Here is a 115,343-nt window from a genome sequence, read left to right on the forward strand (position 1 = left end):
CGAGCGGTTCAGGCAGTTCCACTTGATTTTGCCGATATCGATCGAGCAGCAGCCGTCGCTGCGGGTTTGGTAAGCCAGTTGTACGGGAGCGACATGTTCACGACGATCGACAACGTGCTCTCCGCGGACGAACTTGCGCGTCTGCGCATGCTCGCGAGGGCGGCTTTGTTCGAGGACGGCCGCGGCAGCGCAACCGGCCTCGCGCGCGAGCTCAAGCACAACGAGCAGATGCGCCCCGACGGCGAAGCCGCCGCCGAGGCAGAGCGGATCCTGACCGATGCGCTGCTCGGATGCGATGCCCTGCGCGGCTTCGCCATTCCGGCGGCGATGCAGCGCCCGCGCCTGAGCCGGTATGGAGTGGGAATGAGCTATGGCACCCACGTCGATTCCGCTTTCATGGGCGAGCCGACCGTCCGCAGCGACGTGTCGGTTACGCTGTTCCTGAGCGACCCGGACACCTATGATGGCGGCGAGCTGGCCATCGACGGTCCATGGGGGCGTTTCAACGTCAAGCTCAATGCCGGATCACTGGTGGCTTATCCGGCAACGACCCTGCATCAGGTCATTCCGGTGAGCCGCGGGGAACGGCTGGTGGCGCTCACCTGGATCACGAGCCGGGTGCGCAGTCACGACCAGCGTGAAATCCTGGTCGAGGTGGAGCGATTGCGCGGGCTGATCGAGGGAGGTGGCGAGATCGGAGCCACGAGTGCGGTGCTCGCCAAGATTCGCGAGAATCTCCACCGCATGTGGTTCGACCCCTGAGATCGGGCCACACTTGTCGTTCTCGTCGCTGTAAGCAGGGCCGTGCGCGTGCCATCCGTTGCCGCAAATATTCGATTTCTACTCACCTTGCCCTAGAGGATGGCGTGCGGAATGAACCGCGACAGGTTGCCGGTGATCGGAGCCTCGTCCTCGCGGATCGATAGTCCGCACGGTGTTCCGCCCACCAGCCAGCTTCCCAGCACCGGATACTGACCGGAAAAATTCGGCAGCGGCGCAAGCGCCTGGCGGATGTGGCCCTCGGCGCCATAGGGGCCCGGCTGCTCGTCCAGCGTTTCGCCGCCGCTGACGATGGTCACGTTGGCGCCCTCGCGGGAATACAGCGGCTTGCGCACATAGGAGCGCCCCAGTTCGGCGGCCGCGGGTTCGTCGTCGAAATACGCCGGCAGCAGGTTCGGGTGACGGGGAAACATCGCCCATAACAGCGGCAGGATACCCTTGTTGGACAGGATCATCTTCCAGGGCGGTTCGATCCACCGGGTCGAGGCGCCTTTCAGGCTGGCGCCGAAGTTCTCGCGCACCATCCATTCCCAGGGATAGAGCTTGAAGGCGAGTTCGATCGGCTTTTCGTCCAGATCGACAAAGCAGCCGTCGTCGCGATACCCGATCTGCTCGATGTCGATCTGGGTGGTGTCGAGCCCGGCCTGGCGGGCAACGTCCTCGAGATAGGCAATGGTGCCGGCGTCTTCCTCGTTGCCGAGCATGCCGGCCAGATGGACCGGGCGGCCCTGGGCGACCTCCTTCCATCGCGCGATCAACTGGTCGTGCAGCGAATTGTACTGGTCGGCGTCGCGCGGAATGATCTGGCGCTCGATCGCCTGCTCCAGCCAGGTCCACTGAAACACCGCCGCTTCGAACAGTGAGGTCGGGGTGTCGGCATTGTATTCCAGCAGTTTGGCCGGGCCATGGCCGTCGAAGCGCAGATCGATGCGGCCGTAAAGGCTGGCGTCGTTGCGTTTCCAGCTGGCGGCGATGTAGGTCCAGAAATTTTCCGGAATCTTCAGCAGCCGCAGCATGCGCTCGTCGTCGACCGCACGCGTCACAAGCTCGCGGCACATCCCGTCGATCTCGCCGGTTGGAGTCTCGATCTCGCGCTCGATCTGCTCCAGTGTCAGGGCGTAGTAGGCGCGTTCGTCCCAATAGCGTTCGCCATCGGGCGCATAGAACACGAAGCCGGTCGCGGTGGCGGTGGCTTGCCAGTCGTCACGTTCGGGACAGACGATGCGTTGCATGGAAGGGGCGTCAGCTCGCGGTGAGGTATTCGCGTGAGGCGGCTGGATCGTTGAAGGTGCGTGGCGAGGTGCCGAAGCCGCCTCGGGTCTTGCACGCCTTGCTGCGTGGTGCTGGGTCGAATGGCGGTGTGGACGACTTGGGATCGCAACTGCGGGCCAGCGCTTGCGCGGGAATGAGAGTTGCCGCGGCGATCGTGCCGATCGATTTGCCCATGACCATCAGGATAACCCGGCGCGAGCGCTTCATGTGGTTCATCCCCGGAAACCTGCGCGCAGTATTGATCCGGCCTCGCCGGAAGACAAGCCGGATGGAGGCCATGGTGCGCCTTATCCGCCGCCGGAAAAATGCGATGCGAAGGAGTGTGCGAACGAGCCGAAGCCGCCGCGGGAGACGTGAGACGATCCGGCGTCGCCGGACGCCGCGTGAGTCGAGTCGCTCTGCGTCGACGACGAATCGCTGCTGAAGAAGCTGCTTCGCGATCCCGACGACGATGATGAATGGGAGCCGCCGCCTGATGACGAGGACGATGATCTCTGGCCGCACTCGGCTGGACTGCCGTCCGGCCGCGTTATTCCCGGACGCTCCGGCGTGCAGGTCTCGCTCGGCATCAGCGAGTAGGCGGTGCCGCCGATCGCCGCGGTTCCCATCAGCAGCAGGGCGACATGACCGGAGCGCTTCATGACGGGGCCCTCAGGTGGTCATCGAGGCGGCGTTCAGCGCGCCGGCGGCGAGCGACGACAATCCCAGCCAGATCGCCGGCGCCAGTTCGCCGTCGGCGATACGGGTCGACAGGTTGGGCACCGGAATTTTCACAATGAAATAAACCGCGATCTGCACGATCAGCGCCACCGCACTCCAGATCAGGCAGTCGAACACGTTGGACGCGTGCGTCATGGCGCTGATCACCGGCAGGGTGAAGCCGAGCAGGCTGAGGCCCAGCGAGATGGCGGCGCCGGGCACGTTGTCGCGGATCAGCTGGAATTCGTCGTGCGGGGTGACGCGGGTGTAGACGAAGAGATAGGCGACCACGGCCACGATCGCCGTGCAGAAATAAACCAGGAACGCTGGCAGTCCGGCGAGCGATTGCAGAATCATCGGTGCAGCCCCCTTGATGGCTTTCTTGGCGTCGCGAAACGCGCAACCAGCCATTCATCGTCTGTCGGGGCAAGGGGCTTGTGGGTTCGATCAATCGGTGGAGGCGGCGCCGATATGGGCTGCGCGCGGTCGATTCCACGACTGTGCGCTCGATCCAAACAAAAACCCCGCCATTCACGGCGGGGTCCAGTCGGGAGGAGTGAGCCTTGAGAAACCCTCGCGGCTCGCCGTGAAAGCGTCAGGCCGGAATGCGGACGTCTTCCTCGTGCGGCTCGCGCAGCACATAGCCGCGGCCCCACACCGTTTCGATGAAGTTGCGGCCTTCGGAGGCGTTCGCGAGCTTCTTGCGCAGCTTGCAGATGAAGACGTCGATGATCTTCAGCTCCGGCTCGTCCATCCCGCCATAGAGATGGTTGAGGAACATTTCCTTGGTCAGGGTGGTACCCTTGCGGAGCGAAAGCAGCTCCAGCATCTGGTATTCCTTGCCCGTCAGGTGGACGCGCTGGCCGCCGACTTCGACCGTCTTGGTGTCGAGGTTGACCACGAGGTCGCCGGTCTGGATGACGGACTGGGCATGGCCCTTGGAACGGCGCACGATCGCATGGATGCGGGCGATCAGCTCGTCCTTGTGGAAAGGTTTGGTCATATAGTCGTCGGCGCCGACGCCGAGACCCTTGACCTTGTCCTCGATGCCGGCGAGGCCGGAGAGGATCAGGATCGGTGTCTTGATCTTGGACACACGCAGCTGCTTGAGAACGTCGTATCCGGACATGTCCGGCAGGTTCAAGTCGAGCAGGATAATGTCGTAATCATAAAGTTTTCCGAGATCCACACCCTCCTCGCCGAGGTCAGTGGTGTAGACATTGAAGCTCTCGGATTTGAGCATCAATTCGATCGACTGCGCGACGGCGCTGTCATCTTCTATCAGCAATACGCGCATGCCAGTCCCCTATAAACCGCCGCTCCGGGCGTCAGGTCGAGCCGCAAGTCGTGCGGCACTGGAAACGCCTTTGAACAACTGATTCGGACCCTGACCTGATATGGTTAACAAAACCTGATTCGTTGGCGCAAGCTCTATCGGTGCAAAATTCGCCGAATCGACCTAAGATACTGCGCTAAACCAGTTTTTTGTGCCCGCTCGTGTTCAAGTTCCACTTTAAGAATCGGGCCTAACCGATTCTCGCGACTCACCCTTCGTCCTGATGGGCGAGCGCGCTCAGTTACCAAAGACAGTGACGCAATGATTAACGATGCGGGTAAACACGAAGTTAAGGGCCACGCCTAGCAGTTCCAAAACTTAAGGTTTTCGCAATGAAAGCACTCGCGGAGCAGATCGGCGACATCGAGGGCGTCAATATTTATGGCCGTGTTGTGGGTGTGCGCGGCCTGATGGTCGAGATCGCCGGCCCGATCCATGCCATGTCGGTCGGCGCGCGCATTGTGGTGGAGACCGGCGCCGACCGCTTCATTCCCTGCGAGGTAATCGGCTTCAGCGGCAGCAACGCGGTGGTGATGCCGTTCGCGGGACTCGAAGGTGTGCGTCGCGGCTGCCGGGCGGTGATCGCGAACGCGGCCGGGCAGGTCCGGCCGTCGGCGGCCTGGCTCGGCCGCGTCATCAATGCGATGGGCGAGCCGATCGACGGCAAGGGGCCGCTGGCCCAGGGCGCCTCGCCGGTACCATATCGCAACGCACCACCGCCGGCGCATTCGCGCAAGCGGGTGGGGGCGCCGCTGGATCTTGGCGTGCGGGCGCTCAACACTTTTCTCACCTGCTGCCGCGGCCAGCGTCTCGGCATCTTTGCCGGCTCCGGTGTCGGCAAATCGGTGCTGCTGTCGATGCTGGCGCGCAACGTCGATGCGGATGTCTCCGTCATCGGCCTGGTCGGCGAACGCGGCCGCGAGGTGCAGGAATTCCTGCAGGACGATCTTGGCGAAGAGGGCCTGGCACGGTCGGTGGTGGTGGTGGCGACCTCGGACGAGCCGGCCTTGATGCGGCGGCAGGCGGCCTATCTGACGCTGGCTATCGCCGAGTATTTTCGCGATGAAGACAAGGATGTGCTGTGCCTGATGGATTCGGTGACGCGTTTCGCCATGGCGCAGCGCGAGATCGGCCTCTCCGCGGGCGAGCCGCCAACTGCCAAGGGTTACACGCCCACCGTCTTTACCGAACTGCCGAAGCTTCTGGAGCGCGCTGGTCCCGGCACTGCCGCCGGCACCATCACCGGCATTTTCACCGTGCTGGTGGATGGTGACGATCACAATGAGCCGGTCGCCGACGCGGTGCGCGGAATTCTCGACGGCCACATCGTGATGGAGCGCGCCATCGCCGAGCGTGGCCGCTATCCGGCGATCAACGTGCTGAAATCGGTATCGCGCACCATGCCAAAGTCAGCTGACCCGGCGTTCGTGCCGGTCATCAGCCGCGGCCGCCAGGTGATGGCAACCTATGCCGATATGGAGGAGTTGATCCGGCTTGGCGCCTACCGGGCCGGCTCCAGTCCTGAGGTCGACGAGGCCATCCGGCTGCACGGGCCGCTGGAAGACTTCCTGCGCCAGGCCAAGGACGAGGCCACAGGCATTCTGGAGGGCTACCAACGGCTTGAACAAATTGTCGGGACCTTGGAAACGGAACGCTAACTTTGTCGGGCCATGATCGCCGCTACTTTGGAGTAAATGCCGGCGGGGCCCTTTCGGGGGACCGGCATCGTCCCGCGTTTGCAGGGGGACTTCTGGGGAGTACGAGTCGATGAAGTCACGAGACACGCTGATCCGCCTGAAGAAATTTCAGGTTGACGAGAAGCGCCGACGGGTCGCCCAGATCGAGGGCATGATTGCTGATTTTCAGCGGATGTCGAACGATCTGGAGCGCGAGATCCAGCTGGAGCAGGAGCGCGCCGGCATCAACGACCCCACCCACTTCGCCTATCCGACCTACGCCAAGGCGGCGATCCAGCGGCGTGAAAACCTGACCCGGTCGGCGGACGAACTGCGGGTCCAGCTCGAGGACGCCAAGGCGGCGCTGGGCGAGGCGTTCGAGGAACTGAAGAAGGTTGAACTGCTCGATGAGCGCGACCAGGCCCGCGAACGTGCCGAGGAAAATGCCCGCGAGCAGGCCGATATGGACAGCATCGGATTGATGCGGGCGCGGCTCGGGGCGCTGGCCTGACCGGCCACGACTGCCGATATCGGCTGATGTTTTGGAACCCGGGCCCGGGCAGGCCCGGGTTTTCGTTTTTCCCGGGACTGTTGCCGACGGGCTGGCTATCCCTGCTTCAAGATGTGATACGAAAGTCGGTGCTTCGCTGGGCAGAGGACAATAGCCGTGGGTTTCCGGTGGGTTGTGGGGACATCGCATGCTGACGCCGGCTGAACTGGTCTGGCTGCTGGCCGCTGTCGCCAAGGGCGATGAGGCTGCTTTTGAGCGCCTGTATGGCGCGACCAGGGCGAAACTCTTCGGTGTCGTGCTGCGTATCTTGCGGCGACAGGATCTCGCGGAAGAGGTCGTCCAGGAAGCTTATGTCAAAATATGGAATGGCGCCGGCCAGTTTAATCCGGGTCTCGCTTCTCCTATCACCTGGATGGTGTCGATCGCTCGCAACCGTGCGATCGATATCCTGCGCAAGCGCAGCGAGGCCTCGATCGAGGATGAGCCGTCCGCGATGGATGTGGCGTCGGATACGCCTGATCCGCTGGAGCGGCGCGAGATGACCGAGGAGTTGAAGCGGCTTCTGGGCTGCGTCGGCCGGCTCGAGCCGGACCGGCAGAAGCTTGTGCTGCTGGCCTATTACAACGGCTGGAGTCGTGAACAGTTGGCGCAACGGTTCGATGCGCCGGTGAATACGGTGAAGACTTGGCTTCGCCGGAGCATGCTCGAAATCAGGGAGTGCCTCGGGCTCGCCTAGCGGGTCTGCATGATCGAATGAGCTACAGCGAAGACCATATCGTCCTTGCGGCGGAATACGTGCTCGGCACCCTCAATGCCGAAGAGCGCGCGCAGGTCGACACCATGATGTCCGTCGATCCGGACTATCGCGTGCTGGTCGAAAGCTGGCAGCACCGGCTCGGCGAGTTGAACGCCATGGTCGGTTCAGTCGAACCGCCGGCGGAGCTGTGGGAAAAGATCAGGTCGGCCGTGGGGCTGTCGTCGCTGCAATTGCCGCTGGTGCTGCCGGAGCTTCCGCCGCCACCGCCGCCGGCCCCCGTCGTTGTCGCACCGGATGCCGAGGCCGAGAGCGCGAAGATCATCGCGTTCTCCGGACGCGCCAAACGCTGGCGCAACCTCGCCACTGCGGCCGCGGCGCTGGCGGCGTCGCTGTTCGCGCTGGTGGTGCTTCAGGTGGCGCGGCCCGACTGGCTGCCGAACGCGTTGCGTGGCAAGCCGCGCATCGAGACCGTGCAGGTCCAGGTGCCTGCGCCGTTGCCGGCGCAATTCGTCGCGGTGCTTCAGAAGGGGAGCGACGCACCCGCCTTCATTCTGACGGTGGATGTGGCGACCAAGGCGTTCACGGTGCGCAAGGTGAGCGCCGAGGGCGAGCAGGGCAAGAGTTATGAGTTGTGGATCGTCTCGGACAAGCTGCAGACCCCGCGCTCACTCGGCTTGATCGGCGCTGCCAACTTCACTACACGCCCGGCGCTTGCGGCTTACGACGCCGACACCATCAACCAGGCGACTTATGCCGTGACTGTCGAGCCCGAAGGCGGCTCGCCGACAAGCCTGCCGACCGGTCCCGTCGTGTTCAGCGGCAAGCTGGTCGAGACGGTACCAACGGCGCCATCGACGCGTTGATCCCGGATAGCCGACGTCAAAACGAAGACAGCAATCCAAAACGAAGAAAGCGCCCGTGGGGAGCGGGCGCTTTCCAATTTGTCACTTGGGGAAGTGACGGGGTCGTCATGGGGTAGTCACTTGGGGTAGTGGGTAGTCTACATATCCACGGGGCGACTTTGGGGGGCTGGTAAAGAGCCTCGTGAATTCCTGAAATCCGAAATCCTGTTAGCGAAACCAAATCTCGTTAGCGAACCACGGAACCATTGCTGGTCAGGACGACCGGCTTGCCGGCCTTCATGACGCGCGCGGTTTGGGTACCGCCATCATCAGCGCCGAGCCGAGCTGTGATGCCCACTCCTGCGACCAAGATGGCGGCGACCAGCGCGACAACAACAACTTTCAAGTGGGTCGAACGATCCGCACTGTAAATTGAGTGGTTGTTCACGGTAGCCTCCTGCCGTCCCGTCTCCTGCTTCAAGACGTTGGTCGCGTCGTTGGCTTGCAGGGTTCAACGTTACGTGCAGTGAGAACGTGGTGATCCGGCTTCCGGTTCCAAATAGCTGATCACAAAGCGGTGATAAGACTTGAACGGCCGCGAGGCCGGTTTCTTTATTCGAGAAATATATGAATTATATCAGCTATTTATATGGATCCGACGGTTTTCAGCCGGGCGCGGGGATGAATCTCCGCCTGCGACAAAACGGTTGTCTGTGACCGAAAACGCTCAACCAAAGAGCGGACGAACGGGCGGACCGCAGCAGATGTTACCAGCACCGGAGCCTCGCCTTCACGCGCCGCCTGCTCAAACCGTTCCCGGACCGCGGTCATGAATTCCGACAGCCGGGATGGCTGCATCGCGAGGCTGCGGTCTTCGCCGGTTCCGATCAGCGATTCGGCAAACGCCTGCTCCCATTTCGCCGACATCGCGATCAGCGGCATGTAGCCGTTGATGGAGGTATTTTGCGCGCAGATCTGGCGGGCGAGCCGGGCGCGGACGTGCTCCACCACCGTCGCCGGATTGCGCGAGAACGCCAGCGCGTCGGCGATGCCTTCGAGGATGGTCGACAGGTCGCGGATCGAGATGCGCTCGGCGAGCAACAGCTGCAGCACGCGCTGGATGCCGGAAATGCTGATCTGTCCCGGCGCGATGTCCTTGAGCAGTTCGCCCTGTTCCTTCGGCAATTCCTTCAGCAGCTTCTGCACTTCGCCGTAGGACAAAAGATCCGACATGTTGTTCTTCAACAGTTCGGTGAGATGGGTCGACAGCACGGTGGCGGCATCGACCACCGTGTAGCCCTTCAGCGACGCTTCTTCCTTCAGCGACGCGTCGACCCAGGTGGCGGGCAGGCCGAAGGTCGGCTCGGTGGTGTGGGCGCCGGGCAGCGCGACCTGGGCGCCGGCGGGATCCATGACCATGTAGTTGCTGGGCCAGATCCGGCCGGTGCCGGCGTCCACTTCCTTGATCTTGATGATGTAGGTGTTGGCCTCGAGCTGGACGTTGTCGAGGATGCGCACCGCCGGCATCACAAAACCCATTTCGATAGCCAGCGACTTGCGCAGCGCCTTGATCTGTTCGGTGAGCCGGTCGGTGCCGTCGGGGCCATTCACCAGCGGCAGCAGCGCGTAGCCCAGCTCGATCTTGAGATCGTCGATCTTCAGCGCCGCCGAGATCGGCTCTTCCGCGGCGGCTGCAGCAGCGGCTGCTGCGGCCGGTGCGGCAGCGGCCTGGGCTTCCGCGACGGCTGCCTTGTTGTTCTTCTTGCGGGCGACCAGCGCCAGCGCGGCGGCGCCGCCGCCGAGCAGCAGGAAGGGGAGCGAGGGGATTCCCGGCAGCGCGGCCAACAGGAGCATCACGGCCGCCGACATGCCGAGCGCCTGCGGATAGCCGGAAAACTGCTTCATCAGCGCCTTGTCGGCGGCGCCGCTGACACCCGCCTTGGAGACCAGCAGGCCGGCTGCGGTCGACACGATCAACGCCGGCACCTGGGTGACCAGGCCGTCGCCGACGGTCAGCAGGGTGTAGGAGCGGGCGGCCTCCGCGAACGGCAGGCCCTGCTGGGCGATGCCGATGATCATGCCGCCGATGATGTTGATGAACACGACAAGCAGGCCGGCGACAGCGTCGCCGCGCACGAATTTGGAGGCGCCGTCCATGGCTCCGAAGAAGCCGCTTTCGTCCTCCAGTGCCTTGCGCCGCTCGCGCGCGGTCTTCTCATCGATCAGGCCGGCGGACAGGTCGGCGTCGATCGCCATCTGCTTGCCGGGCATGGCGTCGAGGTGGAAGCGGGCGGCGACTTCGGCGATGCGGCCCGAACCCTTGGTGATGACCACGAAGTTCACGATCACCAGGATGACGAACACGATGATGCCGATGACGAAATTGCCGCTCATCACGAAGTTGCCGAACGCCTCGATGACGTGGCCGGCGGCGGCGGTGCCTTCGTGCCCGTGGCTGAGGATCAGCCTCGTCGAGGCGAGATTGAGCGACAACCGCAGCATGGTGGAAATCAGCAGCACGGTCGGGAATGCGGAGAACTCGATCGGCGACTGGATGAACAGCGCCGTCATCAGGATCAGGATCGAGAGCGTGATCGACACCGCCAGAAACAGGTCGAGCACAAGGGCCGGCAGCGGCATGATCAGCACCACCAGGATGGTGAGGATGCCGATCGCCAGTGCGATGTCGCCGCGCCGCAGGATGCGGCCGATATCTGCAAATGAGGGAATTCCGGATCCGGACGCCGCCGCGCCGTCGCCCGCAGTCACATCAACCATTTCAGCCGCTTCCCCACGCCCGTGACGTTCGCGGCCGCCAAGCGTCCGCGCGGCGGCCGGAGGGCCGCCAACCGAGAAGTGATTCACCGCACTGGCGTCCACGGGAGCCCCCCGTCTTGCAGGCCGACGACACTCACTTGCACTGGGCAAAATTTGCCCGGTTTATGGTTAGCAAACGGTTAACGCCGGGCCCGCGCGGGAGCTCCTCCGGTCGACGGACAGCATATTTATGCTTGCATGGGGGCATTCGGAGAATGACTTGACCGCGAGACCCCTGGCGCCCAATCTATGGGCACCGGGTTTAATCGATTCAATGTCTCAATCATCCAGTTTTGTCCCTGACTCGCGCCAGGCGTGGGTCCGGCTTGGGCTTGCCCTGATCATCGGCTCGCTCGGCAGCGTCGGCATGTGGTCCGTGGTCGTCGCCCTGCCGGTGGTGCAGGCCGACTTCGGCGTCAGCCGCGGCGCGGCCTCGCTTGCCTATACCTGCACCATGCTCGGTTTCGGCGCCGGTGGCGTCCTGATGGGATGGCTGACCGATCGCCTGGGCATCGTCGCCGCCATCGGCCTTGGCACCGTGGCGCTGGGGTTCGGCTATCTCGGGGCGGGCCTTGCGGGGGCGCTGTGGCAGTACAACGCCATGCATCTGGCGATCGGGCTCGGCGGCGCTGCGACATTCGGGCCGCTGATGGCGGAGTCCTCGCACTGGTTCGAGCGGCATCGCGGTTTCGCCATGACCATCGCTGCCAGCGGCAACTATGTCGCCGGCACGGTCTGGCCACCGGTCGTGGAGCGGGGCATGGCGTACGCGGGCTGGCGCGCCACCCATATCGGCGTGGCTGTTGTCTGCACCGTGGGGATGATCATTGTTCTCGCCGTGCTGCGCGCGAAAATCGGCGGTGAGACCAGGCGCACCCACGAGAATGCATCGCCGCCGCGGCTCGATTTACGGCTCAGCACCAACACACTCACCGTGATCCTGTCGATCGCGTCGATATCCTGCTGCGTGGCGATGGCCATGCCCCAGGTCCATATCGTCGCGTATTGCGGCGACCTCGGTTATGGCGTGGCGCGTGGCGCCGAGATGCTGTCACTGATGCTGGCGTTCGGCATCGTCAGCCGGATCGGCTCCGGCTGGCTGGCCGACCGGATTGGCGGCCTGCGCACGCTCTTGATCGGGTCGGTCGCGCAGGGCGCGGCACTGCTGTTCTATCTGTTCTTCGACTCGCTGTCCTCGCTCTACATCATCTCGGCGATGTTCGGCCTGTTCCAGGGCGGCATCGTGCCGAGTTACGCCATCATCGTGCGCGAGGCGATGCCGGCGCGTGAAGCCGCCACCCGTGTCGGCATGGTGATCTTCGCCTCGGTGTTCGGCATGTCGTTCGGCGGCTGGGTGTCCGGCGTGATCTTCGATACCACCGGCTCCTACGCGGCCGCGTTTAGCAACGGTGTGGCCTGGAATGCGCTGAACGTCGCGATCTGCGTCGGGCTTATGCTGCGCGCCCGCAGTCGGATGGCGCTGGCCTGACGCGCTGATCGCACTCGATTATTGATCCCATCTACACCTGCTGGATGTGGCTGACGTACTGGTCCTCGTCGCCCGGAAAAATCAGTGGGAACGGCGCCACGGTGTCAAACAAGGCATGGATCGGAACATGGCCGTGGCTGTAGGGCACCACCGAATGCAGCCGCGACAGATAGACATCGATCCAGAACTCGACCGACTGGCGTGTGTCGACCAGCGCGCTGAGGCCGAACGAGGTGTGCCCGGCCGCGCCTCCGGTCACGGCGAGCGCAAGCCGGCCGTGGTTGGGGACCTCGTAGACATGGTGGCGCGGATGGCTCTGCAGCCAGCGCTCCCAGAATCCGTTGTTCGCATTCGGGGTGCCGGGCGTGAGCTGGGCATAGGAATCGCGGATGTCCGGCGCGCCGAGCCGGGTGGCGCCGAAGAAGGCCTTGATGGTCTGCATCACGTCCGGCCGGATGCCGGTGTTGCAGGCGCGCAGCTCGACGCGCGCCAGGTTTTTTGCCTTCACCTGGGCCACGAGCGCCCGCAGGTCATGGGCGCGGGTGGCGCCAGTGCCTTGCGGGTGGGGGATGAGCAGCGTCTGCGCCAGATCGGTGTCCGACAGCGTGGTGTCGTCAATCGCGGCCATGATGCGGTGGTCGCCGTGGACGCCATGGCTGTGGTGGCTGAACAGCGGGACAGACAACCCGATCTCGGTGCCATGGCTGACGATCAGGACGTTCGAGCGCGCCGGCACGCGGTCGCGGATCTCGATCAGGATCGCCTCGAGGCTGATCGGCCGCATCGCGCGGACCTGGTCGACCTGGAGTTCCGCCCCGCCCGGCAGCAGCTCAAACGGGAATAGCTGGTAAAACGGCGCGGCCGCTGGATGCGCCGCGGCGTCGATCAATGCCACTGTGGTCATGGGATTTGCTCACTGAAATCGACTCATGGACATGGGTTCGCTGAAATGCGTTTTTTTTGAAATGACCTCAGCCGACCCGCGCTATCCGCGAGCCGCGCCTGCAATGTTGGTTTGTGTCGGCAAGCTGCCATTCGGATCAAACAAAAGGCCGAAACCGCCTGCGTCGTATTGCACCATGGCGACATCAGCACAGTCTGACGGGCGACTGCGGCCGGCCGCAGCGACGCCTCGAAAAAGCCAATGCTCTGTTTTGAATACGATTTCCCGTGGCCGGATCGATTGCGGCCCGGCACGCTTCATTGTATGGGGATGACCGCACCGTTGGCGCCACCTCCGTGGTCCCCGGCGGGCCTGTAGCTCAATGGTTAGAGCCGGCCGCTCATAACGGTCTGGTTGCAGGTTCGAGTCCTGCCGGGCCCACCAAGGTGCGATCCTTCGATGTGATCATTTGTGCCGCTGCCTTCATATGGTCCGGGTGGTGATGCCGGTACGTATCGAGCAAAACCTTCACCGACATTCCCAGGTAACCGGCAGCATGCCATGGATCGGCGCCGCGCTGCATCAGCCAAGTTGCCACTGTGGGCAAGATGACCCCCGCAAGCTATTGGGGAGCGCGCAGGATTTTCCTGCCAAAGTCAGTACGTCAGCTAAGAGAAGTCTTCCGCCTTGATGGATTTGATTTTGCGGCAACGATGGAATTTTTAGTCGATGCCCTCTTGCGGTTGAGCTGTATTAGATGTCAAATTCAATTCACAGTGAGTAACTAAAATTCGTCGTCTGCTGATTTATTTTTTTTTAATTTGAAATCACGTTTTCGAGTTTAGGCCCCTAGTACCCACTTTTGATCAAACGTGATTCAGAATCGGTGGGCACGTACAGTGTTTGCTCGTGTCACTTGGCTATGATTCCGGGTACTAGGGCGTTTCCGCACGATGAGCGCTTCGACCGATATTCTGTCGGACGACGCTATGCTGCTTAGAGAATTTTGCAGGTCAGATCGTTTTTCGAGGTGGCCTCGCGCGAGAGGCAAGAAATTCGTTTGACCGATATTTATCTGCGTTGGCCGCTCTTCGAGACCATTGCCGCCATCCGCTATTGAATTTAGCCGGATCGATGCGAAGGAAGCAGACACCGCAGTGCGCAGAGCAACCTGATCCGATCATAGTTGGGGGCAACACGTGGCGAGAAATGACGAGAGTTCCCGAAGGCTTCACCCGCGTCTGAAATGCCTGCAAAACGGCGCTGCACCCGTCAACCTGCTCCGATCCGATATTAGCTCGACGGTCGCATCATTTCCCGGCGTTCAGATTGCGCTCGGCCTGCCGTCGACGCTTGATCTCTCCAAACTGCGCGAGAGCCTGCCAATGAGCCCGAGCGAGGAGCGACCGCGAAAGTTCAGCACCATGCCTCGGAGCACAACGTCGACGAGAATTTCTGTAAGAGGATATCAGGAGATCATTATATCTTCTGCGGCAACGGATCGAGCGGCAATCCGGAACCGTCTGTGATCCAGATGATTTATGACTCGCGGCTGGGACCTAAGAAAGTACGCGCCCTCGCTCCTGAAGCTGACGGGCGACCGTTCAAGTTCTGGTTCAGTACAACGTCCGATGCACAAGTGGAGGAAAGTAAGGAGAGCGAGGTTTTCGCCGCAGTTGAGGAACTGGTCGCAGATCTGGAGGCCAAGTCCGGAGGTCTTATGTCGTCGTCATTCAATAAATCGATAAGTACGACGCTCGAGGTCTAGATTAGCGCCAATATCGGTGTTCGATTAGCAAAAGAATTGCGGACACTCAATTTTGCGCTGTCACCATAAAGGGTTGTTGAGCCCAATTAAGAGCGAGTCGATTCCAATGAATCGAGAATCCATTTCCAAGAAAGAAGACTCGATCTCCGCGAGTTTCCAACGAAATGTGAGTCGGTCTAACCTAAGAAAGCTTTTTGCGATGAGAATCAGAGACGTTGATCGCCTTTATCACAGCGATTGGTGTGCGCGGCGCATCGGCTATGAACTCGGCGAAATCATTACGCAGGCTGCGGTGCGCGCCTCTTAAGTGGAATACCAACACAAGTTCGCCGCTGCTGACGGCATGTCGGAAAGCTTTCTTCGGCCCTGGTGCCATAAGGAGAGTGCGATGGCGACTGGATCGCAGGATAATCTTGACCACCTCATCAAGGAACTCGAGCGAGAAACGCGGGAGGAAGAGCTACGGCAACTTAAGGCGAATGCGAAGGTCCGTTGGATTACTCCAACAGTCATGGCTGCCTTACTCCCTCTCCTCGCAGGCTTCGGTATATGGGTTTTAGGGGAGATCAAGCAGTACAGCGAGGGCTACCGGGCTCTTAAGGATAAAGCAGGACTCGAACGCGACAAAGAAGCTTTGCTAAAGCAGAAAGACAGCCTCAACATCGAAATCGGAACGCTGCTGAAGCTCAAAGAGCACTATGCTGAGCAGGCTGGGCGGCTTGGCCAGGAGGTTGAGGCAAAGCAGGAGATTATGGACAAGACATATCTCCGTGCGGTGTTTCTGGGCTCGGAATTCGAGTACGCGCTTGGTCACATCAAAGGGCTAGAGCCGGGCCCTGATCGAAAGGCGCTAGACGCGATCAAAGTGGACATAATGACTTTGCCAAAAGAGTCCGCGGCCCGGCTAGCGAAGCTACTCCAGCGCTACGATTTGATGGGGACTATCATCAATGCATCCCGCGGATCGGCCGATTTATTTCAACAGGCAGTGAGGCTCATTCCTGCCTCGGGCTGGGCCACGCGCCTGAGGCCTATGCCTTCCGGCTCCATCCTTCCAGGGCGCAATGTCATGTTCAGCGATGGTCCGGATGGACGGCGCTATTACGACATCACGGAAGGGCGCTTCCTTACGAAAGATGAAGCAAAAGAGGCGCAATAGCGAACGTTGTCATTCGTTTTCGCCTGTTCGATGTATTCGAAGACATTTGCCTGGCCTTGCTCATTGGTCCGACAGGTTTCCCAATGAAACGTAGAGTGTGCTGGACTGCTTTGTCTCGGCATGGACATGCACGATTGCGAAACTGGAGTTCTCGGTCGGTGAGAGCGCATTCAACCGTCATTCCACCGGATACCGAAGGTCGGCAGGTTTAATGGGGAATTACGGTGCACACTCAATTCTTGCGCGATCATGATCTGGCACGCGGTTCGGGGGCGCATTTTCTGGATTAGTGCGCCGTAACCCGCGTAACCCGTAACCATCACCGTAACTCCGCCATCGATCCAGCCGCCGGTCGCGCCGGACTCCCTGGGCTCGGCAACGAAGAATTTCGGCGAGAAAACGCAGTCGCCATTCCAGGTCTTCGCCTGTACGATCCCCGCCTGTATGATCCTCTTGCGATCCCCGGTGGTCCAATTCAAAAGCCAGACCGCCGATGGTGTTTCGAAATCAATTGATCCCGGCATGACAGGAGTTTGATCCCGTGACTGACGACCATCGCACAACCGACATGTCGACCTCGCCCGGTTCGTACGGCCTCGTCATCGACAGCACGCGACAGTTGATCGCGCAATGCGCGAAGGCGCTGGAAGGGGGAACTCTCGGGGACGTGCAGAGCGAGTATGTCGGGGAATTCGTGGGCGTCTTGGCGAACTGGTTCGACACGCTGGAGAGCGCGGCATCGGACATGGCCTAGCCTCTCGGCGTCGAAGCCGCCTTGACGTCATCCCTCGTCATGCGTGCAGCGCCTCTGCGCACCATCGCGCCGTTCGTTGCATCAGCGCGACTGGCTGCCTGCTATTTCCATTGCCGCGCCAGCGCGGCTCAGCGTCGGGTCGAATGGATTGAGTTTCGCGCCGATCTGCCGCGCCTCGCTCATGAGGATCTCGGCAATCACCGCGTTGCGCTCCGGCGTCATCCGGTCCGTCGTGCTGCCAACGCTCAGGGCTGCGACGGCGCGTCCGTCGGGGGTTACGATCGGAACGCCCAGGCCCGCCATGCCCGGAATTAATCCTTGCGCGCCGTCGCAAAAGCCTTTCGCGCGCACCCGCGCCATCTCGGCACGCAGGAATGCTTCGTCGAGGCCGGCGAAGTCGCGCATGCGTGGGAGATTGTAGCGAATAACCTCGTCCTGCTCGCCGGGGGGCAAGTGCGCAAGAATAGCCATCGCGCCCTGACCGATTCCGAGCATGACACTGCCGCCGATATCGCCCGTGAAGGAGCGGATCGGCAGCGGGCCTGCGGTCCGGTCGATGCAGACCGCATCGAAACCGCTGCGAACCAGCAGGAAAATGGTCTCGCCGAGAGACCCCGTCAGCCGCAGCAGGGCAGGCCGGCAAAGCTCGCGCAGGTTCATGGGATTGCCGGCCCGCGCAGCCAGCATGAACAGATCAAGACCAAGCCGATAAACCTTGGCGCCCGCATCACGTTCGACCATTCCCTCGACGATCAAACTTGCCAGGATGCGGTGCGTCGTCGGCCGTGGAAGCCCGGCGGCGTCCGCGATGTCCTTCAAACGCAGGCCGCGTCCGTCTGCTGTCGCGAGGAGACGCAGCAGAGCGATGGTGCGATGAATGCCTCCACTCGGGTCGCTCATTATTCCGAACATATGAATGATTGCGCGATTTAGTCCATAAGAATTCCGATCAGTGAAACTTCAGGGAAAAATTTGTCGGATTTTGGAATGCTTCTTGCATCTCGCATGGCGATCCCTGAGCTTTGCGGAGCCGGGAAGCGATCGAAATGGGGACATCGAGTATGTCGCGTTGGCGCGTAGGTGTGGATTCCGGCGGGACGTTCACCGACATCTGCCTGTTCGAGGAGAATGAAGGGCGCGTCGAGGTCTGGAAAGTGTCTTCCACACCGGACGATCCTTCGCGCGGCATTGCGCAGGGTGTCGAGGAAGGCATGCGCCGGGTAGCACCAGAGGCCGGCGATCAGCCGGCATCGCCGGTCAGCTATTTCGGTCACGGCACTACGGTCGCGACCAACGCGCTGATCCAGCACAAGGGTGTGCCCACCGGCCTGATCACCACCGACGGGTTTCGCGATCTCCTGGAGATCGGCCGGCAGAAGCGGCCCGACCTCTACGACATTTTCGCCGACAAGCCGCCGACCCTGGTCGAGCGCAGTCTGCGCCTCGAAGTCACTGAGCGCCTGCGTCACACCGGCGAGGTGGAGACTGCGCTCGACGAAGAGGCGGTTCGCGCCGCGGCGCGCAAGCTGCGCGCGGCCGGTGTCAGCGCAATTGCGATCTCGTTTCTCTACAGTTTCATCCGCCCCGAGCATGAGCGTCGCGCCAAGGAGATCGTGCAGCAGGAATATCCCGAAGCCTTCATCTGCACGAGCCACGAGATCGCGCCGGAATTCCGCGAATTCGAACGGCTCTCGACCGCGGTGGTGAACGCCTATCTCGGTCCGGTGATGAAGCGCTACATCGACCGTCTCGCCCCGCGACTCGCCGGGCTCGGCATGTCGGTCACGCCGCATCTCACGCAATCGAACGGCGGCGTCATCGGCTTCGAGACTGCGGCCGACAAGCCGGTGCGCACGGTGCTGTCCGGACCGTCGACCGGCGTGGTCGGCGCGCAGGCGATCGGCCGGGCCGCGGGCTTGCCCGACCTCATCACCTTCGACATGGGCGGGACCTCGACCGACGTTGCGCTGCTCAAGGGCGGCGAGGCGCGGCTCGCCTCGGAGGCGATCGTGCACGGCCATCCGATCAAGGCGCCGATGCTCGATATCCATACCGTCGGCGCCGGTGGCGGCTCGATCGCCTATGTCGACAATGGCGGGCTTTTGAAGGTGGGGCCACGCAGCGCAGGTGCGGATCCCGGTCCGGTCTGTTACGGCAAGGGCAATGTCGAGCCTGCCGTAACCGACGCCAATATTGTGCTGCAAACCCTGAACCCGCGCTATCTACTAGGCGGCCGCATGCCGGTGCGTCACGACCTTGCGAAGGATGCCATCGGAAAGCTCGCGGAGCAGCTTGGCCTTGGGCTGATGGAGACGGCGCAAGGCATCATCTCGGTCGTCACCGCCAATATGGCCAAGGCCATCCGCGTCATCTCGGTGCAGCGCGGGCATGATCCACGCGACTATACGCTGATGGCGTTCGGCGGCGCGGGCCCTCTGCACGCCGCACGTCTCGCCAAGGAGCTCGATATCAAGCGTATTCTGGTGCCGCGCAATCCCGGTATCCTGTGCGCCATGGGGCTTCTGCTGACGGACCTGCGCGCCGACTTCGCCGCGACGCGGCTGTTGCCGCTCGACAGCGCCGTGCTCGGCGAGATCGATGCTGCGTTCGCGACGCTGGGTGAGCAGGCGGACGCCTGGTTTGCCCGCGAGGAGATCGCCGCCGACGATCGCCGCCTGCTGCGTACGGTCGACATGCGCTACGCGGGACAGAACTACGAACTCGCAATTCCGCTCCCCGACGGCCCGATCACATCCAGGACGCTGGACCTCCTCGCCCAGGGGTTTGCCGATGCGCATCAGCGCATGTACGGCTTCCTCGCCGACAACGAGCCGGTGCAACTGGTCACCTTCCGTCTCGAGGCGACCGGCCTCGTCAGCAAGGCGACGCTGGCGGCGCACCCGTCCGCCGGCGCGGATGCGAGCGGCGCGATCCGCGAAAGCCGCGATGTCTGGTTCACCGAAAGCGGCGACTTCGTCACCTGCCCGGTCTATGCGCGCGAAGACCTGAAATCCGGCAACCGCTTCTCGGGGCCGGCCATCGTCGAGCAAATGGATGCGACCACGGTGGTCCTGCCCGGCATGACTGCGCGGGTCGATCCTTACCTCAACCTGATCCTGGAGGTTGCATGAACGTCGCACTCGCGGCTCAACAGTCCGTCGCGCTCGACCCGATCACCGTCGAGGTCATCGGCGCGGCGTTGTCCTCGATCGTGGAGGAAACCGGTGAGGCGCTGATCCGCGCCTCCTACTCGACCAACATCAAGGAGCGGCGCGACTGCTCGACCGCACTGTTCAATGTCGAGGGCCAGACGCTTTGCCAGGCCGAGCACATCCCGATCCATCTCGGCAGCTTCATCGGCATCGTACCGCAGATTCTGCAGCAGCACGCGGTCGAAACCATGCGTCCCGGCGATGTCTTCATCGGCAACGATGCCTATGCGGGCGGCGGCACGCATCTGCCTGATATCGTGCTGGCCGAGCCGATCTTCGTCGACGGCCGCATTGTCGCCTGGACGGTCAATCTTGCGCATCATTCGGATTTCGCCGACCGCGGTCACGCCCATATCTATCAGGAAGGCCTGCGCATCCCGACCATCCGGCTCTACAGGGCCGGCGAACTGCAGAAGGACGTGCTCGACCTGATCCTGCTGAACTGCCAGGTGCCGCGCGAACGGCTGTCGGACTTGCGGGCGCAAATGGCCGCGAACCGTGTCGGTGTGCAGCGCTTCCAGGCGCTGTGCGCGAAGTATGGCACCGCGGTGGTGCTCGCCGCCGGCGAGGCATTGCTCGATTACGCGGAACGCAAGATGCGCGCCGGCATTGCCGCGATGCCGGATGGCACCTACCATTTCGAGGATGTGTTCGACAATCCGGAGATCGACGGCGTGCTGCCGATCGCCGTGACCATCACGATTGCCGGCGACGAGATGCGGCTGCACTTTGTCAGCCCGCCGCAGGTGCGCGCCGGGATCAACATGACGTATACGGCGCTGCTTGCCACCGCCTACTACATGGTCAAGTCGGTGGTCGATCCGACCATCCTGCCGAATGCCGGCCTGGCCCGGCCGCTGACGATCACCGCACCGGACGGCACGATTCTCAATTGCAGGCATCCCGCCGCGGTGAACGGCCGCGTGCAAACCTGCCAGCGCACCGCGGACGTCATTCTCGGTGCGCTGGCACAGGCGGTTCCCGCGCGCGTGTCGGCCTGCACCAACAGCTCGTGCTGTGTCGCCACCTTCAGCGGCGAGATGCCGAAAGACGGCACCATCTGGGTCTATGTCGAGACCATGGGGGGCGGCGCCGGTGCGCGGCCCGGCAAGGACGGCCTCGATGGCGTGCACGTGCATGTCACCAACACCTCGAACCTGCCGGTGGAGGCGCTCGAGCTCGAATATCCGCTCACGCTCATGCGTTATGAACTGGTCGATGGCTCCGGCGGCGCCGGCACGTATCGCGGCGGCATGGGGCTGCGGCGCGTCTATCGCGCCGAAGCGGACTGCCGGGTCCGGGTCGATGTCTCGCGCTTGCGCTCGCAATCCTGGGGCCTGCTCGGCGGATTGCCGGGGGCGCATGGGCGCATGGTTCCGGGGCCGGGCGTCACGTTCAAGCGCGACGCCGCCGAATTGAAAGCTGGCGACTGGTTCGAGGTGATCACGCCGGGCGCGGGAGGCTACGGCCCGCCGGCCGGGCGTGATCGCGCAGCCATCGCCCGCGATCTTGCCGAGAGCGTCATCGACACTGCCGCGGCCCGTGACATCTATGGTTTCAACCCGTGAGGATCGCGCCATGTCCCTGACCGTCTCCCGTCGCGCCGTCCTTGCCGGTGCCGCCGCCCTGCCGTTGCTGCGTGTGCCGGGCGCGCGTGCCGCCTCTCCGGGGACGCTCACATTCGGCCTGTCGAGCTACCCGCCCAGCGTGCTGCCCTGGGCCAATACCGGCACCGCGGCCGCCACCGTGAAGCTGATGATCTATCGCGGCCTCACCGGCTTTGCGCCCGATGGCAGTCTGCGCGCCGAACTCGCCGAGAGCTGGGCGCCGGAGGGAACCGCAGCCTGGGTGTTCAAGCTGCGCGACGCCATGTTCCAGAACGGCGAGAAGGTCACGAGCGCCGACGTGAAATGGACGATCGAACAGGTCGTCGGCGAGAAATCCACCGCCTATCTGCGTTCCCAAATGCAGGCCATCGAAAAAGTCGAGACACCCGACGACAAGACCGTGCGCTTCGTGATGAAAGAGCCCGCGGCGACGTTGCCGCTGCTGTTTGCCAACTTCCACATGCCGATGATCTGGCGCGGTTCCGACGCAAAGTCGCCGGTCGGCGCAGGCCCGTTCGTGATCAAGGCTCAGGAGCGCGGGGTTTCGATCGATCTCGAGGCGTCGGACAAATATTACAAGCCCGGCCTTCCCAGGCTGAAAGCGATCCGCGCGATAGCCTATGCGGACGAGAACCTGCGCGTCGCGGCCTTGCAGGCGGGCGACGTCGATCTCATCGAGTATGTCCCGTGGCAGTCGATGGAGGCGATCAGCGGGGATTCCAGGCTCGCGCTCGACGCAGTCGACGGGCCGTACATGTATCTTGTCTTCAATGCCGGCAAACCGCCGTTCAACGACGCGCGCGTGCGCAAGGCGGTGGCGCACGCGGTCAAGCGCGACGAGGTCGTAAAGGCCGCGTTCTTCGGCCGTGGCTCGGGCCTCGCGCATTTGCCGATCCCGAAGGCCAGCGAGTTCTTCAATCCCGCCTACGAAAACGCCTGGCAATTCGATGCCGTGCTGGCCAGGAAGCTGCTGGTCGACGCGGGCCATCCCAACGGATTCACCTGTTCGTTCCTGTCGACCGCGCAATACGGCATGCACAAGGATTCCGCCGAAATCGTTCAACAGAACCTCGCCGCCATCGGCATCAAGGCGGAACTCAACCTGCCCGACTGGGCCACGCGCGTCACCATCGGCAACAAGGGCCAGTATGACCTGGCGATGATGGGCGACGCGGCCGACAGCAACGATCCTGACGGCATCGCCAAGGCCATCGACGGCTCGCTGTCGTCCTCCTATACGCGTTCGTTCGGGCTGAAGAGCGACAAGATCTCCGCGCTCATCAAGGCCGGACGTGCCGAATTCGATCTGGCGAAGCGCAAGGCGATCTACCAGGAGCTGGAAGCCCTGGTGATCGAGGAGGCGCCGATCGTCGGCCTTGCCTGGCGCAGCCAGGGATATGCCATGCAGAAACGCGTGACCGGCTTCAAGAACCTTCCGGGCGCGCTCACCTTCTACGCGGGAACCACCTTCGAAGACGCAGCGGTCGGGTGAAGCGATGTTCGGCTATGCGCTGACTCGGATCGCAGTCGCGCTCGGGCTCATCTGGGCGGTCGTCACGCTGGTCTTCCTGATCATTCATTTCGTGCCTGGCGATCCCGCCGAACTGCTGCTCTCCCAGGGCGGTGTCGCGCCGGATCCCGCCGCGGTCACCGAATTGCGGGAAAAGCTCGGCCTCGATCGGCCGATCCTCGCCCAGTATGTCAGTCATATTGGCGGCCTTCTCAAGGGTGATCTCGGCTCTTCGCTGCTCGACGATCATTCCGTTGCGGAGGAGATTGCGCTGCGCCTGCCGCGTACGCTGGAGCTGATCTTCGCCGCCAGCCTGATCGCGGTTCTGTTCGGCCTGCCGCTCGGCACGCTTGCGGCTCTGCGGTCCGGCAGCGCGATCGATCGCGTCCTTGCGGGCGTTGCGGGCCTTGGTCTGTCGATTCCGGTGTTCGTGGTCGGCACCGTCGCGATTCTGGTGTTTGCGCAGAAGCTGCACTGGGTGCCAGCCGGCGGCTTCGTGCCGTTTTCGCGCGACCCGCTGCAGCACCTCATCCTGCTGCTGATGCCGGCAAGCGCCATCGCGGTCGGACTTGGTGCCGTCGTGTTCCGCATGACGCGGTCCTCCGTGCTGGAGGTGCTGCAGCGCGACTACGTGCGCGCGGCGCACGCCAAGGGGCTCCGCCCCTCCCGTATCGTGCTGCATCACGTGCTGCGCAACGCGCTGATCCCGGTCGTCACGGTGCTTGCGCTTCATATGGGCTCGCTGCTCGGCGGAACGGTGCTGGTCGAGTTCGTGTTCAACTGGCCAGGCCTCTCCGGCTACCTTGTGCGCGCCGTCGAACAGCGCGATTACCCGGAGGTCGTCGGCATCGTGCTGGTGATTTCCATCGCTTTCGTCCTCATCAATCTGGCGGTCGATCTGCTGTATGCGGTGATCGACCCGCGCGTGCGGCACGGCTGATGGCCGCGCGACCGGTCCATCGCCTCTATCTGCCGGGCGCAATCGTCGCCGCCGTCATCGTCGTTGCCCTCGCGGCGCCGCTGCTTCCGTTGGCCGATCCAGTGAAGATGGAGGTGTCGTCGCGGCTTGCGCTGCCATCGCTCGGACATCCGCTCGGCCAGGACGAATACGGCCGCGACGTGCTGTCACGGATCATCTGGGGCGCGCGCGCCTCGCTGGCGGTGGCTTTCTTCTCGGCGATATCCGCCGGCCTTGTCGGCATCGCGCTCGGTCTGATCGGCGGCTATGCGCGCGGCGTTCTCGAGATCCTGACCGTGCGGTCCATGGAGGCCATCGTCTGTTTTCCGCCGATCCTGCTGGCGCTGCTGGTCGTCACCCTGATGGGGCCGGGGGCTGCGACACTGGTGATCGCGCTGACTATTCTGTATGCGCCAGGCTACACGCGCGTCGCTTTCGCCGCAACGCTGGCGACTCGCGGGCTCGACTACGTCACCGCGCAGCAGGCGCTCGGCGCCAAACCGGTGCGCATTCTCGTTCGCACCATCCTGCCCAACATCGCGCCGCCGCTGCTGGTACAGTTTTCGCTGACCGTCGCCGCCGCCATGGTGCTGGAGAGCGGGCTTTCCTTTCTCGGCCTGGGCGTCGTGCCACCCGCGCCGTCCTGGGGGCTGATGATCCGTGGCGCACGCTCGACCATGGAGCAAGCGCCATGGTTGCTGCTGTGGCCCTGCCTCGCGCTCACCAGCACCATTCTGACATTCAATCAGCTGTGCGATCGTCTGCGCGATGCGCTCGACCCGCGCGCGGGATCGGCCGGCGGGGGTTGGCTCGAGCGCGCGGCAGCCCGGGTCTGGCCCGACGCATCGCCCGCCCCGGCGCCTTCGTTGCTGCGTGTCGAAGGCCTCACCATCGAGATCGAGACGCCGACGGCCCGCATTCGCCCGGTGCGTGACGTGTCGCTTTCGCTCGCCCCCGGCGAGACATTGGCGCTAGTGGGAGAAAGCGGCTCGGGCAAAACCCTGACCGGCCTCGCATTGATGGGCCTGCTGCCACCGACGATGGAGATCATCGCCGGCCGGGTGCTGTTCGTCGACCGCGCCGGGCGGGCGCGCGATCTCGCGCATTTGCCCGAGACCGAGATGCGCCGGTTGCGTGGCGACGAGATCGCCATGGTATTCCAGGACCCGGGCAGCAACCTCAATCCCGTGCATCGCATCGGCGATCAGGTGGCCGAGGTGATCCGCGCGCACCGCGATGTGTCACGCACGGGGGCTGCAGCACAAGCAGTCGCATTGCTGAAGGACGTTGGCCTGCCTGACCCGGGGCCGCGCTCACGTGCCTATCCGCATGAGCTTTCCGGTGGTCAGCGCCAGCGCACCATGATCGCCGCCGCGATCGCCAACGGGCCGCGACTCCTGATCGCGGACGAGCCGACCACGGCGCTCGACGTGACCATTCAGGCGCAGATCCTCGATCTGCTCGCCGCGTTCAAGACAAAAGGCGAGATGGGCGTCGTCTTCATCACCCACAATCTCGCGGTCGTCGCCGAGATCGCCGACCGCGTGTGCGTGATGTATGCCGGCGAAATCGTCGAAGAGGGACCAGTCGCCGAAGTGTTCGCGCGTCCGCGCCACCCCTATACGGCAGCCTTGATCGCGAGCGCGCCAGAGGGTTCTGACGCACAACTCGCCGCCATTCCGGGGACCGTCCCGCTGCCGCAGGCGCTGCCCGCGGGCTGCAACTTCGCGCCGCGTTGCGCATGCGCGGCGGAGCCATGCCATACCGCAAAGCCCGCCTTTGCCGAAGTAAGCCCCGGCCATGCCTCGCGCTGCTTTCGGTGGAAGGAGGTCGCATGACCGCGCCGCTGGTCCGGGCCGAGAACGTGTCACGCAGCTTCGCCAGCCGCTCCGGCTGGTTCGCGCGGCGCACCGAAGTCAAAGCGGTGCGTGAGGTCGATATCACGGTTGGGCGTGGTGAGGCATTGGGTGTCGTCGGCGAGTCGGGGTGCGGCAAGTCCACCCTCGGCCGCATGCTGCTGCACCTCTTGCCGCCGACCAGCGGCCGGGTGTTCTTCGACGGGCACGCACTGCAAGATCTGGCACCGGCAACGCGCCGCCGGCTGCGCGCCCGCATGCAGATGATCTTTCAAGATCCCTACGGCAGCCTCGATCCGCGCCGCCGTGCGGGCGAGCAGATCGCCGATGGCATCATGATCCATGGCCTCGCGGATCCCACCGAGGCGCGCGCGCGCGTCGCGGATCTCCTGCAGCGCGTCGGTCTCGATCCTGCTCACGGCGATCGTCTCCCGCACGAGTTCTCTGGCGGGCAGCGTCAGCGCATTGCCATTGCGCGCGCGCTCGCGACCACGCCTGACTTCATCGTTGCCGATGAACCGGTCTCCGCGCTCGACGTCTCGGTACAGGCCCAGATCGTCACGCTGATGGCCGAATTGCGTTCCAGTTTCGGCCTCGCGCTTCTCTTCATCAGCCACGACCTGCATGTGGTGCGGCACCTGTGTGAGCGCGTGGTGGTGATGTATCTCGGCCGCGTGGTCGAGGAAGGGGACGTGTCGGAGATCTTCCGCAGGCCCGCCCATCCCTACACCCGCGCGCTGACCGCCGCGACGCCGTCGATCCGGCCGCGGTCTGGCAAGGTTGTGCTGTCCGGGGACCTGCCGAACCCGGCCGCGCCGCCTTCCGGCTGTGTGTTCCGCACGCGCTGTCCACACGCGGTTGCCCCTTGTGCCGAAAGCATTCCTGCGCTGCGCCAGATCGCGCGCGGCCGGCGCGTTGCCTGCCTGCGTGACGACATTGTGGCTCAGCATGGATGAGGCTTCGGGGTCGGCGGAATGTGAATCTCTTCGTTAAGCGCCGTCGACGGCGCGGACCATGGAAACTGGACATATCGATGCGAAGAGTTGCGATGATATCGGGCGCTAATCGGGGCATTGGTCTCGCGATCGCGCGTGAATTGAGACAGGCCGGCCTCGCGCTGTCGCTGGGTATTCGTCGGCCTGGCGATTTTTCCGACCCCCTTGCGGCCGATGGCGAAGTACAGGTCCATTGCTATGACGCGGGTGATCGCAACGCCGCGGCGCCCTGGGTTGATGCCACCATCGCACGGTTCGGACGCATCGATGTGCTGGTGAACAATGCGGGGATTTCGCGGTTCGTCGGCCTCGAGGATGGCGATGAAGACGACCTCGACGCGTTGCTCGCGATCAATGTCACGGCGCCGTTCCGACTGACCCGCGTCGCCCTCCCTTATCTGAAGGTCGCAGGCAGCGGCCGTGTCATCAATGTTGCATCGCTCTCCGGCAAGCGCGTGATGGGCCTCAATGCCGGCTACCAGATGTCGAAGCATGCGATCGTCGCGCTCACCCATGCGGTGCGCCGGATCGGTTGGGAGCACGGTATCCGCGCCACGGCGTTGTGCCCAGGGTTCGTCAGCACGGACCTGACCGCGCGTGTGACCGACGTACCCCATGACCAGATGATCGACCCGGCCGACCTCGCGAAGCTGGTTGCCACGGTCATCGCTCTGCCGAACACGGCGGCGGTCGCCGAACTGCTGGTCAATTGTCGATACGAACACACGCTGTGAACGAGGAACTTCCGATGATCGAAGGCGTTTCGCAAACGGGCCTGTTTCGACGCCTCGTTCCACGGTCCGGTGCGGTGATCCCGTTTACGATCGATGGCGAACCGACCGAGGCTCGCGAGGGCGACCTGCTGCTCACAGCCATTCTGTTGCACCGTCCCGCCTTGCGGCGCTTCGAGTTCGGCAATGCCGATCGCGCGGGCTTCTGTCTCATGGCGGCCTGTCAGGACTGCTGGGTGAGCCTCGCCGACGGTCGCCGGATGCGGGCCTGTACGACACCCATCGAGCCCGGCATGGCGGTCGTCATCGATGGGGTTGCCCATGACTGATCTGGCGACTGATCCGGCGGTCGTCGTTGTCGGCGCAGGCCCGGCGGGTTTGCGCGCGGCCGAAGCACTGACCAGGGGCGGCGTGCGTCCGATTCTCATCGACGAGGCGGAACGGCCGGGCGGCCAGATCTATCGTCAACCGCCGCCGGGCGCCGCCCGTTCACCCAGGACACTCTATGGCTTCGAGGCCAGGAAGGCCGTCGCGATTCATGTCATTCCCGCTCGCCTTGGTGATGCGATCGACTACCGTCCCCAGACGCTGGTCTGGAATGTCTTCGGGCAACACCTCGACACAATCGGGCCGTCCGGGCATCACAGGCTCGGGTTCAACCGGCTCGTGATCGCGAGCGGCGCGATGGATCGGGTTCTGCCATTTCCAGGTTGGACGCTGCCCGGCGTGTTCACACTCGGCGGTGCGCAAATTGCCCTCAAGGCGCAAGGCGTATCGATCGGCCGGCGCGTCGCCCTGGTCGGGGCCGGACCGTTGCTGCCGCTGGTCGCCTATCAATATGCCAAGGCGGGCGCCGAGATCGCCGCGGTGCTGGACGTCACCCCGTTCTCGGCAAAGCTCCGCAATGCTCCGGGGCTTCTGGCGCAAACAGGCACGCTCGCAAAGGGCCTCTGGTACGTTGCGCGCAACCTTCTTTCGGATCTCGTGGTCTGTTCCGGCGTTCGTGCTATCGGCGTGATGGGCCAGGATCGGGTTCGCGGCCTTTGGTGGCACGATGCAGCCGATAAGGAGCATCGCGTCGCCTGCGATGCCGTCGGGGCCTCATTCGGGCTCCGGAGCGAAACACAACTCGCCGACCTCGCCGGTTGTGGCTTTGCGTATGACGACATCACCAGGCAGTGGCTTCCCCAGCGCGACGCTACGGGCCGCTCGAGCGTGCCCGGCGTCTACCTCGCCGGCGACGGCGCCGGCATCGGCGGTGCCGACGTCGCCGAATTGCAAGGAGAGCGCGCGGCGCTGGCTGTGCTCGAGGATCTTGGCGCGCCCATCGACACGGCTCGCGTTGCCGCGCTCGATCGCAAGCTCGCGCGTCAGGGGCGCTTTCGCAATGCGCTTGAGCGTGCCTACCCGTATCCCGCGCATCTGCTCAATGACGTGGACAACGCGGAAATCATATGCCGCTGCGAGGGCATTACGGCCGGAACCTTACGCGCCGCCGCGACAGAGCGCGACGCGCAGGAAATGAACCGCTTGAAGGCCTTTACGCGCATCGGCATGGGCCGCTGCCAGGGCCGGGTCTGTGGACCCGCCGCCGCGGAGATCCTTGCGCGGACGCTTGGCAAAAATATCGCCGCCGTCGGCCGCCTGCGCGGCAATCCCCCCGTCAAGCCGATCCCGGTTGGAGGCTTGCCATGACGGAGCACCTCGCGGTTGATGTCGCGATCATTGGAGGCGGGACGGCCGCCTGTGCTGCGGCGGTCGCGCTGCGCGAGGCGGGGCTCACGGTGGCTGTGCTGGAAAAGCGCTTGTGCGGTGCGGGCGCCAGCGGCGTCAATTTCGGAGGCGTGCGCCAGCAGGGGCGTCATCTCGCCGAACTGCCGCTCGCGCGCCGGGCACGGGCGTTGTGGGACAATCTCAATCAGCTTCTCGGCGAGGATGTCGAGTTCGAGGCGTCCGGACATATCAAACTGGCGCGCTCCGAAACTGACATGGCGGAACTGGAGCGTTACGCGGAGAGTGCGCGTGAGCATGGTCTCGCACTGACATTGCTCGGCGCCAACGCGGTGCGCGACGAACTGCCCTGTATCGGACCCAAGGTGCATGGTGCTTCGCTATCGCCGACCGACGGCCACGCTAATCCGCGCGTAGTGGGACCGGCCTATGCGCGGCTGGCGCGCCGGCGCGGTGTCGCGGTTCGGGAATGCGCGCCGGTGCGCCATGCGGTGTCGACCGGCGTAGGATTCGAGATCGAGGCCGATGGCTTGACCGTGAAGAGCTGCTGGTTGGTCAACGCGGCAGGCGTCGGAGCGGGCGTTGTCGCATCCTGGTTCGGTGAACCTGCCCCGGTTTCCCCGCTGATGCCCAACATGCTGGTGACAGAGCCGCTGCCATATGTCATTTCGCGCTCCATCGGCGTGTGCGGTGGCGACGTCTATGTCCGGCAGATCCGGCGCGGCAACGTCATCCTCGGGGGCGGACACGGATGGGGCGATGCCGAACTCGGTCTCGCGCGGCCGCAGGTAGAGGAATCTCTCGGCAGCATGCGACGCGCCGTTGATATCGTGCCCGCACTCGCAGGCGTGCAGGTCATCCGTACCTGGAGCGGCATGGACGGGCAGATGCCGGATCATATTCCCGTCATCGGCTTCTCCTCAACCACGCCGCGTCTCGTGCATGCCTTTGGTTTTTCCGGGCATGGATTTCAGCTAGGTCCGGTTATCGGTCTGATCATCGCGGAACTCATTGACGAGGGGCACACCATTTCGCCGATTGCACCATTTGCACCCCAGCGCTTCGCTAACTGGACTGACGAACCCGTAGCAGCATATGGGGGCGTCCAGCATTGAGCTCGGACGCTCGACGCGGTCTGTACCGGGATGTCGGTGCGTGCCGGCGCCGATCATTTTACACGGTCGCCGGTGCACTGAAATCGACGTAGCCGCCGGGCAGTCGCGCCAACGCGTCGGTGCAAGTGCCGTACTAAGCTCTGAGACACCAGGCAGTTTGAGATGGTTGCGGTTCCCCGATTTGAGCCCGCAACTCGACGGCTCTCTGGGGACTTTGGGCGGATGATCGGAGGAAATGTCGCAGATCTGGGGCGTTTGGGGAAAGGCGGTAGCGCTCTCCCGACTCGAACCCCGACAGCACTCTCTCAGCGGCTCATCGTCTCGACGACTGTTCGATTAAACCTAGCGATCGGGTATCCGGAGTCTACCCATTCTGCCGCACCAGTTTTCGCACAAAAACGACCTCAATGAAGGGCAACAAACGCGCTCGAAATTGGCCAAAAATCTAGGAAAATCAACACCAGCAACCTTTATCCCGCCGCTCATAACGGTCTGGTTGCAGGTTCGAGTCCTGCCGGGCCCACCATCGCCTCCATCACTTCGCGAGCAACAATCCGCCCTGATCGCAAAATCCGGGATGTTGCCTACTGCCGTGTCGATCGGGATCGAGCGCGCCTCCAGGTTTCGAGGGAGGATCTGATTGCGCTAAAGGAAGTCGTGCTGTCGAAAATCGATGCATTCGCCACTCGCAAAAATCTCGAAGTTTTCGCCAAGGCATTTCGGTCCGCGAAGGAGCTCCTCTTTTCAGACGAGCGGCTTTCGAAGACCTTGTCATTCCGATCTTGCACCGGCATCCGATGCCTCAATCGAGCGAACTGTACTGGCGTAAATTCGTCTCGTTTGGGCGCGAGCGGTCGAGCTCGATGGACGCCCGCCGGGTTGTGCGATCATTCGTAATTCCAGCGGAAGGGATATGTTGATGGACGAGCTTCTTATGCCAGTTCCAACTTCAAGACATTTAATGAAAATCCCACGGATCGAATTAGACCGGCGGTCACGGGCCGTTGCTAACCAAGCCCGCTGCTAGAGATGGAGGATTCGATTTGGTTAACTACGCCGCGGTGAGGGACTTGCTGATAAACGCGCAATTCGAGCTGGATGGCGGCGATATGCAGAGCGAACGCATCAGCAAGGCGATCGACTATTTGATCGAGGTGGTCGAGGACGAGTGCCCCAAGACTAGCGGCCCCAAGACCAGTGGCCCCAAGACTTTCGGCTTGAAGACTTTCGTCTCGAAGACTTGCCGCGCGCAAGTCATCCCCTTCCCGCAGGATCGTCGGTTGGCGCGGATGTAGCGGTCTCCGCGAGCAAACTACTGCTTTTCGATGCGGGCGGAGTCCCGCACCTTCTCCCAGCGGACAAGCTCGTTCGTCATGTGCTGGCCAAACGCCTCGGGATTGGACGTTCGGGCGACGGCACCGGCCTTCGCGAGCCTTTCCTGCACGGCAGGCTCTTTCGCAATCTCCGCGAGCGTCTTGTTCAGTTTTTCGATCACGGCGGGCGGCGTCCCAACTGGAGCCACGAGGCCATACCAGGTCGTCGTATCGTAATCCGTCAACCCGGCAGCTTCGCTCACGGTCGGCACCTCGGGAAAGCCTGGGAAGCGTTCGCGGCCCGTCACGGCGAGCGCCTTGAGATCGCCGGACTGAACCTGGCCCAGCACGGCCTGGATGGTTTCGAACAACACCTCGATCTCCCGGCCGATCACGGCGGTGATCGCCGCGGGGGAGCCACGGAAAGGCACATGCAGCATGTCCACCCCGGCCGATTGCTTGAAGAGCTCTCCCGAGAAATGCTGGGTCGATCCAACGCCGACGCTTGCAAAGTTCAGCTTGCCCGGCTCGGCTTTGGCGCGCGCGATGAGATCCTTGAGGTTGTCGGCCGGAAACTTCGGATGGACGACAATGACGAGTCCCGCCGTCGCCAGCAGCGAGACGGGTTCGAAGGACTTCACCGTGTCGTAGGGCAGCGATTTCTGCATCACGCCGGTGATCACGTGACCATTGTTCACGAGATACAGCGTGCGCCCATCCGGCGTCGCCTTGGCCACCTGGCCCGCCGCGATCATGCCGCCGGCGCCGGGCTTGTTATCGACCACGACGGGCTTGCCGAGCCGCTCCTGCAGCGACTGGGCGAAGATGCGCGCAACAACATCCGTTCCGCCGCCCGCGGCGAAACCGACAACGAGCTGAACCGGCCGATTGGGCCACTCCTGTGCGGTGACAGGCGAACAGGCAAGCACCAGGACGATTGCAGCTCCCACCAGATCACGACAACGCAAGGTCACGGACGCCTCCCTTCAAGGATGCGAGTTGATTCCGAGCCCTCGCCATTGACGGTTTTGATACTGTGATAGTTTGACATATGCAACTAGTTTGCACTCATGAACTATTCGGCCGGTGTTGGGGGCGCTCCGGCTGCTCGTTGGTGAGTTCGTGGACCATGAGGTCGTCCGGTGGGATGCTGATGATCGGGATCGCTGCGTCGCCGCGGCGCCTCCTCTTGCCCGCCCTTGTTCGCTGCGATCAAGGCAGCGATCGATGCTGAGGCAAAGCCTGTCATTCTGGTCTGTTATTCCTTCGGCGGGATAGTGATCACGGAATCCAGCACCGAAGGTGGTTTGTGTACATCACCGCCAAGCGAGTCGATTTCGTCGCTCATCGCCAATCCTCCGCCCGGCGCGTCACAGACACTGGTCGCATAACAAGATGTCACAGCGCCGTTAGGGTCGACTTCAATCGCGCAGCAGGGGGAGCAGCAGATCCCCTTGTCGCTTGATCTCGGACAGATATGGTGTGTCCGACAGTATGAAGTGGCTGACGCCCAGATTCTGATACTTGCGGAGCGAACGGGCGACATCCTCAGCTGAGCCGACCAGCCAGGTCGTGCCGGCGCCACCGCCGCCGAACTTGCCGGGGGCGGTGTAGAGGTTGTCGTCGAGGACGTCGCCGCGCTTGTGCAGGTCAAGCAGTCGCCGCTGCCCCACCGCGACGGCCTCCCGGTGGTCCTGCCAGCCGCTGCCGCTGGTCCTGGCCATCTCGGCGACCTTGGCTTCGGCGTCCGCCCAGGCCTGTGCTGTGGTCTCGCGAACCAGGGTTGTGATCCGCAACCCGAATTCAAGGGGAGCGAGATCGCGATCCAGCTCTCGGCTCAGCTCCTTAAGTCTTTCGATGCGTGTCCTGACGCCGTCGAGCGGTTCACCCCAGAACAACTGGACGTCGGCTTCCGTGGCCGCGACGCGCTCGGCCGGCTCCGATGCGCCGCCAAAATAGAGTTTGGGGTGCCGGCGGTCGCCGCGACTCTGGAGACGCGGTGCGGCGGTCGATCCGGTGACCCGGAAATGCTGGCCCGCGAAGGTGACGTTCTCTTCGGTCCACAATCGGCGAACCAGCCGCATGAATTCCCTGGTGCGGGAATAGCGGTGCTCCTGGTCTCCCTCGCTGTCGCCATAGGCAGCGAGATTGTCCTTGCCGGATACAATATTGATACGCACGCGGCCGTCGCTCAGCTGATCCAGCGTTGCCGCGGCGGACGCGAAATGAGCCGGTTGCCAATAGCCCGGGCGGATCGCGATCAGCGGCTCGAAGGTGGTTGTTTGTGCGGCCAGCGCGGCTGCGACGGTGAAGGTATCGGGACGGCCCCAGCCGGTTCCGATCAGCGCGCCCTTCCAGCCATGCTGTTCGAGCGCCTTCGCCTGGTTCGTCAGGGTTGCCAGGCTGTTGTGATTCTCGACAACAGCGTCGCCGCGATGGCCGGCTTTGACATCGTTGGGGATGTACCAAAGAAATTCGGATGTGTTGATCATGGGAAGGGTCAATGACTCGCGAGGTATCGGGGCAATGGTGCCAATCTCGCTAATCCCGGACAATCAACGATCTCGGTGTTTTCGCACGGGGAGGGAGATACGCCGTAACGGTTGGCTTGAAAAGCGACAAGGCGGCTGCCCGCGTTTGGGAGAAGCATGTCCCTCAAAACGGCGCGGTCGCGCAGCAGGCATGCTGCGCAACGGCGGCTGCGGGCCAAAGTATTCTGGTGCGTTGCGGGGAGCAGGAGCCCATGAACCTCAATGGGCTGTTCGGCAGCGCTGCAATGATCGGCGCGCTGGTGTCGGATGCTTTCGGGGCGGTTGTCGCCGAGCTTTTCCCCGCCTACCTTCGGTTTGGCGCTGTGATCAGGCCGTGCCCGGCATTTTCCTGTCTGGCTTGGCAGCGATTGGATTTTGTTCGATCCTGCTGCTCAAGCGCGTTGGTCACGATGAAGAAGAATTGAACCGCCAGGTCGGAGCCCGTATGTTCGAGACCCTCAAGAATCCGCCGCCCGACAGCCTTCTTGCCCTGATCAAGGCGTTTGCCGACGATCCCCGAGCCGGCAAGATCGACCTGGGCGTCGGGGTCTATCGCGATGACAGCGGAGCGACGCCGATCATGCAGGCCGTGAAAGACGCGGAGCGAATCCTGTTCGAGGCCCAGGATACCAAGTCCTATCTTGGCCCCGAAGGCGACATGCGGTTCGTGGCCGCGCTGCAACCGCTGGTGTTCGACAAGAGCACCAGCCATGTCACCGGCATTCAGACCCCGGGCGGAAGCGGCGCGCTGCGGCTTGGGGCCGAATTGATAACCGCCGCTCGTCCCGGTGCGCGGGTCTGGGTCGGCACGCCCACGTGGCCCAACCATGGTCCGGTTTTCCAGTCCGGCGGTCTCACCGTGTGCCGGTATCGCTTTTTCGACACCAAAACACAGACAATCCTCTTCGACGAGATGATGGCCGCCTTGTCCGGTGCGGCTCAAGGCGATGTCGTGCTCCTGCATGGATGCTGCCACAACCCGACTGGCGCAGACCTCGATCTTGATCAATGGCGCGAGGTCGCAGATCTCATTGCCCGGCGTGGGCTGTTTCCGTTCATCGACCTGGCCTATCAAGGGCTCGGGCGTGGTCTGGATGAGGATGTGGCCGGATTGCGGCTGGTCCTGGATGCGACTGATGAGGCGTTGGTCGCCTATTCCTGCGACAAGAACTTCGCGCTTTATCGCGATCGGACGGGAGCGCTGTTTGCCCAGGCACGCACCGCGGCCCATGCCGGTGCTGTTTTCGGCAGTTTGGCCGGCCTGGCGCGCGTCAACTGGTCGATGCCGCCGGATCATGGCGCCGCGCTGGTGCGCATCGTGCTGGAGTCGCCTGACCTGACCCGCTCATGGCGCGAGGAGCTCGTGAGCATGTGCGCGCGTATCGGCGATGTCCGACGCGCACTGGCGACGCTTGAGCCTCAACTGGCATTCCTGGATCGGCAGCGCGGCTTGTTTTCAAACCTGGCGCTGGCGCCGGAGCAAATCGACGCGCTGCGCACCCGGCACGCCATCTATATGGCGCCGTCGGGGCGCGCCAATCTGGCCGGCATGCGCGCTTCGGACGCCGGTAAGTTCGTTGCGGCCCTGGCCGACGTGGGAGGTCTCGAGCGCGCGAAAGCCGCGGTGATCGCGCCGTAGCGATCGAACGTCCTAGCGCCATCCCAGTGCTGGCGCGACATGGGTCAGGATCGCCTCGATGACGTGGGCGTTGTAGGCGACGCCCAGCTGGTTGGGGACGGTCAGGAGCAGCGTGTCGGCTTCGGCGATGGCTTCGTCCTGCCTGAGCTGCGCGATGAGGGCATCCGGCTCGGCTGCATAACTGCGGCCGAAGATCGCCCGGGTCTTCTCGTCGATGAAGCCGACCTTGTCCTGTTCCTCGCGGCCGCGTCCGAAGTAGGCGCGATCGCGATCGTCGACCAGCGCAAAGATACTTCGGCTGACAGAGACGCGTGGCTCGCGGGTGTGGCCGGCCTCCTTCCAGGCGGCGCGGTAGCCGCGGATCTGGGCGGCTTGCTGGACGTGGAACGGCTCTCCGGTCTCGTCGTCCTTCAGTGTCGAACTCTGCAGGTTCATACCGAGTTTCGCAGCCCACACCGCGGTGGCGTTGGAGCCGGCGCCCCACCAGATTCGCTCGCGCAAGCCCGCGGAATAGGGCTCCAGGCGCAGCATGCCAGGAGGATTGGGAAACATCGGCCGCGGGTTCGGCTGTGCGAATCCCTTGCCGTGCAGCACATCGAAAAACACTTCGGCATGGCGGCGGCCCATGTCGGCATCGCTCTGGCCCTCGGCCGGGCTGTAACCGAAATAGCGCCAGCCATCGATCACCTGCTCGGGAGATCCGCGGCTGATCCCGAGTTGCAGCCGCCCGCCGGCGATCAGATCGGCGGCGCCTGCATCTTCAGCCATGTAAAGCGGGTTCTCGTAGCGCATGTCGATCACGGCCGTGCCGATTTCGATGCGGCTGGTCTTCGCGCCGATCGCTGCCAGCAGCGGAAAGGGCGAGGCGAGCTGGCGCGCGAAATGATGGACACGAACATAGGCTCCGTCGGCACCCAGATCCTCGGCCGCCTGGGCCAGATCGATCGACTGCAGCAGCGCATCGCCGGCCGAGCGGGTCTGCGACTGGGGCGAGGGTGTCCAGTGGCCGAACGAGAGGAAGCCGATCTTTTTCATGCGCAGTAAACCTGTCGATGGTTCGATGCAGAACCGGATATTAGGTGTCTGGGCGGGACAGCGTAGCCCCGGTGAAACGTAATTTGAGGCCGTGCAGGCCTTCTGGAGTTTCCAGCAAAGTGGATACGGGGTCGCGTAAAAAAAGCGTCAGAACAGAAATCCAGAGTTTCCGTTTCGATCCGATCGGAACGGAACTCTAGGCTCTGACCGAGAAACGATCAAACGCGGTGAGGGCCCGGGTCGGGAGATCAGTCTCACGCTGGTAGATGGTCTTCTGCAGGAATTCAATTTCTCCGCTGCGATCCCGCTCGTCCACATCGATGTACCAGGCCTTTGGGCGGCCGTCCGTACCGTCGCTCCAGCGATATCCGCGCCGCTTCAGTTCGTCCTTCAACTCGAACGGCGAATGCTGGGCCCAAATCCGGATGGTTTTGCGTCTCGCACGTTCCAGCAGAACGGACAAAATCGTCCGATCGGCCTGCGGAAGCGGGGAGGCGAGAATCTCGAGAAGAGCCCGGCAGTCGTCAACGGCGCGATGCGCCTCGTGAAAGAAGCCGGCCTTCATCAAAAGGTACGACAGCCGCGAGCCTTCGAAACCGTGGTTGCGCCACTCGATCTCGCTGACCGAGCAGGCCCAGGCCTTGTGTTCGAAGGCCGTGGAATATCGTTCCATGAACCGGCGATCGAAGGCTGCATTGTGAGCGATGACAATGACTGCGTCGGACGCAAACCGGGCCACGCGATCGGTCTCGAACGTGTGCCCGCGGACCATCTCGTCGGTGATCCCGGTGAGGGAGGTGATTTCAGCTGGAATCGAAACGGACGGCTGGTTGAAACAACTGAAGGTGTCGATCACCCGCGTGATCCGACCGTCCGGGAGATACCTGAACTTGACCATCCCCAGTTCGATGATTTCGTCGCGCGTGGTGTCGAGCCCGGTGGTTTCGACATCGAGAAGCAGGCCGGTTCGCGCCCCCTCGCCGTCATAGGGCGCATAGTCCTGTCGCGGGACCAGGCGACGCAGAATGCGGTAATCGGGTGACCGCTCCAGCGTGGCCGCTATCTCAACAAGGGTATCTTGATCGCTCATCCCGACGGATTATACGTGATTCGCGGGCTTTCCGGCCGTGCCGGCCTGGAGCGATCGGTTGGTTGTGTCGGGCGGCCAGGGGCAGCCGCCCGATCAGGTGCCCATCAGCTTGCCGGTGAAACCTTGTCCTGGGTCTTGGTGTCGAAGTCGCTGGCATCGTGGCGCTCGTGCAACTGGCTTGATGGCTCGCCGAAGGTCCGATTGACCATGCGCCCGCGCCGGACGGCAGGGCGCTGTGCGATCGCGTCGGCCCAGCGCTGCACATGGGTGTACTCCTTCACCTGCAGGAATTCGCCCGCGCCATACAGCACGCCCTTGGCGAGTGCGCCGTACCAGGGCCAGATCGCAATGTCCGCGATCGTGTAAGTCTCACCGGCGATGTAAGTGTTGTTCGCCAGACGCTTGTCCAGGACGTCGAGCTGGCGCTTGGTCTCCATCGCAAAACGATCGATCGCATATTCGATCTTGCTTGGCGCATAGGCATAAAAATGCCCGAACCCGCCGCCGAGATAAGGGGCGCTGCCCATCTGCCAGAACAGCCATGAGAGGCATTCAGTCCGTGCCGGGATCTCGGTCGGCAGGAACGCGCCGAATTTTTCGGCAAGATACATCAGGATCGAGGCGGATTCGAACACCCGGATCGGCGTGGGGCCGCTGCGATCCACCAGGGCCGGGATCTTGGAATTCGGGTTGGCGTCCACGAAGCCGCTGCCGAACTGATCGCCATTGCCGATCTGGATCAGCCAGGCATCGTATTCCGCGCCGCTGTGGCCAAGAGCAAGCAGCTCCTCCAGCATCACCGTCACCTTCACGCCGTTCGGGGTGCCGAGGGAATAGAGCTGGAGCGGGTGGCGGCCGATGGGCAGCTCCTTCTGGTGCGTGGCGCCGGAGATGGGGCGATTGATATTCGCGAACCGGCCCCCACTCTCCTTGTTCCAGGTCCAGACGGCGGGCGGCGTATAATCGGTCGAGCTGGTCATTCGGGGGCTCCAGGCCTGAAAGGGGCGGTCTGGGCAGACACATAGGCGCTGGACCCGTCCCTCGCCATGATTTTGTCGCATGATCGCAATGCGCCCGGCAGAGCCAGGTAGCCGATGGAGAAGGCTCGTTTGCTGGCCCTGCGCCACTATCCATGAGTTTTGTCGCAGCCGATTGCGCAACGACAGTCATATCGATGTCTTTCCTTTGCGTGGAATTTGGAGGGCGAATGCGAAACGGTCGATCGCCTAGCGCTGCCTCGCGCTTGCATTGGCCGCACGTCCTCACCTAACCTTGGAAGCTCGGTCGCGTCCCGCCGATTATCATTGCGGGAGCGGCTCAATAACAAAGGGAGGGGTATTTCAGTGCAAAGAACGTGTCGTGCAATCCTGGCGTCGGTTGCGATTGCGGTGCTGACCAGCGCGCCGGCGTTGTCACAGACGTCATCGTCACAGACTTGGCCGGATCGAACGATCAGGATGATCGTGCCGTACAGCGGCGGCGGCTACACCGACATCACGGCGCGCGCCATCAGTGCGAAGCTGTCCGCTGCTCTTGGCCAAACTATCGTTGTGGAAAATCGGCCGGGCGCGAACAGCGTGATCGGAGCGGATGCCGTCGCGAAGGCAGCGCCGGACGGCTATACGTTCGGCACGGTTATTGCGGGGCACGCCGTCAACGCGACACTCAACCCGAAGCTCCCCTTCGACGTCGTGAAGGACTTCACCTATGTCTCGCTGGTCAATGTGGCGCCGCTCATGCTGGTGGCCCGCAAGGATCTGCCGATCAACAACATCCAGGAATTGATCGCCTACGCAAAGGCGAACCCCGGCAAACTCAGCTTTGCGTCCAGCGGCATCGGTGCGGCGGCGCATCTGACCATGGAGCTCTTGAAAGCCCGTGTCGGCATCGACCTTCAGCACATTCCCTATCGCGGGACACAACCGGCGTTGACCGACCTGCTCGGCGGGCGGGTGGACGTCATGTTCGACACCGTCAGCGCATTCGCCGAGCATGTCGCGGCGGGCACGGTCAAGCCGCTTGCGGTGACGGCAAAGGCCCGCGTGCCCGTCAGCCCCAACGTCCCGACCATGGGTGAGCAGGGTGTGCCGGACTTCGTGACCGGAACGTGGGCCGGCATCATCGCCCCGGCGAACATGCCGAAGCCCATTGTCGACCGCATCGCGGCCGAAACAAAGAAGGCGGTGAACGATCCGACGCTGAAGGCGGATTTCGAGAGGCTCGGTTACGAAGTCGTCGGCAGTTCGCCTGAGGAATTTACGATATTCCTCAAAGACGAGGTCGCGCGTTGGGGCAGCGTCGTCAAAAGTGCGAATATCAAAATGGAATGACGAACTAACGGATGGCGTCGCATCATGGAGATGCGACGCTGTCCTCCGCCGGCAGATCCTCGGCATTGGGATCGCCCGGTGCCGTCGCCCAGGCCAGTTCGACCAGGGTCACGGTGCGCCGGCCGGTGCCGTCGAGCTGGCACACGATCAGGCCCTGCTCCTCGATATAGCTCAAAAGGCGTCGCGCGCGGCGCAGCGAGTGGGTGCCATAGGCGCGCGCAAGCGCCGCATCGCCCGGGCAGGGCCAGCCTTCTTTCGCCGCGCGGGCGATCATCATGAATACGCCCTGCATGTCGTCGGGCAGGACACTGGCGCGCAGCGAAACATCCTGCCAGCCGTCATCGTCGGCCATCTCGGCGCCGAGCCCGGCGCGGGCACGCGTCAGCATGCGGCGGAATTCACCGAGGTCCGGTGCGGCCGAACCAAGGCCCTCGATGCGGCAGCGGACCACGAACTCCTGATAGAGCACGCCGATCGCGCGAAAGCCTGCGTCGGGTTCCGACAGGATGGCGCGCAGGATACGGTCCAGCCGTTCGCGCCGCGCCGCCAGCTCCTCCGCACTGGGGGGCTGCTCCACCGCTTCGGGAGGGAACTCCAGCGCTGCGGATTTCGCCGCCATCAACTGGCCGAGGAGATCCGGCGAGGGTGGTGGCCGGCGCGGGGACCGGATGGCCTCGGGTGGCGGAGCGGCCAGGATAATGGCGCGTGCGTCCTCCAGGCTGGCTTCGGGCAGCGGCATCAGTCGCGGGGTCGCATTGCGCGGGCTGGTCTCCGTGGGACCGATGCGCAATCCCAGGGGACGGCGGGAGAGCGCCGGGCCCAGTGCCATAAATTGTCCGCGTTCGAGATCCCGGAAGGCCTCGGCCTGTCGCCGCTCCATGCCCAGGAGATCGGCGGCGCGCGCCATGTCGATATCCAGGAAAGTTCGGCCCATAAGGAAATTGGACGCCTCTGCGGCCACGTTCTTGGCGAGCTTCGCCAGCCGCTGGGTGGCGATGATTCCGGCAAGGCCGCGCTTGCGGCCCCGGCACATCAGGTTGGTCATGGCGCCCAGCGAAAGCTTGCGCGCTTCGTCCGAGACTTCGCCGGCGACGGCCGGCGCGAACAGCTGCGCTTCATCCACCACCACGAGCATCGGATACCAGTGGTCGCGGGCGACCTCGAAAAGGCCACCGAGGAAGGCGGCTGCGCGCCGCATCTGATTCTCGGCGTCGAGCCCCTCGAGATTGAGCACGGTGGAGACACGATGGATGCGCGCGCGCTCGCCGGCAGCCTGCAGGCCCCGCTCGGTATGTTCCTCGCCATCGATCACGAGGTGACCGAATCGCTCGGCCAGGGTGACGAAGTCACCTTCGGGGTCGATAATGGTCTGCTGCACCCAGGGGGCGCTCTGTTCCAGCAACCGGCGCAGCAGATGGGATTTGCCGGAGCCTGAATTGCCCTGCACGAGCAGGCGGGTTGCCAGCAGTTCCTCGAGGTCCAGAGCCGCTGAGCCGCCTGCCGTCGTCTGCCCCATTTCGATTGCAACGGTCATGTCTCGACTCAAACCTCTCTGCGGAGAGGGGCTTATCAATCTCACCGCGCCCCGTCGAGCGCCCACGGCCGAATCGTCCCGTGATTCGCAGAGTTGATCATCACATGGCGCCTGGATAGCGCAGATTGGACACAGGTGGGCGCGACCTCTTGACAATCGGCGCAGTCGCTCCGGACGCAGTCGCCAGCCGAATCCGATTCCAATCGTGTGCGATGGTCGGTGACCGATCGGACGGGCGATGTCCCCCGTAGGTGGGGCACGTCATCGTCATGATCGTCTGATCGCTCGCAACGCGAGTCCACAGGCGTGAGTGTTTCGATCTCTCACGCAGAACGGATCGATTGGACTCCGAGCCAATTCTCGAAGCTGCGTCGATGTATCGCGGAACCACGCGTGATCTATGTGCGGTTCCACGCGACGCTGTCCGCGCGTGCAAACTGCTTGTTTCAGGCGATGTCTGCGATGTGCACGCCGCAGATCTGGAGCAATTCTATCTGCCGGCTATCGAACTCCGAAGACGCCTGCGTTAGAGCGAGCCCTCAACAATCATACCGGCCAAGCCGGCAAACTTCGGGGCATCTCAGCTTGACACCACCTGCATTTCGTTCGCCATCCGCCACTCGACTTCAATTCATGCGAATGATCTGTCTTGGTGCAGTCAGTGGATTGAGTCTCTTCCTGCCGACAGGGGCTGCGCTCGCGCAATCGTCTCTTCCTGCGGTGACTGTGGATGCGCCACAGCAACGTTTACGTCCAGCTGCGACGCAATCATCTCGCCGTGCTGCGACCACGCGCGCTGCGCGCGCCAATCGTGCGGCCCGCGCACCGCAAGCCGCAACAACCGCGGCTGCATCAGGTCCGGGCGTCGGCGAGCGCGCCAATGGTCCGGTGCGAGGTTTCGTCGCAACCCGCACCGGCACCGCGACCAAGACCGACACCCCGATCGTCGAAACGCCGCAGTCGATTTCCGTCGTCACCACCGACCAGGTCAAGAACCAGGGTGCGGAATCGGTTGGCGCGGCGCTGCGCTACACCGCAGGCGTCAGCGGCGACGTCAACGGCGGCTCCGATACGCGCTTCGGGGGCTTGCAGATCCGCGGCTTCGACATGACCATGCCGGGCCTCTATCTCGATGGGCTGCGGCAGCCGAGCAGCAATTATGTGCACTTTCTCGGCCTCGAGCCCTATGGCGCCGAGCGTCTCGAAGTGCTGAAGGGGCCGTCCTCGGTGATGTACGGCGGCAGCGGTACCGGCGGCATTCTCAACTACGTCAGCAAGCTGCCCACCGCCCAGCAGTTCGGCGAGATCTCGGTGTCCGGCGGCAGCTTCAACCGCTACCAGGGCCAGTTCGACATGGGCGGTTCCGCCAACAAGGACGGCACCGTGCTGTGGCGCCTGACCGGCGCGGTCCGCGATGGCGAAACCCAGGTCGATTTCACCAAGGACAACCGCATCTTCATTGCGCCGGCGGTGACGTTCAAGCCGAACGAGGCCACCACCATCACGCTGCTGGCCAACTATCAGAAGGATACCGCGGGCTGGGGCCTGCAATTCCTGCCGGCGTCGGGTACGGCGTTTGCCAACAATGGCCGCACCATCTCGAATACGCGATTCGGCGGCGAGCCGAACTTCAACCAGTTCAACACCGAGCTGGCCACCGTGGGCTATCTGTTCTCGCACGATTTCAACGACGCGATCACCTTCCGGCAGAACCTGCGCTATTCGTGGATGCATAACGAGCAGCGCAGCTTCTACGGCACAGGTTATGCCTCGGCCGCCGACGAAGCCGCCGGCCTGATGTCGCGCGCCGGCAGCGCCGGCGAATCGACCATCAACTCCTTTGCCGTCGACAACCAGTTGCAGGGAAAATTCGTTACCGGTGCCCTCAGCCACACCACGCTGTTCGGCATCGACTATCGCAACACATCGTTTCGCGATTATGCGTCCACCTACAGCACCGACAAGATCAACCTGTTTGCGCCCGTCTACACCAACAGCTGGACCGATCTCGGCCTCACCGACGATACGGGCATCAAGCAGTCGCAGGTCGGGATTTATGCGCAGGACCAGATCAAGATCGGCAAGCTGTCATTCCTGCTGGGCGGCCGGCAGGATTTCGTGACCACCGATCTCGACAGCTATCTCTACTCGACGTCCGCCAAGACGGATGCTTCTGCCTTCACCAGCCGCGCGGCCGTGATCTACAATTTCGACAACGGCGTCGCGCCTTATTTCAGCTATTCCGAATCGTTCCTGCCGGTGCTCAGCGTCAACGCCGCGGGTGATCTGCTGAAGCCGGAAACCGGCGTCCAGTATGAAGTCGGCGTGAAGTATCAGCCTGCCGGAATCAATGCGCTGATTACGCTGGCAGCCTTCGATCTGACGCGTTCCAATGTCGTCACCTACGCGCCTCCGTCATACTATGCAGAACAAACGGGACAGGTGCGGTCGCGCGGCATCGAACTCGAAGGCACCGCCACGCTGGCGGAAGGCTTCAACGTCCGCGCCGCTTATGCCTATGTCGACGCCGTGGTCACCCAGGACCCCGTGAACGTTGGCAATCGGCCGACCACGGTGCCGCTCAATCGCTTCTCGCTGTGGGGCGACTACACGCTGCAGGGCGGCCCGCTCGCCGGCGTGCAGGTCGGTGGCGGCATTCGGTATGTCGGCGCGACCTTCGGCGACGAGGCCAACACCTTCAAGGTGCCGGCGTCGACCGTGGTCGATGCGCTGCTTGCCTACACCAGGGACAATTATCGCTTGGCGCTGAACGTCACCAACATCGCCGACACCCGTTATGTCGCGGCCTGCTACGGCTACACGAGCTGCTTCTATGCCGAAGGCCGCAAGGCGGTCGCGAAGCTGACTTACCGCTGGTAGGCCGGTTCCGCTTCACTGCGACGATACGTCATCGCCGGTCGGGAAGACCCGCGGTGACGATGTTTGGTAACTGAGTGAAATTAACGACACGGGCGAAGGCCATGAGATCGATCTTCGGGCGACTGCATCGCTGGGCCGGCCTTCTCACCGCCGGCTTTCTGTTTTTCTCGGGCATCACCGGTGCGATCATCTCGTGGGATCACGAGATCGACGAGGTGTTGAACAAGACTCTGTTCGATGTGACCACGAGCGGTCCCGCGATTCCCTCCATCGAGCTTGCCAGGCAGATCGAGCAGCGCGATCCCCGCGCCCGCGTCGTCCACATGTTCATGACGCCGGAGACAGGCCACTCGCTGTCGTTCTTCGTGATGCCGCGGATCGATCCCGTCACCGGCAAGCGGTTCAGCCTCGATTACAACCAGATCTTCCTCGATCCCAACACCGGCGAGGAGCTCGGGCGGCGCTATTGGGGCGCGGTGTGGCCGGTGACGCGGGAGAACTTCGTCTCGTTTCTCTACAAGCTGCACTATACCATGCACATTCCCGAGTTCTGGGGCAGCGATCGCTGGGGCATGCGCGTGCTCGGCGTCATCGCCGTGATCTGGACCATCGATTGCTTTGTCGGGTTCTATCTGACGCTGCCGTCCCGCCGCCGCGCCAAAGCGGGTCGTGCGCCTGCGGTTGAACGCGAACTCGGCCGCGGCTTCTGGGCGCGCTGGGCGCCGGCCTGGAAGATCAAGACCTCGGGCAGTGCCTATCGTATCAATTTCGACATCCACCGCGCCTTCAGCCTGTGGACCTGGGCGCTGCTGTTCATCATCGCCTTCACGGCGTTTTCGCTCAATCTGTACTTCGAGGTGTTTTCGCCGCTGATGAAGACGGTGTCGGATTACACCCCGACGCCGTATGAGCAGCGTCCGTATCGGCATCTCGACGATCCGATCGAGCCCAAAATGACGTTTGCGGAGATCGCCGCGCGTGCGGCGGCCGATGGCAGGAGTCGCGGATGGACCACGCCGGTCGGCTCGATCAATTATGGTCCGGCCCATGGCGTGTATGCGGCGGCCTTCTTCGAGCCCGGTGACGATCATGGCGCCGGTGGCGTCGGTCCGGCGCAGCTTTATTACGACAGCGAGGACGGGCGTCCGATCGGCGAGCGGCTGCCGTGGGTCGGCACCGCCGCCGATATCTTCGTGCAGGCGCAGTTTCCGCTGCACTCCGGCCGCATCGTCGGGCTGCCCGGCCGCATCCTGATCTCGGTCATGGGACTGGTGGTCGCGGCATTGTCGGTGACCGGCGTGGTGATCTGGTGGCGCAAGCGACGCGCCCGCGTCCGGGTGCGCGAAACAGCTGAAGCACGCACGAGCGGACGACTCGCACCTGCGGAATAGCGCCGCGGCTCAGATCCGCGGGAGCCTGGCCTTGTCCACCAGCGCCGACCATTTGGCGATCTCGGTGCCGATCAGCCGCTTCATCTCCTCGGGCGAACTGCCGCGGGTTTCGCCGCCGATGGCTGTCTCCAGCCGTGTCCTGATGTCGGGATCCCTGAGCATCTCGCGCGTTGCAGTGTTGAGCTTCTCGACGATGGCGGGCGGCGTTCCCTTCGGGGCGAGCAGCCCGGCCCAAGTGCGTACGTCGAACCCCTTCAGGCCGGCTTCATCGGCCGAGGGGATGTTGGGCAGCAGCGCGGTTCGCGTCGGCGAGGTCACAGCGAGGCCGCGGACCGCGCCGCTTTCGATCTGTGGCGCGAGCAGCACGCTGGTCGCGACGATCACCGGGACCTCGCCGCCGAGCAGCGCCGTCAGCGATTGCGAGTCGCCGCGGTAGGGCACGTGGACCATCTCGATCCCCGCCATCGCATTGAGCAGTTCGCCGGCCAGATGATGGGTGCTGCCGAAGCCGACCGAGCCGAAGCTGATGGCGCCGGGTTTTGCCTTCGCCATCGCGATGAGATCACCGAGCGACTTCGCCGGATGATCGCTGCGTACCGCCACCACCAGCGCATAATAGACCACCGTCGAGATCATGTCGAAGCTCTCGACCGGCTGATAGCTGAGGCTCTTGTAGGTCGCGGCCGAAATGGCGTGAGCGCCGGTGACGAGGCCGAGGGTGTAGCCGTCGGGCGCGGCCTTGGCGACGGCATCGGCCGCGATGTTGCCGCCGGCGCCGGGTTTCGCTTCGACGATCACCGGCTGGCCGAATTTTTTCTGCAGCCCTTCCGCCACGATGCGCGACAAGGTGTCGGCGGCGCCGCCGGCGGCAAAGCCATGGATCAGGCGGATCGGCCGCGACGGATAGGCGTCGGCGAACGCCGGCGCGGTGAGCAAACCGAGCGCTGCCGCGAGCGCAAGCCGCCGCGTGATGCTCGTTGAACGGCTGAGCATGGATCGATCCTCCTTGATGTGCACCCGTCCTGACACGGCGGGCGTTATTTTGTGTGTTGGTGCTTGATCAGCTTCTTTTTTGTTTTGACGCGTTTTCTTCACGCGAACCGGTATCCACTTCGCTTGAAAACGCTTTGGAAACCTCAGCGCGCGAACTCCACGCATTCGGGCGAGGGCGCCATGCCCCAGATGTCGCGGGGACGGCCGCCCCACACTTTCGGGCGCTGCGGCCGGTCGCGATGCCAGGGGCGCGGATCGAAATAGCCGAGCTCCTCGTCCGCCATGCGGTCGAGGTCATAGAACAGCTCGACCAGGTGACCGTCGGGACTGCGATGGTAGATCGCGATGTTGTGGCCGGGGCCGTGCCGCACCGGCCCCCAGAGAACCGGGTGCTTGCTGCGCGCGAGAAGGTCGCAGGCCTGCTGCATGTGGGCCGCGCCGCGCAGCTCGAAGGCGATGTGGTGCAGGCGGCGCTCGGGCGCCTGCGCGAAATTCAGGGTGTGATGGTCATGGCCGCTGCGCAGGAACACGAACCGATCCTCGATCCAGTCGGAGACGCGCAGGCCCATCACGCTTTCGCAGAATTTGGCTGTCGCAGCCGGATCCGGCGTGCACATCGCGACATGGCCGAGCTTTGTCACCGACAATCCGCCGATCGGCTCCTTCGCGGACGTGGGCGTCCAGCCGGACACCAACTCGAATTCGGTGCCTTCCGGATCGGTGAAAACAACAGCGGTGGCAATTCCGGGCAATGCGTCGCTGCGCTGCTCGGCGCGCAGGCCCGCCTCCGACAGCTTGCGGCGCATGGCCGCGAGGTCCGCATCGGGCGCGATCTCGAAGGCGATGCGGCGCAGGCCCGGCTGCTCGCCCGCCTCGATCACCAGCGACAGCTGTTCGGACTCGCTGGTGAGATGGATTCGTTCTTTGTCGCGGGCGATCTCGCCGAGGCCGATTACCTGGCGGTAGTAATCGGCGAGGCGCTGCGGATCCACTGACGCGAGGGTCGCGTGCCGCAGCCGTGTCAGTCTGGCGATCGCCTGTGGTTTGCTCATCTGCGTTTCCCCCGAGCGCCGCGTGTCACGGCGTCATGATGATCTTGCCGAGCGCCGCGCCCTGCTCCAGCAGCGTGTGCGCCTTGCGGACATCGGCGAGATTAAACCGCGCCGAGATCACCGGCTTGATCTCGCCCTGCGCCAGTGCCGCGATGACCTCGGTCATCAGCGCGCGACGGCCTTCGCGGTCATGGTCGTAGATGTGAAATGAGAAGCAGCGCACCGCCGGACAGATGTCGAGGAGGTTGCGCATCGCCGCCATCAGGTTCTCTTCGGGCAGGCCGGCGAAGGCATTGTAGGAGACGAGGGTGCCCCATTTGCCGAGCGCGCGGAGATAGCCGGTGAACTCGGGTCCGCAGATGTGGTCGAGCACGAGGCCGACGCCGCGGCCGCCGGTGAGCTCTCGGGTTCGCTCCACCACGTCCTCGCGGCGATAGAAGATGACGTGGTCGGCGCCGTTGCGGCGGGCGAATTCGGCCTTCTCCTCGGTGCTGACGGTGCCGATCACCGTCATGCCGGCGCGTTTGGCGAGTTGCACCAGCGCGGTGCCGACACCGCCGGCCGCACCAATCACCAGCACGCTGCTGTCCGCGCGCGGATGGCCGCATTCCCGCAGCAGCGCCAGCGCCACCTGATAGTTGGCGAGGCAGACGGCGGCCTCAAGATCGATGCCGTCGCCGAGCCTGTGCACGGCATCGGCCGGCGCCACGACATAGTCGGCATAACAACCGCCGCGCTGGGACAGATCGCGAGCGCTGAGCAGCACCTTCTCGCCCACCGCGATATCGGTGACGCCGGCACCCACCGCCGAGATCCGGCCCGCGACATCATTGCCGGGATTCGTCGGCAGCGGCGGCATCCATTTGTAGACGCCGCGACGGATCAACGCGTCCGGCTGGCCGACGCCGAACGCCTCGGCGCGGATCTGCACCTCGCCGGGGCCGGGCGAGGGAATCGGGAGTTCGACATAATCGAGCGCATCCGGCCCTCCGGGACGATGCACCAATACAGCCTTCATGGTGATGTCAGTCCTGTCCTTGGTGTTTCTGTGGGTCTTTATTGGGGGGCTCGATCTATTTTCGAAAATAGTATCCATTACGAAAATTATTGCAAGATGGTTCTAGGCGCGGCATGTTCGCCGCAGCTTCAATGACTCGGCACGGAAGGCGATGTCCGCAGGCGCCCCCCAATCGCGCAAGGAATTCGGCAAGACGATCGCGGCTGACATCACCCATCGGCTGCGCGAAGACATCGTCAGTTGCCGGATGACGCCGGATGAACCGCTGCGCTTCGACGTGCTGAAGCAGCGCTACGGCGCGAGCTTCACCACCCTGCGCGAGGCGCTGACCGCGCTCGCCGCCGAGGGCCTGGTCGACGCGCAGGAGCAGCGCGGCTTTCGCGTGGCGCCGGTGAGCCGGCGTGACCTCATCGAGGTGACCGACGCGCGCGTGCTGATCGAGGTCGAACTGCTGCGCCGGTCGATCGAAAAAGGCGGCGATGACTGGGAAATCGCCGTCATTTCCACGCTGCATCGGCTGCGCCGCATCGAAGAGCGGGCGGACGACAACCCGCTCCAGGATCCGGAATGGACGGCGGCGCACCGCCAGTTCCATCAGGCGCTGGTCTCGGCCTGCGAGTCCAAGACCCTGCTCGCGATCCGCGCCGACCTGTTCGATCGCGCCGAGCGCTATCGGCATCTCTCCGCGAGCTTCCGGCCGCGGCCACGCGACAAGGCGGGTGAGCACCAGGCGATCATGCAGTCGGCGATCTCCCGCAATGCCGATCTCGCGGTGAAGCTGATCGAATCCCACATCCGGACCACCGCCGAAAACGTACTCGCCTACGCCGGCCATCTGCTCGCCGACGCGAAATAAGCCGCCTGACGGAGCGGGAATGGCTTGCGTTCGGCTTTAATTTCGAAAATAATATAAATATCGAAAATTTTCTTATCTCGGGGTGGAAGCATGAAGCTGTTGTCGTTTTCCGAAGGCGGACGGGAGAGCTGGGGGGCCGTGACGGGCGACGCGGTGACCGATCTCGGCCGTGCGTTACCGCAGTATCCGACCCTGGCGGACTTCCTCGGCAGCGTCGATTTCGCTCGCCGCGACGCCATCGTCGCCGCGCACAAGCCGGGGCCCAGGCTGTCGGAGATCAGCTTCCTGCCCGTAATCCCGCGTCCGGAAAAGATCGTCTGCGCCGTGCGCAACTATCTCGATCACCACAACGAGGCAGTGGCGTTCGGGATGAAGCGGGAGATCACCGAGTACCCGCCGATATTCCTGCGGGTCTGGCGCTCCCAGGTCGGCCACAACGCGCCGGTGATCCGGCCGAAAGTCTCCGACAATTTCGATTGGGAGGGCGAGCTTGCGGTGGTGATCGGCAAGGGCGGACGGCACATCAGCCAAGCCGATGCCTGGGATCATGTCGCCGGCTATTCGGCCTACAACGATGTCAGCGTTCGCGACTGGCAGCGCCACGCCCAGCAGATCGCTTCCGGCAAGAATTTCGTTGGTACCGGCCCATTCGGTCCATGGCTGGTGACGCCGGACGAGATCGGCGATCCGACCAAACTCAAGCTGGAGACGCGGGTCAACGGCACGGTGGTGCAGTCGTCGGATACGTCGATGCTGATCTTTTCGATTCCGCGCCTGATCGAATATAGCTCGACCATCTTCGACCTGGTGCCGGGCGACGTCATCGCCACCGGCACGCCGGCGGGCGTCGGCTTCACCCGCAAGCCGCCGGTTTTCCTCAAGGCTGGCGACGTGGTCGAGGTCGAGATCGAGAATATCGGCGTGCTGCGCAATCCTGTGGTAGACGAGGTCTTGGACGAGTGAGCGCTGCGATGACCGCAGCCTATGAGGTGCGCAAGACCGCGCTCAGTGTCGAGACCATCTGGCACGAGCGCGGTCCGCGCCTGCCGCAGCCGCTGCTGGTCGGCACGTCGATTGCGGTGATCCGCAATCCGTTCGCAGGCCGCTACGAAGAAAACCTGCTGCCGTTCCAGGCGGCGCTGCGCGAGCTCGGTCGCGAGCTTGCTGATCAACTGATTGCGCAGCTCGGGGGGGCCGCGCGCATCGAGGCCTATGGCAAGGGCATCATTGTCGGCGAGGACGGCGAGCTCGAGCACGGCGCGGTGTGGCATGAGGCCGGCGGCTGGGCGATGCGCGCAGCGCTCGGTGATCCCAAAGCCATCGTGCCCGCCGCCAAGACCATCGGCGGTCCGGGCACGCGGCTGATGGTGCCGCTCGGACACATTCATGCCGCCTATGTGCGCAGTCATTTCGGCACCGCCGAGATGACCTTGTGGGATGCGCCCCGGCGTGACGAGATTGCCTTTGCGCTGGTGATGGCGACCGGCGGCCGGCCGCATGCGCGGATCGGCGGTCTCAAGGGGTCCGAGATTTCGGTGCACGACGGCCAGCGCTGACGGCGGGCGTCGCTGGTGGTGCGGCGGTGGTCTTGCGGATCACCAGGCTGGTGCCGAGCACATAACGCACATCACTGACCACGCGCGTCTTCAGCATCTCCATCAGCAGCGACACCGCGGCACGGCCCGCCTCCGGGCATGCATTGGAGACGCTGGACAACGCCGGATAAGTCATCGCGCCGAGCACGTCGTCGCAGCCGATCACGCTAAAATCCCTGGGTACGGCCACGCCGCGTGCGGCAAGGCCGGCGAGCGTGCCCTGCGCCATCAGATCGTCAAACGCCACGGCAGCCGTTGCGCGATAGTCGAGCAGGGCAGGGGCGGCGGCGTTACCGGTCTCGAAAGACGCCATCTGCGCCGGCACCATCAGCACCTGCAGATTGTGGACTTTCGCCCTGCGCTGAACGGCGGTACGCCGTTGCGCATTCGACCACGAGCTCTTCGGCCCACTGATATAGGCGATGCGTTTGTGGCCGAGATCAGCGAGATGATCGACCGCCTCGGCGACTCCGACGCCGCTGTCCATCAGCACGCGCGGGATGCCCTTGATGTCCCGGTTGATCAGCACCAGCGGCCGCCGTGCGGCCTGAGCGCGAATCTGCTCTTCGGACAGCCGCGACGAGGCGAGAATGAACCCTTCCACCTGGGTCGCGAAGCGGCTGACCAGCTTTTCCTCCTGGTCCGGATTTTCGTCGGAATTGCCCAGGAACACGCAGAAGTCGAGTTTCTCCGCCTCGACCTGTGCCGCACGGATCAGCGGCGGGAAAAACGGATTGGCCACATCAGGCACCACCAGAGCGACATTGCCGTAGCGTCCGGTCGACAGCGCCCGCGCCGTATGGTTCGGCACGTAGCCGATCTTTTTCGCGATTGCCTTCACCTTGCGCACGGTGTCCGCGTTCAGCATGTCGGGGCGGGTGAAAGCGCGTGACACGGTCGCACGCGAAACCCCGGCGGCGTCCGCCACCTGGCTGATCGTCGGCGCGTCCGGGCGGCTCGATAGGTCGTCCATCAATCGTCCCGTGCGGGGGCAGGCCCGGCCGTTGCCACGTCCTGGCTCGATTTCCCAGCCGCTTGACCCGCAACCGGTTGCAGAGAATAGTACAGGTCGCCGGTGCCGGGAGCAACAACCGCGCGGGACCATTTCCGCTCAGCTGCTTGACGAGTCGTTCAGATGGATTTCGCTGCTGCCACACGCACGCCGACGCACCACCGCATGGTGGAGCGCCTGCGCGTGCGCTCCTTTGCGACGCGCGGAGACATGAGCGAGGCTGCGGCCCGCGATATCGCCGATGAGATCCGCGCAAGGCTGGCTGTCGCCGACGGCGTGCGTTTGATTTTTGCTGCCGCTCCGAGCCAGGCCGGCATGATCGGGGCGCTGATCGCCGAGCCCGGCATCGACTGGTCTCGCGTCACGGCGTTTCACATGGATGAGTATATCGGCCTCGCCACCGAGGCGCCGCAGCGTTTCGCGTTGTGGCTTCAGCAGCGCCTGTTCAATCGCGTGGCGTTCGCCGCCGTGCACCCGATCATCCCGGAGCCCGAGCCGCGTGCCGCCGCCGCGCATTATGCCGAGTTGCTGACCGCGGCGCCGATCGACATCGTGTGTCTCGGCATCGGCGTCAACGGCCACATCGCATTCAATGATCCGCCGGTCGCCGATTTTGCCGATCCGCTGGATGTCAAGATCGTCGCACTCGACGATGCCTGCCGCCGGCAGCAGGTCGACGACGATTGCTTCGCGAATCTCACTGACGTGCCCGAACGCGCGGTGACCTTGACCATTCCTCGACTGCTGCGCGCGCAACGGCTGTTTTGCGTGGTGCCGGGCGCACAAAAACGCACAGCCGTTGAGCGAACGCTTCGCGGTCCGATCACCACCGACTGCCCGGCCAGTGTCCTGCGTCGGCATGCCGATTGCACGCTGTATCTCGACGTGGAGTCTGACCCCGATGTCTGGAACGGTTGATCATATCGTAGGCCGCGATGTCGGCACCGGGCAGGGGCTCTCCGTCACGGTCGCCGATGGCCGCATCACGGCGATTGCGCCGCTGGACCTGGAGTTGGCATCAACGCCTTATCTTTCCGCGGGCCTGATCGACCTGCAGGTCAACGGTTTTCGCGGCCTGGATTTCAATGATGGTGCATTGACGGCTGAGCGGGTGTTGGCGTTGACCCGCATGATGGCCGGCCTTGGCGTCACCACCTATCTGCCGACCCTGATCACCGCGTCCCGTGCCTCGCTTGGTTCGGCGCTCGCGGCCATCGCCGCGGCGCGGCGGCAGGATCCGCTGTGCGAACGGATGATTCCCTTCGTCCATGTCGAGGGGCCGTTTCTTGCAGCCGAAGACGGTCCGCGCGGCGGGCATCCGCGCGAGCATGTGCGTCCGCCCGATCTCGACGAAGTGGCAGAATGGCAGCGCGTCAGTGGTGGCCTGGTCGGCAAGATTACGTTGTCGCCGCATTACGATCAAGCGCCAGCTTTCATTCGCGCGCTGGTCGCACAAGGCATCCTGGTCGCCATCGGTCACACCTCGGCCACGGTTGCGCAGATCCAGGATGCGGTCGCAGCCGGGGCCCGGCTGTCGACGCATCTCGGCAACGGCGCGGCGGCGATGTTGCCGCGGCATCCGAATTTCATCTGGGCCCAGCTGGCCGACGATCGGCTCGATGCCGGTTTCATCGCCGACGGTTTCCACCTGCCGGCCGAGACGTTCAAGGCGATGCTGCGGGCGAAGGGGCTGGGTCGCTCCTACCTTGTCTCCGATACGACGGCGCCTGGTGGCCTGTCGCCCGGCATCTACGATCAGCCGATCGGCGGGCGTGTCGAGGTTGGCAGCGACGGCCGCCTCAGCGTAGTGGGAACGCCGTATCTCGCCGGCGCAAGCCGGCCGCTGTGCGAGGACGTGGCGCTGGCCATCCGCATGGCCGACCTGACGCTGGCCGACGGCATCCAGTTGGCAACGCTCAATCCCGGCCGTTTTGTCGGCGGTCGCGGCCGTCTCGCCATCGGCGAGGTAGCGGATCTCATTCTGTTCGATTGGGAGCAGGGCACGGCATCGCTGGCGATCCGCGAGACCTATGTGTCCGGGGAAAAATACAGTCCTGCGTGATGCGGACGACGGGGCGCTGTTCGCCGGGCTACGCTTCGCCTTGACGCCGCAACCGGTTGCATATCAAATCGGCTGCCGGCCGTTTTTGCCACGGGAGGGGATCATCATGGCTGAAACCTGCTTCGGGAGACGCGGCACCAGGTCTCGCCGGGTTGGATGGCGCTGTCTCGCCGCCTCGGTGATCGCAGTGTGTTTGGCCGGGATCACCAGCGCGCAGGCGCAGAAGCTGATCGTGTGGAGCGGCTATCCCGAGATGGAGCCGTTCTACCGCCATGTCGCCGACGGCATGAAAGCGAAATTCCCCAATCTCCAGGTGTCGGTCGAAGCGATCCCGCTGCGCGAGCATGAGAAGCGCGTCGCGCTTGGCCTGGCGTCGGGCGGGAGTGGCGCCCTGGTGATCGAGCTCGGTACCGCCGGCGCGGCGCGCTATCTCAACAATGATCTCTTGCCGAAGGCGCCGGCCAATGTGGTCGGTTTCGTCGGCAATCCCGCGAATTTCAGCGCCTTCTTCCGCGACAGCGCCAGCCTTGGTGGCGCGGTCTATGGCGTGCCGCTGTTCCATGGCCAGGTGTCGTTGTTCTACAACCTCGACATGTTCAGGGAGGCCGGGCTGACACGCCCGCCCGCGACCATGGCGGAGTACGACGCCTATGCCGAGAAACTGACGCGGCGTGACAGCGCCGGCAAGTCCACGGTCTCCGGCTGGAGCCTGCGCCTCTCGGGCGGTGGTCAGGGCATTGCTGAAAAATTCTGGATCAATCTGTTCCAGTTTGGCGGCAATATCCTCAGCCCGACGGCCGACGGCAAATGGCGGGTGACGCTGGTCAATGAAGCGGGCCGAAACGCGCTGAAGCAATATCTGGTCAACGTCCACAAGACCAAGACCGTGTCGCCGGAGATGCCGGCCGATGCGGAGGCCTTCGAGCGCGGCCAGACCGCGATGTTCATCCGTGAATCCTGGGTCATCGCCGACATCGCCAAGAAGGCGCCGAGCCTCAATTACGCGACCGCGCCGCTGCCGCGGGGGTCGATCAGCATCCCGACCAATCTCTATGTCAGCGCCAAGGGCGCGGAGGCCGATGCCGCCTGGGCTTTCGCTCTGGCCGCCAACGAACCCGACAACCAGATCTGGCTGCTGAAGAACGTGGGGTGGCTGCCGAGCCGCGCCAATATCGACTATTCGCCAGTCACCACATCCGTGCCGGCCTTCAGTGCGTTTGTCGACTATCCCAAGGATTATGGTTTCTTCGCCCTTCCGGCTATCGATGCCAGTGAGGAAGTGCTCGCGCGGGTCGCAGCCAGGCTGGTCACCGCTTTCGCCGACAGCAAGCTTGCGGATGACGACAAGGCGATCGACGCGAACCTCCTGGCTACCGAGACCGAGGTCAACGGAATCCTCAAGCGAGAGGGCCTGCTTGGCAAGTGAACCTCACCACATGATGGTCCATCTCATGCCGCGAGACCTCCTCAAGGCCCTGCGCCTTCACCGCGTCTGAGGGCGAATGCTGCAGCGAAAGAAACTGATCTTTGTAAGTTTGGTGCTGCTGCCGACGCTGGCGATCTATGCCGCGGTCAGGCTGTATCCGATCGGCGAGACGCTCCGGCTCAGCCTGCACCAATGGAACATCCTCTCCAAGAACAAGCCCTTCATCGGCTTCGACAACTTTCGCGAACTGACCGGCGATCCGCTGTTCCTCGAAGCTCTGGTCAACACCACGATCATCGCTTTCGGCGTGCTGATCGTGACCATCCCGCTGGCGCTTTGCCTCGCGGCGCTGATCCACCACCGCACCAAATCGCGCCTCGCCGGCTTCTACGAAACCGCGATCTTCCTTCCTCACGTGGTGTCGCTGGTGCCGGCCGCGATGGCCTGGAAGTGGATTTTCGATGCGCGGCTCGGGCCGCTCAACGCCATGCTTGACTGGTTTGGTGTGGCGCCGAAAGCGTGGCTGTTCGATCCGGTGCTTTCTCTCGTCTGCATTATCGTGCTCTGCTCATGGCAGACGCTCGGTTATGCCGTGCTGATCTATCTTGTCGGCTTCAAGAACCTGCCGCATGCGCTGTACGAAGCGGCGCGCCTCGACGGTGCCTCGGCGCGGCAATCGTTCTGGTTTCTATCGATCCCGCTGCTGAAGCCGATCACCTTGTATGTATCGGTGGTCACCCTGGTTTCCGGCTTCAATGTTTATGCACAGGCCTTCGTCCTGGCCTCGGATTCGCAGGGCGCGCCCGGCCGCCAGGTGCGCGTGCTGGTGCTCGATATGCTGGAGAACAGCTTCCGCAACTACCGCGTCGGTTACGCGGCTTCCGAAGCCGTGGTCCTGCTGGTCATCGTGCTCGTCCTCACGCTGATCCAATTTTCGCTCTTGCGCGAGAAGGGCCGGGCATGACGCTCTCCGCCAACGCCATTCCCTTCGACGATGTCGCCGGCGACCGCCGCCGTCGTCTGAAGACTCTGCTGACGAACCTCGTCATCGACATCATCTTGACCGCGTTTTCCATCGCGATGCTGCTGCCGCTGGTCTTCCTGGTCGCCAATGCCTTCAAGACGCCGCAGGAGATGCTGCTCTGGCCGCCGCCGATCGTGCCGCACCATCCGACCCTGGATAACTTCAAGTCCGTGCTCAGCGACACGCCGCTGCTGACCTGGATCTGGAACAGCCTGCTGTTCGCCTGTCTCTCGACCCTGTCGATCATGACGACGTCGGCGATCGCCGGCTATGTCCTCGGCAAGTTCTCGTTCAAGATTCTCAACATCGTTTTTGCGATCATCCTGGGGACCGCGATCATCCCGTTCGAGGTCTACATGATTCCGCTCTATTTCCAGGTGAAGGCGCTGGGCGCGCTGAATTCCGTCTGGGGGTTGCTTGTCGGCTATCTGGTGATGAGCTTTGGCATTTTCTTGATTCGGCAGAACGTCATTCACTCCATTCCGGATGAATTGCTGGAGGCCGCGCGTATTGATGGCGCCGGCGAACTCTGGGTGTTTGTCTATATCGTGCTGCCGCTGCTGCGCGCCCCGCTTGCCGCGCTTGGCGTGCTGGCCTTCTTCCAGGCCTGGACGGCATTCGCCTGGCCGCTGATCGTCACCTCGACCAAGACGGCCTACACCATCGAGGTTGGCCTCGCGCTATTTCAGACCGGCTTTACGGTCGACCTCGGCCGTCTCAGCGCCGCATCGTCGATTGTGCTGATTCCCAGCATCACCCTCTTTGTGTTCCTGCGCCGCCAGTTCGTTCAGGGCGTGGCGAGCACCGGCCTCAAAGAGTGAGCCGGCGCTGTCGCCACCGCATCAGAGCGGCCTGCTGCAGAGCTCCTCAATACTGCGCCCGCCATCCATTCGGCGTCCGCACGATCTGGCCGGGAAAGTCGATGTTCGCCACACAGTTGGCGTTCATGTCGGCCGCGGCCTGCAGGCATTCCTGGTAGCTATAGTAGCCGCAGATCTGCGGCGCGCCGCCCGGACCGTTGGAGGAGCCCGGCAGCAGACAGAACGGCGACGGCCCCTGCCGCGATGGCGTGGCCTGCGCCGACGTTGTCGAGATGGCAAACGGCACTGCTGCTGCAAACGCCAGAGCGGCGGCCAGGAAAGTTGCTTTTCGATTGAATCTCATGGTTCGTCTCGGTGTGCTGGAGTGGATGGCCGTGCCGGGCGCGCACCTGCCCGAACCGGGAAACGCGAAACGTCGCGCCGGTGTCGAGCTGCCGCGGGCGGCAGGCCGTCTAGATCATGTTCGTGATCGTCAGTTGGGAGGCTTCCGAAGAAGTCTCATGCCACAAAGATAGTGAGCAGGCGCAGCATTCCCAATTAAATACGCGTTTATTCCTTTGTTCGTGATTGATTGTGTTTGGTCGTAAACGCAGCTTGCCAACATGAATTTGAATTTAGTTTTGGCTGCTATGACGGGGTGCTTACCTCTGCGTGCGCTCACCGGCACGAATGCTGCATGACCGAACCCATGTCGTTCGACACATCTGGGGCTCGACATCTCCTCGGGCATCCGGTTCGATGCGCACGGCCGCTGGCAGTGAATACCGTGAAAGTTCGCAATGCATATTGAGACGGATGTCCTGGTGATTGGCGCTGGCGGGGCCGGCATGTATGCGGCGCTCGAAGCAGCTAGCGCGGGAGCCAGCGTTGTCCTGGCCGATCGCAGTTTGATTGGCCGTGGCGGGGCCACCGTGATGGCGCAGATGACGGTGGCGGCCGCGCTCGGCGAACAAACCCCCGATCATTGGGAATATCATCTTGCCGACACGCTTGCGGCTGGTCGTGGCCTATGTGACGAGCGGCTCGCGGCTCTCGTGTGTGAGGACGGGCCGCGGCGAATCCGCGAGATGGATGCCTGGAAGGTCGGCTGGGCCCGCGAGGGCGATCACATCACCCAGGCGCAGGCGCCCGGCCACGATCGGCCGCGCTGCGTCTATGTGGATTTTCTGTCCACCGGGCCCGCGGTGTCCCGGACGCTGCGGGCACGGCTGATCGGCGCGGGCGGCGTCCGCCGTATTGGTGATCTCGCCATCGTCGATATCGCCGTGCGCGACGGCGAAGCCTGCGGCGCGACCGCGCTGCATCTTCCGACCGGGCGCATTGTCACGCTTGCAGCGAAGGCTGTCGTGATCGCGACCGGTGGACTGACGCGGCTCTATCGGCGCAACAGCGCCTCCGCCAACATGGGCGGCGATGGCTATGCGCTGGCGCTGCGCGCCGGTGCCGAGCTCATCGACATGGAGTTTGTGCAGTTCTTCCCCATCGGTCATTTGGCGCCGCGTCTGGTCGGCATGGATCCGATCATGTGGGATCCGTTCCGCTACAAGCTTGGCGGCAAGTTGCTGAACGCCGAGATGCGCGAATTCGAAGACGATTACGCCACCCGCGATGCGCGCAACGACGGCCGCTACGTGCTGACACGCGATCTCGCCACCTATGCGATCTCCAAAGAAGTCGAAGCCGGGCGCGGCAGCCCGGCCGGCGGCGCGTATCTCAGTTTTCAGCACGTCCCCGAAGCCGACATCCGCCGTGCCTTCGGCCCCGTCGTCGATCGGCTGGCGGCGAACGGCATCGATCTGGCTCGCCAGCCGGTGGAGGTGGCGCCGATCGCGCATTATCACATGGGTGGTGTCCGCGTGGACGAGACATTGCAGACGCGCGTTCCGGGCCTCTACGCCTGCGGTGAGGCGGTCGGCGGCGCCAATGGTGCCAACCGCCTGTCGGGCAATGCGATCACCGAGGCTTTTGTGTTCGGCGCGCGCGCCGGCCGCTATGCGGCGCTGCGGGCACTGAGGCAGTCATCGGCATGGTCCGAAGCGGCTGTGCATCCCACGGTCGACCTGTTGCGCAGCGCATCGCGACGGTCTGGGCCGAATCTGGCGACGACCGTCGCAGAATTGCAGACGCTGATGGCCGAAAAGGTAGGCCCGTTTCGCACCGAAGAGAAACTTCGCGTGGCTTCCGAGGGGCTCGCACGGCTTACTGCAGACATCGGCGAGATACCGCTTGCGTCGGCGGATGGATTCGATCCTGTGCTGGTCGATTGGCTGGATCTCCGCAACATGCTGCTGGTCGCGCGTGCGGTCACCCAGCCGGCGCTGGCCCGCACCGAAAGCCGCGGCGCCCACCAGCGGGAAGATCATCCAGGGCTCGATGATGCCTGGAGCGTCAATCAGATCGTGTCTCTTGTCGAGGGCAAGCTCGCCCTCGATCGCCATGCGCCACAGCCGGGGAGGGTTGCGGCATGAAGGCGACCCTTGCCATTCAGCGCGGCACACCTGATGCGGGTGTGCACGTTGAGTCGTTTGACGTTGCATTTGAATCCGGACAATCGGTGCTCGACGGCTTGCGTGCGCTCCGCCGTGAAGCCGATCCGTCCCTGGCGTTTCGCTTCGCCTGCATCAATGCCAACGCCTGCAAGGAGTGCATGATGCTGATCGACGGCAAGGTCGATTACGCCTGCACGGTTCGTCTGAAAGAGGGCGTGACCGCGCTCGCGCCGCTGCCGAAAAAGGCACTGATCCGCGATCTCGTGACCGAGATCGCGCCACCGGATGAACGGCTCCAGTTTTAACTGGACAAGACCAGAAATTTCGACGGCCAATCGTCTGAAATCTGCTGGCGCCTCATGTTCTGGCTGGCGAGCAGCAGCACAATAATGAGTGCCAGACCGAGAGTCAGGCATTTCCAGAACAGCAGCGGATTGCGTTCCATGAGCGGCCTGGGTCGGGAGTCGAGAAACGCCGCGTTGGGTTGGCGAAAGTCGTGGATCAATTCGGAGAGCGCCTCATGGCGCTGGTACGGATCCGGATGCACGGCCTTGCGGAGAACCCCATCGATCCATGCCGGAATCTCGCGATTCTCGTCCAAAGCGGATCTGTATTTCAGCTTTCTTTGTTGTGACTTTGTGCGCGCCTTGGCCATCTCCGTGCCGTAGGGCAGTCGTCCCGTCAGCATCTGATATGTGATCACCCCAAGAGAGAACAGATCGGAGCGGGGCGAGCCGTTCTCGCCGAGGAAGTATTCGGGCGCCGTGTACTGAGCGGTGCCCAGGATGTCGTCGTGGCCGGCGAGGGGGGCGGCTTCGACCACGCCGGTGACCTTGGTGGAGCCGAAATCGATAATTCTCACCGTTCCGTTCCTGTCGATCATGACATTGGCGGGCCGTAGATCCTGATGCAGCATTTCCTTGCGGTGAAAGGCGCGCAATCCCTTGGCGATCTGCTCCGCTATGCCGCGGACCGTTTCCAGATCGGGCCTTGGATTGTCGATCATCCACTGGGCCAGCGTCTGCCCGTCGATGAATTCGGTGACGATGTACAGGAAGTTGCGTTTTCTGGATAACAGGCTGGGCTTCAGGACGTGGGCGCTGTCGATGCGCCGGGCCACCCACTCCTCCATCATGAAGCGCTTGATATAAGCGGCATCGCCGCGCAGATCGATCGAAGGGATCTTGATCGCGACGACAGCGTCGGTCTCGATGTCGGCGGCGAGATAGATGTGGCTCCGGCTGCTGGCGTGCAGCTCTCTCAGGATTCGATAGCCGTCGAATACCATGCGGGCCTCCAACAGCGGCGGCAGTGGCAATTCGGACGCCTGGCCGGCAGCTTCGCTCGCCTCGCCGAGGGGCAGGTCGTCGATACGGACGATCTGAACCGTGAGATTGTCTGCGCTACCGCGCCGGTATGCCTCATCGACAATGGCGTGGGCGACGGCGTCGAGATTGTCCGCGCCGCCCTTGATTGCCTCGGCAATGAAGCGGGCGGGGACGTGCTCGTAAATGCCGTCGGTCACCAGCAGAAACGTATCCCCCTTTTCGATTTGCTGCGCCTGGTAGTCGATTTCGATCTGCGGATTGATCCCCAGCGCCCGGCTCAAATAGCTTTGCTGCGATGAGACGGCGACGCGGTGGTCGTTGGTGAGTTGCTCGAGGGCGTTGCCGGTGAGGCGATAAATCCGGGAGTCGCCGATATGGAAAATATGCGCAGTGGTGGATTTGATGACCATCGCGCTCATCGTGCAGACGTAACCCTTGTCCTTGTCGTAAGGGTTCTGGCTCTGCCGTGTCTGTGCATACAGCCAGGAATTGGTCGCTGCGATGACACGTTGCGCCGACGTCTTGACCGACCAGGAGTCCGATGTGCAATAGTAGTCGGTCAGGAAACCCTTGACGGTCGATTCACTGGCGATGCGGCTGACCCTGCTGCTGCTGATGCCATCGGCGAGGACGACGGCGATCCCCTTCAATCCCAGCAGCGGTTCTTCGGGGATCAAGGCGCCATGGAAGTCCTGATTGGTCTCCTTGCGACCTCTGTTCGAATGCTGCCCGATCGATATCTGAAGCTGCCGCGTCATCGCTCACGCTATAGGAAAGAGGGGGCCTCGCCCGAGGTGAGACCCCCTGATTTCGATCAGTAAGCCACTCGTTTCGGCGCCGTCTTCACATGCGTGGCATACAAAGTCAGCCCGGTGAAGGCCAGCCCGCCCACCAGATTGCCGACGACGGTGGGGATTTCATTCCAGAGCAGGTAGTCCACCAGCGTGTAGTGTCCCCCCATCAGCAATCCCGAGGGGAACAGGAACATGTTCACGATGGAATGTTCGAAGGTCATGGCGAAGAACAGCATGATCGGCATCCACATCGCAATCACTTTGCCGCTGACCGAGGTGGAGATCATCGCGCCGACGACGCCCGCCGACACCATCCAGTTGCAGAGCATGCCCCGAACAAACAGCGTCAGCATGCCGGCCGCGCCGTGTTGCGCGTAGCCGACCGTGCGGGATTCACCGATGCCGGCGATCACGGCGCCCACCTTGTCCGGTGGGCTGGAAAAGCCGAACGTGTAGACAATCGACATCATCACCGCGACGGTGAAGGCGCCGCCGAAGTTGCCGATGAAAACCAGGCCCCAGTTGCGCAACACCCCGCCGATCGTCACGCCGGGGCGCTTGTCGATCAACGCCAGCGGCGCCAGCACGAAAACGCCGGTCAGGAGATCGAAGCCGAACAGATACAGCATGCAGAAGCCGACGGGGAACAGGATCGCACCGATAATCGGATAACCGGTCTGAACGTTGACCGAAACAGCGAAGGCAGCGGCGAGCGCCAGGATCGCACCGGCCATGTAAGCACGGATGATGGTGTCTCTGGTCGACATGAAGATCTTGGATTCGCCGGCGTCCACCATCTTGGTCACGAATTCCGACGGCACGAGATAGGCCATTAAAGCTCCCCTTGATTATTCGATAAAAAGCGAAAGTGCGTTGTCTTCACGGCGCCGCGGCGACGCTCATGTCGAGATAGATGCGGCCGTTCTCCAGTTTGACTGGAAAGCTTCTGGCGCAGCCGCTGTCCGCGCCGGTGGCTTTGCCGTCATCGAGATTGATGATCCAGTTGTGCAGCGGGCAGGCAACCTTGCGGCCGTGCACGATCCCGTCACTCAGGGGACCGCCCTTGTGGGGACAGCGGTTCTCGAGCGCGAACACCTCGTCGCTTGCTGTGCGGAAAACCGCGATCTCGCGCCGCGGTGTCTTGACCGTGCGGGCACCTCTTGGAGGGATTGCGTGCAGTGGTCCGACATCGAACCAGAAATCGTTTGATTGTTTCATGTCTTTGCTCATTCGGCAGCGGCTGGCATGATGAGATTGAGTTCGGCGAGCGGCATGAATTCATGCAGCTCCCGGCCCGCGGCACGCTCGGCCCAGGGGTCTTTGCGCACCGCGCGTTGCGATTGCTGGAAGCGATCGAACAGCGCGCGGCGGCCTTCGTGATCGTCCATGATGGCGGCGCGAACCTTGTCGAGGCCGACCTTCTCGACCCACTTCCAGACCCGCTCCAGATAGCCGGCCTGTTCGCGATAGAGCTGCATGGTTGCGGCGACGTATTCCAGCGCTTCCTCTTCGGTATCGACATGGCCGAGCAGGTCGGTTGCCCGGACATGGAGTCCGGCCGCGCCGGCAATGTGGATGTCGTAGCCGGACTCGACGCAGATGATGCCGATGTCCTTCACCGTCGCCTCGGCGCAGTTGCGCGGACAGCCGGAGACCGCAAGCTTCACCTTCGCCGGGGTCCAGGAGCCGCAGAGCAGCCGCTCGAGCTTGACGCCAAGGCCGGTCGAATCCTGTGTTCCGAACCTGCACCAGTCGGTGCCCACGCAGGTCTTCACGGTACGCAAGCTCTTGGCGTAGGCCTGGCCGGACACCAGGCCGGCCGCATTGAGCTGGGCCCACACCGCCGGCAGATCCTCTTTCCGGACACCGAGCAGATCGATCCGCTGGCCACCCGTCACCTTGACGGTCGGGATCTTGAATCGATCGGCGACATCGGCGATCGCCCGCAATTCGTTCGGCGTCGTCAGTCCGCCCCACATCCGCGGCACGACCGAGAACGTGCCGTCCTTCTGGATGTTGGCATGCACGCGCTCGTTGATGAAGCGCGATTGGGCGTCATCCCGATATTCGCCCGGCCACGCACACAGCAGGTAGTAGTTGAGTGCGGGCCGGCAGGACGGGCAGCCGCAGGAGGTTTTCCAGCCCAGTTCCTGCATCACGGCCGGAACCGACTTCAGCTCTTTCGAAACGATGAAGCCGCGGACTTCTTCATGGGTCAGGTCAACGCATTTACACATCGGCTTGCGGGCGCCGCCGGCATACTTGTCGCCCAGTGTTGCAACCAGAAGCGCTTCGACCTTCGACGTGCACTGCCCGCAGGAGGCCGAGGCCTTGGTCTGAGCGCGGAGTTCGTCGAGCGTGGTCAGGCCCTTCGCCGTGATCGCCTGGGTGATGGTCCCCTTGCAGACGCCGTTGCAGCCGCAGATTTCGACATCATCCGACAGGCCGGCGACGGCTGCGATGGGGTCGAGGGGAACGCCGCCCTGGTAGGCCTGCCCGGAAATCAGGGTGTCGCGCATTGCCGTGATGTCGGCATTCTTCTTGAGCAAGTCGAAGTACCAGGCGCCGTCGGCGGTGTCGCCATACAGCACCGCGCCGATAACGCGGTTATCCTGCAGCACGATGCGCTTGTAGACGCCGCGCCGGGGATCGCGCAGGACGATTTCGTCGTTCTCGTCGCCTTCCGCGAAATTACCCGCCGAGAAAAGATCGACGCCCGTGACCTTGAGTTTTGTCGATGTGACCGAGCCCGCATAGCCCGGCACTTGCTCCCCCGCGAGCGTCGCCGCGAGCGTCCGGGCCATTTCATAGAGGGGGGCGACCAACCCGTAGCATTGGCCGCGATGCTCGACGCATTCGCCGACAGCGAAGATGTTGTCGTCGCTGGTGCGGAGAAAATCGTCGACCACAAGACCTCGCTTCACCTCGAGGCCGGCCTCCTTGGCGAGGATTGCGTTCGGGCGAATGCCGACGGCCATCACCACGAGATCGGCCGGCAGGGTGCGGCCGTCGTCCAGCCGCACCGCTTCAACCTTGTCGCTGCCGAGAATGGCGCTGGTATTGGCGCCCGTCAGGATCTCGATGCCGCGCTGTTCAATCGCCTTCTGCAGCAGATAGGCGGCGTTCGGATCGAGTTGCCGTTCCATCAGGGTCGGCATGAGATGCACGACTGATGTCTTCATCCCGTTGGCCGCGAGACCTGCGGCTGCCTCCAGGCCAAGCAGGCCGCCGCCGATGACCACGGCATTGCCGCCCTTCCTTGCGGCTGTCAGCATGGCGTCCACGTCATCGAGATCGCGGAAGGTCACGACACCGGGCAGTTCGGCGCCGGGGACGGGGATCAGGATGGGCCGCGATCCCGTTGCGATGATCAGTGCGTCGTAGGGGTGAATCGCGCCCGTTTCGGTGCGAACGGTGCGCGCAGCGCGGTCGATCGCGACAACCGGCTCGCCCTTGCGCAGATCGATATTGTGCCGCGCATACCATGCGTCGTCATGCACGACGATATCGTCGAACTGCTTGTCCCCGGCGAGCACCGGTGACAGCATGATCCGGTCGTAATTGACGCGCGGCTCGGCGCCGAAAATGGTGACGTCGTAGCGTTCGGGCGCGCGCTCGAACAACTCTTCGAGCACGCGGCCTGCCGCCATTCCGTTGCCGAGAACGACGAGCTTCTGCCTTGGTGCGGTGGACCGGTGTTCCATGTGCCATCCTGTTGTCCAACCGCGATCGATCGGAAACAGGGCTGCGCAGGCCATCCTCGGATGACGTCACGACGACCGCACCAAGCCTCCTGAATAAACGAGGTTGCTTCGAGCTGTCCCTGCGCCATGGCCAGCATTGGCCTCGGCAATCCGATGGACGGCGGTCGTCATTGACTGAACACTTGCAAGCAATCAACATGCCAACGTGCGGCGTGGACCAAGCAACTGAAATCACGCAGTATTTTTCCGCCGAGAACCGAGGCTCCGGTTGGCGTTGCTGCTTCGTGCTTGTGCAGATGCACAGATCTCGCGCACCGGAAGCCTCGCGACGTCGTCCGGTTGTCGCAGAAATGTCGGCCCCCTGTCAGACGACGCAGGCAGCGTCCGCCGCATCGATTCGGCGGCGGAGGCCAAATGGTCGTCACTCAGCGCAACGGCGCGGCGCTCACGCGGCGCCGGTTTCTGACGGCGGTATCGTCGGCGGCGATCACCGCCGTGGGCGGCATCGCCAGGCCGTCTCTTAGCCGCGCAGCCGACCGCCCGGTGATCACCCACGGTGTCCAGTCCGGTGATGTCTCCCTCGAGTCCGGCATCGTTTGGACACGCACCGATCGGCCTGCGCGCATGTTGGCAGAGATCGCCACCAGTGACAGCTTCAAAACCATCCATGGCGCCGTCTCCGTCGATGCGCTCCCCGACACCGACTTCACCGCCAAGGCGCTGCTTCAGGGCCTGCCGGCGGGACAGGACGTGTTCTATCGCGTTCGCTTCCAGGACCACTCTTTCTCCGGCGCGTTGAGCGAGCCGCAGGTCGGGCGTTTTCGCACGGCGCCGCGCGACCGCCGCTCGATTTCTTTTGTGTGGTCGGGCGATACTGGTGCGTGGGGCATAGACGAAGCGCGCGGCGGAATGCGCACCTATGCGACCATGGCGAAATGCCGGCCCGACTTCTTCATCCACTCGGGCGATCACATCTATGCCGACAGCCCGATCCCGGCGGAGAGCACGCTTCCCAATGGCGAGATCTGGAGAAACCTTGTCACCGAGGAGAAATCCAAGGTCGCCGAGACGCTGGCGGAGTTTCGCGGCAACTACAAATATAACCTGCTGGATCGCAATCTGCGCGCTTTCAATGCGGAGGTGCCGATGCTCGCGCAATGGGACGATCACGAGGTCACCAATGACTGGTGTCCCGATGGCGACCCGCGCATGGTTCAGCTCGCGGCGCGCGGCGGCCGCGCCTTTCATGAATTCATGCCGATCCGCCGGATCGGGGCGGAGGCCAGCCGTGTCTACCGTAAGGTCGCCTATGGCCCGCTGCTCGATGTGTTTCTGCTCGACATGCGATCCTATCGTACCGCCCTCGACGAGCAGGGCGCGGCCGCGGCGATCCTCGGCCCGGCGCAGATGGCATGGCTCAAGCACGAACTGATGAATTCGCACGCCACCTGGAAGATCATCGCGGCCGATCTCCCGATCGGTGTTGTGAGCGGCGATGCGGTCGCGCAAGGCGATGGCCCCGCACGCGGCCGCGAGATCGAGATCGCCGACCTGCTGACCTTCATCAAGCGCGCCGGCATTCGCAACACCGTGTGGCTGACCGCCGACATGCATTATACGGCAGCGCATTATTACGATCCGAATGCCGCGGTGTTTCAGGATTTCGAACCGTTCTGGGAGTTCATCTCCGGCCCGCTGCATGCCGGGACCTGGCCGCCGCAACGGCTGGACAACACCTTCGGACCGCGCGCGGTATTCCAGAAGGGCTGCAGCGGTGATCAGCCGGACGACCTCGCGCCCTGCTTCGGCCTGCAGTTCTTCGGCCATGTCGCGATCGACGGCGCGACCGAAGTGATGACGGTCACATTGAAGGACGTCGACGACCGCGACCTCTGGGCCACCCGGATCGAGCCGCAGACAGAGAAGCGATCGCGCGAATCTCGATTGGTTCGCGGCGGGATCTGACGGTTGCGGCCGGCATCGCCACATCCTCGCCGTCGATCCGGTCGCTGTGAGCCGGAACACGGCGGGCGGTGATCTCAAACGCCGTATTGCGCTTTGATCGCGACTCTGGCGCCGGTCAGAAGTTCGCTGGACAACTCGCGATCGGTGGCCGAGACCGATCGCGCCAGCGCCACGCTGCCGATCATCGTGGAAATGATGGCGGCCGCTTGCTTCCTCGCTTGCGGCTTCCTGACGCCACGCGCGGCAAGCCGTTCGGCGATCCTGTCGACGTATTGGGAAACACCACGGGAAAACTGCTTTTGGATGAGCCTGTCGAGGTTGGCGATCTTCGACACCAGCGATGCCATCGGGCAGCCGCTGCGGGCATCGTCGCGGTGCCCGACGCAGAAATAAAGATCCAGGGCCTCGGTCAGGGACATGTCGTCGGTCCATTCCGCCAGCCGTCTTTCAAAGGCGAGCCGGAGGGCCTCCGCCGCCAGTGCCGTCTTCGAGGCGAAATGCCCGTAAAACGCACCGTGGGTCAGGCCCGCCTCCTGCATGATGTCGACCACCGTGACGGCGTCGAAGCCACGCTCGCGGAACAGCCGGGACGCGGCATCGATGATCGCGCGGTGATGCTCCGCATTCTGCGCCTTGGTGACCCTCATCGGTGCGCTCTGCCGGTCGCGCCGAGCCCCGGCAGCCTCGTCACGCGCGAGGCGCTCCTCGCAGCAAGTATCACCATGGCGTCTCTGCGCATCCAGGACCTGTTCAAAGAGGGCTTTCCGTCGAGCGGCCGGCTGGGGTCGATGAGGCGTGGGAATGGATTGTAAGCCGGGAATACCGGCCATGCATATCCCCAAAGGCCTGCACCGAGGTTGTCCTCACAGCCCGCGGCGCGCCGGAATCGAGGCTCCAAGGCCGAGGACCGGATAGGAATAGCAGACACGCCGGAGCCGAGCCGGAGCACATCGCATCCCGTCGCTGCCCTTGCGGCGCGCCAGGTGCGTGCTCATTTGAGGCCGGTTGGGGACACTGGGTGGCATGGCATGAACGGGAGCAGTGTGGGCCCGTCCGCGACCGCATCGGGCAATGATGCGGGACGGACTGCGGTATCGTTCTCGAAGGGAGACCGGGTCTGCAGCTCCGAACTCGGCAGTCTGCGGCATCCGCGATACGCCAAGCTTCAGGGAACGGTGGTGCGGGATGGCAACGGACGTTATCCCAACAGCGTGCGCGTGCTTTGGGACGGCTCGCGGACGGCGGTGGCGATTCACCGGGACTATATCCAGCTGATTCCTTGCGCGTCGGCTTCATCCACGCCGTGAAAGCTGTGTGCTATTCGGTCCAGAATCCCGATCGCGAACGATCCATGAGCTGCGTGCCCAGACGGGATCACGTGCATGCCTGCTCTGCGCCTCGCTCTGGAGTGCGTGCCTGAGCGATGACCGGGATGGCGAGTGATCACAACAAGGTGAGAATAATCCGAGCCGAAGGCATTATGACTGTAATGTTATTTCGTGTGACGGCCCTTTCGCAGAACGATTCTGTCGTCATCCACGCTTCTTGCACAAAACAGCATCAACCATCGCGCGTTTGAATGAATGATATGCGTCATTCCAAGCGTGTCAGGGCCTGTGACGGTGCTGTGACCAGCGTGCTACAGCTGCGGTAAGAGTTCTGCCGGCCCCCGGTTTGCTATTTGAGTTAGGTAATCATGTTGCATAACATGATTAAACGCTGGAAGGGGGCCCCTTCAAGTCGTCCCGAAGAGTGGTTTTGCAGCGCTGTCGCGCGGATCGCAAACCTGTCGATGGGAGCAACCGACCCGGACGTTCCGCCGACGCATCGCGCCAGCCGAGGCCGGGTCTAAATTCACGCTTGGAGGTTATATGAAAGTTATTCGGAGCGTTTTGCTCGGCACCGCCGCGGGTTTCGCCGCGCTGACCGCAGCACAAGCCGCCGATCTTCCCGTCAAGGCGAAGGCGGTCGAGTACGTCAAGGTCTGCTCGCTTTACGGCGCGGGCTTCTACTATATCCCTGGCACCGACACCTGCATTCGTATTGGTGGCGCCGTCCGCATCGCGACCACATTCAACGGTACGACTTATGGCGTGCCGTTCTATCAGGGGGGCACCGGCGGCGCGAATTCGTACAACCGCAACTACTTCACCAACCGCGAGCGGTTCAACCTGTTCATGGATACGCGTACTCAGACCGAGTACGGCGTGGTCCGCACCTATGCCAGCATCCTGTTCGACTACACGCAGGGCCGCGAGAATATTTCGGGCGGCTTTGTCGAGAACGACTTCCTGTTCATCCAGTTCGCCGGCTTCACCTTCGGTAAGGCGGTTTCCCAGTTCGATCCGCAGTGGACGCTGTCGCGGCCCTGGATCGGCTCGACTGGCTTCTTCTCTGGCTCGTTCAACGCGACCGGCATTCCGCAATTGGCCTACACCGCGGAGTTCGGTAACGGCGTATCGGCGACGCTGTCGCTGGAAGACGCACAGCCCTACCGGTCGGCGGGCGTCGTCAACACGTCGCTCACCGGCGCCAACGCGCTGCTCGGCCCGTTCGGCGCTGCCACCACCGGCTACGGCACCAGCGCCAACACCTTCCAGGGCAATGCGCAGGCCGGCGACCACGTGCCGGATATCGTTGCCAACCTGCGGCTCGACCAGGCCTGGGGCTCGCTGCATGTCGCCGCCGCGGCGCATGAAGTCCACGGCACTTATTACACGCCGACCAGCAGCGACAGCGGGAAGCCCGACTCGACCTGGGGTTTCGCGGTCACCGGCGCGTTCGAGCTGAAGAACCTGCCCACCGGCCTGGGCGACAGCCTGAAGGTTGAAGCCACCTTCGCCAACGGCGCGGCGAAGTACACCTTCGGCGGCACCTGGGACAGCTCCGGCGCGGGGCGTCTCGCCAAGATCGGCGATGGCGGCCTGGCGTTCGGCTACATCCTGGACGGTGTCTACGGCACCGGCACCGGCATTGAAAAGAGCAATGCCTGGGACGTCAGCGCCTTCTATGAGCACTACTGGACCCCGGCATGGCGTACGTCGGTGTTCGGCTCCTACAGCCACATCTCCTACGGCTCGGGCGGCAACTCGCTGCTGCTTGCGGCGGCCAATGCCGGCCGGCTGAGCACGGGCAACACCAATGCGACGGGGAGTTTCGATCTCGGCGTTGCTCAGGTCGGCACGCGCACGGCCTGGAGCCCGGTCAAGGATCTCACCCTTGCTCTCGAGTTCAGCTACACGCGGCTCGACCAGCACCTGGAAGGCACCTTTACCAGCACCGGCACGGCGATCCCGGGTTATGCGGCTGGCAGCCAGTTCCAGCTGAAGGATCAGAACCTGTACACCGGTTCGGCACAGATCCTGCGCAGCTTCTAACGGTTGATCACGAGAAAGGAGCCAAGCTTCGTGTAGACCTCCAAGGACCTCCGGTGGTGCCCCACCGGAGGTTTCTTTGTGCCTGCTGCAATGTCGATGGCGCGACGGAGAATCGGACCGGCAAACAAATCTGCAAACAAAAAGGTCGCTGTCCTCTGAACAGCGACCCCTTGGTGATGTCAGGCGGAATTGCGTTCAGTACTGACGAACGGTGAAGCCATTGCCACGGTAGACGCCGGGGCGGTTCGGCGTGACGATCACCGCATCCGGGCCGCGGCGCGGGCCGGCATAGCCTCCGCGATAGCCACGATCATAACCGCGATCGTAGCCACGATAACCATGACGATGCCTGCGATAACCGCGATCGTAGTCGCGATAGTATTGAACGCTGGTCACGTCATTTTGCGGAGCAACGATTGTGCTTGGAGCCTGTGCCTGGAAGGCGTGCGCGGGCAGTGATGCGGCGCTCAGTCCGAGCAAACCAATTGCGAGTGCGAGAGCTTTCACGAATTTCTCCTAACTTCACGAGAAGCGCAGTGTGCGCGGACAGGAATGAACTCGTCATGAATGATCAAGTTCCATGCTGTCCTGTGCAGGTGCTTTGCATCGCAAATCGAGGCGAATGATGGTGCGCGGTCCCGAGCGCGACCTTTGGTCGCGCCATGATTGGTCGAGTCGATTGTCGGCGGCGCCGCGATCGGCGATCAGTCCGTACGGCCGACAAGCCGCCGCAGCCATTGTTTCGCCACAGACCATACCAATTGCCCAACGTTGAGCGAGGAGCCGGTCGCGCGCGACGCCAAGGTGTCGTCACCGAGTTGCGCGCCAATACTTGCCGCGAACTGTCCAACCAGGTGTCGGGCGAACTCCTGCGCCAGCCCCGAGCGCGAGAACTGCGCCAGCGCGCCCTGCAGATTATAGAGCACCGTCACTTCGACTCGCGTTGCCATATCCTGATCGAGCGATGTGAGCCTGTAGGCGATTTCGCCCCGGGTGCGCGAGCCCGAGCCGCTGTCGCTGCCGGCGCCGATGATGGTGCCGCTCCAATCGGCCTCGTTGCGCTCGATCGCTGCGGAGCCGGCGAAACTCGCCGCGATCGGGCCGAGCTTGGTGACCATGCGGCCTTTGACGGTCTTGCCATCATAGGACAGCACCTGCGCGCCGGCCAGGCAGGCCGCGACGCGCGGCACGTCGCCGAACAGCTCCCAGACCGCCGCGCGCGGTTTGCGGATGACAAAGCTCTCGTCGAAGCGGGTCCAGCCCTGTCGCGCGGTTTTTTCGTCGGCCGGCGCACGGGTCGCTTCGGCCGGCAGCGACGCGGCCGGCCGGGCCTGCGTCGCCACGGGTGTGAACCTCGGCAGTGCGGGGGCGGTGACGTGCGGGACGACGCTGTCCGCGGTCGCTTCGCACGGTTTGCGTTTGTCGATCACCGAGGCGACGGCGTCGACGATCCCGACATAACCCGTGCAGCGGCAGAGGTTGCCGGACAGTTCTTCGCGGATCCGGCGCTCGCCCGCGGCCGGCAGCCGCAGCACGATGTCGCGCGCGGCGATCAGCATGCCGGGGGTGCAGAACCCGCATTGCAGGCCATGTTCCCTGGTGAAGGCATCGCGCAGTTCACCCATCACGCCGTCATGGTCGAAACCCTCGATGGTCGTGATGTCAGCGCCGTCGCAGGCGACCGCAAGGGTGATGCAGGACCGCGCCGGGGCGCCATTGAGCAGCACGGTGCAGGCGCCGCACACGCCATGCTCGCAACCCAGGTGGGTGCCCGACAGGCGCCGGTTGTCGCGCAGGAAATCGCCGAGATGGGTGCGCGGCTGCACATCGGCGGTGATCGGTGCCCCGTTAAGTGTGAAAGCGACGGTGGTCATGATGCGAAGACATCCTTGAGGGCGCGCATGACGGCGGCGCGGCGCATCCTGCGCTCGGCGGGATCATGGCCGGCAATGGGATCGACCGCGGCGGCGACGGCAGCCTCGGTGATGGCCGTGATGCCGTTTTCTGCGATCGTGGTGGCGAGGTTGTCGAGCGGCTGCGGCGGGCCGGACAAGGCGCCAACATACAACCGGGCGCGCCGCGATACCGGATCGAACACGGCGGCGGCGCTGGCTTCCGGAAACTCACCGGTCTTGCGGCAGAATTTGTAGTAGCCGGTGCGTGCGGCTGGCGACAGTTTCGGCACGTCGACCGCCACCACGATTTCATCATCAGTGATGCGGGTCTGGAACGCCGCGCGCATGAAGCTGTCGGCGGGCACCGCTCGGTTGCCGGATTTGCCCTCGACAATGATGGTTGCGCCGAGCGCGGCCAGCGCCAGCGGCCAGTCGGCGGCGGGGTCGGCATGCACCAGGCTGCCGCCGATGGTGCCGCGGTTGCGCACCGAGCGATAGGCGATGCCGGTCGCGACCGTGCGCAGCATGGCGCAGCCGGCGATATCGCGGTCTTCCAGTTCGGCGTGGGTGATTGCCGCGCCGATACGCACACTGGTGCCACGGTCGTCGATTGTGCGGAGTGCGTCGATGCGGGCGATGTCGATCAGCAGCGTCGGCCGCGCCAGCCGCAGATTGAGCATCGGCAGCAGCGATTGGCCCCCGGCCACCACCTTCGCCATGGCATGACCGCCCTGCAATGCGGCGAGCACTCCGCCGATGTCGCTTGGGCGGACATAGTCGAATGCCGGCGCCTTCATGATTGGGCCTCTGCGGGCAGAGGTTGGCGGGCAGATCCCCGTTCGATCGCAGTCAGCAGGCGGCGCGGCGTCAGCGGCGTTTCCGACACCTCGACGCCGAGATCGCGCAGGGCATCGTTGACGGCGTTGAAAAGCACCGCCGGCGGCGCGATGGCGCCGCCTTCGCCCATGCCCTTGATGCCGAACGCGGTGTAGGGCGACAACGTCTCGGTGTGATGGATGCGGAATTTCGGCACTTCGGTGGCGCCGGGCAGCAGGTAATCCATGAAGGTCGAGGCCAGCGGCTGGCCGTTGGCATCGTAGGGGCTCTCTTCATAGAGTGCGGTGCCGATGCCTTGCGCGGCGCCGCCGATGGTCTGGCCATCGACCACCATCGGATTGACCATGCGTCCGCAATCCTCGGCGATCACATAGTCCAGGATCTCGATGGCGCCGAGTTCGGTATCGACCGCGACCACCGCGGCATGGGAGGCATAACTGAACGCCCCGGTGTCGACCTGCGGCTTGTAGCCGATGGTCGCCTCCAGCCCGTTGACGTCGACGTCCGGTGGCAGCAGTTGCGGCCGGCGGTACCAGGCTTCGGCGATCTCCTTGATCGTAACAGACGATTGCGGCCCGACCACGCGACCGGGCATGTAGCTCACCGTATTGGTGGCGCACTGCATCAGATGCGCACCGATCGCGAGCAGACGCGGCACCAGCGCTTCGCAGGTTTTGGCCACGGCGCCGCCGGTCATCACGATGCTGCGCGAGGCGTAGGTGCCGGTCGAGAATGGTGTGGCGCCGGTGTCGCCGTGAATTACGCGAATATTGGCGACATCGACGCCGAGAATCTCATTGGCGATCTGCGCCAGCGTGGTTTCCATGCCCTGGCCGTGGGAATGCACCCCGACCCGCACCTCCAGGCTGCCGTCGACCAGCATGCGCACCGTCGCCTGGTCGTAGCCCGGGATCAGCGGCAGGCCCCAGGCGGCAAATACGCTGGTGCCGTGGGCGGATTGCTCGCAATAGCTGGCGAAGCCGATGCCGATGCGCCGGCCGTCGGTTTCGCCCTGGCGCTGGCGGGCACGCCATGTGTCGAGGTCGATCTCGCGGCGAACCGTCTCCAGGCTGCGCGGATAGTCGCCGCTGTCGTAATGCTTGCGCGCGACATTGGTGTAGGGCATCGCCTGTGCCGTCACCAGATTCTCCATGCGGACTTCCCAGGGCTCGCGGCCGACCTCGCGGGCGATCGCGTCCATCAGCAGTTCGATGGCGAAGCAGACACTGGTGCGGGCCACGCCGCGGTAAGGCAGGAAGCCCGGCTTGTTGGTGGCGACGCAATAGGTCTTGCAGCGATAGCCGCGGATATCATACGGGCCCGGCAGATTGCCAGTGGCCTGTCCCGGTTCGAGCGCGACGGTGAACGGCCAATTCGAATAGGCGCCGCCGTCGATGGTGACTTCCGCATCCAGAGCCAGCAGGCGGCCGCGTTTGTCGGCATAGGCTTTCAGCTTGTAATGGTGCTGGCGGCTGTTGGCGCCGGCGATCAGGTGTTCGCGGCGATCCTCGATGTAGCGGAACGGGCGCTTGTAGGTCAGCGCCAGCCAGGCGACGCAGATTTCTTCCGGCTGCAGCACGCATTTGTAGCCGAAGCCGCCGCCGACATCGGGGGCGATCACCCGGATCTGTCCCTCGTCGAGGCCCAGGCATTGCGCGAGCCCGATCCGGATCACATGGGGCACCTGCGTCGAGGTGTAGACGGTCAGCTGCTCGGCCCGGAAATCCCAGTCAGCGACGATCGCCTTGCCTTCCAGCGGCACCATGGCCTGGCGCGACATCGTCATCTCGCGCTCGATCACCACGGGCGCGTTCTGCGCATGCTCCTCGAAACCGTTGTCGTAGTTCAGGGTGAGAAACAGATTGTCGTCCCATTCCTCATGCACCCGGGTCTCGGTCGTCGTGCGTGTCGCATGGGCGTCGACCAGCGGAGGCAGTTCCTCGAGATCGAGCTCGATTTTTTCCGCGAGATCCTCGGCGGCGGCACGGCTTGGGGCGATCGTCATGGCGATCAGTTCGCCGGCGAAGCGTACCTTGCCCTGCGCGAGCGGGTGCTGGATCGACACCTTGTAGCTGGGAACCGTGCAGGGCGCGGCGATGGCGTTGACGCCGGTGAGGTCGCCGCCGACGAAAACGGCGGATTCAAAGCCCTGCGGCTTGGTGACGCCGCGCAGCACGGCATGCGCCACCGGGCTGCGCAGGAAGGCGACTTCGCTTTGGCCGGGAAGGATGATGTCGGACACATACTGGCCGCGGCCGTGCATCAGCCGCGCGTCTTCCTTCCGAGGCACCCGTGCGCCGATGCCCTGATTTGCCATGCTCATTCCTTCCCACAGAAAATTATTGTGTTACCGGGCCCAGCGAGGCCCGGTAACAGCCGGCGACTTTGCGCCTACCAGCCGGACGCACTGTAGCGGAAAGCGTCGAGCCGGTATTCAGCCACGCGAAACCAGCTGTTGGACTGGGTCATGAACGCCTTCCAGTGCTCGTAGACCTTCTTGAAGTCGGCATTCTTGGAGGCGATATCGTCGAAGGTTTCCAGCGACGCCTTGTGGCAGGCCTCCAGCACTGCTTGCGGAAACGCCCGCAACTCCGTGCCGCCTGCAATCAGCCGTCGCAACGCCTCCGGGTTTCGCGCGTCGTATTTCGCCTGCATCAGCAGGTTCTGCTCGTTGGCCGCGGTTTCGAACGCGATCTTGAACAGCGGCGGCAAGCTCTCCCAGGCGGTGGTATTGGCGAACGCCGTGATCATTGCCGAGCCTTCCCACCAGCCCGGCGTATAATAATATTTCGCCACCTTGGCGAAGCCGAGCTTCTCGTCGTCGTAGGGGCCGATCCATTCCGCGGCATCGATGGTGCCGCGCTCGAGCGCAGCGTAAATATCGCTGGCCGGAATTTGCGTCGGAACGGCGCCGAGCCGCGACAGCACGTTGCCGCCGAGACCGCCGATCCGCATCCGCAGGCCCTTGAGATCGTCGACCGATTTGATCTCCTTGCGAAACCAGCCGCCCATCTGCACGCCGGTGTTGCCGCAGGGGAAGTTGATCAGGCTTTCCTTGCGGAAGATGTCGCGCATCAGCTCCATGCCGCCGCCATAGTACAGCCAGGCTGCCTGCTGGCGTGAGTTGGCGCCGAATGCAACGCCGGAGTCGAAGGCATAGACCGGGTTCTTGCCGACATAGAACGCGGTCAGGGTGTGGCCGCATTCGACGGCGTTTTTCGCGACCGCGTCGAACACCTGGGATCCCGGCACGATCTCGCCGCTGGCGAACACGTCGACCTGGAATTTGCCGTCGGTGAGCTGGCCGATCCGCTGGCACATTGCGTCCGCCGAGCCGTAGATGGTGTCGAGGCTCTTCGGCCAGCTCGTGGTCATGCGCCAGCGAACTTGCGCCGTTTGCGCGACGGCGGGACTTGCGATGGCAGCGGCGGCTATGCCGGCCGTTGCCTGCTGCAGGAAGGCACGCCTTTTCATCGTGATACTCCTTGAAGGTTGGCGCTCATGATCATGAGCGGGCATCAAACGGGATGGTAAAACCGCCGGTCCGCAGCGACAGCGCTGCGAACGCGGACAACGCGACGACCAAACAGATCTCGTTCCGATTGCGCTGCGCGCATCGTTCCTCCGGAGAGTCTTCCCCAGTGCTTTCTTGCGCCAGGCTTCCTCACGATCCGGCAATGTCGCTGTCGGGCATGCCGGATAAATTATGCTGGTATACTGATGAAAATGTTAGAACCTGTCAAACAACAAACGCGCGCGCAATGCAGGCGACGCGAAGAATCTCGCCGGCGATCGTTTCGTTGTTGCAGGATTGAGCAGCGCGCATAAGGAAGCGGCGCTGCGCGAACAGCAATGCAGCAGCGCCAACGCGTGGTTGTTCAGTGCCCGGAAGATCGCGCTGCGCTGTGGTGCCACGGCAATGCAAGCCGTTCGGCGAGACTGACGGCTTCCATCAGCAGAACGCCGAGCACGGCCAGAAGCGTGATGGCGGCGAACACCCGGGGCGTGTCGAACATGCCCTGCGCGCTCAGGATGACGTAACCGAGGCCGCGCTGCGAGGACACGAACTCGCCGACAATGGCGCCGACCAGCGCCAGCGACATCGAAACCTTCAGACCTGCGAAGAGATGCGGCAGCGCGCAATAGAGCTTGATCCGGGTCAATACCTTCCAGCGCGATCCGCGCAGGGTCCGCGCCAGGTCGATGGTATCGGGCGGCACCGAACGCAGGCCGAGAATGGTGTCGATCACCACGGCAAACACCGCGATCAGGAAGGCGATCGCGATCTTCGGCTCGGAGCCGGTGCCGAACCAGATGATGCAGAGCGGGGCGAGCGCGACCTTGGGCACGCTGTTGAGCGCCACGAACAGCGGAAACAGCAGCCGGTCCAGCAGCTTCCATTCGGTGATGAGGACTGCGAACAGCACGCCGAGCACGGCGGCCACGGCAAAGCCCGCCAGCGTGATCCCGAGCGTATAGCTCGCCTGTTGCGCAAACCACAGCGGTGATTGCGCCAGCTCCGTGATGATCTCAGAAGGCGCCGGCAGCAGCACGGGGCGGATCTGGTAGACCCGGCACGCCAGCTCCCAGAGCAGCAGAAAGACAGCCGCGCCGATGAACGGAATGGCCTTGCGGCCGATCGCAGCACCAGCGAGCGAGATACGGGACACGTCAGTCATGCAGCAGCCCCATGCTTTCGAACAGCCCGCGGACATGGCGGGCGTAGGTTCCGAACGCAGCGCTTTCGCGCACCGCCAGCTTGCGATCCGTGGGCAGCGTGATCGGAATATCGTCGATCACCTTGCCCGGCCGCGGGCTGAACACGACAATGCGGCTGGACAGGAAGATCGCCTCCGAGATGCTGTGGGTGACGAAGATTACCGTCATGCGCCGGTGCATCCAGAGCCGGTACAGATCGACATTGAGCTGGTCCCGCGTCAGCGCATCGAGGGCGCCGAATGGTTCGTCCATCAGCAAAAGCCGCGGGTCGAGCAGCAGGGAACGACACATGGCGACGCGCTGGCGCATACCGCCCGACAGCGCCCGCGGGTAGGCGTGAACGAAGCCGCCGAGGCCCGCCATCTTCAGCAGCTCCAGTGCGCGCGGCTCGAACTGGCTCTTGCGCGCGCCGCTGAAGTCCGCGGGCAGCAGCACGTTGTCCAGCACATTCATCCAGTCCAGCAGCGCGTCGCGCTGGAATGCCATGCCGAGCCGGTCGGGCGGGCCGTCGATGCCCTTGCCGTCGATCGACAATGCGCCGCTGGTGGTTTGTTCCAGTCCGGCCAGGCAGCGCAGGAAGGTGCTCTTGCCGCAACCGCTGGGGCCGAGCAGGCTGACGAACTCGCCTTCCGCGATATCGATCGAAATGTTGTCGATCGCGGTGAGGCCATCCGCCGGCCCGCCGAAACGCTTGCCGACATCCCTGGCAACGATCATTGCGGGCTCACTTCAGGCTCGCGCCGACGTCGGCGACGATCTTCGGGTCGATCAGGTCGTTGGTGAAGAGATCCTTCGGATCGATCGTCTGCCCGAGCAATCCGCCTTCGGAGAGGATGCTCACAGCCTGCTGCCAGTCGCCCAGTGCCATGCTGCCGAACGGCAGCGATTTGACGGCCTCGGTCAGGGCATAGTCCTTCAAGGTATCGATCTGCTGGCGCAGCACCTTGGGGTCGAGCTTGGACTGCGGCCGCGCGGCAATGATCGCCTTCACCCCCTCGTCCTCATGACCGTTGAAGATGTAGGCCCAGCAGCCGGCGACGACACTGACAAAACGCTTGAGCGGGTCGCGCTTCGCGGTGATGGTCTTTTCGGTTGCAAACAGGCCGAAGCTCGGAAATTTCAGGCCGTTTTCGGAAAACCGCACCGCGGTCGACGGCCGCTGCGCCTCGACCACGGCCAGGAAGAACGGCACGGATGAGAAGGCGGCATCGGTACGGCTGGTCATGTACATGCCCGCCTTGCCGGCGGCATCCACGTTGAGCAGCTCGACATCGTCGCGCTTCAATTTTCCGGCCGCTAGGAAACGATCGATGAAGGGCGCCTCGAGCGAGCCGGCGGTGAAGGCGATCTTCTTGCCTTTAAGGTCGGCCGGTCCCTTGATGCTGCCATCCTTCGGCACCAGCAGGCCGATGTCGTTCTCCTGGATGAAACCCGCGATGGCTTTGACCGGCAGGCCTTTTGAACGCGCGATGGCCATCGGCGCGAGCGAGGCATGGCCGACATCATATTCGCCGTTGCCGACGATCTGCACCGTCGACACCGAGCCGTTGCCGTCATCCAAAGTAACGTCGAGCCCATATTTTTTGAACAATCCCGACTGCTGGGCGAGATGGAATGGCGCCTGATCGCCCCAGGGCGTCCAGTCTAGACGCACCCTGATGGCATCTGCCGCAGTCGCCGGCGCGGCGAACGCCAGCCCCGCGAACAGCGAGCCGGATAGAAACGATGTGATTGCGCGGAAGCGATGACGGAGGTGCAGCATGGAAACCTCGAAACGATCTGTAACCGGCACATGGCAGGCTAGCAGATTTGCAGGGGCGCGCAAGATATGCAAGTGTACTGATGAATTTTGATGTCAGTGCCAACGGTGGTTGCCGGTGGGCGCTGCGTTTCGCTGTGAAAAAGCGCAGTGGGCGTCGCACCTGACGCGAAATCTCTGGTACGTTCGCGAGCAATTGCGGATGACCGGGGCGCATGCGCGCCGACACCAGACAGACAGGATACCAAAAGCCAATGCCGATACGCCGCGCCACCACCAAGCCGAAGCCCGCCGAACCCACACCACCCCGTGCCAAACGCAGTGCTGCCGACGCGCCGGCGCCCGTGGCGCGCAAGGCGCCGCGGTCTCCGGAGATGCCGCTGTGGGCGCGGCCCGGCTATCTGCTGCGGCGGTTGCATCAGATTCACTATGCGCTGTTTTTCGAGGAGTGCGCCGACTTCGATATCACGCCGGTGCAATATGGGCTTCTGACGACGCTGTCGCAGAATCCGGACCTCGACCAGAATTCCCTGGGGCGCGAACTGGGGATCGACCGCACCAATGTTGCCGATGTGTTGGCGCGGCTGTCCCGGCGCGGTCTGCTGGAGCGCCACCGCAGCAAGGAAGACAAGCGCATGGTGCTGGCGCGGCTGACGCCTGCCGGGCAGCGCGTCACCGACGAGATGTATCTGGCGATGCAGCGGGCCCAGAACCGGCTGCTGCAGCCGCTTCCGGCCGAGGAGCGCAAGGCCTTCATCAACACGCTGCTGCGACTGATCGACGGCAACAATCATCTGGGACGGACGATCTACAACCCGAGCTGACCGTCCATCAGGGTCTAGAACGCGTCCGGCTGGGTGTTCGGCTGCGTGTTGCGGAAGGCGTCGAGCTCCATGCAGCGTCCGAAAATTCCCTTGATGATGGGGTAATCGTCGACCGAGCAATCGAATCGCGCCGCATTGAACACCTGCGGCACCAGGCAGATGTCGGCCATGGTGACGCTGTCGCCAAAGCAGAAGGCGCCGTGCAGCTTCGTGTCGGCGAGATAGTCCTCCAGCCCGCGAAACCCTTCGGTGACCCAGTGCGCGTACCACGCCTTGGTGGCGGTCTCGTCGGCGCCGAACTGCGCCTTCAGGTGTTTGAGCACGCGCACATTGTTCAGCGGATGCATCTCGCATCCGATGATCTGCGACACCGCCCGCACATAGGCGCGCGAGCGGATATCTTTCGGGATCAGCGACGGCTCGGGATAGCTTTCATCGAGATATTCGATGGTCGCCATCGACTGGATGTAGCTGTCGGCGTCGTCCACCAGCAGCGGGAGCAACTGCTGCGGATTGAGCGCGCAATACTCCGGCGCGCGATGCTCCATCTTCGGCAGGCTGACGTAATGGGGCTCATAGGCGAGCCCCTTGTACGCCAGCGCGATCCGCAGCCGGAACGAGGTCGACGACCGGAAGAACGTGTAGAGCCGCCGCTGCACGGCGATCAGCCCGCGGCCTTCTGAAGGATTTCGTCCGGCGTGGACGACACCACTTCCACATACTTCGGAACGAATTTGCCGCCCTCGATGTATTTGATGAATTCCGGCTTGATCTCGTTGGCGAGGATCTTGCGGATCTTGGCATGCTCTTCGATGTCGGCCCACTCGGCGATCAGGAAGAAGCGCTGCGGGTCCTCGGTGTCGCGACACAGTACGCCGTCCTTCACCTGCGCGGACGATTTGTGCATCGGGTTGTCGTCGGAATAGTCGAACTTTTCGAACAGCTCGATGAAACGCGCTTCCTCGCCGGCCTGCACGCGAAAATCGTAGATGTGCAAGAAGTTGCCTTTGGTGGCGATGGGCTCCTGCGCCATGTCGAAGTCCTTTCCTGTGTGTCTGTTTTGAGCCGGTCTAAATCGCGTGTTGTGCCCGGACTAAATATGAGGTTATACTGACGATCTACCCAAGGCAATACGCGATCTCATTTTCGCGATGAGATGCGATCAATTCGGATCATCACGCGCATGGCATGGCAGCGAGCGGCGTCACTGAAATCGATTCCCAAGGATGGTGTGCTCGGTGTGAAACTCGATGGCACGCCGATCGCACTCTATGATCTGCAGGGCGAGATCCGTGCGACGCACGGCATCTGCACCCACGCGCTGGCTTTCCTGGCCGATGGATTTGTCGAGGACGGCAAGATCGAATGCCCCTTGCATCAAGGGCTTTTCGATATCCGCAGCGGCAAGGCGCTGTGCGCGCCGCTGACCAAGGACATCGCCACCTACGCCGTGAAGGTGGAGGGCGACGATGTGCTGGTGGACCTGGAGCAATCAGGCCGTTCGACAGGTGATGTCTCCACAGATAATGCCTTGACCAGCGTTGAGCCCCTTGCAACGAGCGACAACGCCGCCGCCGCAACAAATGTCGTCATCGTCGGTGCCGGCCAGGCCGCCGCCGCCGCGATCGTCGCAATGCGCGATGCCGGCTTCAACGGCACCATCGATCTCGTCGGTGATGAAGTCCACCTGCCCTATGAGCGTCCGCCCTTGTCGAAGGAGGCATTGCTCGGACAGCCGACTGCCTTTCAGCCGCGGCTGAGCGAGGAGGACGCGCGGCGGTACGGCGTCAAACTTCATCTGGGTCAACGCGCTGTCGCAGTCGATTCGCGCGGACGGACTGTCAGCCTGGAGGGTGGCGAAGCGTTGTCCTACGACGCGCTGCTGCTTGCCACCGGCGGCAGGGCGCGGCGCCTGGCTTTGCCGGGCAGCGACCTCCCGAATGTGTTGCATCTGCGCACGATCGAAGATGCAGCCATGATCGAGCGGGCTTTCGCGACCGCCACCCATGTCGGCATCATCGGAGGTGGTTTCATCGGCCTCGAGCTTGCGTCTTCGGCGGTTGCGCGCGGCCTTGCGGTCACGGTGCTGGAACGCGAGCCGGAAATCATGGCGCGCATTCTGCCGGCGCCGCTCGGTCGTGTGTTCCGCGCGCTGGCCCGGCGGCATCAGGTCGACGTGCGCCGCAACGCTGACGTCACCGAAATCACCCGGCGCGGCAAGAGGCTGGGCATCCACACCGGTGGCGAGATCATCGAGGTGGACGCGGTGCTGGTGGGAATCGGGTTAGAGCCGAATCTCGATCTGGCGCAGGCCGCGGGCTGCACCGTTGCCAACGGGATCGAGGTCGACGCCGATGGCCGCACCAGCGTCCCGAACGTCTGGGCCGCCGGCGATTGCACGCTTCATCATGTTGCCGCCGCGGGCGGTCGCCGGATCAGGCTGGAGAGCTGGCACAACGCAGAGGAGCAGGGCGCCGCCGCGGGCCGCTCCATCGCCGGTGCGGCGTCGGCCGCGCTCAAGCGGCCATGGTTCTGGACTGATCAGTTCGGTCTCAACATCCAGATGCTCGGTACCATCGCGCCGACCGATCTGGTGGCCCATTCGGGCGCGGCTGGCGCCAGCGCCGGTGCGGTCTATCGCACCATCGATCGCGCCAGTGGCCGGCTGACCGGCGTGGTTGCCTTCTCGGACGCCCAGGCGATCCGGGCTGCGCGCGCCGAGCTCGAGTTATCCGCGCCGTTCGACCTGATGGCGGCCGGCGCGCAGGTGCTCTCCGCCGACACGCACACGGATGATGATTCTTCAGACGACCACTCGGAGGCCAGCGACATGACCGCAAATCCCCCGCTCTCGATTACCACCCGTTACGCCTGGCCGAAGGAAGGCCTGCGCCGGATCCCCGACTGGGTCTACACCGACCAGACCATCTACGAGCGCGAGATCGACAAGATCTTCCACGGCCGCACCTGGAATTACGTGGCGCTGGAATGCGAGGTGCCGAATCCCGGTGACTACATTCGCTCCAATGTCGGGCCGACCCCGATCGTGGTGTCGCGCGCCGAGGACGGCAGCATCCATGCGTTCGAAAATCGCTGCGCTCATCGTGCCGCGGAGTTCTGCCGCGAGCTCAGCGGCAACGCCAAGGAGTTCGTTTGCCCTTACCACCAGTGGTCCTATGACCTGAAGGGCAATCTCGCCGGCGTTCCCTTCCGGCGCGGTGTCGACGGCAAGGGCGGGATGCCGAAGGATTTTAAAGCCGCTGACCACGGTCTGCGCCAGCTCAACGTCACCACCCACCGCGGCGTGGTGTTCGCCTCCTATCAGCAGGATATGGAATTGCTGCAGGATTATCTGGGACCTGAGATCCTGGCCGAATTCGAAGCGACGTTCGATGGCCGCAAGCCGAGACTGCTGGGACATTACCGCCACTCTTTGCCGGGCAACTGGAAACTCTACCACGAAAACCTGAAGGACCCGTACCACGCGACCCTGCTGCACACCTTCCTGGTGACGTTCGGCCTCTTGGTGGCCGGCAACAAGTCGCTGATGCTGGCAGATCCCACCGGCCGCCACGGCGTGATGGCTTCGGCCAAGTCCGACGGCAAGAACGTGAGCAGCGACACCAAGAAGGAAATGCGGGCGTATCGGGAGAGCATGGAACTGGCCGAGCCGCGATTCATGGATTTCATCGACGAGTTCAAGAGCCCGTGGTCGGTCACGATGGCGACGATCTGGCCGAACCTGATCATCCAGCGCGAGATGAACACGCTCGGCGTGCGCCAGATCGTCCCGACTGGTCCCCATGAATTCATCATGAAGTGGACGATGTTCGGTTTCGAAGGCGACGACGAGGAAATGACCCGGCATCGGTTGCGACAGGGTAATTTGATGGGCCCGGCGGGCTTCCTCGGCCTTGAGGACAACGAGGCCATCAAGTTCGTGCAGGACGGCATGCAGCGGGTGCCGAACGGCCGCCATCTGGTCGAACTCGATCCCGCGGTCGCGGCCGGCACCTCGGATACCCTGATTTCAGAGGCGGCGATCCGGGCGATGTACCAGCACTGGCGCCAGGAAATGGGGCTGTGACCATGGGCGAGGGGGTTATGACGCGTCATCTGTCCACAGCCGTGCCCGCGACCGATCCGCGTCTCGATGCGGTGATGTTGCGTTACGATATCGAGGCCTTCAACACCGCCTATGCCGAGACGCTGGACGAGCAGCGGCTGATGGACTGGGCTGAGATGTTCACCGACGACGCGCACTATGTCGTGGTCTCGCGCGAGAACTATCAGCGCAATCTGCCCGTCGGCCTCATCTACTGCGAGAACCGGGGCATGATCCGCGACCGCGCGTTCGCGCTGAAGGAGACCGCGATGTTCGCGCCGCGTTATCTGCGCCACCTGATCGCCAATCTCAGTGTCGGGCCCGAGCAAAGCGACGGCATCATCGTGGCGCGCGCCAATTACGTGGTGCTGCAGGTGCTGTTCGATCGCCCGGATGCCACGCTGCATCAGGTCGGCACTTATTATGACAAATTCCGTCGCACCGATCATGGCCTCAAGCTCGCGGAGCGGCGCTGCGTCTACGACAATCTGCTGGTGCCGAACGCGCTGTGCCTGCCGGTCTGATCGGGGATTCGTGGTCGTGAGTGGCAAAGACTTGTTGTTCAACTCGGCGCTGGACTTGCGCGAGCGTATCCGGTCGCGCCAGATATCGTCGATGGAGGCGACGGCCGCGGTGCTGCAGCGGATTGCGGACACGCAACCGACGCTCAATGCGTTCATCACCGTCGATGGCGACAATGCCTTGAAAGCGGCGGCTGAGGCCGATATGGCCGTAACCCGCGGCGACGATCTCGGTCCGCTGCATGGCGTTCCGGTTTCGATCAAGGACATTATCAACACTGCGGGCCTGCGCACCACCTGGGGCTCGCGGTTGATGGCCGACAACGTGCCTGACGCCGACGCCGTGGCGGTCGCCCGCTTGAAGAAAGCCGGCGCCATCATTGTCGGCAAGACCACCACGTCGGAATTCGCCCACAAGCTCCTGACCGACGCGCCGCTATTCGGCATCACACGTAATCCCTGGGACGTGAGCCTCACGCCGGGTGGCTCGAGCGGCGGCTCGGCGGTTGCGGTGGCCGCCGGCATGGGTCCGCTGTCGCTGGCCACCGACGCCGGCGCCAGCACGCGGCTGCCGGCGGCGCTGACCGGAATCGTCGGGCTCAAGCCGACGCTCGGCGTAATCCCGCACAACCAGGTGCCGGATGGGTTCAATAACTTCATCCATCTCGGCGTGATGGCGCGCACCGTTGCCGACACCGCGCTGATGCTGGACGTGATCTCCGGGGAACACTCTTCTGATCCGCATTCCCTGGGGCGGCTGCGCCTCGATACATTGTCCGCGCTGGCCAGCGGGACAAAAGAGATCGGTCGCCTCAAGATCGCCTGGCGGCCCCTGATCGGCAACACGCTGCTCGACGATGAGATCCGGCGTGCCTGCGAGGAGGCACTCGATGTATTCCGCGAGCTGGGCTGCGTCGTTGATGTTCGCGACGATCCGGTCGAAAACGCCGAGCCGGCGTGGCGCATCCTGCAGCAATCGAACTGGGCGGCGCGGTTCTTTGCCAGGCTGGACGACGTGGAGGCGCAACTCGATCCCAGTTTTGTCGACGGCATTCGCGCGGGCGGCGGATACTCGGGCCAGCAGCTTCTGCAGGCGACCTACAAGCGGACGCAACACTTCCGCACGGTGCAGGGCTGGTTCGCCGATTACGATCTGGTGCTGACGCCCACCTGCAGCCGGCCGCCGCTGCCCGTCACAGCGCGCGCGCTCGACCCGATCAGCATCAACGGAACTGACGCCGGCGATATGCGGCAGAGCTGGGTATCATACCTCAATCTGTTCGATCTGACCGGACATCCGGCCATCAGCATCCCCTGCGGCTTCACCGGTGCCGGCCTGCCGGTCGGATTGCAGATTGTCGGCCGCTGGCATCAGGATGCGACTGTGCTTCAGGCTGCGGCAGCCTTCGAGGTGGCGCGCCCCTGTGCGCATCACGTGCCTCCTGACCTGTAACGAATCGCCTTGCTCTCAATCAGCGTTCGGATGCAGAGATTGTTGGCCTTTGCGTCAGCAGGCTTCTTTTCCAGACGTTGACGGCCTTGTCCACCGCAGCTCCGCCCTGGAAGATGAACTCCTCGACCTTGACGATGATCGCTGGAATGTCAGGTTTTACCGCGTCGACGACCTTGTGCAGGGCCTCCGCTTCGAGCTCGGATCGCACCGTAATGATCTTGTAGTCGTAGAGCTCCGCCTCGCCGAGCAGCTTCAGCGCATTGCAAACGTCAACAATTCGAGAAACGGGAACGTGAACCAGATAATTCGCCATCAACAGCCTCCGACCGGCGACTTTGGACGAGTCTCCGCCGCTTGCCAATGTCGAATGAGGGCAGGCCGGCCATGCTGCGAAGCGACAATAAATCGCGCGCCTGTCATTGAACCAAATCTGTGATTCACGCGACTTAGGCGATGGCTTGGCGACTACGTCGCATCAGCGATAACGCCAGCAGACTGGTCGGGATCAGAATGGCGAGGCCGAGGCCCGTCACCTGCCATTGCGACAGCGGCATGATGCCGCCGCCGGGCGTCGCCAGCACGAATCCACCCAGCACCAGCAGCACACGGAGCGGCCACTCGAGCACGCCGGTGCGCCTGAGATCGCCGATGCCGACCTGATAGCCCTGAATGCCGCCGCAAATGAATAGCGTGCCGATGCCCGCCAGCGCCATCAGTCCGAGGGCTGCGAGATAGGGGCTGTCGCCCTGCAGCACCAGAGCCGGGTTGAGCACGAAGAAGAACGGCAAGAAGTAGATGATGCTACCCACCCACATGGATTCCCAGCCGGTCTTCATTGCCGGTGATCCGGCAATGCCGGCGGCTGCGAACGACGCGATGGCCACCGGCGGCGTGATCGACGACAGCATGCCCCAATAAAAAATGAACATGTGCACGGCCATGCGATTCAGCCCGAGCTTTTCCAGCGCGGGCGCAACCAGGATAGCGAGGAAGATGTAGCAGGCTGTGGTGGTCAATCCGAGCCCGAGGATCAAGCTGGTGACGGCGCACATCACGAGCAGCAGGAAGGCGTCGTCGCCGGCAATGCGCAGGAGGTCATTGGCGAGGCTGGAGACGACCCCGGTCATCGAGAACGCGCCGATCAGCAGGCCGCAGCCGGCGAGGATGCCGACAAGTTCGACAAAGGTGCGGCCGTTGGTTTCGAGGAACTTTGCGATCGTGGAGAACGTCCAGCGCGTATCCCTGGAGAACAGCTGGTTCAGGATCAACAGCAGCACCGTGGCGTAGAACGGCGCATGGCTCTCGCGCTTGAAATACAGCAACATGACGATCAAGAGCGCGATGACGAAGATATAGTACCAGCCGCTCCTGATGGTGTCCGAGATCCGCGGCAGCTCGCTGCGTGGAATGCCCTTCAGGTCATGCCGCGCGGCATAGGCGTCGACCTGGAGGAACAGGCCGAGATAATACAGTGCGGCGGGGATGATCGCCGCGACCGCAATCTCCGCGTAACTGACGTTGAGGAATTGCGCGATCACGAAGGCGGTGGCGCCCATCACCGGCGGCGCCAGCACTGCGCCGGTCGAGGCACAGGCTTCGATCGCTGCGGCATAAGACGCGCGAAATCCGCTGCGCTTCATCGTCGGAATCGTCATGGTGCCGGCCGTCAGCACATTGGAGATGATCGAGCCGGACATCATGCCGAGCAGGCCGCTGGCGAGGATACAGACTTTCGCCGCGCCCCCGCGGAACGTGCCGCACAGCGCGAATGCGATATTGATAAAAAATTTTCCGGCCCCGGTCATCATCAGCGCGGTGCCGAACACCAGGAATCCGATCACGGTGTCGGCAAAGGCCTGGATCGGAATGCCGAGCAGGCTTTCGCCGGACAGCGTGTGATAGGCAGCGGCCTGCTCCAGCGTCGATTGGGTGCCCCGGAACGGCCCGAGCCATTTGGCGTCGGCGAAAAGCGGGTAGACGGTGAAGGGAAAGACGCTGAGCAGCAGGCTCCAGCCGCCGGTTCGCCGCAGCGCCTCCATCAGCACGGCCCACATCACGAAGCCGCCGGCGATCACGGCTTTGGGCGCACCGTCGAATTCCCAGCCGGCCTGCGCGGCCTTGCGGATGTTCAGCATGAGCCAGATCGAGGCGGCGAACGTCAGCACGAACAGCACCACGTCGTACCAGGGGATGCGATCCAGCGGAGAGGTTTGTGTGCCCGGGAAAATCAGGAAGGTGAACGGCAGCATCAACGCGATCAGCAGATAGAAATATTCGGTGTTGAGCTGGGTGTAGTCGACGAAGAAGCGCAGCGCGAACTGCTGGTTGATGCATAACAGGATGGTCATCGCAGTGGCAGCGATCAACCCCCAGCGCCATCCGCCGCGCAAGCTCCGCACGCGGGTGACCTCGGCCTCCTGCATGCCGCCGGTGGCCGCATGCGGGTCATCGAACTCGATGCGCTTCGGGGCAGCATCGGGGACTGTCAGCGCTACAGGCGCGAGAGAAGGGGAGCCGTCGGGCTGCATGCTGGACATGAAGATCCCTGGATATGCTTGAGCGATGACTGCAGCGACGGCTTTGCGGCCGTTACTCCTCGAAGCCGTTCGGCATGCCAGCCTTGGCCAGCGCGGCCTGCCGCGCCGCCATCCATCCCTGCAGGAATTTCGCCTCGTCCGCGGGTGGATTGCTCTTGCCGTACTCGGCCCAAGCCGATGTCAGCACCGTCTGCCGTTTCAGGAGGCCGTTGTTGTGGGCCTCGTTGTCATCGGTCCAGTGGCCTGCTTCCTTCAGCGCCTTTGCCGCGCCGGGATGCACTGGCACGACCCAGTTCATGGTCTGGGTCTTGACCGCAAGGCCGGTCGCGCCCGGCGCACCGTCCTTGTAGGCATCGAAGTTGACGATCATCGCCTTGGTGATCGCGTACACCTGATCGGCCGGTTGCGATCCGTAGACGGTCGCGATCGGATAGGGGTAGGTGCCGAGTTCGATCGGGTTCGATGGCGAAATTCCAGCACCGCAGGTGGCGACGAGTGGATTGAAGAACGCGCCGACCCGCTTGACCCGTTCCCATCCCGCCTTGTCGGCGTGAGGCAGTGGCGGCCAGATAATGCCGCGCGGCGAATTTTCCAGCTCCCGCGCCGGTGCCGTGATGGTGGTGGCGAACGCGGCGTCGGCGTCGTTGTTAATGACGCCTTTCCACATCGCGCTGTAGCTGGCGAACTCGACGATCTTGACGTCGTTCTTGGTCAGCCCGCCAAAGGCGATGATCGCCAGCGCGTTCTGGTTCAAAGCGGGCGAGCCGACCACGAAGCCGAGCCGCTTGCCCTTGAGATCCTTGATCTGGGTGACGCCGGTGTCCCGTGCCACGCCGACCGAGCCGGCGTTGCAGTCGACCGACGACAGCGTGATCTGCAGCGGTTGTGGTCCCCATTCCTTGGCGCCGAACTCGAACACGCCTTCCTGAGCGAAATAGGCGCCTGATCCCATCCAGGAGAGCACCGCGCGGCCCGCGCGAAGCGGCGCCAGCCGCGCCACATCGTTGCCCGCCGGCAGCACGCGTACGTCGGATCCATATTTGTCTTTCATCATCTTGCCGACGGCGACCGCGATATTGAAGCCTGCGGTTCCGGTGTCATAAGCGGTGAACGACATGGTCGGCGGCAGCTTGAGATCTTGCGCGCGAGCGATCGTTGGACCGGAGAATGTCGATGCGGCAAGCGCGATCGAGGCAAGCGCAATGATCTGGCGGCTCATGGATCAAGTCCTCCCCTTGGAATTATTCTTTTGATTGTTTTCGCTGTGCGAAATTCTTATTGTCTCTCATAATCATGTCATCGCATCCGGCCGATGGCAATGCCGTCGGGCGAGCGCCGCCATCGATGCCAAACCGTCACTCAGTCAGATCGCTCAAGATACCATCACATCATTTTCAAAGCCGGTGTCGAACGTTTCTCTCAGCTGCCAAAAGAGTTCCTGCCTGAGCCTCGTCAGGTTCGGCGCGTAGAGGTAATCGAGATGCGAAGGGGGTTTGCAAAGGATGCACCTGTTCCAGGGACAAGTCCGCAATGGATTTATCGTTGCGGCGGCACTAGGATTGTGTCGCATAATGTTGGAAGGGCCGATCACGATGAGGAGCGCCGGGCACGATTGCCGTGTCGAAGGCAAAACCAATCCGGTGGGGCTTCGCACTCGGGCTGGACTGATCCGGGCCCTTTGTGTGATCCTAGCGATTGCCATGCTGCCGCTCTTGACGATCGATCCGGTCGAAGCCGCAACGCTTCGCCAGGGCATTTCCGCTTTCTCACGCCAGGATTATGCGGCGGCGACCCGGATCCTGATCCCGCTGGCGGAACGAGGCGATCCCGCCGCCCAAGCCTATCTCGGCTTCATGTTCGAGACCGGGCGGGGCGTGCCGCAGAACTATACCGAAGCTGCGTTCTGGTATCGCCGATCCGCGGAACAAGGATTCAGTGGCGCGCAATATTCACTCGGTCTTCTGTACGACAAAGGGCAGGGGGTTCCCAAGGACATCGTCGAAGCCAGCAAGTGGTTGAATCTCGCCACAGCAGCAGCGTCGGGAGACGGACGGGAATTCAGGGTGCGGATCCGCGATGCGGTGACGTCGAAAATGACGCGGGGGGAAATCGCGGTGTCGCGGCGGCGCGCGATGGAGTGGCTGCCAAACCCCGAGCGTTGACCGTTCGTCTTCGGCAACAATGCGAGAACAGGCTGCAGGCGGAGCTGCCTGGTGCCGAGATCAGCGTGCGGGTCTGGAAGGAACCACCGGCACCGGCAGGCTGGTGCCCACCAGGCGGCCATTCATCTTGGAGCGCAACTCCTCCGCGATCATATGGGCGTCGAGGGCGTCGCGAACCACCGTTGGCCGAATGAACAGGATGAGTTCGGTGCGTGAACGGGCATTGGTCTGGCGGCCGAAAGCGTCGCCGACGCCCGGAATTTGATCCAGCACTGGGATGCCCTGTCGTCCCTTGTCTTCCCGTTCACTGATCAGCCCGGCGAGCAGCACCGTCTGGCCGCTGACCACGGAAATCGAACTCTTCACCCGTCGCTGCGACACGGTCGGTGTCAGGCTCGTCGCCGGGGTTCCCGCCGCGACGTTGCTGATTTCCTGTTCGATGTCGAGCACCACATTGCCGTTGGCGTTGGCGCGCGGCAGCACGCGCAGGATGATGCCGGTGTTGCGATAGTCGATGGTATTCACGACCGTGTTGTTGGACGTGAGCACCGTCGCGCTGCCGGTAGAGACCGGCACCTGATCGCCGACCTGCAGGGTCGCCGTTTGATTGTCGAGGACGACCAGCGACGGATTGGACAGCACCTTGACGTTAGTCACGCCGTGCAGCGCGTCCAGCACCACGCGCGGCGAGGCCTCCGATCCCACCAGCAGATTGAAGCCCGGCAGCACGCGGTTGATCGCAGCTGACGTTGCCGCGCTCGCGAGATTGTTGACCAGCGATCCGGTGTCGGGTTTCAGCCCGAGATTCTGGCTGCTGAGGAAGAACTGGACGCCATAATTGAGATTGTCGTTGAGGGTGACCTCGGCGATGGTCGCTTCGATGGCGATCTGGCGCTGCGGCCGGTCGATCTGCCGGATCGTCTGTTCGATAATGCGGTGCGCTTCCCGGTTGGCGTACACCAGGATCGAGTTGTTGGTCGTATCAGCGGTGATCCGCACGTTTGGCAGGATGCCGGCAGGGCGCGCGTTGTTGGTGCCAGCCCCGCCTGCGGCGCTGAGATCCTGCGCGGGAACTCCGGTGTCTGCCGGACTCGTCCCCGGGTTGTTGGCGCCACGGATATTGGCGTTCAATGTCACCTGGCTGCCCGGACTTGCCGGCGGCACGCCGCTCAAGGCCACCAGTGGCGCCGGCGGCGAGGAGGCGGACGAGATCCCCGATCCCGGCGAGATCTGGCTGGATGCGCCGTCCAGGGTTCCGCCGGCTTTCTGCCCCACCAGAATTTCGTTGAGCAGGGCCGTGACTTGTCGCGAATTGCCGTAGCGCAGCGGGTAAACCTTGAGGTTGGTGCCGTCCATGTCGGCCTGGTCTAGCCGCGCCACCCATGTTCCGGCGCGCTTGAGGAATTCCGGCTTCTGGCTCACCACCAGAATCGAATTCAGCCGGGCGATGGGCTGGAACTTGATCATGCTCTGGGACATGCCGCCTTCGCCGGAATCCATGATCTTTTCGATCTCGGAAATCACCGGTTCCGGTGCGCTGTTGCGGAGCGGGAAAATGCCCACCGACTGGCCGCGCATCCAGTCCGCATCGAAGCTCTGAATGGTCTCGATCGCGGCATTCCGGTCAGCACCGCTGCCCTGGATGATCAGGGTGTTGCGGGCGACATCCGGGCGGATCGTATTCGCCTTGACGCCAAAGGCGTCGAGCAGCTTGAAGACGTTTTGTGCCGAGACGTAGCGCAGCGGCACGACGCTGATGCCCTGGCCCGGCTCTGCCGTCGCGGTCCGGTCGATGCCGCCGCTTCCGCCAGCTTCGTTCGCAGGGATCAGGCGATAGCCGCCGTTGCGGTCTTTTACCAGAGCGACGTTCGACATCCGCAGCGCATTTTCCAGCACATACAGCGCATCGACCTTGGGAATCGGACGAACCGACGCCAGCGTCACCGTGCCCTGGACCCGTGGATCGATGCTGTAGCCGACACCCATGATGTCGCCGAGAATGACTTTTGCGACGGTTGCGACGGGCGCGTTGTCGAAGTTGAGATCGAAGCCGCCGCCACTGCTGGCCGCCTCGTTTGCGGCTGCTGCTGAATTCGGGCCGCGCGTGCCTTCGCTCAGATAAATCGCCGGCTGCCGGGAGGCGCCGGGGCTCAATGACGTTTCACCGCTCGCGATGGTCTGGCGCGGCTCCAGGTCCAGCGCGCGGATCTTGTCGGTGATGTCCTGGGCGCGCGGATCTTTCGGATTGCTCTCCAGCGCCTGGTCCGACGTGATGCAGGCGGTGAGCAGACAACCGAAGACAAAAAGAAGCAGCGTTCCAGTCAACCCTGAACGCAGGCGCGGAAGCAGGTGAGCCACCTTCAACAAAATACGCCTATCCACGCTACGGTGAACTGAAAAACAGCAGGCTTAAGTAAGAGCAAGTTTTGCAGAAAATTGACACCTTCATTATGTTTTTGCTAAAGAATTATGTCAACAGGCTATTGAATCCGATTTCCACAAGCGATCTCTTTTCCAGTGAACAGGTTAGCGTTGAGACATTCGATGCGAGACCTTTCCGCAGAGAATTTTAGACAGCACCTTCTCGAGAAATATGCGCTGCGGTCAGCAGCGCGCGGAGGGGCTGAGAAGCCTCCCGGCTCGACAGGTGTGCGTCCGCTGAAGGACTTGTGGGAAGCAACTGATCTGTCCGCGGCCGAATTCGCTGATGAGGTATCCGACTATTGGAGCGTGGCCCGTCTCGGTCTGCCGCAACTGCTCAGTGGTATCCCATGCCTGGACGGTTTCTCGCGTCGCTTCCTGCGTGAAGCCACGCTGTTCCCGATGCAGGCGCCCAGTGGCGGTTATCGGCTTGCCGTCGCCGATCCGTCCGATACGGCGGCCATTCGCGCGGCGGAAATCGTCTTTGGCGAGCCGGTCGATATTGTCGTGGCTTCGTTCGAGGACATCACGACGGTGCTGGACCAGCGCCTGAATGCCGACGACGCGGTATCCGACAACGCTGTCAAAGGAGCCATCCAGCAGTCCGACGACGATATCGAGAGTCTGCGCGATCTTGCGAGCGGTGCGCCGGTCGTGCGTGCGCTCAACGATCTGCTGGAGCGCGCCGTGGAACTGCGCGCCAGTGATATTCACATCGAGCCGTTCCGCACCGGCCTTGTCGTGCGCATGCGTGTCGACGGGCTGCTGCGGGCCATGCCGGCGCCGGCAGGTATTCCGCCGCAGGCCCTGATCTCCCGCATCAAGATCCTGGCCAGCCTGAATATCGCCGAGCGGCGGTTGCCGCAGGATGGTGCTGCACGGGTCCGGGTCAGCCGCGCCGAGCTCGATGTTCGCGTCGCCACGATGCCGACGCAACACAGCGAAAGTGCGGTGATACGCCTGCTGCCGCGGGATCGTGGTCTGCTGGAAATGGGGAAGCTCGGCCTCTCAGTGCGGGACGAAGAGGTCCTGACCAGGCTGCTGGCGCTGCCGCACGGTATGATTGTGGTGACAGGGCCGACCGGCAGCGGAAAAACCACGACGCTCGCGACCATGCTGTCGATCCTGAACGAGCCGACCCGCAAGATCCTGACCATCGAAGATCCCGTCGAATACGAAATTCCAGGCATCAACCAGTCGCAGGTCAAACCGGCGATCGGCCTGACGTTCGCTGCTGCGATGCGCTCATTCGTCCGCCAGGATCCCGACGTGATCATGGTCGGCGAGATCCGTGACGCGGAGACCGCGCACATCGCCATTCATGCGGCGCTGACCGGCCACCTGGTGCTGACCACGCTGCACACCGACACCGCGGCCGCCGCGGTGCCGCGCCTGATCGATCTCGGCGTCGAGAGTTTTCTGCTGAAGTCCACGCTGCGCGCCGTGGTGGCCCAGCGTCTGGTTCGGGTGCTGTGCGACCGATGCAAGGTTCCGCACCGCCTGACGGCCGAAGACATCAAGAAGGATCCGCGGTTTGCGGTGATCGGCTTCGAGGCGGGCGAGGTCTTTCACCAAGCCGCCGGCTGCGAGCGCTGCGGCGGTACCGGCTATCGCGGTCGTAACGGCGTCTTCGAGCTTCTCGAAATGTCGGATGACCTCCGCAAGCTGATCGGTCCACAGACGGATTCGCATACCATTGACAGCGCCGCCATCGGCGGCGGCATGACGACGATGCTGGCGGATGCCGTCGCCAAATGCCGCGCGGGGTTGACCACGGTTCCCGAGGTCTTCCGCGTCACGACGGTCAGGTGATCCTGATGCCTAGCTATCGCTATCGTGCCCTGAACAGCCGCGGCGAACTGATCAGCGGAGCGATCGCCGCCCCCGCGCCAGGTGACGTCGCGGTACGCGTCGAGCGTCTCGGTCTGGTTCTTGTCGACACCGTCACGGTCGACGACTCCGGCGGGATGAGCTGGGCCTTCGGCCTTTTCAACCAGCCGCGCGCGGAGGATGTGACGGTCTTCACTCGGGATCTCGCGCTGTTGTTGCGCGCCGGCGCCCGGATCAATGACGGCCTCGAGCTTCTGTCGGCCGATCGCGATTTCGGGCGGCTGCGTCCGGTCGTGGCCGATGTGAGATCGCATGTGGTCGCGGGCGAGAGTTTCGCCGAAGCCCTGGCGCGGCATCCGACGATGTTTCCCGCGATTTATCTCGCACTGGTGCGTGTCGGTGAGGCCTCCGGGTCGCTTGACCAAGTGCTCGAAGTCCTGGCGGACGAGCGCGCCCGCACCGAGGCGTTGAAGCGACGACTCGGCGACGCCGCCCGTTATCCGCTGTTCGTGCTAGGCGCGGCCGGCTGCGTGCTGCTGTTCTTTCTGATGTTCGTGCTGCCGCAGTTCGGCTCCGTGCTGCAGGATTTTGGTGCGAAGATCGATCCGATTCTGGTCGGCTTCCTCGGTGTATCGGCGTTTCTGCGCGCCAATTCCGAAATCGTGCTGACGGTGATTCTGTTGATGCTGACGGCAGGCTGGCTGGTGCTGCGCCGGCCGGCGGTTCGTCGCTCGCTGTTCGATCTGCTCGCCCGGCTTCCCGGCATCCGGGATGTGGTGACCTTTTACCGCACGGCGCTGTTCTGCCGAAACCTTGGTGTCTTGCTGGGAAGCGGCGTCAATCTGACCACCACCCTTCGTATTCTCATCGATATGATGGCGGCGATTGGCTCCTCGGCGGTGTGGACGGCCGCCGCGGATCGGATCCGCCACGGCGCCAAGCTGTCGGATGCGCTGGCCGAGACGCGGGCGTTGCCGTCCATGGCGGTGCGGATGCTGCGGCTCGGTGACGAAACCGGGCAGCTTCCGATGCTGGCCGGACGGATCGCTGAATTTTATGAGGCGAAGCTGCAACGCACGCTCGATCGCATTGTCGGGATTGCGGGACCCGCAGCCATCATTGTCATCAGCGCCGTTGTCGGCGGCCTGATCGTTTCGGTCATGACCGCACTCATGTCAGTCAGCCAGATCGTCGGCTGAGGGTAACCAGGAGATGATGATTGTGGGTCGAGACCTTGCCAAAAAAAATTCTCTGCGCCGGCGTCGACGGACCCAGGCCGGCTTCACGCTTGTCGAAATGCTGGTCGTCATCACGATCATCGGGATGATCATGGCGCTGGTCGGACCGCGCGTGCTCAATTATCTCGGTCAGTCGAAGATTAAGGCGGCCAAAATCCAGATCGACAGCTTTTCCAGCGCGCTCGATCTCTATTATCTCGACCTCGGCCGATATCCGACAACAAACGAAGGACTGGCCGCCCTGGCCCAGGCGAATGCCAAACCGGGCTGGAACGGGCCCTATTTGCGCGGTGGCGTTGTTCCAAAGGATCCCTGGGGCAACAACTACGTCTATCGTTCGCCGGGAGAGCGCAACCCCTACGACATCATCTCGTTCGGATCGGACGGGCAAGAAGGCGGAAGTGGAACAGCAACCGACATTGCGAGTTGGCAGCGCTGAGCAGGCTGGCACGCGCGGCGGTTTCGCGCTGATCGAAATCGTGTGCGTCCTGGCCATCATCGGATTGCTCGCCGCCATTATTCTTCCCGCGATTCCGCGGGCGACCTCGCGCGCAAAGCTTGAAAGCTACGCGGTGGAAACGGCGGCGTTGCTGAAGGCGGACCGCAGTGCGGCGTTGCGGCGAAGGATCCAGGTGGTGACACGGGTCGACGCCGCGACGCGCTCGATACGCTCCGGCGTCAGCGGTCGTGTCATCCGGTTACCGGGCGACGTCTCTCTCAACACCCTGCTGGCATCGCGGTGCGCCGATCGGTCCGCCGGCGCGTCGATCGATTTCTTTCCGTCCGGAATGTCGTGCGGAGGTGTCATTGCACTGACGCGCCCTGGCATCGGTTATGAGGTTCGCGTCAACTGGCTGACCGGAGGAATCGACATTGTTGCGCAAAAGCCGCTCTGACGACCGGGGTTTCACCCTGATCGAGGCTTTGGTCGCCCTCGCGATCGTTGCCGCGGTCTTGTCGTCGATCGGAGCCGTGATTGCGACCACCACGCGTGGCTCGCGCGGCATCGATCAGCGCCTCGCTCTGGCCGGCGCCGCGGAAACCTTGATGGCGACTTTGCCCGGGCGGCTGCTCCTGAAGAGCGGAAGCCAGTCGGGCGAACTGGCCGACCAGCGGTGGCGGATCGATGTGTCACCGATGACGCCGGCGGACGACGATCCGCAAGCCGGTCGATGGATGCCAGTGGTGGTGACCATGCGCCTGCAGGGGCCCGGCGGAGCCAGTGTTCAGGCCACCACGGTGCGTCTGGTGCCGAGGGCGGGACAATGAGATCCTCGCAGGAGGTTGCGGCAGGGAACGAGGCCGGCTTTACGCTGATTGAAGTGTTGCTGGCGACTCTGTTGATGACCGTCATCCTTGGCGCGCTTGTGACCGTCACGGCGCAATGGCTGCCGAACTGGAACAGAGGGATCGCGCAGGTCCAGCGGGCCGAACGGCTGGCGCTGGGTCTCAACCGCATCCTGGCCGATCTGTCGGTGGCCGAGATGGTGCCACTGAACGGCGAAGCCAAGACGCCGCTGTTCGAGGGGGCCGAGTTGTCCGTCACCTTCGTGCGGACCGCGGTTGGTCCCAACATGCGGCCCGGGCTTGAAGTCGTCCGCTTCCTCGAAAAAGCCGATCAGCAGGGGCTTGCCATGGTCCGCGAGCGCGCGCCCTTCGCGCCGCTGCGGGAGGATGAGCAACTCCGATTTGCCGACCAGGTCGTTCTGGTCCGCTCGCCCTACCGGGTGTCGTTTTCCTACGCGGGGCCGGATCAGGTCTGGCAGCGGACATGGCGCGGTCTCGGCCGCCTGCCGGATACGATTCGCGTGACCGTCCGCGACGCGGCGACGGCACGAGTGCTCGCGGTTTCCAGCGCCGCCATCGTCCGCGTCAACGCGCCGGCCGACTGTGCGCGAGCGCGGGATCCGAAGTTCTGCCTGAGTGAGCTGTCCAATCCTGGCAAGCCTGGAAGGGAGGCTCCTCTCTGAGGAGCATGTTCCATGCAGGCCACCCGCGCGAAACCTTGCCATTCACTCGAAGGCGACTGCCATGCGGCGGACGGTTTCATCGTCGTTGCCGCGCTCTGGATCCTGGCCGCGCTGGCCGCGCTGGCGATGATCTATCTGACTTATGTCACCAACACGGCGGTGGTCGTGTCGGGAACGACCGACCGGCTCCAGATCGATGCCCTTGCAACGGCGGGGGTCGAGCTTACGGCCTATCGGCTGGGAGCATTTCAAAAGGATCTTCGTCCGAGCAGCGGCCGGTTTCGCAGCCGCATCGGGCCGGCGGAGATTTCGGTCGCGTTTCAATCCGAAGCCTCCCGGATCGATCTCAATGCGGCGCCGAAAGAACTGCTGGCGGGGCTGATGAGGGGCTTGGGCACGTCCGCGTCCAATGCCGCCAGCTATGCAGACCGCATCGACGCCTGGCGAACACCAGGAGCGGCCGCCGCCAACGACACCGAAAATTCGTTCTACCGGACCGCGGGACTTGCCTACCTGCCGCGACATGCGCCATTTCCCCAGGTCGAAGAGCTTTGGCTGGTTTACGGCATTCCACCGTTTCTGATCGAGCAAATGATGCCGTTCGTTACCGTGTTCGGTGGCGGTGCGTCGATCAACGTTTTCGACGCGGCGCCGCAAGTCATGGCGGCTCTTCCGGGGATGACGCCGGACAAGCTTCAGGCGTTGCTGTCAGGGCGCGATGATTCGCGAACAGATCCGCAGTCGCTGTTGAAGCTGGCGGGAGGCGAGGCATCGCTCACTGGATCCGGCAGCTATCGGGTCACCATCGGTGTCGGTCTCGGCGGCGGCCGCAAGGCGACTGTCGAGGCGGTGATTCTGCTTCTCGATGACGGCGACGAGCCCTATCGTATACTGTCGTGGCGCAACGGAACGGACGGCAGCTCCGCGCCGGTATCCGGGCAGGCAGGTGGGCAATGACATTTCTCCGAACGCTGGGCGCGATTTTCCTCGCCTGGACCAACAGCGTTGCCGCTGCCATTGTCGGTGGGCTCGAACGCGTGGTGTCACCGCGGGTGGTGCGCCTGGTCGAGGAAGAGTCGGATGTATTCCGGGTTGAGGCCACGGATCGGTCCGGGGCCGTGCCGCAACAGGTGCGCTTGCGCGACGGTGTGCTGTCCGCACCGGACCTCGCACCGATCCTGAAGGGAAGCCGGATTGAAATTATTCTCCAGCCGAAGCGCGTCCTGTTTCGTCCGCTCGAGCTGCCGTCGCGCGCGGCGGATTTCCTGGACGGAATCGTGCGGGCGCAAATCGACCGGCTGACACCCTGGACGATCAATGAGGCGGTGTTCGGCTGCAGCAGTCCGGTCGCAACCGGCGGCGACAGCATCACGACCATCGTCGCGGTGACCACACGCAAGATCGCGGCGGCTTACGTTCACGCCGTCTCAAGTTTCCATCCCGCCGCGGTTGCGATCTGTGCCAATATCGCGGAGCACGATGCGGGACGAGTCAAGTTGTTCGAGCAAAGCTCCCGTGGGCATCTCGACGTGGTGCGCCTCGGCCGCGTATTGCTGGTCGCTCTCGCGGCCACGGCGATGGCCACGGTGGTGTCGCTTGCGGTGTCGGCTTATATGGTCGACGATCTCGCCGCACAGGAGGACGAACTCGCGCGCCAAGTCGCGCAGCGGCGCGCTGCCATTCGCGCCGGAGGCGCTGGCGAAAGCTCCCCCACGGCGGCCCTCGAGCGCCGCAAACACGAAACGCCGTCAAACGTCATCGTTCTTGACGCGCTCAGCCGGGTGCTTCCCGATCATACCTATGTGACCGAGCTGCATGTTCAGGGCGGCAGGATCCAAGTCTCGGGCATCACCGGTGATGCGCCGTCGCTGATTTCCCTGATCGAACAGTCGCGGCATTTCACACGCGCCACCTTCTATGCTCCGACCACGCGCGCAGCCTCTGATTCCGGCGATCGGTTTCATATCGAAGCGAGCATCCAGCCGAACAACGTGCCGAACCCATGATGCAGGAGCAAACCATCACGCGGTATCTTGCGCGCTCGCCACTGATCGCGTCGCTCTTGTACGTGGTTGTCGTCGGCAGTTTGCTGGTCACGACCGGCCTCACGGTGTCGGATATTCTCGACCGTCGGCGTGCGCTGGCGCAGACCTCGGAGATGCTGGATCAGATCAAGGGGCGCAAGGGCGGCGCCCCGTCAGCCGGGGCGATCGGGCCCGCCCGCCCCGGAACGCCTTTCCTGGAAGGGCCGACGGTCACGGTTGCAGGCGCGGCGCTGCTGCAGCGGGTGGCGGGCGCGATCGGCAATGCCGGGGGGACGGTCCAGTCCTCGCAGGTCGATCTGCAGGGCGTGCTGGCCAGGGACGGTTTTGTAGGGCTTCTGGTCAGTTGCGAAATGGACCAGCCTGCCTTGCAGAAGGTGCTGTACGATCTCGAAGCCGGCATGCCATTCCTGTTTGTCGATCAGCTCGACGTGCAGTCTCCGCAAACCACGGCGGTCGGCGAAGGCGGCGGCACCGGCCGCGTGAGGGTGGTGCTCGGTGTCTCCGGGCAATGGCAGGCCGGGAAGTGAGCGGGAGAGGGGATAGTCTGATTCGGACTGACCGTTGCCGCCGAAGATGCTAGACATACGTCATTGACGCGAAGTTCTTTCGACAGGCTTGGTTTGACGGCGGTGGAATGCAGAAGATGGTCGGGATCCGTACCAGAATCCGTGTTGGCGCGATTTGCCTGACGTTGATTGTTGTCGGGGAGATCCGGCCGTCGCATGCGGTGTCGTCTCGCGACCTGGATGTATTGCCCGATAATATCATGGCACCGACCGTTGGCCCGATCGAAACCGAGCGGCGATCGCTGCCGGACGCCAGGCGCGATCCGACTGCCCCGGCGCCGTCGTCGAAAACAGCTCCGTCACTGTCCGGAAACCCGCTGTGGTCGGTCCCGCTCTCCAGACTTTCGGCCACCCGCGACCGTCCGATCTTTTCAGCCTCCCGGCGTCCGCCGCCGCAAGCGGTCGCCGGTCCGATCGCAGAGCCAGTGACACCACAGGCGCCGGCATCGCTGCCTGACCCCCTGAAACTGAAATTGATCGGGGCCGTCGTCGGCGAGACCGATGCGATCGCGGTGTTCGTCGATCGCGCGAGTAACGGCATCGTCCGCATGCGCCGGGGCGATGTTTATGCGGGTTGGCAACTCGGTTCCATTGTCGGACGCGAAGCCACGCTGAAAAACGGCGATCGAATCGAGACAGTGGTGATGGTGAGGGAGACACCCACGGCGCCGATGGAGAGTGTGCCGCCGCCGCCGGCCGTTGTGTCCGGCACGTCGTTCGCGCCCTTTACGCCGCGATCAACGCCGAAAAACGGCGAGCACGACGGGCTCTGAGCCGAGCCGCTGAACACGCATCATCGATAGGTCAAGCTCACTCCGTCCTCGGTGCGTGCTCACCGAGCCAGAGAATGGTGCCCGCAATGCGTGTTACGGCGCAACGATCATCTTCGGAGTGATCGGCAGAAGTCTGCGCTGCAATCTGATTTAGTGTCGAAATGCGCTCAACACGTTCAAATGTCAGACGTGAAACTTTGTCGCAGTCGAAGATGCATTTTCAACGCGGCTGAAGCGCGAACCTTTTGGTGCGTCGTCCGACGTATGGGCAGGCTTGCAATTCACTTTAGCTAACTTCGCAGCGATCCGGTGCACGCGAGAACGAGTGCTGCCGGAAAGGCAGACCTTTGTTTTTTTGACGGCCAATTTCAATCACCAAACCACTGGAGAGCAGACATGAAGAAGTTCGCATTACTCGCCGCTTGCGGCGCGATTCTCGCGGCCACCTCATTCGCCGCACCTGCCCACGCGCAGTCGCGCACCTGGGTATCCGGTGTCGGCAACGACGCCGATCCTTGCAGCCGCACCGCGCCCTGCAGGACCTTCGCGGGCGCCATCTCGAAGACCGCGACGGCAGGTGAAATCAATTGCCTCGATTCCGGCGGCTTCGGCGCGGTGACCATCACCAAGGCGATTTCGATTATTTGCGACGGCGTGATTGGTGGCGTGCTTGCCGCGGGCACCAATGGAGTGATCGTGAATGCAGCGGCCTCGGAGGTCTTGTTGTCGGGCCTCGACATCGAAGGGTTCGGGACGGGCCTTAATGGCGTCCGTGTTCTTAATGCGGCGACGGTGACGATCCGGAACACGTCGATCCGAAACTTTACGCAGCGTGGCGTCAGCCTGGAAGGGCCGGCGAATACCCGGGTCTATCTCCAGGACTCGCAGATCATCAGCAACACGCTGGGCGGCTTCCGCATGCAGGGAGTCGGAGGGGCATCCAACAATGCGGTCATTGAACGTACGACGTTCGATTTGAATGCGGGCACTGCCATCGATCTCGTTGGCCCGGGTCAGGTCATCCTCTCCGCAAATACGGTGGGGTTCTCTCCCACCAGCGTTGCGTCATCAGGTGGCGTGGCCACAATCTCCTACGGGAACAATCTCTTCCGGACGTCCGCGGCGATTACACAGACGCTCGGGCTTCAATGAGGCCTTATGCCACTCGCCATGTCCTGCAATCGATATTGCCGGACACGGCCAGCTGACGTCGCGATGGTAATCGCTGAACGGAGTGCACCGCATTTTTGCTCCGAACAAATATCAATTTTTCCCGCTCGCTTCGCATTTCTAAATTTCGGAGAGGGCCGGCGTCATGACTTTGGTTCTTGATCCCCATTCAAAATTCCAATCATTGGAGAGCAGATATGAAAAAATTTGCGTTGTCGTTTCTTGCCGCTGTCGGTGCCGTTCTCGCGGTCGCGTCGTATGCCGCGCCTGCCCACGCCCAGGCGACGCGCACCTGGGTGTCCGGCGTCGGCGACGATGTCAATCCCTGCAGCCGCACGGCGCCGTGCAAAACATTCGCGGGAGCCATTTCGAAGACGGCGACGGCCGGCGAAATCAATTGCCTCGATTCCGGTGGTTTCGGTGCGGTGACCATTACCAAATCGATTTCGATCCTCTGTGAAGGTGTGATTGGTGGCATACTTGCCGCAGGCACCAATGGGGTGATCGTAAATGCTGCGGGTGCCGAAGTTTTGTTGTCGGGGCTCGACATTGAAGGATTCGGGACAGGCCTGAACGGTGTCCGGGTGCTCAACGCTGCCACGGTCACGATCCGGAACTGCTCGCTCCGCAACTTCACGCAACGGGGTGTCAATCTGGAGGGACCGGCCAATACCCGAGTTTATCTGCAGGACTCGCAGATCATCAGCAATACGCTGGGCGGCTTCCATATGCAGGGAGCGGGCGGGGCGGCCAATAACGCGTTCATCGAACGAACGACGTTCGATCTGAACCCGGGCACTGCCATCGATCTCGTCGGCCCTGGTCAGGTTATCTTGTCTGGAAACACGGTAGGTTTCTCTCCCACCAGCGTTGCGATATCGGCTGGCGCCACCACGATCTCGTACGGGAACAACATATTCCGGACCGCCGCGGCAATTACCCAGACGCTCGCGCATCAATAATCTCAGGTCGATCCGCTTGCTCGCCGGGCGTGGTTGGCAGATGTGCTTCCGATATGTGAGCGACAACATCTCTCGGTTCTCGCGCTCAAATTGTGGGGGCGCCGAGAGGTGTCGCCGGTTCCGAAACCGGCGTTTGTCGCAAGGCACATGTGGTGCGATATTTTGTCGCAGCGGTTGTTGAGAGCACAACCGCTGCGCGTGCCTCTTTGCTCCATTCGATCCGCAATGCACTTTGGGTCAACAACGAGCCGTTGCCGTCGCGATCATTTGCGGCTGCCCCGTGTGGTGCAGATGATGGAGCGGTGGCTAGATTCCGCAACCGCCCGTTTGGTTAGCAGGTGCGATGTCGTTGCGATTCCTGCCCGCGCGATCATGGTGGTGAAAGATGCTGATGCTGACGTCGACCGGTAACGGCCGCACCAAAGCGTCAGCGGGAAAATACGTCTCTCGTTTTCGATGCTCCTTTGTCGCAGTCGGCCCGCATCACCTCCCGACGATGAAGCGAGAATATCATTCACGACAGGTGATGATCGCCGACCAACGCGAGGCGGAAGCGAGTCAGAGTTTGCTTGGCTGGATCAAAGAGGGTTTCGATCGAATGCAATGACCCTCTCCGTTATTGCGGCAGTTGAGAGAGCTCAACACAGAGAATTCATACAGCCAGCGCTTATCGTCATTGCTGCAATTCTCATCATTCTACGTATTTTTGCAGGTGCGCCGGTAACATGCGTGGTGCCCCGGCGCTAGGCCGATGACGGCGATGTGCCCGCAACGGCTTGCGTCGGGCTTCACCGCAGTGAATGCCGCGGCATCAGTGCTTATTGTCGAATCTCGAGATCGACCGCTCTGGCACCACACATCGATGGTGTTTGCGCTCTCGCTGTGGGGAAGGTCATGATCTGAAATGACCCGACGCTGAACTTTGAACAGTAGGAGCAGCGAATCTCTCTTGAGAGAAATTTCCGGAGTCGCTTGCCAGTGCACTGTCGAGCAAGAATCCGGCTGTTCTTATTTGCGCAACCGGAGGTTGGGGCCTGCTGGAATGTGGCCTAAAGCAGCCGCTATTGTGGCGCGGAGCACTTTTGCGTAAATTGCATTTCAAATAATAAAATTTTGCATGTCGACGGGCGCACGACGTGCTGTTTTCAAAGCGTACGTTCCCAAGTTCGGTTGATTACTGCTGCCCATTTTAATCATTCATTGTATCTGGAGACCAATATGAAAAAGCTCGGGCTGCTTGCGCTCGCCATCATGGGCGGGATTCTCGCCATTACAGCTTATTCGGCACCTGCCCACGCGCAGGCGACACGAACCTGGGTGTCCGGGGTCGGCGACGACGCCAACCCGTGCAGCCGGACTGCGCCGTGCAAGACTTTCCCGGGTGCAATCTCCAAGACGGCTGCGGGCGGCGAGATCAACGTGCTTGATCCCGGTGGATTTGGCGGAGTCACCATCACGAAAGCGATCAGCATCATCTCCGAGAGCATCGAAGCTGGGGTTCTCGTTTCCGGAACCAATGCCATCATCGTGAACGCCGGCGTGAACGATAAGGTGCTGCTCTCAGGTCTTGATATCGAAGGTTTGGGGACGGGCCTGAATGGCGTCCGTATCCTCAATGCGGCGACCGTAACGATTCGGAAATGCTCTATCCGGAATTTCACGCAGCGCGGGGTCGATCTGGAGGCTGCAAACGCCAATTCGCGTGTTTTCATACAAGACTCGCAGATCATCAATAACACGCTGGGCGGCTTCTTTTTGCAAGGGCAAGCGGGCGTCGTGAACAATGCCGTCATCGAAAGGACGACATTCGACCTCAACGGAGGGGCCGCAGTGAGCGTTTCGGGTCCGGGGCAGGTTGTTCTCTCGGCAAACACCCTGGCGTTCTCCGTCCCCAGCCTGTTGATCGCCGGCGGAACGACCGTGATTTCTTACGGCAACAACGTTTTCCGAAGCACGGGTACGCCAACCCAGACCATTCCTCTTCAGTAATCTTCTGATATCGCTGCCGCCATCCCATGCGATTGCTCGCGTGTGATGGCGGCGGCGTGTTGCGATCCATGCCGCACGTGCGACGCATTGCGGGGAGACGCCTGAGACGCAGAGGAATCGCACATCTCGTCGAGACGCGCGATCTGTCATTGCCAGACGATGCCAGTTTGATGTCTTCCAGCGAATCGAAGGCTCCTGCACAGATCAAGAATTGCGTAGGGATCCTTCGCGCCAAAAATGCTTTTGCAGGTTCGAACTCCTCGTTGACGACAACGCAACCTTGCGTATAGGCTCGATTTATTCGAGCTTCGAAATAATTTGATACGCCTGTTCTTCATGTCCGCCGCACATGTTTTTCAACCGCGGTTATCGCGATGTCATCAAACTGAACGATCTCGCGGTTACATTTTCGGCATTATCCAACATCGGGATCAATCCCAACCTGAGTTTCTCGTTCGAAGTTCGATGCCGCGAGTGGGCCATCGCTGAGCGGTGCAATTGATTTTCGCGTGTACGCCCTTCAACCGGCCCGTCTATTTCCAGGGCATCAGGGATCACGATCATGTCCAATCACAATCCGACCTTTACCTCGTCTGCAGCCAGCACCAGCTTCAGCGAAACCGCAAACACGACGAACTCCGCGACACCGCATCTCGCAACCGGCACCCTCGGCTTCCGGGACAGTGACAGGACCGATAGTCACACGACATCCGCGTCGTTGCGCACCGCGTCGTTGTCGGGGGGCGGAGGCGTTCCCGCGGCCGCGCTGGCGGATTTGAACGCGGCGATGTCGTCGTCCATCCTCAGCGACAGCAACGGGTCCGGCGTGGTCAAATGGTCCTTCAGCGCCGCCGACAACGATTTTGATTTTCTCGCCAAGAACCAGACCTTGACGCTCACCTACGACATCCTGGTTGCCGACAATCACGGCGGATCAGTTAAGCAGACGGTGACGGTGAACGTCACTGGAACCGACGACAAGCCCGTGATCGCGGTCGTGCCGGTCGCGACCGTGTCCGAGCAGGTTGGCCAGACCCTGTCATTTTCGCCGGACACAGCTCATCTCGCCCTGCAGTTCACCGATCCCGACCTCGCCAATGTCGGGCACACCGCCTCTGTCATCGCCGCGTCGGCGTCCGGCGCTACGGCCGGCCTTCTGCCCGGCGGGATCGGCTCCGCCGAGTTGTTGGCATTCTTTCACATCGACAATGTCGTCAAGGCGTCCGGCTCCGCGAACGGGACCATCAACACCACGTTCCTGGCCCCGGATCTTGCTTTCGACTACCTCGCGGCCGGCGAGCATCTGAACATCACCTATACGGTGCAGCTCGACGATCATGCCGGCGGCGTCAGCACACAAAACGTCATCGTGACGATCATCGGCACCAATGATGCGCCGATCTACCTCAGCGGGCCGGAGTCCGCGCATTTCACCGAAGGACAGAACGTTACGCCCGCCGGAAACCTCGTGGCACACGGTGATTTCCTGTTCGCCGACCTGGATTTGTCGGATACCCACACGGTATCGTCGACAGTCACCGCGGTGCGTTCGGGCGGCGGATCAATTCCGCTCTCCAACGCAGCATTGCTGGCGGCGATGTCCACGTCTGTTCATGATTCCACTTTGCATCTGCTCGGTGATGTCGACTGGAATTTCGCGATCTCCAACGCCGCGGTGAGCTTCCTCGGCGCCGGCGAGACGCTGACGCTGACCTACACCATCAAGCTGACTGATTCCGCGCTCGCCTCCGACACCCAGATCGTGACGGTGACGATCCTCGGAACCAATCATCCGGTCGCGATCACCAGTGGACCGGGGGCGGCGTCTCTCATTGAGCTGGCGGATACCACCGGCTCGTCGCTGCCCAATTCGACCAGCCCGGTCCCGACTGGGTCCCTCGCTTTCACCGACCAGGACACCGGTGACACACACGCGGTGGCCGTATCGGTTGCTTCGGCGGTCTGGTCTGGAGGTTCGGGAGTTCCGGTCGCTACCCAGGCGGATTTGGCCACGGCACTGGCGACCACTTTGCACGACTCCACCGGTACGGGTACCGGCAGCGTTGATTGGTCATTCAGCGTTCCTGACCGGGACCTCGACTTCCTCGCAGCGGGCGAGACGCTGGCGATCACCTACAACGTGAAGGTCTCCGACGCGGCCACGAATGCGGTACAGACCGTCACAGTCACCGCCACCGGAACCAATGATGCCGTGACGATGACGAGTGGGCCGCAATCGGCGTCGTTGTCGGAGAGACCGAACACCACGGGATCGCCCGTGCTCGATACCACGAGCCCTGTTCCGACCGGCACGCTGAATTTTGCCGACGTCGACCTGTCGGATACCCATCAGGTCAGCGTGGTTCTCGACACGGCCGTATGGTCTTTCAATTTTGATGCCATACCGGCGGCTACGTTGGCCGATCTTCAAGCGGCATTGATAACGACTTTGCATGATTCAACCGGCCCCGGCACCGGCGGTATCGACTGGACGTTCAGCATTCCGGACCGCGACCTGGATTTCCTCGGCGCCGGAGAGACCTTGACTGTCACCTACAACGTGACCGTCAGCGATGCCGCCACGAGTTCGACCCAGGTCGTGACGATCACCGTGAACGGCGCGGACGACCCTCTTGTGGTGAATTCCGGAAATATCGCGATTGCCGATACGACCGGCGTCGACGCCGGCACCGTCATAGCCTTCGACAATTTGTTTACCACCGGAATCATCAATGCCGGAGACTCCAGCACCATTGCGGACGTCACTTCTGTCAATGGCAATGCCGCCAATGTGGGGCACGCGGTAGCGGGTCTGTATGGAACACTGGTTCTTCAGCCCGACGGCGGCTACACCTACACCGCGAATTCCGCGCTTGACGCTCTGTCGGCCGGCGATACCGCGGTGGACCACTTCACCTTCACCGTCGTCGATACCCATGGCCGGACTGCATCGAGCACGCTGGATTTCAATATCACCGGCAGCTATGAGGCACCGCAGATCGGCGCGAGCAACGTGTTTGGAACGGTGATCGAAGACGCCGGTCCAGTGCTTCTCGTCAATGGCGGGTTCGAGGCCGGGAACCTCTCTGGATGGACCGCCAGTTCGGACGTATCGGCCGAATTCCAGGGAATCGGTGGTGCGTTTGGGAATTATACCGCCAGGCTCGAACATTCCGGTAGCTTGACTCAATCAGTGGCAACAAATGCGGGGCAGCACTACACGCTGAGCTTTGTCGTCACCGGAGATCCGGAAGCGTTTTCGTCAACGTTTCACGTCTCTTGGGGTGGTGTGGAGCTGTTCGGAACCAGCCACGTCGACAATGGCTTCACGTATTATACGTTCGACATCGTCGGCGACGGATCGTCAATGCCCCTGACATTCTCTTATTCGACGGACGGTACCACCGGTCTCTTCCTGGACCAGGTTTCGCTGCAGTCGCCGACGGGGCCCGCTACGGAAACGACTGACGGCAACATCGCCTTCTCCGATCTCGAAACCGGCGATACACATACCGCGAGCTTCAGTGCTCAGGGAACCGGTTATGTCGGTACATTCTCACTTGATCCCGTGACGGAAACGTCGGGAAACGGCTCGGTTAACTGGCACTTCACCGTCGATAATGCCGACATTCAGTATCTCTCGGCGGGGCAGACCCTGGTTCAGACCTACACCGTGCTCATCACGGACGATCATGGGGTGTCGAAGGCCCAGGATGTCAGCGTCGCGATCAACGGCGCCAACGATGCGCCGACGGCGCATGGCGAAACGGTCGTTACGGATGTCGATGCCAACGGGTCGGTCGCCATTCCAACGTTCGCGCTGCTTGCCAACGATACCGACCCCGACATGCTCGACACGCTCGGTGTTCACTCCATCACCGGAAGTTCGGGCGGGACGGCGTTCCAATCCGGCGATGTGTTTTTCTCCGACGATGCCACCAATGGCGGTGCCTTCACCTACGACGTTACCGATGGGAGGGCGGTGTCCGGGGCGGCGACAGCGACCGTCATCAATCAGGCGACAGGCAGCGCGACCCTGACGGGCACCGGGGGAGACGACATTGTCATCGGCCATGGGTCCGGCCAGACGCTGAACGGTGGCGGAGGCAACGACGTGCTGATCGGAAATGCCGGCGGCGCAACCCTCACCGGCGGCACCGGCAACGATACCTTCGTCTTCCAGCAGGCAACCGGTGGGTCAAGCACGATCACCGACTTCAACAACAGTATCGAACACGATCGGATTGCTCTGTCCGCCAGCGGCCTCGGCGGCGGCTTGACAGCCGGCATGGATACCTCGTTCGTGTTCGAAAGCTCGGCCGACGGTCAGTTCGCCTCGACCGACAGCCGTCTCCACTTCGACACGGCGAATGCGACGCTGTATTACAGCGTCGACGGCACCACCGCGTCCGCTGTTGCGCTGGTCCAGCTTCAGCCGGGAGCGACGCTGCATGCGCACGACCTGTTGGTCGTGTAACAGCAGCTTGGCTGCTCACTTGCTTGGACCGAGGGCCCCTTGATTTGAGGGCTCTCGGTCATGCATGCCTCGATAGCCACTCGACGCAAGTTGGCCGGCGCGATTCGCGCCATGCTTTGCACTGTCTGATCGCAGTGTCGGGGTGCATTCATTGGCCAACAGTCCGTTCTACACGGCGGAACATCTTGCTTTTCGCGAGGTGATGCGCCGGTTTGTCGAGCGCGAGATCGAGCCCCATGCGTTTCGCTGGGACGAAGCGGGGGAGTTCCCGCGCGAGCTTTATCTGAAGGCTGCGAACATAGGTCTGCTGGGCCTGGGTTTTCCCGAGGAGTTCGGCGGCGTCGCCTGTGATCAGTTCATGCGCATTGTCGCGTCGCAGGAGCTGGCGCGGGCTGGCTGCGGCGGCGTCAGCGCCAGCCTGATGAGCCACACCATCGGCGCGCCACCGATTGCGCGGGCCGCGCGCGCGGAGGTGAAGGCGCGGATGTTGCCGGAGATTCTGTCCGGTCGCAAGATTTCTGCACTCGCCATCACCGAGCCGGGCGGCGGGTCGGACGTCGCCAATCTCCGTACCAAGGCGCGGCGGGACGGCGACCACTATATCGTCAGCGGTGAGAAGACCTTCATCACCTCGGGCATGCGGGCCGATTACATCACGGTCGCGGTGCGCACCGGCGGCGAGGGCGCCGGCGGCGTCAGCCTGCTGCTGATCCCGGGCGATACGCCGGGTTTGTCGCGGACACCGCTGAAGAAGATGGGCTGGTGGGCGTCGGATACCGCGTCCCTGCATTTCGACGACTGCCGCGTGCCGGCCGAGAATCTGATCGGCGAGGAAGGCGCGGGCTTCAAGATCATCATGCAGAATTTCAACAGCGAGCGCATGGGTATGGCGGCCGGCTGCACCGGCTTCGCCCAGGTCTGTGTCGAAGAAGCGATCGCCTATGCCAAGGAGCGCCACACCTTCGGCAAGCCGATCGCGCATCACCAGGTGATCCGCCATAAGATCGTCGACATGGCGCAGAAGGTCGCGGCGACCCAGGCGATGCTGGAAATGCTGGCGTGGCGGCTGGAGCAGGGCGAAAATCCGGTGGCCGAGATCTGCATGATGAAGAACCAGGCCACCCAGACCATGGCGTTCTGCGCCTCCGAGGCGGTGCAGATTTTCGGCGGCGCCGGCTTCATGCGCGGCGTCAAGGTGGAGCGAATCTACCGCGAGGTGAAGGTCAATGCCATCGGCGGTGGCACCGAGGAGATCATGAAGGATCTTGCCAGCCGCCAGATGGGGCTGTGAGCCCGACATCATAATAGGAACCACAAGATGCTGTTCTCCACCGAGCACGACGAGCCGCGCCGGATTCTGCAGAAATTCATCGCCAACGAGATCAATCCGTTCGTGGATGAATGGGAGAGGGCCGGTATTTTCCCGGCCCATGCTCTGTTCAAGAAACTCGGCGCACTCGGTTTTCTCGGCCTCAACAAGCCGGTGGAATTCGGTGGCCAGGGGCTCGACTACAGTTTTGCGCTGATGATGGCGGAGGAACTTGGCGCCATCCGTTGCGGCGGGGTGCCGATGGCGATCGGGGTGCAGACCGATATGGCGACACCGGCGCTGGCGCGGTTCGGCTCCGATGATGTCAGGCGCGAGTTCCTGGCGCCCGCGGTGTCCGGCGATGCGGTGGCCTGTATCGGCGTCTCCGAGCTCGGTGCCGGTTCGGACGTGTCGGGGATCAAGACCAATGCCCGCTCCGATGGCGACGATTATGTCATTGACGGCGGCAAGATGTGGATCACCAACGGCACGCAGGCCGACTGGATTTGTCTTTTGGCCAACACCGGCGATGGCCCCAAGCATCGCAACAAGTCGCTGATCTGCGTGCCCATGACAAGCAAGGGCGTCACCATCGCCCGCAAGCTGGACAAACTGGGCATGCATTCCTCGGATACCGCACAGATTCATTTCGATGGCGTGCGCGTGCCCAAGCGCAACCGGATCGGCGAGGAAGGCCACGGCTTCACCTATCAGATGATCCAGTTCCAGGAGGAGCGGCTGTGGGGCGCGGCCGCCTGCCTCAAGGCGCACGAGGTCATCATCGAGGAGACCATCGCCTATACGCGGGATCGCAAGGCGTTCGGGCAGAGCATCCTCGACAACCAGACCGTGCACTTCAAGCTGGCGGAGATGCAGACCGAGGTGGAATTGCTGCGCTCGCTGGTCTATCGCGCCGGCGAAGCCCTGGTCGCGGGCGAAGATGTGACCCGGCTTGCGACCATGGCAAAGTTGAAGGCGGGGCGGCTGGGGCGGCAGCTCACCGATGCCTGCTTGCAATATTGGGGCGGCATGGGCTTCATGAATGAGACATTGGTCAGCCGTGCCTATCGCGACAGCCGTCTCGCTTCCATCGGCGGCGGCGCCGACGAGGTAATGCTGATGGTGCTGTGCAAGATGATGGGCACACTGCCGGGACTGCAGAAGAGCGATACCTCCAGATGATCACACTCTATCACTGCGCGGCTGCGCGCTCGTTCCGTCCACTCTGGACCCTGGAGGAGCTCGGGCTGCCCTACGAGCTGAAGATGCTGCCGTTCCCGCCGCGGGTGCTGGCCAAGGAGTATCTCGGCCTCAATCCGCTCGGGACCATCCCGCTGATGCTCGATGGCGACACGCGGATGACGGAGTCAGCCGGTATCTGCCAATACCTCGTGACCAAATACGGGCCGACGCCGCTTGCCATCACGCCGGAGGAGCCGGGTTACGGCGCGTTCATCAATTTCCTGCATTTCGGCGAGGCGACGCTGACATTTCCACAGACGCTGGTGCTGCGTTACACTCAGCTCGAGCCCGAGGAGCGTCGCAATCCCCAGGTCGCGGCCGACTACGCCAAATGGTTTTTCGGTCGGCTGCGCGCGATCGAAGCTCTTACGAGCGAGCAGGAATTCCTGTGCGGCGGCCGTTTTACCGCCGCTGATGTCTCTGTCGGTTATGCCCTGTTGCTGGCGACACGGATCGGGATCGCCAAGGATTTCGGCCCGGCGGTGAGGTCCTATTGGGAGCGGTTGCGGCAGCGCGATGGATATCTGCGCGCGGTGGCGGCGGAGCGGCTGGCCGGCGAACAGCAGAACGTTGCGCCGCGCACACCCTGAGATGCCGATGACCGGCTGAAATCGTTCAACTCTTTTCGATTTCCCGCGCGGCGGTATTCCGCGGGAGAGCTTCCGTTCCGATAGAATCGGAACCGAAGCTCTAGATTCTTGTTTTGACGCGTTTTCTTGACGCGAACCGGTGTCCACTTCGCTGGAAAACGCTTCAATTCGCGCCTCCCGCTCCCCATGACAAGGAGCTCCGTTGGTGTATGCTCGCGCCGCCCCGCAAGAG

101 protein-coding genes, 1 tRNA gene and 2 pseudogenes (1 of these 104 cut by a window edge) are annotated in these 115,343 nt (G+C 63.2%); 62 read left to right on the top strand and 42 right to left on the bottom strand.

Annotation, left to right across the window (positions count from 1 at the left end; translation table 11 throughout):
- Positions 1–26, top strand: the final stretch of a protein-coding gene (locus RS897_RS17340; RefSeq protein WP_315837738.1) for a hypothetical protein. Its footprint begins 466 nt before the window's first position; 26 of the gene's 492 nt are visible here — the last part of the coding sequence; the start codon falls outside the window, past its left edge; the stop codon is at positions 24–26.
- Positions 27–93: 67 nt separating this feature from the next.
- Complete coding sequence (locus RS897_RS17345) at positions 94–762, top strand: Fe2+-dependent dioxygenase (RefSeq protein ID WP_315837739.1); 669 nt, start codon at positions 94–96, stop codon at positions 760–762.
- Between the two features lie 92 nt (positions 763–854).
- On the opposite strand, the gene RS897_RS17350 is transcribed toward RS897_RS17345, so the two are convergent.
- From RS897_RS17350 to ctrA, 5 genes are all read right to left on the bottom strand, one after another.
- Entirely contained in the window at positions 855–2,012 is a 1,158-nt protein-coding gene (locus RS897_RS17350; RefSeq protein WP_315837740.1) for a glutathionylspermidine synthase family protein, read from the bottom strand.
- Positions 2,013–2,022: 10 nt separating this feature from the next.
- Positions 2,023–2,259, bottom strand: a complete 237-nt coding sequence (locus RS897_RS17355; RefSeq protein ID WP_315837741.1) for a hypothetical protein — start codon at positions 2,257–2,259, stop codon at positions 2,023–2,025.
- An 80-nt stretch (positions 2,260–2,339) separates the two neighbouring features.
- Complete coding sequence (locus tag RS897_RS17360) at positions 2,340–2,693, bottom strand: hypothetical protein (protein ID WP_315837742.1); 354 nt, start codon at positions 2,691–2,693, stop codon at positions 2,340–2,342.
- A 10-nt stretch (positions 2,694–2,703) separates the two neighbouring features.
- Entirely contained in the window at positions 2,704–3,108 is a 405-nt protein-coding gene (locus RS897_RS17365; protein ID WP_315837743.1) for a DUF350 domain-containing protein, read from the bottom strand.
- Positions 3,109–3,346: 238 nt separating this feature from the next.
- A complete protein-coding gene (ctrA, locus tag RS897_RS17370; RefSeq protein WP_315837744.1) occupies positions 3,347–4,048 on the bottom strand; it encodes a response regulator transcription factor CtrA in 702 nt (233 codons plus the stop codon).
- A 371-nt stretch (positions 4,049–4,419) separates the two neighbouring features.
- Between ctrA and fliI the strand changes: the two genes are divergently transcribed.
- From fliI to RS897_RS17390, 4 genes are all read left to right on the top strand, one after another.
- The gene (gene fliI / locus RS897_RS17375; RefSeq protein WP_315837745.1) at positions 4,420–5,745 is read left to right on the top strand and encodes a flagellar protein export ATPase FliI; all 1,326 of its coding nucleotides are present in this window, start codon (positions 4,420–4,422) and stop codon (positions 5,743–5,745) included.
- A gap of 109 nt (positions 5,746–5,854) precedes the next feature.
- The gene (gene fliJ / locus RS897_RS17380) at positions 5,855–6,274 is read left to right on the top strand and encodes a flagellar export protein FliJ (protein WP_315837746.1); all 420 of its coding nucleotides are present in this window, start codon (positions 5,855–5,857) and stop codon (positions 6,272–6,274) included.
- 187 nt (positions 6,275–6,461) lie between these two features.
- Positions 6,462–7,010, top strand: coding sequence for a sigma-70 family RNA polymerase sigma factor (locus RS897_RS17385; RefSeq protein WP_315837747.1), 549 nt, complete (start codon positions 6,462–6,464; stop codon positions 7,008–7,010).
- Between the two features lie 17 nt (positions 7,011–7,027).
- On the top strand, positions 7,028–7,894 hold the full coding sequence (locus RS897_RS17390) for an anti-sigma factor (RefSeq protein ID WP_315837748.1): 867 nt from the start codon (positions 7,028–7,030) through the stop codon (positions 7,892–7,894).
- Positions 7,895–8,120: 226 nt separating this feature from the next.
- On the opposite strand, the gene RS897_RS17395 is transcribed toward RS897_RS17390, so the two are convergent.
- Both RS897_RS17395 and flhA read right to left on the bottom strand, forming a co-directional pair.
- A complete protein-coding gene (locus RS897_RS17395; RefSeq protein WP_315837749.1) occupies positions 8,121–8,321 on the bottom strand; it encodes a hypothetical protein in 201 nt (66 codons plus the stop codon).
- 197 nt (positions 8,322–8,518) lie between these two features.
- Positions 8,519–10,651: a flagellar biosynthesis protein FlhA gene (flhA, locus tag RS897_RS17400; RefSeq protein WP_315837750.1), complete on the bottom strand. Its 2,133-nt coding sequence runs from the start codon at positions 10,649–10,651 to the stop codon at positions 8,519–8,521.
- Between the two features lie 313 nt (positions 10,652–10,964).
- Between flhA and RS897_RS17405 the strand changes: the two genes are divergently transcribed.
- Positions 10,965–12,179, top strand: coding sequence for an MFS transporter (locus RS897_RS17405; protein WP_315837751.1), 1,215 nt, complete (start codon positions 10,965–10,967; stop codon positions 12,177–12,179).
- Between the two features lie 31 nt (positions 12,180–12,210).
- Here RS897_RS17405 and RS897_RS17410 read toward each other — a convergent pair whose 3' ends face one another.
- The gene (locus tag RS897_RS17410; protein ID WP_315837752.1) at positions 12,211–13,083 is read right to left on the bottom strand and encodes a hypothetical protein; all 873 of its coding nucleotides are present in this window, start codon (positions 13,081–13,083) and stop codon (positions 12,211–12,213) included.
- A gap of 347 nt (positions 13,084–13,430) precedes the next feature.
- Here RS897_RS17410 and RS897_RS17415 point away from each other — a divergent pair.
- Positions 13,431–13,506, top strand: a tRNA-Ile gene (locus RS897_RS17415).
- Here the strand turns inward: RS897_RS17415 and RS897_RS17420 are convergent.
- Positions 13,463–13,663 (bottom strand): annotated as a pseudogene (locus RS897_RS17420) (site-specific integrase); the annotation flags it as partial. The gene RS897_RS17415 and the pseudogene RS897_RS17420 overlap by 44 nt on opposite strands.
- A gap of 1,555 nt (positions 13,664–15,218) precedes the next feature.
- Here RS897_RS17420 and RS897_RS17425 point away from each other — a divergent pair.
- Positions 15,219–15,989: a hypothetical protein gene (locus RS897_RS17425; RefSeq protein ID WP_315837753.1), complete on the top strand. Its 771-nt coding sequence runs from the start codon at positions 15,219–15,221 to the stop codon at positions 15,987–15,989.
- A gap of 170 nt (positions 15,990–16,159) precedes the next feature.
- Here the strand turns inward: RS897_RS17425 and RS897_RS17430 are convergent, their stop codons facing one another.
- Positions 16,160–16,513, bottom strand: a complete 354-nt coding sequence (locus RS897_RS17430; RefSeq protein ID WP_315837754.1) for a hypothetical protein — start codon at positions 16,511–16,513, stop codon at positions 16,160–16,162.
- Positions 16,514–16,530: 17 nt separating this feature from the next.
- On the opposite strand from RS897_RS17430, the gene RS897_RS17435 reads away from it, so the two are divergent.
- Complete coding sequence (locus RS897_RS17435) at positions 16,531–16,743, top strand: hypothetical protein (RefSeq protein ID WP_315837755.1); 213 nt, start codon at positions 16,531–16,533, stop codon at positions 16,741–16,743.
- Between the two features lie 81 nt (positions 16,744–16,824).
- Here RS897_RS17435 and RS897_RS17440 read toward each other — a convergent pair whose 3' ends face one another.
- A complete protein-coding gene (locus RS897_RS17440) occupies positions 16,825–17,430 on the bottom strand; it encodes an IclR family transcriptional regulator (protein WP_315838669.1) in 606 nt (201 codons plus the stop codon).
- Between the two features lie 51 nt (positions 17,431–17,481).
- Positions 17,482–17,655, bottom strand: a pseudogene (locus RS897_RS17445) (helix-turn-helix domain-containing protein); the annotation flags it as partial.
- Between the two features lie 149 nt (positions 17,656–17,804).
- On the opposite strand from RS897_RS17445, the gene RS897_RS17450 reads away from it, so the two are divergent.
- The 11 genes from RS897_RS17450 (at position 17,805) to RS897_RS17500 (ending at position 31,753) form a co-directional block, all read left to right on the top strand.
- Positions 17,805–19,874 (top strand): hydantoinase/oxoprolinase family protein, encoded by a 2,070-nt coding sequence (locus RS897_RS17450; protein WP_315837756.1) that lies wholly within the window; start codon positions 17,805–17,807, stop codon positions 19,872–19,874.
- A complete protein-coding gene (locus RS897_RS17455) occupies positions 19,871–21,523 on the top strand; it encodes a hydantoinase B/oxoprolinase family protein (protein ID WP_315837757.1) in 1,653 nt (550 codons plus the stop codon). Before RS897_RS17450 ends, RS897_RS17455 begins: the two co-directional genes overlap by 4 nt.
- A 10-nt stretch (positions 21,524–21,533) precedes the next feature.
- Entirely contained in the window at positions 21,534–23,054 is a 1,521-nt protein-coding gene (locus tag RS897_RS17460) for an ABC transporter substrate-binding protein (protein WP_315837758.1), read from the top strand.
- Between the two features lie 4 nt (positions 23,055–23,058).
- Positions 23,059–24,012 (top strand): ABC transporter permease, encoded by a 954-nt coding sequence (locus tag RS897_RS17465; RefSeq protein WP_315837759.1) that lies wholly within the window; start codon positions 23,059–23,061, stop codon positions 24,010–24,012.
- On the top strand, positions 24,012–25,868 hold the full coding sequence (locus tag RS897_RS17470; RefSeq protein WP_315837760.1) for a dipeptide/oligopeptide/nickel ABC transporter permease/ATP-binding protein: 1,857 nt from the start codon (positions 24,012–24,014) through the stop codon (positions 25,866–25,868). Before RS897_RS17465 ends, RS897_RS17470 begins: the two co-directional genes overlap by 1 nt.
- A complete protein-coding gene (locus RS897_RS17475) occupies positions 25,865–26,842 on the top strand; it encodes an ABC transporter ATP-binding protein (RefSeq protein WP_315837761.1) in 978 nt (325 codons plus the stop codon). Before RS897_RS17470 ends, RS897_RS17475 begins: the two co-directional genes overlap by 4 nt.
- Positions 26,843–26,934: 92 nt before the next feature.
- Positions 26,935–27,615, top strand: coding sequence for an SDR family NAD(P)-dependent oxidoreductase (locus RS897_RS17480; RefSeq protein WP_315837762.1), 681 nt, complete (start codon positions 26,935–26,937; stop codon positions 27,613–27,615).
- 14 nt (positions 27,616–27,629) lie between these two features.
- The gene (locus RS897_RS17485) at positions 27,630–27,941 is read left to right on the top strand and encodes a (2Fe-2S)-binding protein (protein WP_315837763.1); all 312 of its coding nucleotides are present in this window, start codon (positions 27,630–27,632) and stop codon (positions 27,939–27,941) included.
- Positions 27,934–29,307, top strand: coding sequence for an FAD/NAD(P)-dependent oxidoreductase (locus RS897_RS17490; RefSeq protein WP_315837764.1), 1,374 nt, complete (start codon positions 27,934–27,936; stop codon positions 29,305–29,307). The genes RS897_RS17485 and RS897_RS17490 overlap by 8 nt, the downstream gene beginning before the upstream one ends.
- The gene (locus RS897_RS17495) at positions 29,304–30,458 is read left to right on the top strand and encodes an NAD(P)/FAD-dependent oxidoreductase (protein ID WP_315837765.1); all 1,155 of its coding nucleotides are present in this window, start codon (positions 29,304–29,306) and stop codon (positions 30,456–30,458) included. Before RS897_RS17490 ends, RS897_RS17495 begins: the two co-directional genes overlap by 4 nt.
- Positions 30,459–31,501: 1,043 nt before the next feature.
- Positions 31,502–31,753: a hypothetical protein gene (locus RS897_RS17500; protein ID WP_315837766.1), complete on the top strand. Its 252-nt coding sequence runs from the start codon at positions 31,502–31,504 to the stop codon at positions 31,751–31,753.
- A 17-nt stretch (positions 31,754–31,770) separates the two neighbouring features.
- Here the strand turns inward: RS897_RS17500 and RS897_RS17505 are convergent, their stop codons facing one another.
- Positions 31,771–32,745 carry a Bug family tripartite tricarboxylate transporter substrate binding protein gene (locus RS897_RS17505; RefSeq protein WP_315837767.1) on the bottom strand — a complete coding sequence of 325 codons (975 nt, stop codon included), beginning with the start codon at positions 32,743–32,745 and terminating at the stop codon, positions 31,771–31,773.
- 447 nt (positions 32,746–33,192) lie between these two features.
- Positions 33,193–34,263, bottom strand: a complete 1,071-nt coding sequence (locus tag RS897_RS17510; protein ID WP_315837768.1) for an LLM class flavin-dependent oxidoreductase — start codon at positions 34,261–34,263, stop codon at positions 33,193–33,195.
- A gap of 116 nt (positions 34,264–34,379) precedes the next feature.
- Here RS897_RS17510 and RS897_RS17515 point away from each other — a divergent pair, with 116 nt between their 5' ends.
- Positions 34,380–34,727 carry a hypothetical protein gene (locus tag RS897_RS17515; protein ID WP_315837769.1) on the top strand — a complete coding sequence of 116 codons (348 nt, stop codon included), beginning with the start codon at positions 34,380–34,382 and terminating at the stop codon, positions 34,725–34,727.
- 20 nt (positions 34,728–34,747) lie between these two features.
- The gene (locus tag RS897_RS17520) at positions 34,748–35,941 is read left to right on the top strand and encodes an amino acid aminotransferase (protein ID WP_315837770.1); all 1,194 of its coding nucleotides are present in this window, start codon (positions 34,748–34,750) and stop codon (positions 35,939–35,941) included.
- Positions 35,942–35,953: 12 nt separating this feature from the next.
- On the opposite strand, the gene RS897_RS17525 is transcribed toward RS897_RS17520, so the two are convergent.
- The 3 genes from RS897_RS17525 to yghU all read right to left on the bottom strand — a co-directional run bounded on the left by RS897_RS17525 (position 35,954) and on the right by yghU (position 39,046).
- Positions 35,954–36,976 (bottom strand): LLM class flavin-dependent oxidoreductase, encoded by a 1,023-nt coding sequence (locus RS897_RS17525; RefSeq protein WP_315837771.1) that lies wholly within the window; start codon positions 36,974–36,976, stop codon positions 35,954–35,956.
- Between the two features lie 196 nt (positions 36,977–37,172).
- The gene (locus RS897_RS17530; protein WP_315837772.1) at positions 37,173–38,066 is read right to left on the bottom strand and encodes a 3'-5' exonuclease; all 894 of its coding nucleotides are present in this window, start codon (positions 38,064–38,066) and stop codon (positions 37,173–37,175) included.
- Positions 38,067–38,170: 104 nt separating this feature from the next.
- Positions 38,171–39,046 carry a glutathione-dependent disulfide-bond oxidoreductase gene (gene yghU / locus RS897_RS17535; RefSeq protein ID WP_315837773.1) on the bottom strand — a complete coding sequence of 292 codons (876 nt, stop codon included), beginning with the start codon at positions 39,044–39,046 and terminating at the stop codon, positions 38,171–38,173.
- Between the two features lie 216 nt (positions 39,047–39,262).
- Here yghU and RS897_RS17540 point away from each other — a divergent pair, with 216 nt between their 5' ends.
- Complete coding sequence (locus RS897_RS17540; protein ID WP_315837774.1) at positions 39,263–40,396, top strand: Bug family tripartite tricarboxylate transporter substrate binding protein; 1,134 nt, start codon at positions 39,263–39,265, stop codon at positions 40,394–40,396.
- 22 nt (positions 40,397–40,418) lie between these two features.
- Here RS897_RS17540 and RS897_RS17545 read toward each other — a convergent pair whose 3' ends face one another.
- Positions 40,419–41,930, bottom strand: coding sequence for a helicase HerA domain-containing protein (locus tag RS897_RS17545; RefSeq protein ID WP_315837775.1), 1,512 nt, complete (start codon positions 41,928–41,930; stop codon positions 40,419–40,421).
- Between the two features lie 888 nt (positions 41,931–42,818).
- Between RS897_RS17545 and RS897_RS17550 the strand changes: the two genes are divergently transcribed.
- Positions 42,819–44,810 carry a TonB-dependent siderophore receptor gene (locus RS897_RS17550; RefSeq protein WP_315837776.1) on the top strand — a complete coding sequence of 664 codons (1,992 nt, stop codon included), beginning with the start codon at positions 42,819–42,821 and terminating at the stop codon, positions 44,808–44,810.
- A 101-nt stretch (positions 44,811–44,911) separates the two neighbouring features.
- Positions 44,912–46,201, top strand: coding sequence for a siderophore utilization protein FsrB (gene fsrB / locus RS897_RS17555; protein ID WP_315837777.1), 1,290 nt, complete (start codon positions 44,912–44,914; stop codon positions 46,199–46,201).
- 9 nt (positions 46,202–46,210) lie between these two features.
- Here the strand turns inward: fsrB and RS897_RS17560 are convergent, their stop codons facing one another.
- The 3 genes from RS897_RS17560 to RS897_RS17570 form a co-directional block, all read right to left on the bottom strand.
- Positions 46,211–47,194, bottom strand: a complete 984-nt coding sequence (locus RS897_RS17560) for a tripartite tricarboxylate transporter substrate binding protein (protein ID WP_315837778.1) — start codon at positions 47,192–47,194, stop codon at positions 46,211–46,213.
- Between the two features lie 143 nt (positions 47,195–47,337).
- Positions 47,338–48,246 carry a VOC family protein gene (locus RS897_RS17565; RefSeq protein ID WP_315837779.1) on the bottom strand — a complete coding sequence of 303 codons (909 nt, stop codon included), beginning with the start codon at positions 48,244–48,246 and terminating at the stop codon, positions 47,338–47,340.
- Positions 48,247–48,271: 25 nt separating this feature from the next.
- A complete protein-coding gene (locus tag RS897_RS17570) occupies positions 48,272–49,264 on the bottom strand; it encodes a zinc-dependent alcohol dehydrogenase family protein (RefSeq protein ID WP_315837780.1) in 993 nt (330 codons plus the stop codon).
- Between the two features lie 151 nt (positions 49,265–49,415).
- On the opposite strand from RS897_RS17570, the gene RS897_RS17575 reads away from it, so the two are divergent.
- The 3 genes from RS897_RS17575 (at position 49,416) to RS897_RS17585 (ending at position 51,676) form a co-directional block, all read left to right on the top strand.
- Positions 49,416–50,120 (top strand): GntR family transcriptional regulator, encoded by a 705-nt coding sequence (locus RS897_RS17575; RefSeq protein ID WP_315837781.1) that lies wholly within the window; start codon positions 49,416–49,418, stop codon positions 50,118–50,120.
- A gap of 90 nt (positions 50,121–50,210) precedes the next feature.
- The gene (locus tag RS897_RS17580) at positions 50,211–51,083 is read left to right on the top strand and encodes a fumarylacetoacetate hydrolase family protein (protein WP_315837782.1); all 873 of its coding nucleotides are present in this window, start codon (positions 50,211–50,213) and stop codon (positions 51,081–51,083) included.
- Positions 51,084–51,091: 8 nt separating this feature from the next.
- Positions 51,092–51,676: an amino acid synthesis family protein gene (locus RS897_RS17585; RefSeq protein ID WP_315837783.1), complete on the top strand. Its 585-nt coding sequence runs from the start codon at positions 51,092–51,094 to the stop codon at positions 51,674–51,676.
- On the opposite strand, the gene RS897_RS17590 is transcribed toward RS897_RS17585, so the two are convergent.
- On the bottom strand, positions 51,636–52,688 hold the full coding sequence (locus RS897_RS17590; RefSeq protein WP_315837784.1) for a LacI family DNA-binding transcriptional regulator: 1,053 nt from the start codon (positions 52,686–52,688) through the stop codon (positions 51,636–51,638). The two genes, RS897_RS17585 and RS897_RS17590, sit on opposite strands and share 41 nt — an antisense overlap.
- Positions 52,689–52,850: 162 nt before the next feature.
- Between RS897_RS17590 and RS897_RS17595 the strand changes: the two genes are divergently transcribed.
- From RS897_RS17595 to RS897_RS17615, 5 genes are all read left to right on the top strand, one after another.
- A complete protein-coding gene (locus RS897_RS17595; RefSeq protein WP_315837785.1) occupies positions 52,851–53,645 on the top strand; it encodes a glucosamine-6-phosphate deaminase in 795 nt (264 codons plus the stop codon).
- The gene (locus RS897_RS17600; protein ID WP_315837786.1) at positions 53,629–54,789 is read left to right on the top strand and encodes an N-acetylglucosamine-6-phosphate deacetylase; all 1,161 of its coding nucleotides are present in this window, start codon (positions 53,629–53,631) and stop codon (positions 54,787–54,789) included. The genes RS897_RS17595 and RS897_RS17600 overlap by 17 nt, the downstream gene beginning before the upstream one ends.
- A gap of 106 nt (positions 54,790–54,895) precedes the next feature.
- The gene (locus RS897_RS17605; RefSeq protein WP_315837787.1) at positions 54,896–56,215 is read left to right on the top strand and encodes an ABC transporter substrate-binding protein; all 1,320 of its coding nucleotides are present in this window, start codon (positions 54,896–54,898) and stop codon (positions 56,213–56,215) included.
- Positions 56,216–56,291: 76 nt separating this feature from the next.
- A complete protein-coding gene (locus RS897_RS17610) occupies positions 56,292–57,179 on the top strand; it encodes a carbohydrate ABC transporter permease (protein WP_315837788.1) in 888 nt (295 codons plus the stop codon).
- Complete coding sequence (locus RS897_RS17615; protein WP_315837789.1) at positions 57,176–58,060, top strand: carbohydrate ABC transporter permease; 885 nt, start codon at positions 57,176–57,178, stop codon at positions 58,058–58,060. Before RS897_RS17610 ends, RS897_RS17615 begins: the two co-directional genes overlap by 4 nt.
- Positions 58,061–58,106: 46 nt before the next feature.
- Here RS897_RS17615 and RS897_RS17620 read toward each other — a convergent pair whose 3' ends face one another.
- Positions 58,107–58,403 (bottom strand): DUF3551 domain-containing protein, encoded by a 297-nt coding sequence (locus tag RS897_RS17620; RefSeq protein ID WP_315837790.1) that lies wholly within the window; start codon positions 58,401–58,403, stop codon positions 58,107–58,109.
- A gap of 436 nt (positions 58,404–58,839) precedes the next feature.
- Here RS897_RS17620 and RS897_RS17625 point away from each other — a divergent pair, with 436 nt between their 5' ends.
- Both RS897_RS17625 and RS897_RS17630 read left to right on the top strand, forming a co-directional pair.
- Positions 58,840–60,528, top strand: coding sequence for an FAD-binding protein (locus tag RS897_RS17625; protein WP_315837791.1), 1,689 nt, complete (start codon positions 58,840–58,842; stop codon positions 60,526–60,528).
- Positions 60,525–60,854, top strand: a complete 330-nt coding sequence (locus RS897_RS17630) for a 2Fe-2S iron-sulfur cluster-binding protein (protein WP_315837792.1) — start codon at positions 60,525–60,527, stop codon at positions 60,852–60,854. Before RS897_RS17625 ends, RS897_RS17630 begins: the two co-directional genes overlap by 4 nt.
- Here the strand turns inward: RS897_RS17630 and RS897_RS17635 are convergent.
- From RS897_RS17635 to nirB, 4 genes are read right to left on the bottom strand one after another with little or no spacing between them, the layout of a single operon-like run.
- Positions 60,851–62,635 (bottom strand): bifunctional protein-serine/threonine kinase/phosphatase, encoded by a 1,785-nt coding sequence (locus tag RS897_RS17635; protein WP_315837793.1) that lies wholly within the window; start codon positions 62,633–62,635, stop codon positions 60,851–60,853. The two genes, RS897_RS17630 and RS897_RS17635, sit on opposite strands and share 4 nt — an antisense overlap.
- A 56-nt stretch (positions 62,636–62,691) precedes the next feature.
- Positions 62,692–63,504 carry a formate/nitrite transporter family protein gene (locus tag RS897_RS17640; protein WP_315837794.1) on the bottom strand — a complete coding sequence of 271 codons (813 nt, stop codon included), beginning with the start codon at positions 63,502–63,504 and terminating at the stop codon, positions 62,692–62,694.
- A 46-nt stretch (positions 63,505–63,550) separates the two neighbouring features.
- Positions 63,551–63,889, bottom strand: coding sequence for a nitrite reductase small subunit NirD (nirD, locus tag RS897_RS17645; protein ID WP_315837795.1), 339 nt, complete (start codon positions 63,887–63,889; stop codon positions 63,551–63,553).
- Between the two features lie 8 nt (positions 63,890–63,897).
- Complete coding sequence (gene nirB / locus RS897_RS17650) at positions 63,898–66,375, bottom strand: nitrite reductase large subunit NirB (protein WP_315837796.1); 2,478 nt, start codon at positions 66,373–66,375, stop codon at positions 63,898–63,900.
- 414 nt (positions 66,376–66,789) lie between these two features.
- Here nirB and RS897_RS17655 point away from each other — a divergent pair, with 414 nt between their 5' ends.
- On the top strand, positions 66,790–68,340 hold the full coding sequence (locus RS897_RS17655) for an alkaline phosphatase D family protein (protein ID WP_315837797.1): 1,551 nt from the start codon (positions 66,790–66,792) through the stop codon (positions 68,338–68,340).
- Between the two features lie 74 nt (positions 68,341–68,414).
- Here RS897_RS17655 and RS897_RS17660 read toward each other — a convergent pair whose 3' ends face one another.
- Positions 68,415–69,170, bottom strand: coding sequence for a TetR/AcrR family transcriptional regulator (locus RS897_RS17660; protein ID WP_315837798.1), 756 nt, complete (start codon positions 69,168–69,170; stop codon positions 68,415–68,417).
- Between the two features lie 198 nt (positions 69,171–69,368).
- Between RS897_RS17660 and RS897_RS17665 the strand changes: the two genes are divergently transcribed.
- Both RS897_RS17665 and RS897_RS17670 read left to right on the top strand, forming a co-directional pair.
- A complete protein-coding gene (locus RS897_RS17665; protein ID WP_315837799.1) occupies positions 69,369–69,647 on the top strand; it encodes a hypothetical protein in 279 nt (92 codons plus the stop codon).
- A gap of 564 nt (positions 69,648–70,211) precedes the next feature.
- Positions 70,212–71,717: a porin gene (locus RS897_RS17670; protein ID WP_315837800.1), complete on the top strand. Its 1,506-nt coding sequence runs from the start codon at positions 70,212–70,214 to the stop codon at positions 71,715–71,717.
- A 195-nt stretch (positions 71,718–71,912) separates the two neighbouring features.
- On the opposite strand, the gene RS897_RS17675 is transcribed toward RS897_RS17670, so the two are convergent.
- The 8 genes from RS897_RS17675 to RS897_RS17710 all read right to left on the bottom strand — a co-directional run bounded on the left by RS897_RS17675 (position 71,913) and on the right by RS897_RS17710 (position 80,930).
- On the bottom strand, positions 71,913–72,224 hold the full coding sequence (locus RS897_RS17675) for a hypothetical protein (protein WP_315837801.1): 312 nt from the start codon (positions 72,222–72,224) through the stop codon (positions 71,913–71,915).
- Positions 72,225–72,421: 197 nt separating this feature from the next.
- A complete protein-coding gene (locus tag RS897_RS17680; RefSeq protein ID WP_315837802.1) occupies positions 72,422–73,591 on the bottom strand; it encodes a 2Fe-2S iron-sulfur cluster-binding protein in 1,170 nt (389 codons plus the stop codon).
- Positions 73,588–74,409, bottom strand: coding sequence for an FAD binding domain-containing protein (locus tag RS897_RS17685; RefSeq protein ID WP_315837803.1), 822 nt, complete (start codon positions 74,407–74,409; stop codon positions 73,588–73,590). The genes RS897_RS17680 and RS897_RS17685 overlap by 4 nt, the downstream gene beginning before the upstream one ends.
- Positions 74,406–76,766 (bottom strand): xanthine dehydrogenase family protein molybdopterin-binding subunit, encoded by a 2,361-nt coding sequence (locus tag RS897_RS17690; protein ID WP_315837804.1) that lies wholly within the window; start codon positions 76,764–76,766, stop codon positions 74,406–74,408. The genes RS897_RS17685 and RS897_RS17690 overlap by 4 nt, the downstream gene beginning before the upstream one ends.
- A gap of 74 nt (positions 76,767–76,840) precedes the next feature.
- Positions 76,841–77,923: a TRAP transporter substrate-binding protein gene (locus tag RS897_RS17695; RefSeq protein ID WP_315837805.1), complete on the bottom strand. Its 1,083-nt coding sequence runs from the start codon at positions 77,921–77,923 to the stop codon at positions 76,841–76,843.
- A gap of 404 nt (positions 77,924–78,327) precedes the next feature.
- Positions 78,328–79,128, bottom strand: a complete 801-nt coding sequence (locus RS897_RS17700; protein WP_315837806.1) for an ABC transporter permease — start codon at positions 79,126–79,128, stop codon at positions 78,328–78,330.
- Entirely contained in the window at positions 79,121–79,885 is a 765-nt protein-coding gene (locus RS897_RS17705) for an ABC transporter ATP-binding protein (RefSeq protein ID WP_315837807.1), read from the bottom strand. Before RS897_RS17705 ends, RS897_RS17700 begins: the two co-directional genes overlap by 8 nt.
- 7 nt (positions 79,886–79,892) lie before the next feature.
- Positions 79,893–80,930 (bottom strand): ABC transporter substrate-binding protein, encoded by a 1,038-nt coding sequence (locus RS897_RS17710; protein WP_315837808.1) that lies wholly within the window; start codon positions 80,928–80,930, stop codon positions 79,893–79,895.
- A 251-nt stretch (positions 80,931–81,181) separates the two neighbouring features.
- On the opposite strand from RS897_RS17710, the gene RS897_RS17715 reads away from it, so the two are divergent.
- Positions 81,182–81,751: a MarR family winged helix-turn-helix transcriptional regulator gene (locus RS897_RS17715; RefSeq protein ID WP_315837809.1), complete on the top strand. Its 570-nt coding sequence runs from the start codon at positions 81,182–81,184 to the stop codon at positions 81,749–81,751.
- Between the two features lie 14 nt (positions 81,752–81,765).
- Here RS897_RS17715 and maiA read toward each other — a convergent pair whose 3' ends face one another.
- Together maiA and RS897_RS17725 are read right to left on the bottom strand one after the other, a co-directional pair.
- The gene (gene maiA, locus RS897_RS17720; protein ID WP_315837810.1) at positions 81,766–82,410 is read right to left on the bottom strand and encodes a maleylacetoacetate isomerase; all 645 of its coding nucleotides are present in this window, start codon (positions 82,408–82,410) and stop codon (positions 81,766–81,768) included.
- 5 nt (positions 82,411–82,415) lie between these two features.
- Positions 82,416–82,784: an antibiotic biosynthesis monooxygenase family protein gene (locus RS897_RS17725; RefSeq protein ID WP_315837811.1), complete on the bottom strand. Its 369-nt coding sequence runs from the start codon at positions 82,782–82,784 to the stop codon at positions 82,416–82,418.
- Between the two features lie 150 nt (positions 82,785–82,934).
- Here RS897_RS17725 and RS897_RS17730 point away from each other — a divergent pair, with 150 nt between their 5' ends.
- Genes RS897_RS17730 through RS897_RS17740 form a run of 3 tightly spaced genes read left to right on the top strand, consistent with a single transcriptional unit; the run spans position 82,935 to position 87,830 of the window.
- Positions 82,935–85,838 carry an FAD-dependent oxidoreductase gene (locus RS897_RS17730; RefSeq protein ID WP_315837812.1) on the top strand — a complete coding sequence of 968 codons (2,904 nt, stop codon included), beginning with the start codon at positions 82,935–82,937 and terminating at the stop codon, positions 85,836–85,838.
- A gap of 17 nt (positions 85,839–85,855) precedes the next feature.
- Entirely contained in the window at positions 85,856–86,380 is a 525-nt protein-coding gene (locus RS897_RS17735; RefSeq protein ID WP_315837813.1) for an aromatic-ring-hydroxylating dioxygenase subunit beta, read from the top strand.
- Between the two features lie 16 nt (positions 86,381–86,396).
- Positions 86,397–87,830, top strand: a complete 1,434-nt coding sequence (locus RS897_RS17740; RefSeq protein WP_315837814.1) for an amidase — start codon at positions 86,397–86,399, stop codon at positions 87,828–87,830.
- 19 nt (positions 87,831–87,849) lie between these two features.
- Here RS897_RS17740 and RS897_RS17745 read toward each other — a convergent pair whose 3' ends face one another.
- The 3 genes from RS897_RS17745 to RS897_RS17755 form a co-directional block, all read right to left on the bottom strand.
- The gene (locus RS897_RS17745) at positions 87,850–88,143 is read right to left on the bottom strand and encodes a hypothetical protein (protein WP_315837815.1); all 294 of its coding nucleotides are present in this window, start codon (positions 88,141–88,143) and stop codon (positions 87,850–87,852) included.
- Between the two features lie 133 nt (positions 88,144–88,276).
- On the bottom strand, positions 88,277–90,253 hold the full coding sequence (locus tag RS897_RS17750; RefSeq protein ID WP_315838670.1) for a TRAP transporter permease: 1,977 nt from the start codon (positions 90,251–90,253) through the stop codon (positions 88,277–88,279).
- 166 nt (positions 90,254–90,419) lie between these two features.
- Positions 90,420–91,586, bottom strand: a complete 1,167-nt coding sequence (locus RS897_RS17755) for a TAXI family TRAP transporter solute-binding subunit (protein ID WP_315837816.1) — start codon at positions 91,584–91,586, stop codon at positions 90,420–90,422.
- Between the two features lie 283 nt (positions 91,587–91,869).
- On the opposite strand from RS897_RS17755, the gene RS897_RS17760 reads away from it, so the two are divergent.
- On the top strand, positions 91,870–92,529 hold the full coding sequence (locus RS897_RS17760) for a tetratricopeptide repeat protein (protein WP_315837817.1): 660 nt from the start codon (positions 91,870–91,872) through the stop codon (positions 92,527–92,529).
- Positions 92,530–92,589: 60 nt separating this feature from the next.
- On the opposite strand, the gene gspD is transcribed toward RS897_RS17760, so the two are convergent.
- Positions 92,590–94,893 carry a type II secretion system secretin GspD gene (gspD, locus tag RS897_RS17765; protein WP_407654506.1) on the bottom strand — a complete coding sequence of 768 codons (2,304 nt, stop codon included), beginning with the start codon at positions 94,891–94,893 and terminating at the stop codon, positions 92,590–92,592.
- A 180-nt stretch (positions 94,894–95,073) separates the two neighbouring features.
- Between gspD and RS897_RS17770 the strand changes: the two genes are divergently transcribed.
- The 18 genes from RS897_RS17770 (at position 95,074) to RS897_RS17855 (ending at position 115,111) form a co-directional block, all read left to right on the top strand.
- The gene (locus RS897_RS17770) at positions 95,074–96,762 is read left to right on the top strand and encodes a GspE/PulE family protein (protein ID WP_315837818.1); all 1,689 of its coding nucleotides are present in this window, start codon (positions 95,074–95,076) and stop codon (positions 96,760–96,762) included.
- A gap of 5 nt (positions 96,763–96,767) precedes the next feature.
- A complete protein-coding gene (locus tag RS897_RS17775) occupies positions 96,768–97,979 on the top strand; it encodes a type II secretion system F family protein (protein WP_315837819.1) in 1,212 nt (403 codons plus the stop codon).
- 16 nt (positions 97,980–97,995) lie between these two features.
- On the top strand, positions 97,996–98,457 hold the full coding sequence (gene gspG / locus RS897_RS17780) for a type II secretion system major pseudopilin GspG (protein ID WP_315838672.1): 462 nt from the start codon (positions 97,996–97,998) through the stop codon (positions 98,455–98,457).
- Positions 98,420–98,914 carry a prepilin-type N-terminal cleavage/methylation domain-containing protein gene (locus RS897_RS17785; RefSeq protein ID WP_315837820.1) on the top strand — a complete coding sequence of 165 codons (495 nt, stop codon included), beginning with the start codon at positions 98,420–98,422 and terminating at the stop codon, positions 98,912–98,914. Before gspG ends, RS897_RS17785 begins: the two co-directional genes overlap by 38 nt.
- On the top strand, positions 98,892–99,287 hold the full coding sequence (locus tag RS897_RS17790; RefSeq protein ID WP_315837821.1) for a prepilin-type N-terminal cleavage/methylation domain-containing protein: 396 nt from the start codon (positions 98,892–98,894) through the stop codon (positions 99,285–99,287). The genes RS897_RS17785 and RS897_RS17790 overlap by 23 nt, the downstream gene beginning before the upstream one ends.
- Positions 99,284–99,988, top strand: coding sequence for a PulJ/GspJ family protein (locus RS897_RS17795; RefSeq protein WP_315837822.1), 705 nt, complete (start codon positions 99,284–99,286; stop codon positions 99,986–99,988). The genes RS897_RS17790 and RS897_RS17795 overlap by 4 nt, the downstream gene beginning before the upstream one ends.
- Before the next feature lie 12 nt (positions 99,989–100,000).
- A complete protein-coding gene (locus RS897_RS17800; protein ID WP_315837823.1) occupies positions 100,001–100,945 on the top strand; it encodes a type II secretion system minor pseudopilin in 945 nt (314 codons plus the stop codon).
- Positions 100,942–101,994: a PilN domain-containing protein gene (locus tag RS897_RS17805; protein WP_315837824.1), complete on the top strand. Its 1,053-nt coding sequence runs from the start codon at positions 100,942–100,944 to the stop codon at positions 101,992–101,994. The genes RS897_RS17800 and RS897_RS17805 overlap by 4 nt, the downstream gene beginning before the upstream one ends.
- Complete coding sequence (gene gspM, locus RS897_RS17810; RefSeq protein WP_315837825.1) at positions 101,991–102,560, top strand: type II secretion system protein GspM; 570 nt, start codon at positions 101,991–101,993, stop codon at positions 102,558–102,560. Before RS897_RS17805 ends, gspM begins: the two co-directional genes overlap by 4 nt.
- 239 nt (positions 102,561–102,799) lie before the next feature.
- On the top strand, positions 102,800–103,372 hold the full coding sequence (locus tag RS897_RS17815) for a hypothetical protein (protein ID WP_315837826.1): 573 nt from the start codon (positions 102,800–102,802) through the stop codon (positions 103,370–103,372).
- A 396-nt stretch (positions 103,373–103,768) separates the two neighbouring features.
- Positions 103,769–104,524: a right-handed parallel beta-helix repeat-containing protein gene (locus RS897_RS17820; RefSeq protein ID WP_315837827.1), complete on the top strand. Its 756-nt coding sequence runs from the start codon at positions 103,769–103,771 to the stop codon at positions 104,522–104,524.
- 215 nt (positions 104,525–104,739) lie between these two features.
- Positions 104,740–105,504 (top strand): right-handed parallel beta-helix repeat-containing protein, encoded by a 765-nt coding sequence (locus tag RS897_RS17825; protein ID WP_315837828.1) that lies wholly within the window; start codon positions 104,740–104,742, stop codon positions 105,502–105,504.
- A gap of 385 nt (positions 105,505–105,889) precedes the next feature.
- Positions 105,890–106,111 (top strand): hypothetical protein, encoded by a 222-nt coding sequence (locus RS897_RS17830; RefSeq protein WP_315837829.1) that lies wholly within the window; start codon positions 105,890–105,892, stop codon positions 106,109–106,111.
- A gap of 611 nt (positions 106,112–106,722) precedes the next feature.
- On the top strand, positions 106,723–107,493 hold the full coding sequence (locus RS897_RS17835) for a right-handed parallel beta-helix repeat-containing protein (RefSeq protein ID WP_315837830.1): 771 nt from the start codon (positions 106,723–106,725) through the stop codon (positions 107,491–107,493).
- A gap of 562 nt (positions 107,494–108,055) precedes the next feature.
- Complete coding sequence (locus RS897_RS17840) at positions 108,056–111,970, top strand: beta strand repeat-containing protein (protein WP_315837831.1); 3,915 nt, start codon at positions 108,056–108,058, stop codon at positions 111,968–111,970.
- Positions 111,971–112,121: 151 nt separating this feature from the next.
- Complete coding sequence (locus RS897_RS17845; RefSeq protein ID WP_315837832.1) at positions 112,122–113,261, top strand: acyl-CoA dehydrogenase family protein; 1,140 nt, start codon at positions 112,122–112,124, stop codon at positions 113,259–113,261.
- Positions 113,262–113,288: 27 nt separating this feature from the next.
- Positions 113,289–114,461, top strand: a complete 1,173-nt coding sequence (locus RS897_RS17850; protein WP_315837833.1) for an acyl-CoA dehydrogenase family protein — start codon at positions 113,289–113,291, stop codon at positions 114,459–114,461.
- Complete coding sequence (locus RS897_RS17855) at positions 114,458–115,111, top strand: glutathione S-transferase family protein (RefSeq protein WP_315837834.1); 654 nt, start codon at positions 114,458–114,460, stop codon at positions 115,109–115,111. Before RS897_RS17850 ends, RS897_RS17855 begins: the two co-directional genes overlap by 4 nt.
- Positions 115,112–115,343: the final 232 nt, after the last annotated feature.

The sequence above is a fragment of the Bradyrhizobium prioriisuperbiae genome (genome assembly GCF_032397745.1).
Lineage (GTDB): Bacteria > Pseudomonadota > Alphaproteobacteria > Rhizobiales > Xanthobacteraceae > Bradyrhizobium_A > Bradyrhizobium_A prioriisuperbiae.

Coding starts and splice junctions, on each gene's coding strand:
- RS897_RS17460 (WP_315837758.1), top strand. CDS start 21,534: ATGTCCCTGACCGTCTCCCGTCGCGCCGTCCTTGCCGGTGCCGCCGCC.
- RS897_RS17575 (WP_315837781.1), top strand. CDS start 49,416: ATGTCCGCAGGCGCCCCCCAATCGCGCAAGGAATTCGGCAAGACGATC.
- RS897_RS17510 (WP_315837768.1), bottom strand. CDS start 34,263: ATGATCAACACATCCGAATTTCTTTGGTACATCCCCAACGATGTCAAA.
- RS897_RS17775 (WP_315837819.1), top strand. CDS start 96,768: ATGCCTAGCTATCGCTATCGTGCCCTGAACAGCCGCGGCGAACTGATC.
- RS897_RS17830 (WP_315837829.1), top strand. CDS start 105,890: ATGCTGATGCTGACGTCGACCGGTAACGGCCGCACCAAAGCGTCAGCG.
- RS897_RS17545 (WP_315837775.1), bottom strand. CDS start 41,930: ATGACCGTTGCAATCGAAATGGGGCAGACGACGGCAGGCGGCTCAGCG.
- RS897_RS17450 (WP_315837756.1), top strand. CDS start 17,805: ATGTCGCGTTGGCGCGTAGGTGTGGATTCCGGCGGGACGTTCACCGAC.
- RS897_RS17710 (WP_315837808.1), bottom strand. CDS start 80,930: ATGCTGCACCTCCGTCATCGCTTCCGCGCAATCACATCGTTTCTATCC.
- RS897_RS17525 (WP_315837771.1), bottom strand. CDS start 36,976: ATGAAAAAGATCGGCTTCCTCTCGTTCGGCCACTGGACACCCTCGCCC.
- RS897_RS17660 (WP_315837798.1), bottom strand. CDS start 69,170: ATGGCCGGTATTCCCGGCTTACAATCCATTCCCACGCCTCATCGACCC.
- RS897_RS17690 (WP_315837804.1), bottom strand. CDS start 76,766: ATGGCAAATCAGGGCATCGGCGCACGGGTGCCTCGGAAGGAAGACGCG.
- RS897_RS17670 (WP_315837800.1), top strand. CDS start 70,212: ATGAAAGTTATTCGGAGCGTTTTGCTCGGCACCGCCGCGGGTTTCGCC.
- RS897_RS17385 (WP_315837747.1), top strand. CDS start 6,462: ATGCTGACGCCGGCTGAACTGGTCTGGCTGCTGGCCGCTGTCGCCAAG.
- RS897_RS17610 (WP_315837788.1), top strand. CDS start 56,292: ATGCTGCAGCGAAAGAAACTGATCTTTGTAAGTTTGGTGCTGCTGCCG.
- RS897_RS17840 (WP_315837831.1), top strand. CDS start 108,056: ATGTCCAATCACAATCCGACCTTTACCTCGTCTGCAGCCAGCACCAGC.
- RS897_RS17695 (WP_315837805.1), bottom strand. CDS start 77,923: ATGAAAAGGCGTGCCTTCCTGCAGCAGGCAACGGCCGGCATAGCCGCC.
- RS897_RS17360 (WP_315837742.1), bottom strand. CDS start 2,693: ATGAAGCGCTCCGGTCATGTCGCCCTGCTGCTGATGGGAACCGCGGCG.
- RS897_RS17355 (WP_315837741.1), bottom strand. CDS start 2,259: ATGAAGCGCTCGCGCCGGGTTATCCTGATGGTCATGGGCAAATCGATC.
- RS897_RS17620 (WP_315837790.1), bottom strand. CDS start 58,403: ATGAGATTCAATCGAAAAGCAACTTTCCTGGCCGCCGCTCTGGCGTTT.
- fliJ (WP_315837746.1), top strand. CDS start 5,855: ATGAAGTCACGAGACACGCTGATCCGCCTGAAGAAATTTCAGGTTGAC.
- fliI (WP_315837745.1), top strand. CDS start 4,420: ATGAAAGCACTCGCGGAGCAGATCGGCGACATCGAGGGCGTCAATATT.
- RS897_RS17755 (WP_315837816.1), bottom strand. CDS start 91,586: ATGAGCCGCCAGATCATTGCGCTTGCCTCGATCGCGCTTGCCGCATCG.
- RS897_RS17365 (WP_315837743.1), bottom strand. CDS start 3,108: ATGATTCTGCAATCGCTCGCCGGACTGCCAGCGTTCCTGGTTTATTTC.
- RS897_RS17520 (WP_315837770.1), top strand. CDS start 34,748: ATGTTCGAGACCCTCAAGAATCCGCCGCCCGACAGCCTTCTTGCCCTG.
- RS897_RS17465 (WP_315837759.1), top strand. CDS start 23,059: ATGTTCGGCTATGCGCTGACTCGGATCGCAGTCGCGCTCGGGCTCATC.
- RS897_RS17605 (WP_315837787.1), top strand. CDS start 54,896: ATGGCTGAAACCTGCTTCGGGAGACGCGGCACCAGGTCTCGCCGGGTT.
- RS897_RS17580 (WP_315837782.1), top strand. CDS start 50,211: ATGAAGCTGTTGTCGTTTTCCGAAGGCGGACGGGAGAGCTGGGGGGCC.
- RS897_RS17595 (WP_315837785.1), top strand. CDS start 52,851: ATGGATTTCGCTGCTGCCACACGCACGCCGACGCACCACCGCATGGTG.
- RS897_RS17835 (WP_315837830.1), top strand. CDS start 106,723: ATGAAAAAGCTCGGGCTGCTTGCGCTCGCCATCATGGGCGGGATTCTC.
- RS897_RS17625 (WP_315837791.1), top strand. CDS start 58,840: ATGCATATTGAGACGGATGTCCTGGTGATTGGCGCTGGCGGGGCCGGC.
- RS897_RS17730 (WP_315837812.1), top strand. CDS start 82,935: ATGGCATGGCAGCGAGCGGCGTCACTGAAATCGATTCCCAAGGATGGT.
- RS897_RS17665 (WP_315837799.1), top strand. CDS start 69,369: ATGAACGGGAGCAGTGTGGGCCCGTCCGCGACCGCATCGGGCAATGAT.
- RS897_RS17815 (WP_315837826.1), top strand. CDS start 102,800: ATGGCACCGACCGTTGGCCCGATCGAAACCGAGCGGCGATCGCTGCCG.
- RS897_RS17855 (WP_315837834.1), top strand. CDS start 114,458: ATGATCACACTCTATCACTGCGCGGCTGCGCGCTCGTTCCGTCCACTC.
- RS897_RS17440 (WP_315838669.1), bottom strand. CDS start 17,430: ATGCTGGCTGCGCGGGCCGGCAATCCCATGAACCTGCGCGAGCTTTGC.
- RS897_RS17640 (WP_315837794.1), bottom strand. CDS start 63,504: ATGGCCTATCTCGTGCCGTCGGAATTCGTGACCAAGATGGTGGACGCC.
- yghU (WP_315837773.1), bottom strand. CDS start 39,046: ATGACCAGCTCGACCGATTATACGCCGCCCGCCGTCTGGACCTGGAAC.
- RS897_RS17770 (WP_315837818.1), top strand. CDS start 95,074: ATGCGAGACCTTTCCGCAGAGAATTTTAGACAGCACCTTCTCGAGAAA.
- RS897_RS17480 (WP_315837762.1), top strand. CDS start 26,935: ATGATATCGGGCGCTAATCGGGGCATTGGTCTCGCGATCGCGCGTGAA.
- RS897_RS17470 (WP_315837760.1), top strand. CDS start 24,012: ATGGCCGCGCGACCGGTCCATCGCCTCTATCTGCCGGGCGCAATCGTC.
- gspM (WP_315837825.1), top strand. CDS start 101,991: ATGATGCAGGAGCAAACCATCACGCGGTATCTTGCGCGCTCGCCACTG.
- RS897_RS17795 (WP_315837822.1), top strand. CDS start 99,284: ATGAGATCCTCGCAGGAGGTTGCGGCAGGGAACGAGGCCGGCTTTACG.
- RS897_RS17485 (WP_315837763.1), top strand. CDS start 27,630: ATGATCGAAGGCGTTTCGCAAACGGGCCTGTTTCGACGCCTCGTTCCA.
- RS897_RS17345 (WP_315837739.1), top strand. CDS start 94: ATGTTCACGACGATCGACAACGTGCTCTCCGCGGACGAACTTGCGCGT.
- RS897_RS17705 (WP_315837807.1), bottom strand. CDS start 79,885: ATGATCGTTGCCAGGGATGTCGGCAAGCGTTTCGGCGGGCCGGCGGAT.
- RS897_RS17825 (WP_315837828.1), top strand. CDS start 104,740: ATGAAAAAATTTGCGTTGTCGTTTCTTGCCGCTGTCGGTGCCGTTCTC.
- RS897_RS17475 (WP_315837761.1), top strand. CDS start 25,865: ATGACCGCGCCGCTGGTCCGGGCCGAGAACGTGTCACGCAGCTTCGCC.
- RS897_RS17805 (WP_315837824.1), top strand. CDS start 100,942: ATGACATTTCTCCGAACGCTGGGCGCGATTTTCCTCGCCTGGACCAAC.
- RS897_RS17745 (WP_315837815.1), bottom strand. CDS start 88,143: ATGGCGAATTATCTGGTTCACGTTCCCGTTTCTCGAATTGTTGACGTT.
- RS897_RS17585 (WP_315837783.1), top strand. CDS start 51,092: ATGACCGCAGCCTATGAGGTGCGCAAGACCGCGCTCAGTGTCGAGACC.
- flhA (WP_315837750.1), bottom strand. CDS start 10,651: ATGGTTGATGTGACTGCGGGCGACGGCGCGGCGGCGTCCGGATCCGGA.
- RS897_RS17410 (WP_315837752.1), bottom strand. CDS start 13,083: ATGACCACAGTGGCATTGATCGACGCCGCGGCGCATCCAGCGGCCGCG.
- RS897_RS17530 (WP_315837772.1), bottom strand. CDS start 38,066: ATGAGCGATCAAGATACCCTTGTTGAGATAGCGGCCACGCTGGAGCGG.
- RS897_RS17750 (WP_315838670.1), bottom strand. CDS start 90,253: ATGCAGGAGGCCGAGGTCACCCGCGTGCGGAGCTTGCGCGGCGGATGG.
- RS897_RS17495 (WP_315837765.1), top strand. CDS start 29,304: ATGACGGAGCACCTCGCGGTTGATGTCGCGATCATTGGAGGCGGGACG.
- RS897_RS17700 (WP_315837806.1), bottom strand. CDS start 79,128: ATGACTGACGTGTCCCGTATCTCGCTCGCTGGTGCTGCGATCGGCCGC.
- RS897_RS17560 (WP_315837778.1), bottom strand. CDS start 47,194: ATGCTCAGCCGTTCAACGAGCATCACGCGGCGGCTTGCGCTCGCGGCA.
- RS897_RS17800 (WP_315837823.1), top strand. CDS start 100,001: ATGCAGGCCACCCGCGCGAAACCTTGCCATTCACTCGAAGGCGACTGC.
- RS897_RS17715 (WP_315837809.1), top strand. CDS start 81,182: ATGCCGATACGCCGCGCCACCACCAAGCCGAAGCCCGCCGAACCCACA.
- RS897_RS17850 (WP_315837833.1), top strand. CDS start 113,289: ATGCTGTTCTCCACCGAGCACGACGAGCCGCGCCGGATTCTGCAGAAA.
- RS897_RS17655 (WP_315837797.1), top strand. CDS start 66,790: ATGGTCGTCACTCAGCGCAACGGCGCGGCGCTCACGCGGCGCCGGTTT.
- RS897_RS17725 (WP_315837811.1), bottom strand. CDS start 82,784: ATGGCGCAGGAGCCCATCGCCACCAAAGGCAACTTCTTGCACATCTAC.
- gspG (WP_315838672.1), top strand. CDS start 97,996: ATGATTGTGGGTCGAGACCTTGCCAAAAAAAATTCTCTGCGCCGGCGT.
- nirD (WP_315837795.1), bottom strand. CDS start 63,889: ATGAAACAATCAAACGATTTCTGGTTCGATGTCGGACCACTGCACGCA.
- RS897_RS17735 (WP_315837813.1), top strand. CDS start 85,856: ATGACGCGTCATCTGTCCACAGCCGTGCCCGCGACCGATCCGCGTCTC.
- RS897_RS17615 (WP_315837789.1), top strand. CDS start 57,176: ATGACGCTCTCCGCCAACGCCATTCCCTTCGACGATGTCGCCGGCGAC.
- RS897_RS17760 (WP_315837817.1), top strand. CDS start 91,870: ATGCACCTGTTCCAGGGACAAGTCCGCAATGGATTTATCGTTGCGGCG.
- RS897_RS17390 (WP_315837748.1), top strand. CDS start 7,028: ATGAGCTACAGCGAAGACCATATCGTCCTTGCGGCGGAATACGTGCTC.
- fsrB (WP_315837777.1), top strand. CDS start 44,912: ATGAGATCGATCTTCGGGCGACTGCATCGCTGGGCCGGCCTTCTCACC.
- RS897_RS17590 (WP_315837784.1), bottom strand. CDS start 52,688: ATGGACGACCTATCGAGCCGCCCGGACGCGCCGACGATCAGCCAGGTG.
- RS897_RS17490 (WP_315837764.1), top strand. CDS start 27,934: ATGACTGATCTGGCGACTGATCCGGCGGTCGTCGTTGTCGGCGCAGGC.
- RS897_RS17350 (WP_315837740.1), bottom strand. CDS start 2,012: ATGCAACGCATCGTCTGTCCCGAACGTGACGACTGGCAAGCCACCGCC.
- RS897_RS17685 (WP_315837803.1), bottom strand. CDS start 74,409: ATGAAGGCGCCGGCATTCGACTATGTCCGCCCAAGCGACATCGGCGGA.
- RS897_RS17455 (WP_315837757.1), top strand. CDS start 19,871: ATGAACGTCGCACTCGCGGCTCAACAGTCCGTCGCGCTCGACCCGATC.
- nirB (WP_315837796.1), bottom strand. CDS start 66,375: ATGGAACACCGGTCCACCGCACCAAGGCAGAAGCTCGTCGTTCTCGGC.
- RS897_RS17630 (WP_315837792.1), top strand. CDS start 60,525: ATGAAGGCGACCCTTGCCATTCAGCGCGGCACACCTGATGCGGGTGTG.
- RS897_RS17635 (WP_315837793.1), bottom strand. CDS start 62,635: ATGACGCGGCAGCTTCAGATATCGATCGGGCAGCATTCGAACAGAGGT.
- RS897_RS17600 (WP_315837786.1), top strand. CDS start 53,629: ATGTCTGGAACGGTTGATCATATCGTAGGCCGCGATGTCGGCACCGGG.
- RS897_RS17430 (WP_315837754.1), bottom strand. CDS start 16,513: ATGCCGGGATCAATTGATTTCGAAACACCATCGGCGGTCTGGCTTTTG.
- RS897_RS17820 (WP_315837827.1), top strand. CDS start 103,769: ATGAAGAAGTTCGCATTACTCGCCGCTTGCGGCGCGATTCTCGCGGCC.
- RS897_RS17425 (WP_315837753.1), top strand. CDS start 15,219: ATGGCGACTGGATCGCAGGATAATCTTGACCACCTCATCAAGGAACTC.
- RS897_RS17680 (WP_315837802.1), bottom strand. CDS start 73,591: ATGACCACCGTCGCTTTCACACTTAACGGGGCACCGATCACCGCCGAT.
- ctrA (WP_315837744.1), bottom strand. CDS start 4,048: ATGCGCGTATTGCTGATAGAAGATGACAGCGCCGTCGCGCAGTCGATC.
- RS897_RS17570 (WP_315837780.1), bottom strand. CDS start 49,264: ATGAAGGCTGTATTGGTGCATCGTCCCGGAGGGCCGGATGCGCTCGAT.
- RS897_RS17565 (WP_315837779.1), bottom strand. CDS start 48,246: ATGAGCAAACCACAGGCGATCGCCAGACTGACACGGCTGCGGCACGCG.
- RS897_RS17405 (WP_315837751.1), top strand. CDS start 10,965: ATGTCTCAATCATCCAGTTTTGTCCCTGACTCGCGCCAGGCGTGGGTC.